The sequence below is a fragment of the Microcoleus sp. B13-B6 genome (genome assembly GCF_036705405.1).
Classification (GTDB): domain Bacteria; phylum Cyanobacteriota; class Cyanobacteriia; order Cyanobacteriales; family Microcoleaceae; genus Microcoleus.
In genome coordinates this window covers 1-106,374 of the sequence record NZ_JAUBUJ010000009.1, presented here as the reverse complement: position 1 = coordinate 106,374, position 106,374 = coordinate 1, and the positions used below count along the sequence as shown (strand labels likewise).

Sequence of the window (106,374 nt, the reverse complement as noted above, 5' to 3'; positions counted from 1 at the left end):
GCACCAGCACCAGCACCAGCACCAGCACCAGCACCAGCACCAGCACCAGCACCAGCACCAGCACCAGCACCAGCACCTGCGCCAGCACCTGCGCCAGCACCTGCGCCTGCGCCAGCACCAGCACCTGCAACGGGCCCCGTAAGTCTGTGCCGGCAAGTAGAACCTCGCGTAGCGCCGAGGGGTCTAGCTATCCGCACTGAGCCTTCAAGGACTGCTGCGGTTAAAGGCGGTGTACCTGCTAACGGTCAAGTAACGCTTGTACCGAATTTCCAGTTAGTGAAAGATAAGAATGGAGAAAACCGCAATTGGGTTGAGATTTCAGCCCCTGTGGCCGGATTCATCTCCGCTGGAAATTTGATCATGTGCAAGTAAACTTCTGAGTTCGATCGCTCTTTTTGACTAAAAGAGCGATCGACACCCAAAATAGTTTTAAGATTGTCGCGCAGCCAGGGAACAACGCGGAACCCAGATTGCTTCGATGACTTACCCAGGAATAACTTATTTCAGCAGGCAGCCAGCGGTAGCGAATCTTTCTGGGCCTCTGTTTTTCATCATCGGTTGCGTAAAGTCCTAGCTTCCTTCCTCGCAACGTATCCGGGGTGAAAGAATTTAAGCAAAAAGCCGATCGACCTTTCTACTGACAGCGGCCGCTTGCCCAATTTTGGTGTCCGCGATTTGGTTGACACTTCGATTGTCGGCCAATCCACATAATTTCCCACTTATTTTGCCTGAGTCTGAGTTCGATGCGGTGTCGCATTGCAGCAACAGAATCGTCAGCTAAACCGATAACTGTATGCACAATTACTGCTGTTTCTCCCGTGGGATATTCAACCGAAATTTGGTCGCTTTTTCGGCCTTCAGATTCTGTGTCGAGAATAAAGAGTTTTGCGGCGATATCTTTGGGGTTGGAGACGGTAATTTTGCGATCGGCAAGGAACTGTTTAGCGTTAAGTGCTTCGTAGTTCGATCGGGCGGCGGGCTGCCCCATTGCTGCGATGGGAATTTGGGTGCAGGCGAAAATAGCTGGGAAAAAGAGCGATCGCTTGAGAGTTGATTAGTTCATTAGGCTTCAGATTGTGCCAGAAACTTTTGTCTTCGAGATGCGAAAGCCGCCAAATCTGCCTCGGTGAATTGAGTTTGCTGCCATGAGGGACGCGACATTAGTCGATCGCACCAAGCTTGAATTTTTGGATAACCGTCTATGGATACACCAACCTGCGACGACAGCAAAGGCACGACGGTACCGGCAGTACACTCGGCAAACGTCACATTGTTGCTACCGAAAAAAGGGCGATCGTCCAACAAACCTTCAAAAAATGCCAGCACAGTATTGACTTTTTCCTTCGCCTTTCTTATTGCTTGAGGTTCAGGATTTCCCCAGCCCATTTTTTCGCTGATGAGGGGGGAAAGGGCCGGCCCAAGTTCGTTAATCGTGACCAATTCTACCATTTTCACAACTGCCAAATCTTGCGGTTCTTTCGGGAGCATTGCCGGTTCGGGATACTTCGTTTCTAGATAGTCAAGAATTGCCAGAGACTCGAAGACGGTGAAGCCATCATCGACCAAAACAGGGATGCGGTGAAAAGGATTGATTGCCACAAATTCCGACTGCAAGTGATCGCCGTCCAAGTGGATTTCTATTAATTCAAAATCGAGGTTTTTTTCTAAAAGGGCGACCCACACGCGGCGGGAGTTGGTGGAAATGGGAGTGTGATAAAGTTTCATAGCTGGTGGGGGTAATTATTGAAAGGTAATATAGCAATCCTCGCATCAGTTTCAATAACTGGTTAACTGGTTCCCAGGCAGAGCCTGGGAACCGATGTCCAGAGGCTCTGCCTCGGCCCAGACTATGGAGGCAGAGCCTCCGGATATGCGTTACCAGGCAGAGCCTGGTAACGAGTATAAAAACTAAATTAAAATTCCCTTAATTCCTTAATATCTGCCGAATTTCGCTGCTGCTAATTGTGATGGTGGCTGACATTTGCCTTATCTCTGCTCACTTTACGATTAATCAGTATATCATCCCACCAACTTCTAAAGCTCCTTTTATTGGCGGATTATTGGCTCATATTGACTTCCTGACGCACAGACGAGGTAATCGCCTCTACTAGAAATAATCGCTCACTAAGTGACAAATTCCTGGTTAATTCTACCAATTCTTGAAACGATATTTTTTTGGATATTTCTGAAAATTTATCATTCTGAGCTGGCGAAGAAACCTCACCATAACTTAAAGTTTTGACTGAAGTATTCTGAGCTAAAGTTGTCGTCATGTCTGCGTGGAGAAGCTCTAAAAATTTAATATCGTTCCCTAGATCGGCAGCCTCATCCTCATCTACATCTTCAATTACTTGCAAACGTTCTTTATAGGCATTGATTTGATGTTCAATGGCTTCTATAATAAACCTTAAATCTTTAAATGATAAATTCATGATACTTGCCTTGGTAAGAATAAATACTCATTGGCCGACTTGAGTTGAAAATACCCAAAAGATTATTTTTTCCGATGCAGGTAATTTGATATAAAAAACTAATCAAATATACTATTAATTATATTAGGAGGTTGGGTTTATCTACTTACACCCAACCTCCTCTTAACTTATTCTATTTTACAGAAAAATGTGCCTATGAGGTGAAGTGCCTCTTTGTATTTTTCTAGAGTCATCGGTCTACTGGGCTGGAATAACCAATGACCGTCCCGGTCATTCACTAATTCCAGTTCTGGTGGAATGTCAGTGCCGAGGTCTAATTTATACCAATTTTTTCCTGAGCCTGGACTCTCAAAGGTTGATATTCCTTCTGACCGAGACATTCCTCCTGACAACCTTCCTTCTTCTAAAGTAGGCATAACCCATAATTCATCTTGCTGTTCATAAACGGTAATATCTTTATTGGGTCTGACATTATCCATTCTAGGTGAACTAGCATTCCCCTGTCGATACAGCGCAACGGGTGTTTTAGGCATCTTTAATCTCCTGAAATTGTAAAAAATTAACTGTCACGCAGGGTTAGGTTTTTGGGTATAACCTCGCATGTGAGTACAGAGGCACGGGGGCCTTATAGATTGAGCGTTTAGTTAATTTCGCTTCAGAGTTAAAGTTATGCCTATGCTAAAAACCGTTACCAAAATAACAGGGCGGGCCCTAAAGCCCGCCCCATCAAACGATCGACTATCGATTAGTAATCGAAGTCGCCACCGCCCATGCCGCCGCCAGCGCCAGCAGCAGCGCCATCCTTCGGTTCAGGCTTGTCAACGACGATGCACTCGGTTGTCAGCACCATACCAGCAATAGATGCGGCATTTTGCAGAGCAGAACGAGTCACCTTCGCAGGGTCAACGATACCAGCTTCAAACATATCGACAAACTCATTTGTCGCTGCGTTGAAACCAACGTTGAACGGCTTTTCTTTGACGCGCTCAGCAATCACAGCGCCATTCAAACCAGCATTTTCAGCAATCCGCTTCAGAGGAGCAGCCAGAGCCCGTGCCACAATCAAAGCACCGGTCAATTCTTCGCCCTTCAGGCTGCTGTTAGCCCACTCTTCCAATTGAGGAGTCAGGTGAGCCAAAGTTGTACCGCCACCAGGAACAATTCCTTCTTCTACTGCTGCTTTGGTTGCGTTGATCGCATCTTCCAAACGCAGTTTGCGATCCTTCATTTCTGTTTCGGTAGCCGCGCCGACTTTGATGACTGCGACGCCGCCAGCCAATTTGGCCAAACGTTCTTGCAGCTTTTCTTTGTCGTAGGAAGACTCGGTTTCGTCCATTTGACGGCGAATTTGTTCGCAGCGGGACTTGACGGCGGCTTCGTTACCTTCGGCAACAATTGTGGTGCTGTCCTTGGTGATGGTGATGCGGCGAGCTTTGCCGATCATGTCGAGCTTGGTATTTTCCAGTTTCAAACCGGCATCTTCGGTGATTAGTTGACCGCCGGTCAATACGGCGATATCTTCTAACATGGCTTTGCGTCGATCGCCAAAACCGGGTGCTTTAACAGCAGTCACGTTCAACACACCGCGCAGTTTGTTGACAACGAGGGTAGCTAGAGCTTCTTTCTCAATGTCTTCTGCAATGATCAACAGCGGGCGGCCGGAACGAGCTACTTGTTCGAGCACCGGTACTAAATCTTGTACCAAAGCGATTTTCTTGTCTGTCAGCAAGATGAAGGGTTCTTCTAGAATCGCTTCCATCCGCTCAGTGTCGGTGACGAAGTAGGGAGAAATGTAGCCTTTGTCGAAGCGCATCCCTTCGGTGATTTCCAATTCGGTGGTCATAGACTTCCCTTCTTCCAGGGAAATCACGCCTTCCTTGCCCACCTTGTCCATTGCGTTAGCAATCATTTGGCCGACTTCATCGTCGTTACCAGCAGAGATGGAGCCGACTTGAGCGATGGCTTTGGAATCTTCTACTTGTTTGGCGTGTTCGGCAATTTTTTCTACCAAAAACGTGGTTGCTTTGTCAACACCGCGCTTGAGGGCGATCGCATTTGCGCCGGCTGCTACGTTACGCAGACCTTCTTTGACCATTGCGTGAGCCAAAACGGTAGCAGTTGTTGTACCGTCGCCTGCTGCGTCGTTGGTTTTGGAAGCTGCTTGACGGATCAGGGCAACGCCTGTATTTTCTACGTGGTCTTCTAGTTCGATTTCTTTGGCGATGGTAACACCGTCATTGACGATCTGAGGAGCTCCGAATTTCTTTTCGAGAACCACGTTACGGCCTTTGGGGCCGAGGGTTACGGCCACTGCTTCGGCCAAAATGTCCATACCGCGTTCGAGGGCGCGACGTGCATTTTCGTTGTAGATGATACGCTTAGCCATAGTTTTTGGGGATGAGAGGGTTTGAGATTTTGGATTGGGGATGATGGATTTTAGTCATTTGTCCCGTGTCATTAGTTGTTTGGCGGCGTTCGCTTTAAACTAATGACTGATGACTAAGGACTGATGACTAATGATTAATTAGTTAACGATCGCCAGAATGTCTTTTTCTGCAAGCAAGACGTATTCGTCTGTGCCGAGTTTGATGTCGGTGCCGGCGTACTTCGAGTAGAGAACTTTGTCGCCGACTTTGACTTCCATTTCAGTGCGGCTGCCGTCGTCATTGCGCTTGCCGGGGCCCACGGCCGCGACTTCGCCTACTTGGGGCTTTTCCTTAGCTGTGTCGGGCAGAAGGATGCCGCCGGCGGTTTTTTCTTCGCTAGCGCTTACTTTCACGAACACGCGCTCGCCTAACGGTTTAACGGTAGAAACACTCAGTGATACTGCTGCCATAAATAAATCTCCAGATTACAGATTGTCGTGAGTCAGTCGTCAGGGGTCACGATGAAAGCAACAGCGGACTACTTACAACTGACATATTAGCACTCTCGACTCCTGAGTGCTAATTTAGCTTTAGTCAGGGGCGATCGCAACTTAGTTGTCAGTACGGGTTCCCGAACCGAAAATGAGTAGGAGGCAAGGAGAGGGGGAGAGAGGGAGAGAGGGAGAGGGGGAGAGAGGGAGAGGGAGAGAGGGAGAGGGGGAGAGAGCCAGAAGCGAAAAAGCCCGGATTTCGACTGGTTATGCCTTTAAAACTTGCCTCTTGCTTGCCCTCAATTTCTGAATAGTAAAAAACCTACCCTTGAGACGGGAGGGAGTGGGGGCTGTGATGATGACTTTCGATCGCTAACCAATTACTTTTGATTGATGAATACAATGACCGAACATAACGAGGAATCTTGCAGCCAAGGCTTGAGCGCTTGCGTCCAAAGCCTGGGAATCGCTCAAATCGAGCGACATATTTTTATCTGTGCCGACCAAACCGTGCCCAAGTGCTGCGATCGGCAAACCAGTCTGGAGGCGTGGAATTACTTAAAAAAACGCTTGCAAGAATTGGGACTCGACAAGCCAAGTGCCACTCGACCAGCCTGCGTCTTTCGCACCAAAGCCAATTGCCTGCGAGTGTGCGCGTCTGGCCCGATTATGGTAGTCTATCCAGACGGAGTGTGGTATCGCGACGTTACTCCCCCCGTCATTGAGAGAATTATTCAGGAACATCTCCTCAACTCAAAGGTCGTTCAAGAATACGCTTTCTTAACTCATCCTTTGCCTGTGCCTTCTGATGCACAGCAAAACATTTAAGTATAGCGCTGTTTAAAGTACAGGGTTATAATTAAATGTTAAGTTTCAAGGTTAAGGGTGAGAAATTTAGACGGTTGGGCGTCCGGGCGATCGCACCTGCTACAGCTCAATAAAACTGTATTTAGGTTCTTGTCTTCCTGGTGCGGCTTCCCGTGTTCCTTGTGTTTCTCAAAAGGTACAGTAAAAAAAATCCCTTGGAGGAACTGTGAAATTTTGTGCAAAAATTTCTCAGTGGCCGACACTAAGCAGGTTGCCAAACTACACTAGAAACAGTTAAATACGTAAGTAGGGAGTCTGCTTAAATTTCTCTATATCAGAAGTATCATTTTAAACCGGGGCATTAACCTGAAATTGAACCGATCGAGATTAAATATTTAACTTGGGCTCTGTTACGGAATCTCCAATCAATCAAGGCAGATATTGACAGGGCGATCGTCCATTACAGGTTTGGGCTGCATTCCAGGTCGTAAGACACTCACAAACAGCAGTCAATTATAGGTTGGAAAGCGGTAATACCCGCCCCGCTTTCCCTCACCGCCATCCCTTCAGTCGATCGTCGTCCTCCACTCCCAGCCGGGTGGCGGGGGACTGACCGAAAAAACAGAAGTGAAAACAAGGAAGTGTGCGGGATACTTTAGCGGGAATAAACATGACAAAGGACAATAATTCAGGAGAGCAAAAACGGCTGATGCTGGTTGACGATGACCCGAACTTGATCTTGCTCGTCAAGGACTACTTGGAGTTTCGGGGTTACAACGTCATTACAGCAGAAAACGGCAGAGACGCTCTGGAAAAACTAGAACAAGAAGTTCCCGACTTGATTATCTGCGATGTGATGATGCCGGAAATGGACGGCTACACTTTAGTCAAACACATCAGAGAAGACCCTCGCACTAGCTGGATTCCGGTTCTTTTCTTGTCCGCAAAAGGTCAAAGTTCAGACCGAGTAAAAGGCTTGAGCACTGGGGCTGACGTTTATATAGTCAAGCCTTTTGAACCAGAAGAACTGGTAGCCCAAGTGGAATCTTCTCTGAAAGCTGCCTCCCGCTTGATTCGCCACTCAAATCCCGGTATAGAGAGTGGCACAAAAATTAAGGCGCGCCGCAATGTCGAATTGACTCCCACTGAGTTAAAGGTGGTACAGTTGCTAGCGCAGGGTATGGCAAACCGCCAGATCGCAGACGTGATGAATGTCAGCCAGCGGACTATCGAAAGCCACGTCAGCAATATGCTGGGCAAAACAGGTCTGCACAACCGGACAGAGTTAGCTCGCTGGGCTCTTGAAAGCAAAAAGGCTTAAGCGGAGGTAGTCTGCGCTATGAAATCAGGGGAGCAAAATCTACTGCTATGCGCTGGGCGTATGCCTGCTTGGCGGTAGGGCGGTGGGCGCGGTAGTTTGAATGCGCCATTAACCTTGACACGGCAGCCGGTATTGAGTTACTAGGCGTATAGTTTGTGAGGGCCCCTCGCTCAAATGCAAGCAGGGTTAAAAGAACCCTCTGGCGGTAGAGCCGAAAATATGAAATACTGGGGAGATGGAGTTTTCTGAAGTCTAATCTATTGCCTCAGTTAGCTCCATGTTGCTAAAATGTGATATTTAGATTAACTTCTTTCTACAATTATTAGGTCTAAGTTTCTATGACAAACTTAATGAACCGCCTTTCTATTTTTGTGGACGGGAACAATATGTTCTACGCTCAACAAAAGAACGGTTGGTTTTTTGATCCTCGCAGGGTGCTCGAATATTTCAAAACTTCGCAGCCGAATGTCATCTTGATCAATGCTTTCTGGTATACGGGTCTAAAAGACCCCCAAGATCAAAGGGGATTTCGAGATGCCTTGATCAGTCTGGGTTACACGGTTCGCACTAAGATTCTTAAGGAATATTACGACGATGCTTCGGGCAGATATTCTCAAAAGGCTAATTTAGACATTGAGATTGTGGTTGATATGTTTAATACGGTGGATCAGTACGACCAAGTTGTACTTTTTAGCGGGGATGGGGATTTTGAGCGGGCGATCGAGCTGCTGCGATCGAAAAATACTCATATTACTGTGGTATCAACCGAAGGAATGATTGCGAGAGAGTTACGAAATGCTACAGATAGGTATATAGACCTAAATGAAATTAGGGAACATATCGAGAAAATGGATTATTAGTCATTAGTCATTAGTCATTAGTTATTAGTCATTAGTCATTAGTCATTAGTCATTAGTCATTAGTCAGCAGTCATTAGTCAGTAGTTATGGGTTATGGGTTATTAATTATTCGTTATTGGCGCGAAACACGGGACTGGTGACTGGGGACTAATTGCCCAGAACAGGGGACAAGTAAAAATCAGGAAAACACTTTTTTAGAGCTATGAAAACTCAACCAAGTCAAGACCGGATTATTATTTTCGATACGACTTTGCGGGACGGAGAACAATCTCCGGGTGCATCTCTGAATGTGGATGAAAAGCTGACTATTGCCCGCCAGTTAGCGAGATTGGGCGTAGATGTGATTGAAGCGGGTTTCCCTTTCACCAGCACGGGAGATTTCGAGGCAGTCCAAAAAATAGCCCGCTCGGTGGGCACGGAAGATGGGCCGACAATTTGCGGTTTAGCACGGGCGAGAAAGGAGGATATAAAAACAGCAGCCGAGGCTCTGAAACCCGCCGTAAATTCGCGAATTCATACGTTTCTGGCTACGTCTGATATCCACTTGGAGCATAAGCTGAAAAAGACGCGGGCTGAGGTTCTGGAAATTGTGCCGGAAATGGTGGCTTACGCTAAGTCTTTTGTGGATGATGTGGAGTTTTCGCCGGAAGATGCTTGTCGATCGGAACCGGAGTTTTTGTATCAGGTTCTAGAACGGGCGATCGCAGCGGGTGCGACTACTGTTAATATTCCCGATACTGTCGGCTACACGACTCCGAGCGAGTTTGGGGCTTTGATTCGCGGAATTAAGGAAAATGTGCCGAATATCGATCGGGCAATTATTTCGGTTCACGGTCACAATGACTTAGGATTGGCTGTTGCTAACTTTTTGGAAGCTGTGAAAAATGGCGCCAGACAGTTAGAATGCACGATTAACGGGATTGGCGAACGGGCGGGAAATGCAGCTCTGGAAGAGTTGGTAATGGCGCTTTACGTGCGACGCCAATATTATAATCCGTTCTTGGGCAGGCCTGCGGATTCTGAGGAACCGCTGACAAATATTGACTCGCGCCAAATTTACAAAACTTCCCGCTTGGTTTCCACTTTGACGGGGATGTTGGTGCAGCCAAATAAGGCGATTGTCGGGGCAAATGCTTTCGCTCACGAGTCGGGAATTCACCAAGACGGAGTGCTCAAAAATAAGCGGACATACGAGATTATGGACGCTGAGTCGATCGGCTTAACTGAAAATCAAATCGTGCTGGGTAAATTGTCGGGGCGCCACGCTTTCCACACTCGCTTGAAAGAGTTGGGTTTTGAAATGGCCGACGATGAGCTAAATAAGGCTTTTGTCAAGTTTAAAGATTTAGCGGACAAGAAAAAAGAGATTACTGATTGGGATTTAGAGGCGATCGCCAATAACGAAGTGCACCAAGCACCGGAACTTTTCCGGTTAGAATTGGTGCAAGTTTCCTGCGGCGACAAATCTCGCCCGACAGCAACTGTCACTGTGCGGAATCCGGCGGGCGAAGAATTGACAGATGCTGCGATCGGCACGGGGCCGGTGGATGCGATTTACAGGGCAATTAACCGGGTGGTAAACGTACCGAACGAGTTGATCGAGTTTTCTGTACAGTCGGTGACAGCGGGAATAGATGCGATCGGCGAAGTAACAATTCGCTTGCGCCACGAAGGCAAAGTATTTTCCGGTCACTCGGCAAATACCGACATTATCGTAGCCTCCGCAGAAGCATACATCAGCGCTTTAAATCGCCTGTATCAGGCATTGCAGCATACTACGGAAAAATCCTCAGAACAGCCAACTTCGATCGGAAATCAAGTTGTTGCAAAAGCACAGCGCTGATAAATTTCTTGTCAGCAATTTTTCTTGAAACAAACCGCAGACGAACGCACATAACAGCAGATATATCTAAATAAATCTGCGTTAATCCGCGTTCATCTGCGGTTTAAAATTAATTTTTTTTACCAATAACCAACTCTTGAAAAATGCAAGACGAAACTTTAAAAAAAGAGCGGCAATTCCACGATGCTTGGGCATCTACGATCGATATTGACGGCATTCGAGTTAATGATTACTTTGAAGCTTGCACCGCCCCAGAAAATAGATTTATCGTCCAGCAAATGGGCGATATTACGGGTAAACGCCTGTTAGATTTAGGCTGCGGCGCGGGAGAAAATAGCGTTTATTTTGCTAAAAAAGGCGCAGATTGTGTGGCGGCTGACTATTCTCAGGGCATGGTAGAAGTTGCTCTGAAATTGGCTGAGAAAAACGGCGTCAAAATAGAGGGCTGCACGGTGAATGCAATGGCGCTGGATTTCCCGGACAACAGTTTTGATATTGTTTACGCTTCTAATTTGCTGCACCATTTGCCGGAACCTGAAAAGGCAATTCGCGAAATGCACCGGGTGCTAAAACCGGGTGGCAAAGCTTGTTTTTGGGACCCGATGAAGCACAATCCGGTGATTAATGTTTACCGCAGAATGGCGACTGAGGTGCGGACGGAGGATGAAACTCCTTTGGATATTAATATTGTAAATTTTGTCAAGTCTTTGTTTTCGGAGACGGCTTATGATACGTTTTGGCTGACATCGCTGTGGATTTTTTTACGCTTTTATTTGATAGAAAAAGTGCATCCTAATGAGGAGCGTTATTGGAAAAAGATTATCATTGAACAAGAGAGATTGAAACCGGAATACTCTCGATTGGAAGGGTTGGATGGCTTTTTGAAGAAGTTGCCTTTGATGAAGCGCTTGGCTTGGAATTTGGCTGTGGTGGCAACGAAGTAATTAAAAGAAGTACAATAAGTGAAAGCATTTAATTAAGAGGCTAATTATGCCAGAAACTATTGCTGCTGTGTACGAAAACGGGGTTTTTCGTCCCTTGAGTCCTTTGTCATTGAATGATGGGGAAACTGTGCAAATCACAATTGTAGCGGAAGTGTCGCCGGAAGAACTCAAGGGCGATCGCGAAAAAGCGATTAAGTTGATGGATGTACGAGGATTGATGCGTTTGCCAAATAAGCAGGGTAAGCTCGATCCTGTTGAATTAGCACGACGTGAAGAGAAATGGCGCGAACTGTTTGAAGAACTGAAGGGAAGGCCGGGGACACCTGTCTCTGAAATAGTTATAGAGGATCGTGGCCCGTGGTAAATACTTATTTTCTAGATACCAGTGCTTTGGTCAAACGTTACGTGCCTGAAACAGGGAGTAATTGGATTCAATCGATTACTGATGTGGCTGCAAATAACGATTTAACTATTAGCCAGATTACATGGGTGGAGTTACACAGCGCCTTGTCGCGTCGTCAGCGGGAGGGGAGTATGTCTGCTGGTGAACTTGACATAATTTTGCAAAAGTTTCGCAATGAATTCGAGACCAAGTATCGAATCATTGAAGTTGACCAAGCGTTGATTGAAAGTGCAGGTCAATTGGTTGTGCAATACCCTTTGCGCGCTTATGATGCTGTGCAGTTGGCGTCTGGTATGTACGTTAAAACTCTGCTCATGTCGGTGCCAGAAACTCAACTAATTTTTGTTTCGGCGGACAATCGATTGCTGAATATTGCTCATTCAGAAGGGTTAGCTATTGATAATCCTAATAATTATCCGTAATCAAGCTATGTCTAGTGAGGAATGCAAGTCCTCATAAAAATCAGAGGACTTGCATTCCTCACTAGAAACTAATTTGAGTGCGATCGTTATTTAGAGAATTTCTTTCAAAGTTTTAACCAATATCTGATTTTGTTCCTCAGTACCTACACTAATCCGCAATTTGTCTTCTAATCGTGGCTGATTGAAGTATCGAATCAATATTCCCCGTACTTTCAGTGTTTGATAAATCCTTTCTGCATCGCCGTTTGGTGGCCTAACTAACAAAAAGTTGGTTTGCGAGGGCCAAACGTCAAAGCCTAATTCCTTGAAGCTAAGGGCTAGTTTTGCTCGCGAAGCCTTAATCTTTTCGGCGTTGGCTATTTTGTGGTATTGATCTGCGATCGCAGCCGCCCCCACTGCATAAGCTAAAGCATCCACATTATAGCTGTCTTTGATTTTATTTAATTCTGCCAGCAGCGCCGGATTTGCTATGCCAAAACCCAGCCTCAATCCTGCTAGGGAATAACCTTTGGAAAGCGTCCTCAAAACTATAACATTACTGTACTTTTTTGTCAAGTTCAAAGCATTTTCTTCTGCGAAATCTACATAAGCTTCGTCTATCACAAGAATGCCCGATAACTCTTTAGCGAGTGTCTCCAAATCTGCAACAGATATGGCTGTTCCCGATGGACTGTTTGGCGAAGCTACAAATGTCACTGCACCCTGGGCTGCGATTAACAAATCAACTGGTAACTTGTAGTCGTCGGGATAAGGAACTTCGACAAATTCTGCATCTTGAATTTCTGCCAAAGTGCGGTACAATACATAAGTAGGCGCCGGACAAACAATCTGTTTCCCGGATTCGCCCACAGCGCGAACTATCAAGTTTAATAAATCGTCGCTGCCGTTACCTACAATAATCCAATCGTCAGCAACTCCAAAAATTTTACTAGCAGCAATGCGGAAAACTTTGCCAGTTGGATCTGGATAGCGCCGCAGCATTTCTCCGTCTATTTCCTGAAGCACTTTTAAGGCTTTGGGAGAAGGCGGATAGGGATTTTCATTAGAATTTAGTTTAATAATTTTTGTGCCTAGCGGTGGCTGTTCCCCCGGCACATAGCCAGACATTTCGTGGATGCTTTTGCGAAAATAATTCATCTATTAATTGAGTTTTGTGGAACGGGCATCTTGCCCGTTCTTGATAAGGGTGCAAGATATATTGAGTTTTGTGGAACGGGCATCTTGCCCGTTCTTAATAATGGTGCAAGATATCAAGTTAAACAAATTATATCAAACAATTAGTGACTATCCGCGTTATACCCAAATCAAGTAACTTTTGCATATCCGCTCGATCGTCCACCGTCCAGGCCACAATGTCAACTCCCTGACTCCGGGTTTCTTGAATCAGTGCGGGGTTTTCCAGCAACACGCGATACAGACTGCTAATCAAATTATCCTGATGGGCTACAGCTTGAGCAAATTGAGTTTTGTATGCTTCTAGATTAGCAACAATATGTCCGATCGCCAAATCGCCAGATAGCCGCCGCACTTGTTCCAGAAATCCATCGTTAAAGGAAGTAATAACGCATTTATGTTGGATTTCTTCGCCCTTCAAAGTATTGACAAAATCCGCGACATCTGCATTAGACCACTCGCAGTGAGGTTTGACATCAAAGTAAAGAAATTTGTCAACATTTTTGAGGATAGCTAATGATTCTTTTAAGGTAGGAATTTTTTGTTGTGAAAATTCATCGCTAAACCATTTTCCCGCATTAAGTGTCTGCAATTGGGACAGAGTTGTTTCCCTAACTTTGCCAGAAACTCCAGTGATTCTATCTAATGTGGCGTCGTGAAAAATCACTGGTACGTTGTCGGCGGATAGCTGGATGTCAAATTCGATCGAATGAGCTCCACGGGCGATCGCCAGTTCAAAAGCTGCTAAAGTATTCTCCGGGGCGATCGCCGAAAATCCCCGATGTGCGATAATTTCTAAATTCACTGTCTTGTGCCCTCTAAAAAATCTGCCACAGTTTGATTAAAAGTTTCCGGTTGAGTCAAAAAAGACCAGTGATTCCCCGGTACTTTTGCAACGGTAAGATTTTTCAAGTATCTCTTGTATGGCTGCATTTGCCAATCCATGCGATTTACGCCTTTTTCCGGCTGTACAAACAAAGTCGGGATATCAATATTTTCAGTTAAACCGGCAACTTTCATCACTTCTGTAAATATCTGATTTCTGGCTGCAATTGCAAATTTACTGCCCCAACTTCCGTCGGATTTTTCTTCGATTTGCTGTTGGAATACCATTTGCTGCAAGTCACTCCAATCTGCGTATTCTCCCGATTGTTTGGCTGCTGCTTCTGCTTGGGATAAAGTCGCAAACGGGCCCACACATTTGAGACAGTCTAATTTTCGGTAAACAATTGGCAGGGTGAGTTTCATCGCGGCGGGCATTTTTGTGATGAAGATGGGGTCTACTAAAATCATACTGCAAAAGCGATGGGGATTTTGCCTCGCCCAAATCGGTGCTAGTTTGCCCGTCCAAGAATGTCCTAAAATGTGGGCGTCTGGCCAGTGGAGATGTACCATCAAAGCTTCTAAATCTGCGATCGCACTTTCAAAAGTATAGCCTATTTTGGGTTTGCTACTCTCTCCGTGACCGCGCATATCTGGCGCTACAATATGATAGCGGTTGGACAAGTAATTGCCCAAGTTAGTCCAGACACACGCACTATCTGCTAAACCGTGCAGCAGCAGCAAACGGGGAACTTTTTCGATACCTGTTTCTGGCTGCCATTCTAGATAGGAAAGTTCGATTTCTGGTAATTGCAAAGTATTACGAGTGGGCATAATTAGGTTTTTTTATGATTGGACAAATTGGGTTTCACCTCATTTATACTATTTTTAGGAACAGGCAAGATGCCTGTTCCACAAAGAGTGAATTTTATTGTACTGTTTTGAGAAACAGGCATCTTGCCTGTTTCACAAACAATAAATCTTCTTGTGGGGTGGGGTGGGCTTCTAGCCCGCGCAAGATGCCTGTTCCACAAGGAGTGAATTTTATTGTACTGTTTTGAGAAACAGGCAAGATGCCTGTTTCACAAACAATAAATCTTCTTGTGGGGTGGGGTGGGCTTCTAGCCCGCCCTTCTGACTTAACCTTTGCCCTTCAAACTCAACAAGATAAACTGAGTTTTCTGCGCTTCATCAAAATTGTCATCGCTGACCAAAACTATACTCTGGCTGCCATCTGGCAAGCGCGGGCCGAGGGTCATCCCTTCTAAATTGTACAGCGGAATTCCGAGTTCGCTTAAGTCTAGCAGCAACTTTTTCTTAACAGGTTCGACCGCCACTCGCCCTTTAAAACTCTGGATTCTCGAAGTATCTGTAGCCGCCCCAACCGCTAGTTGATAAATCCTAGCGCTGTATCCCGACAGCCCAAAAGAACGTTCTAAACTCAGAATCTGACCGCCACCGACAGTTACTAATTCTGTTAAACCGTTCAAAATAGTCATGGGAACTTGGTCGAGGATGTAAAGATTTTCCGATACTAATTGCGGCGTTTTATCGACGATGACATAATGTAAAATACGGAGTTTGCTTGCCTGTTCCGGGTCTAAATCTTGCATTAACGGCGCTTCCGTAGCTGCGAACAAACGAAACGGATCTAGACCGCCTGGACTAAAGGTTTCTGGGTCGATGGTTAAAGATTCAAAACCTAAATTGTCCACCACTCCTTGCTGCTGTTTTTCATCGCCGGCATCGGGAATATAGCGCTTTGGTATCGGCAAATTTCCCCGCATTTGCCCGGTTTTGAGGTCAAATTCTCCGAGAAAAGGAGGGATGCCCACATGAGTAACGCCTTCGCTGGCGACAAATATTGAATTGCGGGGAGAAAGGGCGATGCCTTCGGGATTTATGGAACCCCAAGAGAAGGTTTCACCGTCTGCTTTTTTGAGGGATGTAACGCCGTCAACGGTAACTTTTTTCAGGCGAATATTTGCTGGGTCACTTGATGTGAGGTCGAGTCGGAGACTGTAAAATCTCGCTTCTCCGTTTTCGCTGGGGTCGTCGGAGAGAGCGTAAAAGCGATAAGCTTTGGAAGTGACTGCACTAATACCTTTGGGATCGTAGGTAATTCCTGACAAACCGCCGACTGGTACTCCTTCAAAATTGGTTTTTGGCAATTCGTACTCGCCCAAAAATTCGAGGGACAATTCTGGAAAAGAGCGGTCTTTTGCAACTGCGGGAGGCGGGGCGCAAGCTGTGCAAACAGTTAAGAGAATAAGGGCTAGACTAAATAAGCGTAAAATACGCTCGCCCAGCGTCTTTAAATGCCAATAATTGCTCAGCACGGTGACATTTATTTTGTTGCTCTTGTTGAACTGTTTACTTTTGTGCCATCTTTGTGACATAATTTATACCGTTTTGTAGATATGCAAAACTTGATGTTTCCAGAAGAAATGCCGAATCGCGGCAACCAAATTTTTAGAATGAGAAGTTCTGTACCAATTGGGTGCTTGCTTTTCCTGTGGCTGTGTGCTGGTTCTATTGCTAGCGCCCAAACTAATCCACCAGCCCTCGATCAATTTTCTCCTAATCCTCTAGAAATTACCACACCCGATCCCCTCACTCCCGCCACTGAATCTTTGAGCAGCACTCAGCGGGATGAACTGACAGCGGCTTTGGAAGAGTTAAACTTAGAAGCAGCGACTAAACTGCAAGCTGGAGACGGCGCGGGTGCTTTTGAAATTTGGTTCCGAGAATTGCGGCTGCGGAGGTATCTGGGCCCGGCGGCGGAAATTGCTGCTTTGAGTCGGGTGGGAAGTGTTGCTTGGAGTAACGGTAAAAACCTCGAACTACAGCTTATTACCAAACGGTTGCAAGCAATTCAAAAAGAAGTCAAATCGCAAGTACCACTTAATACTGAGTTGCTACCCGCCTTCGCTGCGGCTTTTCAGCAGGTGCGCGCTAAAGGCCCGACTGTAGAAGTTTACCAAGAAATTCTCGAAAATGCGCGCCAAAACCAAGATATATTGGCCCAAGGTCAGATTTTGAAGGCTATCGGGCTTATTCACATCAATTGGTTGAGTTACGATAAAGCTGCTCCCGTGTATGAGGAATTGGCTACTTTAATTCAGGAAAACCGCGCTTTATTTGCTGCTAATTCTGCTGTGCAAAATTCTGCTGTTGTGGCGGGAAACGGCGCGCCGCCGCAGCCTGTAACTCCTCCAACTGAGGTAGATACTCTGAGACAGTTGGCCTATGTTTACCAACAGTCGAAACAACCCCTAAAGGCGATCGCAGCTAGGGAAAAACTAGCCTCAGTGTATCTTAACTTACAAAATCCCAGCGCTATACCACCGCTCAAAATTGCGATCGCCAGCGATTACCAAACAATAGGTCAAATCAATTTAGCAGCTCAATACTATCAGGAAGCCTACAATTTAGCCGTCCCAATTCAACAGTATGCCCAAGCTAGCGAAGCTTTGGATAAATTAGCTTTACTTTATCGATCGCAAAAGCAGTGGGAGCCTACTTTGCGGATTTATCAAATGCAGTTGCTGTTAGAAGAGCGGGCTTACAATTTCTACGGATTGATGAACACTTATGACAATATCGGTCAAGTTTATCAAGAGATGAAGGCTTACGATAAAGCTTTGGAATCCTATCAAAAAGGGTTGGACGTGGCTAAAAGATTGGGACACAGACAAGAGTATTTTGCTAAGAAAATTCAAAAAGTTAACAAGCAATTGCAAAGAACTTCGTAGTTGTCAGCCGACAAGAATGCCAATTTGCGATGCGAGTAATTTAAATGCAGTAAGGTGCGCCTAGCGCACCCTACAAAACTACTTTTGACTGGTAACTTTCTCGCGAGAGAGAATAATATACTACATCAGTTTCGTAATAATGAGCATTTTTTTCATATTTCATGCCAACTTTCTGCATCAGCCGCTGGGAGGTTATATTTTCTGGGAGGGCGATCGCAACTATTCTCTCCAAATTTAATATTTGAAATCCATAGTTTAGACTAGCCAAAGATGCTTCTGTCGCCAATCCTTGATTCCAATAAACTTTGTCGAGGGCATAGCCTAGCTGAACTTCCGGTGTCTTCTCCAGAAAATTCAGTCCGCAGCGACCAATCATTTTACGGTCTATTTTATGTACTAAAGCCCACATTCCGAAGTTGTTTTCTTCCCAACTTTTGAGCATGGTATGAAGGGCGATTTCTGTTTCTTCTCTAGTTTTAACTCCTCTCAAGTATTTCATTATTTCTGCATCACTGTAGATGCGGTACAGCTCATCTAAGTCGTCTGGCGTAAATTGTCTCAGATACAATCGGGCTGTCTCTATTTCTTGCATGATGACAGTATAACCTTTAACATTAGATTATAGTACCACTTTGGCGGGCTACAAACATTTTAGTTGGGTTTCGTTCCTCAACCCAACCTACTGTTACAAGAAAACACTCTTTGTGAAACAGGCATCTTGCCGGTTACTGATATTAGTGTCAAATATTGATTCTATTTGTTACAATTATTAACTAGATATATTGTACAGTTTTTGCCATCAATGACTATTTCCTCACCAGTAGCAGACACCAAAAACAAATCCGGCCAGGAAACAGACTGGCGGTTATTCATGAGGTTGGCATCTTACGCAACCCGCAGCAAACGCTTGCTGATTATTGCGATCGCACTATTAGTACCGCTAGCAGTCTCAGGAGCAATTCAACCCATTCTCATCGGACAGGCAATTTCGGTAATTCGCTCGGAACCTACTTACGAATTCTTGCGGGGAGTGCCTCTATCTGCTGCATTGAATATTTTGGCTATTTTGCTCATGCTAACTATAACACTTAGATTAGCACTGCAATCAGTTCAAGGCTATTTAGTCACGAAAGTAGGGCAAATAATTACTACAGATATTAGAAATGATTTGTTCGCCCACGTCACATCGCTAGCAGTGAGATTTTTCGATCGCACTCCTGTCGGTAAACTGATGACTCGCCTCACCAGCGATGTAGAAGCTTTGGGAGAGGTTTTTTCTTCAGGGGCGATCGGCATTGTCAGCGATTTATTTTCAATTTTAGTAATTGCCATTTTCATGTTTACCATGCAGTGGCAACTAGCTTTAATGTTAGTGCTGATGATGATCCCAATTACCGCAGTCATAGTTTATTTCCAGTATCAATATCGCCTAGCCAATTACACTACCAGAGAAGAACTTTCCGATCTCAACGCCCAACTGCAAGAAAACCTGACTGGTATTGGCGTAGTGCAGCTATTCCGCCGCGAAAGATTCAACTCAGAATTGTTTCGTGTCACCAATAAACGGTACATTAAAGCAGTTGACAAAACTATATTTTACGACTCAGCCGTATCTGCGACATTAGAATGGATTGCTTTAGTAGCGATTGCAGCCGTTTTGTGGATGGGGGGTCAAAGGGTTTTAGCGGGTAATCTTAACTTCGGTACTCTCTCTGCATTCATTTTATTTGCTCAGCGTCTCTTCGATCCGCTGCGGCAATTTGCCGAGAAATTCACAGCAATTCAAGCAGGGTTTACCGCTGTGGAACGGATTAGCGATATTCTCAACGAACCGATTGAAATTAAAGATCCAACCAGCGGGAAGAGGGAAGAAGGAAGAGGGAAGAAGGAAGAAGAAAGAGGGAAGAGGGAAGAAGGAAGAAGGGCAGGTTATTCACCGTTGCTGATAACTGGACATCCAGAGGCAACGGCTTACAACTTGTCTCCGTTCGATCGAGAATTGGCAGATAATCATCAAAATCCAGCAAGTTCAGAATATCGTTTAGTGCCTAACAATCCCCAATCACCTCCCGCCAATCTCACCTTGCTAAGGGGGGGAGAAAATGCCAAATCGCAGAATTCAGAATCGGGAGAAATCCAATTTGACAACGTGTGGTTTGCTTACAAACAAGACGAATATGTCCTGCAAAACCTCAATTTCACCATCAAATCCGGCGAAAAAGTAGCATTAGTCGGCCCTACCGGTGCGGGCAAAAGTTCGATTATCCGTCTCCTGTGCCGCCTTTACGAGCCGACGCGAGGACGGATTCTGGTTAATCATGTGGATATTCGCGATTTGCCTCAAGCAGAGTTGCGGAGGCACATAGGCGTGATTATCCAAGATGGCTTTCTATTTGCTGGTGACGTGAAGAGCAATATCAGCTTGGGAGAAAGTTACTCGATTGAGGAAATTCAAGCAGCAGCAGAAAAGACAAATGTTGCCCGTTTAATCGAACAGTTGCCTCAAGGTTATGATACGCAATTGCGGGAACGGGGAACCAATCTTTCGGGGGGACAAAAGCAATTATTAGCCTTTGCTCGCGCCGCTATTCGCAATCCCAGTATCTTAGTTCTAGACGAGGCAACTGCTAGTTTGGATGTGGGGACGGAAGCTTTAATTCAAGAAGCTCTAGAGCGTTTGATGGCGGACAGAACGGCGATAATTATTGCCCACAGGCTCTCGACTATCCGAAATGTCGATCGTATTTTAGTGATCAAACGCGGGCAGTTAGTAGAGTCGGGCAGCCACGAAGAGTTGTTGCAGCAAGAAGGTTTATATGCCAGTTTGTACAAGTTGCAAATGCTGGGTAGTTAACCGCAAAAGGAATAAGGAATAAGGCAGGAAGAGGATTTTTCTTAAGGGGTGACAACGGCTCTGGAACCTTGATTGTAAAAGCATTGAAGCCGCTGAAGCTCAAAAAAGATAGTGCATTATGGACAGGCTTATTGACTCATAAGATTGTCCGATATCCCCTTGAACCTGATTCAAGGGATCTCGCCACTCTCTTTTATTGACTTACGCACAGCAAGCGTATCTTTTCGCTTGGTCACTCAACTCAAAACCTTGACGCCGCTTTGCTTTCAACCTGCTTGTCACCCTGCCAACCAATATGTTTCCCATGATTCTCGATGCCCAAACCCATATAGCCACATCCACTGATACTTCTGTGGTAATGTAGCGATATATGAAAGAGCTATCGACCTTAATTGACGAGATAATTTAAAAGTGCGATCGAAACACAACAAAATCTAAATCGCATTGCCGAAGTTAATTCCCTGCTCGATTTGACCGAAACCCACATTTACTTTGTGGCTTTCCTGCAGCCCAGTACCAGTCAAATTAAACATCCGCACCCCAGCAGGAGTAGACAAAAACAGATATTGTCCGTTATCGCTAACCGACATCCCCCCATTAACAAATGGCGAGGAAGCATTAATATTTTCACCGATACTCCTGCGGTATAATACATCCCAAGTATTGGTATCGTAAGCAATCAACTCATCGGCAACAGAATTAGCAGCGTAAAGGATATCCCTCGTCGGATCGAACGTCAACCCCCCGTCAAGGCCAGCCAGATTTTCCACAGCATTAAAATTGCGATCCATCACAGAAATGCCGCCGTTTAATTCCATTGCAATTAGCGAACCGTTGCGGCTAACCGCAGATACAGTACCGTCGTGATAAGAGTCTGTTTCATTCCGGGTGGGAAATGTGTTAGTCACGGCATCGTAAGTAAAGATCCGGCCTAGGGAACTGTTGGATTCAGTCATGAAAAACAGACTGCGATCGCTGCTGCGGTGGATGGGCGTGTCCTGTGTGACTTCGCCTCCAAAACCCGACCCGGCTGCGTCCGTCCGTACTGATAGAGTATCGGTAGCTAAATTCAGTTCCCGGAACGGCACCGTACCTGAACCGTTGAAGCGCGTACTCACCATTCCCCGGCCGTTGGAACCGATTGCCACGTCCCAAGCCCCGGCTTCTCCAAAATCGAGAGTGTAAGGAATATTGGTAACAGCATCGCTAGCGAGATTGACCTTGCGAATCAAACCTTGCGTCCCGCTAGTTTGATTGTCAGCAACGTACAAAGCGCTGCCATCTGGAGTAATGTCAGCACCGTTTAACAAAGTGCCAACAGCAAGTGGCGGTAACAAAGTCTGCGTGGCGACATCGTACCGCTGCACAGTTCCCGCACCGGTCGTGATGTAAAGCAAATTCCGCGTCGGATCGAAAACGCGATCGCGACCGTTAGCAACCGGAATGAGAATACTTGCCGGCGCGCCGCTGATACCGGGGAACGTTTGCTGCGAACCGGGTTGCAGCACTTCCGCAACTGTATAATTTCTCGGCCCGGCCAAACTCGCAAAGGAATAATTGCCACTAGCATCCGTTGTCGTAGAAGTTTCCCCCGCGTCCAATACACCATTTTGGTTGGTATCGAGAAAGACAGTCCAGCCTGCAATGCCAGGTTCGCCAGCAGTTAGTGCGCGATCGCGATTTAAGTCATTCCATTTTGTACCTCGAATTTCGTTTAGCTGTGCAGTTTGTCTGTTGCCAAAATTGACATTTTCAGCCAATTGATTCGCAGCAAGATTAACTGTTTGCGCTTGCGGAACGTTCGACCCCGGCAAACTTAAAACCCGCACGCCGCTGGGAGTTGACAGAAACAGCAATTTTCCATCATTGCTGACAGACATCACTCCGTTGCCAAACGGTGTAGATGCAGGGACATCTTCACCTATATTGAGGCTAAACAACGAAGTCCAAGTATTTGTATTAAAGGCAACGATTTGATTAGTTGTGGAATTCACAGCATAGAGGATATCTTTGGTTGAGTCGAAAGCTAAGCCACCATCAAAATTATTATTGAGGGTGGTAATTTGCCCGAGGTTTGGGTTACGGATCGAAATACCAACTCCGAAATCTTCTAAAGCAATTAACGCGCCGTTGCGGCTGACAGCAGATAGAGTACCGTCGTGAAATGTGTTTGTTTGCGATCGGTTGGGAAAAGTATCTGTTGTACCGTTGTAGGTAAAGATTGGGCCTGCGGAACTGTTGGATTCAGTCATGAAAAACAGACTGCGATCGCTGCTGCGGTGGATGTGCGTGTTCTGGTTGACTTCGCCAAATACTGACCCCGCATCCGATCGCTGCGTTAAAGTATCAGTAGCTAAGTTTATTTCGCGAAAAGGCACCGTACCGGAACCCTCCCAGCGCGTACTCATCATGCCTTTGCCGTTAGCCCCGATCGCCACATCCCAGGAACCGCTTTCCCCCCGACTAAGATTGTACGGGAGGTTAGTAACCGCACCGGTATTGAGGTTTACCTTGCGGAGGAATCCCTGCACGCCGCTGCGCTGGTTTTCCGCAACGTACAAAGTGCTGCCATCGGGGGTAATATCGACGCCGTTTAAGGAATTGCCGACCTCAAGGGGTGCTAGCCAAGCGTTAGCACTAAAGTCGTATCGCTCTACTGTTCCCTTGTTAGTGGTAATGTACAGTCGATTGCGGGTGCGATCGAAAACGTGGTCTCGGCGAGTTGGCAGGGGAATCAGAAAGTTTGTCCCCACCGGTGCGGTGATGCCGGGGAATGTTTGCTGCCAATCGGCTTGCAACTGTTCGGCAACGGTATAGTTGCCAGCAGGCAAACCTGGAAAAGCGTAATTGCCGCTAGCGTCTGTAACAGTAGAAGTTTCGCCGCCGTCGAGTACGCCGTTTTGGTTAGTGTCGAGAAAGACAGTCCAACCTGCTATTGGGAGTTCGCTACCGTCTCGCACACCGTTGCCGTTTAAATCATTCCACTTGCTGCCGCGAATCTCGGCATCGTCGTTTTGAATTGTTAGCACAGCAGTGGGGTTGGCTGTTCCGGCGACTCCCTCGTTGGTGAAGTTGGCAAAGGACAGCGCTACTGTCTCGTCGGGTTCGTAATTGACATCGCCTAATACCTGAATCGGTACCGTTTTGCTTGTCTCCCCTGCTGCAAAATTAACGGTAATTGGTTCTGCTTGCACGTCGCTGCCAATTGCTGCGGGATTGACTGCACCTGCTGCCAGGACTACATCTACACTTGAAGCTGTAGATGTATCTCCCGATCGCGTTACAGTCACGACATTGGCAGTGTTAGCAGCATTCCCTTCAGGCACATTAAAGGTAGCTGCACTGAAATTATAGGTAGGGGGAGTATCGTCGTTGCTAATGGCAGCCGTCACCGCGCCTGCTGTGCCTAAAGTGTAGCCGCTTCCTGCTGCCAAAGTTAGTTCGACTGTCTCGTTAGGTTCATTAGCAGTATCGGCAACTAAAGTTAGGGTAACTGCTGCGGTTGCGGAATTCGCTGCAAACGCAACCGTGCCGGTTGTGGCACTAAAAGCGGTAGCACCCGACTGAGTGTAATCATTGGCAAAACTAGCTGTTCCGCCAACCGAGAAACTGACTGTCAGCGGTTGAGACAGTGGCGAATTGATGCTGTCGGTGCGGGTAAAGGTGTAGGCGATCGTGCTGTCGCTGTCTTCGATCCCGCCCTCGGGCGAAACTGCTAGCGTCACCTCGGCATCTAATGCAGGTGCACTGACGTTGAAATTGCCCAAATTAACAGCAGTGGCTGCATTGCCGCTGGTATCTAAAACTTGAGATTCTGCTAATTCCAGAGTGTAAGTCCCGTTGTCCGCTGCGTCCCAACTGTCGCCGGGGGCGTTAATTTGATAAGTTGCAGTCCGAGGCGTGCCGTTTCCGCCAGGAGTCGCGCTTAAGAATGCCACCAACTGACTGAAGTTGTTTGGGCCTGTCACTCGAATGTCGCTGCTATCCAGGCTGCTGACCTCTACAGCCGTGTTGTCAGCATATTCGACGGTAAATGTCAAGCTATTGCTTCCTGCCGAAATGTTCGCAATTGGGTTGAGCGTTGCTGTGGGCGGGGTAGTGTCAAAAGGTTGACGTGTTCCTGAAATCTGAAAATCAAAGGGATCTTCATCGCTGTCGCTGTTGGCAAAGGAAATTTGACCGCCATAAGTGCCGATCGCAGTTGCATCGAATTTGACAGAGAAAGTAGTCTCGCTGCCGGGAGTTAGGTTTGTACTGCCAAAACTGCTAACTAAGCTGAAACCTGTTGGCAGGGCGATCGCATTGTTGAGAGTCAGGTTGCCACTGCCTGTATTTTTCACGGTAAAGGTTTTGACAACCTCTGTTCCTAAAACGGCGGTACCGAAATTAACTGTTCCCATATTGTCTGCGATGTTAGCGGTGCCGTCGAACAAGTCGATTTCTGGAACGTTGTCTGCAATCGGTGTCGGCGTTGGCGTCGGCGAATCGCTTGGTGTCGGTGTTGGCGTTGGTGTTGGTGTTGGTGTATCGCTTGGCGTCGGCGTCGGCGTAACAGATGGTGTCGGTGTCGGTGTTGGTGTTGGTGTATCGCTTGGTGTCGGCGTCGGCGTTGGCGTCGGCGTCGGCGTTGGCGCTGGCGTATCGCTTGGCGTCGGCGTCGGCGTTGGCGTTGGCGTATCGCTTGGCGTCGGCGTCGGCGTTGGCGTTGGCGTATCGCTTGGTGTCGGCGTCGGCGTTGGCGCTGGCGTATCGCTTGGTGTCGGCGTCGGCGTTGGCGCTGGCGTCGGCGTTGGCGCTGGCGTCGGCGTCGGCGTTGGTGTTGGCGTATCGCTTGGTGTCGGCGTCGGCGTTGGCGCTGGCGTCGGCGTATCGCTTGGCGTCGGCGTCGGCGTTGGCGTTGGCGTATCGCTTGGCGTCGGCGTCGGCGTTGGCGTCGGCGTTGGCGTATCGCTTGGTGTCGGCGTTGGCGTCGGCGTTGGCGCTGGCGTATCGCTTGGTGTCGGCGTCGGCGTTGGCGCTGGCGTAGGCGTATCGCTTGGCGTCGGCGTCGGCGTTGGCGTTGGCGTATCGCTTGGTGTTGGCGTCGGCGTTGGCGTTGGCGTATCGCTTGGTGTCGGCGTCGGGGTATCGCTTAGTGTTGGTGCCGGCGTATCGCTTGGCGTCGGCATTGGGGTGAGGGATGGTGTCGGCGTCGGCGAACTGAGGGGCAGTACCCCCGTGTCTGGCTGTGTCGGTATCAACAAGGATGGTGGCGGAGTGTCATTATCTGTAATCGCTAAAACAGCAGTATCGCTATACCCAATTCTTACCTTTCCTCTAGGGTTGCTCAAGCGTAAATTAAATAACTCTCCTTCCAATGCGACATCATTTACCAAGGGAACTGTTACTGTCTGAGTGGTTTCTCCGGGGGCAAAATTGACCTCAATGGGAGTCGTGCTGCCATACGAGGGGGATGTCGCTGAGTTATTAACAATAAATATAGTTGCCCCTACAGTTGCATCTAAATCACCACCTTGGCGTTTCACTGTTATTGCAGCGATCGGCGTGCCGTCTTCTTTTCTTTCAAACTTCGTCTCGCTCAATTCTAATATTGAGCTAATCGGAGTAATTTCGCTGGTAAATTTAGAGGCTGTAATTTCGTTGCTGTTAATTCCTTTTAAAATAGCGAGATACTCGCCAGTCACTCGATCTTGAATTACTGTATCGTTTGCCAAATCGCTGCTGCCTTGATAAATGCTCAAGTCTTGAAATGCTAAGCCGCCGTCCAATGCAATTAAGTCAAATCCTTGACCGAAGTCGCTAATAATGTCAGCATCGGATAGATTTGTGCCGCCAGTAGTAAAAAAGCCGGGAACGCCATCGATTCTATCGATTCTGCCGATAACAAACAAATCGCCACCGCTGCCGCCTGTTAAAGTATCGCCCCCGCGATCGCCAAAAAGGACATCATTTCCTTCCTCTCCAAATAAGAGATCGCTTTCTTTTCCGCCGCGAATTATGTCATTTTGTGTCCCGCCGTAAACTGTATCTAAACCTTCACGGCCATTGAGAGTATCATTGTCTTCGCCCTCGTAAATGAAGTCGCTGCCGAAACCAGGAAATATGATGTCGCCATCGGTTTTTCCCTTAGCGGTATCGCTGCCTAATTGACCGTAAAGAATATCATTAGGTGTTTCGCCTAAGAGTTTATCGTCATCTTTGCCAGCGAGAACGATGTCGCTGCCTTTTTTTTCCACCAAACTGCCACTACGTTCATTGCCATTGAGTTCTTCTGTGTGGCTACCGATTAGGTTGCCAGAGTCAGATCGATCGCCTGCAGGTTGCTTGCTGCCAATACCTCCGAACAAGATATCGTTGCCCAAGTCGCCGTAAATGATATCGTTGCCCCTATCTCCGAATACCCGGTCATCTCCTTTTCCTCCGTGTACGGAGTCATTATCTTTGCCGGCGTAGATAGTATCATTATTTTGTTTCCCGTTAATGTAGTCATTGCCTTCATTAGCCCACAGCAAGTCGCTTCCTTCGTCACCAAGGAGTGTGTCGTTACGGCTATCGGCTTGGATGATGTCGCCCAATCGCCAACCTGTCAGAAAATCCTGTTCTTGCGTTCCCTCAAAAGTAGGCATTTTAGGTTCCACCTATCAAAAATCTGAACGATCAATTTTACATCCACTCAAAACTCATATTATCTAGCAGATATATATAACGTCAATTAACAGGCACTTATAGATCGGATCAGCATGGCGCAACTGGCATTGCTGGCGATCGATCGCCCAACGCTTGCCCTCCTAAAACCCCAATTGTCGCACTTAACCACCGCGCCCCAGAGTTTTTGAGTTTGTGACCCCTGGATGGATTCACTAACTTTTTTGTAGAACATCAACAGCACCATCATCAGCCTTTTGAACTTGGTGCTGTTTATTGAATTGACGATCGCTTGTTGTTGGGGAATGTACCGGGGTTGGACGATCGGTGAAGCAACTGTTGGCAAAATAGTCTTACTAGCCGCGATCGCTGCAATCCTGTTTCGCTTCTGGCAAGGGAGCATCTCATATTTGTAAAAATACTTCTTCTGGCTCCTTCCTTCTTCTGGCTCCTTCCTTCTTCTTCTTTCCTTCTGCCTCCTGCCTCCTGCCTCCTGCCTCCTGCCTCCTGCCTCCTGCCTCAAAACTCCAATTTCTAGCGGAGGGCTGCAAAGGTGAGATGCTCCCTCTGGCAATCCTGGCCGCATGAGGCAAGCGGTGTTAAGTGTGTGGCCTCAAGGCGCGTTTTGGGTGTTTGTTGGGGGATTAGTCGGCTGCACTTCCAAGTGGGTTTTCGAGCAAGCTGTTGCCCGCAACTGATAAGTTGAGATTTAAACTCTTGTCAAACGGTAGATTAACCGCATCGGCGTTGTTTTATGCTGCGGATTTGATTTCTTTCGTTTCAGCCATCCTCCCAAGCCCAGGGCTATAGCTGAACCAAAGATTGTGGTCGGTTCAGGCACAGGCTCGGCAACGTCGGCGGTTTCAATTACTAGACTGGAACGACCAAGAGCATCAGTACCTCCCAGAGCGACCCCACCAACGTTCAAGAGACTGATGGCAAACCCAGCAAAAGTATCGCCATTGCTAACTCGCTGATTTACAAACGGAGTTACGTCAAAGTTAAGAGTATCACCCGGAGATGAGGATGATATATCTACAGAAGTTAACAATACTTCATCCCCCAAAAGATCTGATGCTTCGGCTGTTCCGTTTCCTAAATAGCCAAAGATGCCCAGAGTACCAGGACGGCCTCCTTGGAAACTGGATATCTTATCCTGAAAGATAGCACTACGAATAATTGTGTTAGGAGCAAGAAAAAAGTTGCTAATATTAAATTCAGCTAACCTGGTTGTTATACTACCCGGCCCGTATGACACGTACTCATCCCCAGGGATAAGCCTAACGTCCTCATACACACCCATCTGATACATACTTGCGGTCGCTCCAAATTGGATAGTAGGTGTCAAGGTAAATGTAGCTGCTTTAACTTCTTCGCTTGTTCCCAGAACAAAACCTAGAGCGGTGCAAACAGAGGCAACGGCAACTTTGCGGTATAGATTCTTCATACAAACTACATTTCCTTTTGTACTAAACAACTTGACTAAAAAGCCCATTTAGTAATCAAATTACCTAAATACTAGCTAGCTTACTGAAAAAACCATAATTCTTTATTTAACTTATTCAATCTTAACTAGAAAGTTAGCTGAATCAATGCTCTAAAGAGCAAGTAACGATCGCCATTATCAAAACAGAACCGCTGCGACCATCGCCTCAAACCGAATCATCCATCCATCCATCCACACTCCGAACAATCCCGATGAACAGGTGGCGTTTCCTATTTGGGATAAGTCATTTCGCAGCGGGGACATTGACCAGTAAACAGTGGGTGGGTATCCAAAAGTTCTAACTGTTGTTCCAAAGTCCACCCCTATCTCGGTTGCAGGATGAGTTCGCCGTTGTAGTAGCTTGCACCTTCGGGTTCCCATAGTTCCTCCGGCGGGGCGTTGGGGTTGACGGGGTGACAAGCAGGTTGAAAGCAAAGCTGCGTCAAGGTTTTGAGTTGAGTGACCAAGCGAAAATATCTTCGCGGGCGTGAGTGAATAAAAGAGAATGGCGAGATCATTTGAATCAGGTTCAAGGATCTCTCGGAGGATCTTATGAGTAAGATAAGCCTGTCAATAATCCGCTATCTTTTTTGAGGTTCAGGGGCTTCAATGCTTTTACCATCAAGATTCCAGAGGCGTTGTCACCCCCTCAATGATTTTTCCCCGATCCCCATCGGACCCTCTCCCACTCTCGCCTATGGGTAGCAGCTTATTATATCAAGTCTGATAGTGAATACCCTCTAAGTTGGGTTGAGGAATGAAACCGAACACTATCGATTTTAGATTTTAAATTTGTCCTCGCATCTAAAATCTAAAATCTAAAATCTAAAATCGCCTCACTTGCCCGAAATCATTTTTCCCAGGGTTTCCGGCAAGTGAATTATATGTTGGAAAAGCTGATTTGGGCCGATGCCAAACAATAACTGCATCGTCAGCACAATTGCTGCTAAACCAATCGCTGTCCCGATGCTGGCTTTCAATACTTTAAAAGCCCAATTAAAGACTAGCCAAGATACAAGTAACGAAGCAATTAAGATAATTATTTCTATTGGCATATAACATTTTTAACTTGATTTTAACTCTACATAACTTACGCATCAATACCAAAGAAACCGGGTTTTTTATCTGTGTTAAAGGCTTAAATGCAGTATTTCTGTAAAAACCCGGTTTCTGCGTCCCAGATTACTCTACTTATTACTTTAAGCAATACTGCCGCGCTTCCGTGTTTCCTTATAAGAAATTCCGACATTTTTTAAGCCGGCTTTAATCATTTGCTGCTCTAACAAAGCGAAAAAGCGAGTTCGATCGCCCCCCGTGACTACCGCTTGATTGTGAGCTTCTGCTAGCGTCACCGGATACCCACCGCCTTTGTGTACTTGAGCCAGCATCATTCCTAATGCTAAATCTAGCTGTGCTTTATCTTGTGCTACCCATTCCGGTACTTCTATTCTAGCAATTTCTGTGCCAACGTGAACGTAACAGAAATAGACGGAATTAAGACCATACAAATCTAAAATTCGAGCTTGGGATTTCCACAAAGGGCTTCTTTGTCCCGGTGACAGGATTGTTGCCCACAATATGGCATCCCGCAAGGGTTCAAATTCTTGACAAGGTGCTTTTTCGGCGAAAGAAATTGTGGCGGCAAATCCGACGTTCGGGCAATTTGTCATGCAGTCTGGGACTTCGTGGGTGCAAGCTTCAAACCGTAAAAAAGATAAGCTTTCGGTGCTGCGAGAAGCACTTAAGTATCCTAACAGCGGAATTCCTGCTAAACGCAACTTGTCCCAAGATTCTAAAATTGGCAGCAAAATTTGATCGCGCGCTTCGCTGGGTAACTGTTCCAAAAACCAATAAATCAGGGAACCGTCTACCATTGCTAAAGCTGGCGCGGGCAATTTATTGTCGTTAACTTGGGCCCAATTGCAGCCCATTTCTGCTAAGGCAATTGCTTCGGAAACTGCCCGCCGGTATCCCATCCATTCTTCGGTTCTAATTCCCCACTGTCGCGAACCGTACAAGTCTTCGGGTTTGTAGAAAACTTCGGGTACGCTGTCTAAAACTGGGTGGCGGCTTTGCCCGTAGTGCAGCATGACTGTGCCGACGTTTAGCAGGTAGCAGTAGGCTATTTCGTGATGGTTGGGGGAAATTTGCGATCCGTCTGTGGCAAAGACTGTGTGGGCGGCGGGGGGTGCGGTGATGTAGGTGCGATCGTCTAAGGGCTCGATCGGCGTGGCAGCATTGAATAAAGTGCGATCGCGCCAACTCTCTTGCAATTCCACCAATTTTTCCTGTTCCGCAGCAGCCTTTACCAGCAAATTCTGAGCCACTTCCAAACGTTGGCGAGCGGCAGCCGCTTCCACATTCAAATGTTGGCTCATTCCCTGCATTGCCTTGGCTGCTTTAGTTAAATCGAGCATGGGTTTTAAGTCTCAATATCAGAAAGCTTTCAAGCTGAGAAATTATCAAAACACTTTTCAATTTTTTGGTGCCGAAGCTTGGTTTTTTGTCATACACGCGGTTTGATCAACTAAAATACTTCGTAGCAGCCCGCAGAAATAGTAAAAAAACCCGGTTTTTGAGGTCAAGAGTACCTGCAATAGTCTAAAAAAAAACACATTTTTTTTTGTCGAGATCCTTGCTTTTTTGAGGAATTTCTGTTATATTTATCTTATAATGGGATGGTGGCAAAAATAATATTTTTGCCACCATCCCATTATATTAAAATACCATGTCTACGCCGCAAAAGTCAACAAAAAAGATGTAAATTTTTGTTGTTTTTTTTGACTCTGAAAAGCGAAAAAAAAATCCACCTGTCCACAAATCTAACATCAACAGTCGCTCGGCAGCCAATCGGCAAAATCTCCGGCAAACTGGGACAGAGAAAGCAATTGAACGGGTGGATTTTGAGCCACAGATTCCCGTTCTGGCAAAGTATTGTAACCCCAATCAGCCAAAAATAACCTCACCTGAGATAAATCCGGCTGCTGCTTCACCGACAGCAAGGTTTTTAACCGGTCTTCCACAAACCAAATAGTCGAATCTTTGCCAGACGCAGCCATAAATTCCCGCAAAATTTGGTGTTTCGGCTTGTTGTATTCCTTACCAAAAATTAACTCCTGCGGCATTTGTACGCCTGCTAGCTGCAAAAGTTCCCGCACAAAACGGCCTTCCTTTGTAGTGACGATCGCCACTTTCACCGAACTCTCCTGCAACGAGTGCAAGCGATCGGCAACCCCTGGATAAAAGCGGTGCAAAGACAGCCACCCAGATAAATCCTCAGCAATCCAATTATCGCGCAATCCGTCTAACATAGCGCCGACAGACTGCGCTTTTAAATTATTTTCGGTCAACAAATAGGGTACTATATTGGGCCACTCTAGCAAAATTTGCTCTGGGGAAATTCCTGTCAGCAGTGCGCGGATCAGCAGCGGCATTTCCCAACCAGTTTCGATGGCGGGCCGCACTCGGTAAAAACTCAAAGCTAAATCTGGATCGGGCACTGTTTCGACGGGTTTCCAGATTTGACAGTAGGTACGCCAAGCGGTTTGGAAATATTCGATTAGTCCGTCACAAATCACACCGTCAAAATCAAGAGCTAGAATTGTCGGAAAGTTATTAGCCATCAATCGATTTTAGATTTTAGATTTTAGATTTTGGATTGAAGAATTGGAGAATTTGAGAATTGAACAAAACGATATCATATCATTTCCGGTTACAGCGGAATGATGTTGACAGTGAACAGTGAACAGTCAACAGTCAACAGTCAACAGTGAACAGTGAACAGTCAACAGTCAACAGTCAACAGTCAACAGTCAACAGTGAACAGTCAACAGTGAACAGTCAACAGTCAACAGTGAACAGTCAACAGTGAACTCGAATTTACTATTCCGATGCTAACGGATTTGATATCACTGATGACTCCTGGGACTGGTTATCGGATACTATTTTTTGGTTGTGCCAGGATAAAGACGGGGGCTTGTACCCTGGCTGCTTTCTGTCACTCGATTGAAGAATTGAAGAATTGACTATGCAAACACTCAGCAATGATTGGTGAACAGTCGTTATTAAAAAGACTGAACTAGCGGTTGAGTAGCAATCGATTCTAGTCCTTGGGACTGCAACAAATGCGTCCACTCGGCCCTGGGTTCCGAATCATCGGGTGCGAGGCGCCGCATTTCGGCTAGAGTAGCAAGAGTGTCGTACCAAATCCCATTTTTAGCATAAGCAATCACCTTAGCCATAGGGTCGGGATTTGCCAAATCCTTCTTGAGAGTTTCCTGCGGTTCAATTCGCTGCACGATTCCTTTAACAAAATAATTCCCCGACGGATCGTCATTGCAAGCCACCGAAAACGACCACTGATATCGCTGGCCAATCTCAAGAGATTTTTGGCGATCGCCGATAGCAGGAATACCGACCTCAACTATCCCGGGTTTGTCAACTTTGAAAGTAGTTTTGTAAACCTCGGTTCCTTTTCCATCGTCAGCTTGCAAAGTAAACTCGACTTGAGTCGAAGAGTGAGAAACGTAGGCAAAGAATGTTGGCGACTCTGCTAGCGTTAAACCATCATTGCTTTTAGGTATTAAAGGAATAATAGATAAATCCTTGGGACAAGCATCGCCTCGATGCGTCCCCCCTTGCCGATTGTCGGGGGCTGTGACATCTGGGGGTTTGAAATTAACATTCTGACTCAGCAGAATGGGTGCAGGCACAGCCTGCATCGGTGTAAGCAAACTGGGGAGAGTAACGGCGATCGCCAATACAGTCATCACCAGTGAAGTAAAATGTATAAAACGTTTCATTTTTCCACCCACTTGTAAAAATATTTATAGAGCGCATTTCTAATGTTAACCCGGAGTTTTAGCTCCGGGCGCGATCGAGTAAATGGGTCAATCGATTTTCGATTTTCGATTTTAGATTTTAGAGGCGACCCCCCGGATAAATGCGGGGGCAATAAGTGATTTTAGATTTTCGATTTTGGATTCATTCCACGGATAAATCACGTGGCGGGTACCACATGAAGAAATTCGTGGTCAATTTTCACATCGCCATCGGCAGACCGACCAAACTTCAAGAAATAGCGAGATTTAAAGAGGCCCAACCAGCGGTTGAGTTGCAACAGATTCCAGTCCTTGGGACTCCAACAATTGCGTCCACTTGGCTGTCAGCTTCACATCCCCCGGTGTCTGGCGCCGCATTTGGGCTAAAGTAGCGAGAGTTTCGTACCAAATCCCATTTTGAGCATAAACGTTAAGCCTAGTCATGGGGTCGGGATTTGCCAAATCGCTCTTGAGTGTTGCCTGCGGTTCAATTCGCTGCACGAAGCCTTTAACAACTAAATCTGCCGATCGATCTTGGGGGTCGCAAACCATCGAAAATGACCATACGTATCGCTTGCCCACTTCAAGGGATTTGTTGTTGTCCACTGTAGCAGGAATACTAACTCCTACAATCCCGGATTTGTCAAGTTTAAAGGTTTTTTCGTAGACTACTTTGTCTTCCTTTTCGTTGAGCAAAGTAAACTCTATTTCGGGCGCTGTGTTAGGAATATAGACAAAAATTGTGGGAGAATCTGTTAGGGTTAAACCGATATTAGTTGGAGGCACTAAAGGAGTAATAGATAAACCCGCTGGACAAAGCTTGTTGCCGCGATGTGCCCCTCCTTGTCGGTTGGCGGGGGCTGTTACGTCTGGAGGCTGGAAATTAACATTTTGACTCAGCAGAAGCGGCTGGGATTGTGCGCGCATCGGTGCAAGTGAAGTGGGTACGGTAGCTGCGATCGCAGATACGGCGACCGCAAGTGTAGCCCGATGTAGAAAACGTTTCATTTTGTTGTACCTTTCAGTATAATTGCAAACACAGGCATTCGCTGATGGCGACAAATATTTTTGAGATGCTAGTCGAGGGCGCAGATACACAATTTAAACCTTTACATATCATCAATAACATTTATTAATTCTATCGGCAAGTGGATTGTCCGTCCGAAAAATCAGGTTGCCTAGGTCGCAAGTATCATTGGATACAGTTGCTCGCCACGTACTGTAAATTTTTGTAACAAAGCGGTCGGAGTTTCCGAGTGTTCTAAGATGGAGGAAGTCTCCAGCAGGGGGAAATGTGAAACAACTGCTGTTCCAGAAACGAGTCAAACTTTTATGCTGGGATAATGAGTAAAATATCTAACAAAATTCGATCGGCAGCGACTCAATTGAGTCAAAGGTATAAACTATCACTAGCATTGGCTAAGTCTGTATTAATTGCCAGCGCGGCAGTAACATTATCCTTGATGGGGGCCAGACAGCTAGGAATAGTCGAACCAGTAGAATTAAGCGCTTACGACCAAATGGTGAGGTGGCGTCCCGATGAACAGCCAGACTCGCGTTTGCTAGTTGTGGGGATTACCGAAGCAGACATTCAGAAACTGAATCAGTGGCCAATATCCGATCGCACAATAGCTGAAATCTTACAAAAACTCGACAAAATGCAGCCTGCAGTCATCGGTTTAGATGTACTGCGAGACGTACCTTTAGGAGACGGGCGCGAGGAATTAACTAAACTTTTACAAAAAAGCGATCGAATTATCGGGGTATGTTTAGTCACCGACGGAAGCCCGGACAATCCCGGTTCTCCGCCTGCGCCGGGGCTGCCACAAAACCGCGTGGGATTTGCAGATTTCGGAGTCGATCCGGGTGGCATACTCCGCAGGGCTTTATTATTTATGAAACCGCCGACAATTGAGGGCAACTCCTCGGCCCAAAAACATCTTTGCAATGACAATTCTCAAGTTTTAGCTTCCTTCAACCTCCAGCTAGCCCTCCGCTACCTGCAAGGGCAAAAAATCTCTCCCAAACTGGCACCCGATCAATCTTTATGGCTGGGAAAAACCCAATTAAAACAACTAGCAAGCAATGACGGAGGATACAAAAATGCCGATGTCAGGGGATATCAAATATTAATTAACTATCGTTCCAGGCGGCAAGTCGCAAACCAAGTCAGAATTACGGATGTTTTAGAAGGGAAAGTTGACCCAAATTTAGTTAAAGATAAAATAGTTCTCATCGGTTACACCACAGAAACCGTTAAAGATTTGTTTTATACTCCTTACAGTGGGCGACAGCAAAGCAACCAATTCATGCCTGGTATCGTGGCACACGCACAAGTGGTCAGCCAAATTTTGAGTACAGTTTTAGACAACAGACCGATGTTTTGGTTTTGGCCGGAATGGGCAGAAATCCTGTGGATTTCGGGATGGTCAATTGTGGGAGGAACCTTGGCATCGCGGATGGCTCACCCAGCGAAGTTGACAGTGACATTCGGAGCACTGCTGTGCGGGTGCTGCGCGATCGGCTTTGGGATTTTTCTGTTGGGAGGGTGGGTGCCTGTGGCAGCGCCAGCCTTAGCATTAATCGTAACTGGCGGTAGCATAGTATCAGCAGACAGATTTAATAAAGCCGGATACGGGAAAGCAATTAGCGATCGAGTAAAACAAGTCTTCAAAATCGAAATAGACCAAGCCAAAAAAGAACAGCAAGTCGCAGAAATCACAGAATCTGATTTCTTTAAAGAATTGCAGCAAAAGAAAGATAAACTGAGGATTAGCAAACAAGAAACCTCTGAAAAAACACCTTCCGAACCCCAAGAAATAATTGCCATTACCCCAGAGCTTCCCAATGTCGAAAGTCAGACAGACGAATATCTAGCTCAGTTGCAGGAAAAATCCCAACACCAGAAGCAGCGCGCCGCCGTGACTGAATCGGAAAGCGCCTCTCCAACGGGTGTCCCGATAGGTAGCGGTGGTGGTGCTAGTTCCGCCGAAACTAAACCTGATGACGAGTTCAGCGATTTGCAAACCAAAGCCAAACAGATGCGGCAGCGCAGGGGCGCCCAAAAGATGATAAAAGAGGAAAAAATTGATACTTTCACAGATAAGGAGGATTTGGGGGGGAAGGAAGAATGACCGACAACTCTACTGCATCATCGAGAATTGCATCATAATGGGTTCTCGCAGTTTCTTACCCTAATACGCAGATCATGTCCAAAATCATCTCTGTCCACTCTTACCGGGGCGGAACTGGCAAATCGAACACGACAGCAAACCTGGCATCTATTATCGCTCGCAGCGGAAATCGGGTCGCCATTGTGGACACAGACATTCAATCACCGGGGATTCACGTGCTGTTCGGTTTCAGCGAGAGCAACATGGATCGCTGCCTGAACGATTACCTGTGGGGCCGCTGTCCGATCGCGGATACGGCCTACAATGTGAGTTCGCTGCTGCCAAAATTAGCCAGTAACGGCAACCTCTACCTGATTCCTTCGAGCATTAAAGCAGGGGAGATAGCGCGAGTTTTGCGGGAAGGCTACGACGTGGGACTGCTTACCGACGGCTTTCAAGAACTGATCGAGGTTTTGAACTTAGACTACCTATTTATAGACACGCACCCGGGGCTCAACGAAGAAACCCTCCTCAGCATCACCATTTCCGACATCCTGCTGCTGATTCTGCGTCCGGATCAGCAAGATTTTCAGGGAACGGCTGTCACGGTAGATGTGGCCCGCAAATTAGAAGTTCCCAAGATTTTGATGACGATCAATAAAGCCCCTGAATCCCTAGATTTCGAGGATTTGAAGCAACAAGTAGAGAGTATTTACAACATCCCAGTGGCAGGGGTACTGCCCCACAGCGACCAGATGATGCTGCTCGCCAGCAAGGGAGTGTTTGCGCTGCACTTCCCTAACGACCCTCTAACTAAGGTTGTGGAAGGGATTGCCAAACAGATTGTGGGATAATTGCTGCAGCGAATGCCGATCGCCCGCCCAGGAGTTTCGCTTTCGCTCTCCATTCCTGCGGAGCCATGTCCTCCTGCGTATCCCGAATATTTGGTTAAAGAGTCAGGAGAATGGCGACAAAATGAGATACAAATAGATTATGAGAATTTGTTAAAAAACTTTAGGAGGAGAACTCATGGAATTTGACTTCCGCATACTAATAGTATTGATGCCCGTATTGTTGGCGGGCGGCTGGGCTGCTTACAACGTCGGTGCTATAGCTCTCAAACAAGTACAGAAAATGTTGAACAAGCAAGCATGAACTAAGCATTATCACCAGTAATTTCGCAGCCGGCTGTTTTTTGAGATACAAAACAGCCGGCTGATTTGTGCATGGGATCTGCTTAAGTGATGGCTGATTCTTGGTGGGCAATTTACGACTGCAGAGAGAGGGGGCAAAAACCAAAGAAAAGTTACGTTTAAAGATTAGGCAGAAACCGGGTACGCTCAAGCAAAATACTTGGTTGCAGCAAACGAGCCTGGGTAAAAAAACCTAGTTGCAAAAGCAGGGCGATCGTGTAATTTCTGATTTTGATGTTTTGAACTTTACTCAGGATTTATGAGTAGAGTGCCCTAAAAATATTTGGTAAGCACGTTATCGCAGAAAATATGAGACAATCACAAAAGTATTTGCCCTAAGAATCGCCCTAAAAACTACGAAGTTTAACTTGTAGGGAATATCGGTCAAATTGTCAATGTTAAATTCCTATATCTTGAGATAGATTATGCTTTTTCCCCGATCGAGCGGCATGCTAGTCCACCCCACGTCCTTTCCCAGTCGATTTGGCATTGGAGACATGGGAATAGAAGCATATCGCTTTATTGACTTTTTAGTAGAGAGCGACCAGCAATACTGGCAGGTATTGCCGCTGGGGCCGACAGGATACGGCAATTCTCCTTATTCCTGCTATTCAGCAATGGCGGGAAATCCGCTGCTGATCAACCCAGAAATGCTGCGTGACGCTCAATGGCTCGCCGATGAAGACTTCGCTAATTTACCAGAATTTCCGCTCGATTATGTAGACTTCGAGCGGGCGATCGCCCTGAAAGTGCCTTTGCTAAAAAAAGCTTGCGAAAACTTCAAAGCCAAAGCATCCCCGATCCAGCAAAAAGAATTCTCAGGTTTTTGCGAAAGCAAAGAGAATTGGCTGGAAGATTACGCCTTATTTATGGCACTAAAAGATCACTTTGGCGGTGTTAGCTGGAACAATTGGGAACCAGAAATTGCCCGTAGAGAGCCAGAGTCGCTAGAGAAATGGCGCCAGCAGCTAAATGCTGAGATTTATTACTACAAATACGTCCAGTTTGAGTTTTTTCGCCAGTGGACGGAGTTGAAACGCTATGCTAACCTGCGGGACATTAAAATTATTGGCGATATACCGATTTATGTAGCTCACGACAGCGCGGATGTATGGTCTCATCCAGAAATATTTTGCTTGGATGAAGCCACCGGAGAACCAGCTTTAATGGCGGGAGTCCCGCCTGATTACTTCAGCAATACAGGTCAATTGTGGGGCAACCCGGTATACAATTGGGAGAATTTGCAAGCAAATAATTTTGAGTGGTGGGTGCAGCGTTTTGAAGCGATTTTCGCTTATGTAGACGTAACTCGGATCGACCACTTTCGAGGATTTGACGCTTACTGGGCGGTGAAGCGCGGACAAGAAACTGCGATCGAGGGAGAGTGGATTAAAGCGCCGGGAACAGCTTTGTTGGATCTAATTAACGAGAAGTTTGGCAACTTGCCGATTATCGCTGAGGATTTAGGGGTAATTACTCCAGAAGTGGAAGCTTTGCGCGATCGATACGAGTTTCCAGGAATGAAGATTTTGCAGTTTGCTTTTGCCGGTGGTCCGGGCGATCCTTTTTTGCCTTTTAACTACGATCGCAACTGCGTAGTTTACACCGGCACCCACGACAACGACACGACTGTCGGCTGGTTCAATCAACTGCAAAACTACGAAAGAGATGAGGTTTTGCGTTATTTGGGCTGCATCGATCCCCAAGGAATTCACTGGTCTTTAATCCGCATGGGCTGGATTTCTATTGCTAATATGGCAATTGTGCCGTTTCAAGATTTGTTGGGTTTAGATACTGACGCGCGGATGAATTTTCCGGGGAAACCAGAGGGAAATTGGGGATGGCGGTATCGACCCGAAGCTTTGAATTGGGAAGTGCGCGATCGGCTCAAAACCATGACTTACATCTCCGGCCGCGCTCCTAATAAACATTGATTATCGCGAAGGGGTAATTGGTAATTGTTAATGGGTAATATCCAATCTGTTAGCATCGGAATTATTCCTATCTCTATACTCTTGATCTGCGTGAATCAGCGTCAATCCCTTGTCATCTGCGGTTCAGAAATTCTCTTTTTTTGACCGCAGATACAGGCAGATAAACACAGATTAACGCAGATGAATGATATCAATTACGCTTGCACCATCCGTGATTGTTAACCGAAAGCATCCAGGCTACAAGCCCCCGGATTCATCCGTCCAGAAATAAAAAACCTGTATCCCATGAAACTTGCCGAACGTATTTATCTCGCGCAAGTCAATGCTTCAATTCTAAAATCTAAAATCTAAAATCTAAAATCGATTGACTGTTGACTGGATTTGACTATTCCGATGCTACCGGGTTTGATAGAATGGGTAATTGGTAATTGGTAAGGAGTGCATCAAGACGGACATTATAATTAAACTCTGTGGACTGCCCGCTATTACCTATTACCTATTACCCATTAACAATTACCAATTAACACTCAACCTTCATTCTTGGGCGGTGCTGAAGGCTTGAGTTCGCTTGCTTTAAAAACAACTTCTTTGGCGACTCCAGGATCTCCGAGTGGTTCGGCTTGTCCGTTATTAACAGCAACCATTACCCCGCCGGCGTTACCTGCTACGACGACCAATTGCTTTTGAGCCCCCCAGGTGCGAACAGTCCCGGTCGGCAAAGTTCCCTCAAACTCTGTTTTACCATCGACTTCAACTTGCATCCACGATTCTGCTTTAAAAGTGACGTTAACCATCACTGGTTTATTGGCAGATTTATTTGAATTTTGACCGGTTCTTACTGCTTCGACAGCCTCGTAACTATCCGGTTTCTGATTTTGTGAGGCTCTTGATGCCTCAGCAGCGGCGCGAGCTTGTTCTTGCTGACCAAGCGCTAGTTCTTCGGCTCCCGCACCGTTTTTTGCGGTAATAGAACCGCTCATCAACTGAGATAAGACATTGACCGAACAGATAATTAGAAATGTGTAAAAGAGGTAGAGGTGCATCGGCCGCAACTGAGGCCCATCTTGCCAGGATAGCTTGGTTCTCGATCGGGGTGGCGGTTCGATCGGGAAAAAGTCGGCAAACTGAGTTCCGTCCAAACCCATTGCTTCAGCGTAGCGCTTGATCAAACCCTGAGTGTAGACGGGCTCGGGAAGTTGGTCGAGTTGACCGTCCTCGATTGCTTGTAGCAGATTCCGCCGAATCATTGTTACCACGGCTACTTTGTCCAAACAAATCGACTGCTGTTCGCGGTACTGACGGAGTTGAGTTCCAATTTCCGCTAGCTTCTTCTGAGCTGTTTCTGGCTCTTGGGAGTGCAGTTTCTGCTTAGTTGTTTTGAAGAATAAAAACAATAAATTCTTTGTCATATGCTGTGCTCCTGGGAATTTACTGGCACGCTTATTGATGTTAGGTTGACTAGATTCCATAAATAAATAATTTCCGCATCTTCTAGGGGTCGGCAGCAGCCTGGTGGCAATATTGGCGAACCAGGCCGCTGCAATTGAATCGGGCCAATGGCTGTGCGGTGCAGGCGCACCACGGGATATCCCAAGATCTCGGCTGTTCGCCGAATCTGTCGGTTTCTGCCTTCTGATAGAATGACTTCTAACAGAGTTTGGTCTTGCGCGCGATCGAGAACTTTAACTTTCGCGGGCAAAGTTTTTCTGCCGGACAAGATGATGCCCTGACGCCACGTTTGTAGTATGGGTTCCGGGGGATCGCCGCTCACCCAAACCTGATAAGTTTTGGCGATCGAGTGACGCGGATGGGTCAAACAAAATGTCAGCTTACCATCATTGGTGAGCAAGAGGGCGCCGGTGGAATCTGCATCTAAGCGTCCTACGGGGTGGATGCCTTGACCGGATCGCAGTTGTGGTGGCAGCAAGTCGAGAACTTTCGATCGGGCCCTTGGATCGCTGCAAGTAGAAACTACGCCGGCCGGTTTGTTGAGCAACAGATATACCTGTGCGGGTCGATCCGTTGGTTTCACTGGGACTCCATCGACTTGGATAAGATCGCGATCGGGATTCGCTTTTTCTCCTAAGCGAACAATATTGCCATTAACTCGGACTCGTCCAGCTACAATCATCTGTTCTGCAAGACGACGAGAGGCAATGCCCCACTGGGCGAGGATTTTTTGCAGCCTTTCATCAGACATGACGGGAGTGTGGAAATCCCCAACGAACCAGCGGTGGGGAGGAAACACGACACGGTTAATTGATTAACCGTACTAGCAATGCTCAATTCCTGGTTGGGAATAAATTATAATGCTGACCAATTATTAGAGGACGCCCAGCCTGGCACAGATTGTCCTTGTGCCCGGTGCAGATTGTCCTGATGGCATTACCCTGAATGCTGTGCAAAAACTACGACGAAAAGACTCGCGGCAGGCACAGGTTTGCACCGTTGGTTTGCGGCTGGTTTGAAAGGTGTGGGTCTGACCCGACCATAAACCAACACTACCATAAATCCCGTACTCCTGGTTAAATTTATACGCTCGATCGCGAATTTTTCATCGGGATCGCACAACTCGTGAACTCCCCAAAGATCCCAAGGGGAGAAAGGTGAGAATTTTTCTGCTTCTGGCGTGGCTGATGCCAGATTTCTGCTTGATTTTGGAGTTAATGGGACTTGTGTTCATCAACCCGGTTTCTAAGGAAAATCAGAGGTTGACGGCGATAGATATATGAATAAACCGGGTTTTTGAGGCCGGATGCACAAGCTCTAGTTAAATTTCTGTGCTTGAATATTAAGGTTTATATTCTGAAATCGTTTATGACTGTCGATCGAAACTCTCTTCAATTTGACAATAGAGATGGGGCTGCTGGCTCTGGTGGGACTGTTAATCTCGACCTTGAGCCGGGGAGACCTTCGCCGAGTCAAGGCAGCCGGATCGCGAGCGCGGTGCTGTCTCCGGCGGTACAGTTGTGGCTGCGATCGCAAGTTCAGCAGGTGGACGAGTTGAAGGTGAAAATTGAGGGGAGCGATCGACAAATCTTCAGCGGTGCGATCCCCAAAGTCACGGCTGCCGCTCGGGGTGCTGTGTATAAAGGACTACACCTAACTGAAGTTGCCATAGAGGGCTGTGGCATTCGCATCAACCTCGGTCAAGCTCTCAAAGGCAAACCCCTGCGTCTGATGGAATCCGTTCCCGTGGCAGGCGTTTTGAGGGTCAGCCAAGCGGATTTGAATGCGTCGCTGAAAGCGCCTTTGCTGGCTGATGCTTTGAGCGAATTTTTGCTGCCTATGCTGCCACTAACAGATAGGGAAAAGTCGCTGAAGTTGCAAAATTCGCAGATTGTAATTGAGGCGGGTTTGTTGACGCTTTCGGCGGCAATTTTGCGCGCTGGCGGTAGGCAAATTCCTTTGGTATTGCGGACTGGTTTGCGGATAGCCAGCGGTCGCGAATTGATGTTTGAATCACCAGAAATCGAACTCAATGGAGAATTAAAAAGCAGTGATTTCAATGGTTTTAAAATTGATTTTGGGCCGGAAGTTGAGATAGAAGAATTGATTTTGAGTCCGGGGGAGATTGTTTGTCGGGGAGGAATTAGAGTTTTGCCTTAGTTAGTTGACAGTTGGCTTTAACCTGGTTCTTCGGTAGAGCCTGGGAATACATACCCAATGCCCAATTCCCAATTCCCAATTCCCAATTCCCAATTCCCAATTCCCAATTCCCAATTACCGATTAATTAAAAAAGAGTCGATCGCGGGCAACAGTAAAGTGACAAAATAGTAGACTAACGGCGCGGTAAAAACATAACTGTCGGTGCGATCGAGAATGCCGCCGTGACCGGGGATCAACTGTCCCGAATCCTTAACGCCGGCGTCTCGCTTCATCATCGACTCAGTTAAATCTCCCAACAGGCTAGCAACCCCAATCAACAGACCAAAAGCAGCCCCAGTATACGGCCACCCCGGCCAGTGTAAATACCCAGACCCAGCGACGGCCACGGCGATGCTGCCGCAAACTCCAAATACGGCACCTTCAACGGTTTTTTTGGGGCTGATGTGGGATAGGCTAGTGCGCCCGAAGAATTTGCCGACAAAATAAGCCCCAATGTCAGCGGCCCAGATGCAGAGGAAAGCCAGCAGCAGCGAAGTCAATCCTAAAGATATGTGGCTGGAAGTTGTCCAAGACGGCGGCGAGGAAATGTTAACGGGCAAATTGCTTGCTACTGCTTGCGAAAGTTGGGTTGTAGCAAGATTGCCTGGGTCGAGGCCGACTCGCAGCCGTACCCAATAGCTGGGCAAATAACCGCCGTAGAACAATCCTAAAACTGAGGAGGCAATATCGGCGATCGTCGATAATTTAGGTTGGAATAACAGGTAGAAACAAATTAATGTTCCCGCTAAGGGGAACATGGCATCTACGAGTTCCGGTGCTAGGGCGGCAGTAATTAATAGCCCTTGACTGACGGCTAAGGTAGTTTTGGCAGCGGGTGCAATACCTTTAGCCCTGGCTAATTGAAAATATTCCAATTGCCCTAGGTAGACGATGACTCCAAAGCCGACGGTGAAGTACCATCCGCCCATAATAATCATTCCCAAAGCAAGGGCGATCGCAACTATTCCACTCAGGATACGAGACCAAGGCATAAAATGAATTTCTCTTGCAGACGGCGGTGGATCATTCGATTTTGGATTTTGGATTTTGGATTTTGGATTTGAGATTTTGGATTTTTCTAGAGCACGAGTTGATCCCTTGCACAACTAACCCCCATCCCCCATCGGTCATCCAATATCTCAAGTCAGGCGGTCAATCCAGCTATGGTGGCCCCTATTCTTAAGTATGAAGGTTAATTGAACGTAAAAAAGGTTAAGAATTACATTTAGGAATGGGCATAGGGCATTGGCCAAACAGGGCATGGGGTATGTATTCCCAGGATCTGCCGAGGAACCAGGTTAAAGTTAACTGTCAACTGTCAACTGTCAACTGTCAACTGTCAACTGTCAACTGTCAACTGTCAACTGTCAACTGTCAACTGTCAACTAACTTCTAATCCAGCTTTTCGCCGCTGAGAATAAATATGGGATTGACGGCGGCAAAGGTTTGACTGAGGCCGCGAGTCTCCAAGCGGTTGACGGCGGACTGGACTACTTCAATGTTGCGGACTTGCAACTCGGCGAACCCTTCGGAAAGGGCGTAAAGATTCTCTAAATTGCCAGCGGTGGCGACAACTCTACCGTGGGGTTGCAAGTACCGCCAGACTTCTTGGAGAATGGCTTTAATGGGGCGACCTCCTTCGATGCAGACTCGGTGGGGGGGTTGGGGCAGGTTTTCCAGGCATTCCGGGGCACTGCCTTCTATGACTTCTACGTTGTCGAGCTCGAATCGATCGCAATTTCTGCGAATCAAGCTTGCTACTTCTTCGTCCCTTTCGACGGCGATAATGCGACCTTTGGGACACAGCAAACCTGTTTCTACGGCGATCGTACCAGTACCTGCACCGATGTCCCACACGACTGAATCTGCTTGCAGCCGCAGGTGGGAGATTAACAGCAGTCGGACTTCTCGCTTACTCATGGGAATTCCCGGTAAACGTTCAAATAAGTCATCCGGGATGCCTGGAGTGACGTAGGGCCAAAGCATAGTTATATTTTTGATTTTTGATTTTTGATTGAAGCAAGACGGCAGTTGGAACTCGCCGAAGAAGTAGAAATTCTCCCAATTTCCCCCAAGCCTTAATATTTACTGTCGCACAACCTTGAGAGTTTGGAGGTTTCTATCGCTACAACCTGTGATTTTGCCGCCGGCGGCAAGGATTTGTTGCAGGTAGTCAACGGCTGCTGGGGTAATGATTTCACCGGGCATCAGGACTGGTATTCCTGGGGGATAGGGACAGATGAGTTCGGCGCACAGGCGATCGACTGCTTTGTCTGCAGGTAGTGTTTCGGTTGAGGAAAAGAATGCCTCGCGCGGGGACAGTGGGGGAGGGGAAAATCGGGGGGGGGAGAGAATCTCGTCTTCTTTCTGACTTCTTCTTTCTAACTGAGATATTGCAGGATGCTCAAGAACGGGCAAGATGCCCGTTCCACAACACATCAAGTTTCTTGTGGGGAGTAGGGGTTGGGCATCTTGCCCGCCCCTAAAAGGCTTATTGACTATCGTGTTAGATGTGACTTCTAAAAGAGTTAAAGCTTTAACTAAATTGTCAATATCTGATTCTGTATTTCCCAAGCTGATAATAAATGTTAGATGTTGGGGCATGGGAAGTTCTGCGGTGACGCCGAGTTGAGAGTGCAGAATTTCATCTGCAGCAAATCCTGTGATTCCTAAATCTGATACTTTTACTGTTAGCCTGGTGCGGTCTAATGCTGCAAAACCCGGTGTATTTAAAGGTTCTAAAACTGATAAGCCAGGAATTAGATTGATGCGCGATCGCGCTTTTTCGGCTAGCAGTAAAGTTTGGGTCATTAACTGTTCGCCGTGGAGTGCCATTTGTTGGCGGGCTGCGTCTAGGGATGCTAATAATAAGTAACTCGGACTGGTAGATTGTACTAACTGCAATGCTCTATTTAATTTTTGGATATCTATGCGATCGCCCTTGATGTGCAGCATCGATGCTTGTGTCATTGCACCGAGGGTTTTGTGGATGGATTGTACTGTTAAATCGGCACCTGCTGATACTGCTGGTTCGGGCAAGTTTGGATGAAAGTTAAAGTGCGCGCCGTGGGCTTCGTCTACTAATAACGGTATGTTGTATTGATGGGTAATTTGGGCGATCGCCCGCAAATCTCCGCAGACGCCGTGATAGGTTGGGTAAACTATCATTACTGCTTTGGCGTCGGGATGTTGTTCTAATGCGGAGGCTGTGGCTTCTGGGGTGATGCTGTTGGCAATATCCCAATCCGGGTTGTACTCTGGATTGACAAAAATGGGAATTGCACCGGATAAAATTAAACCAGAAATTGCCGATGAGTGGATATTTCGAGGTAGGATAATTTTATCGCCGGGGCCGCAAGTCGCTAAGATGGCGGCGATAATTCCGCAAGTCGAACCGTTAGCCAAAAACCGAGTTGATTGGGCTCCAAATGCTGCGGCGGCTAAGTATTGAGCTTCGGCAATTGCACCTTCTGGGTTAAAGAGATTGTCTAACTCCGGCAATTCCGGCAAATCCGATCGAAATACTGCCGCACCGAATAAGTCAATTAGGGGTTGAGAGATTCCTTGTCCGCCTTTGTGTCCGGGGGCGTAGAATGGGGCGTGGGGGTGATTTGTGCGATCGCGCAAGGCATCTAATAGAGGCGTTTGTTGTTGAGAGTTTGCTGGTGACACGCTTAATCCTGATTTGATTATTTGGAATTATAGCAACCGCCGAGGTTTCACTGGAGGTTATTAATTGCTGAAACCCTTGCGGGCAATTCCGCGATTGTATCGACTTCTTCCTTTTTCCTTGCAATCGCCCACAAGCAACACCGTCTCAATTTCAAACTTCTCTAAAATGACTTAACATCGACTGCTTAAGTATGAAACCCAAACAGTTGAAAATCCTGGCTACTGCTTTACTTATGGTTTGTCTAGGGCTGTAGTTTCAGTTAAAGGACAAAATTATACCACAGTCTACGGCTATTTTTCAGCTTACTGTTGTGAGGAAGTTTTGGACGATCGCGCACTACTGTCACAAACTACCAAGACGCTTTAACCGATTGACCCAAAAGCTATCAAAGTTAAGCTTTAATTCAAGGTAGATTATTGAGTCGCGATCGCCCAAAATTCTATCCTAATTGAGCTTGCCAATTCATTGCATATTGTGCAATCAGCTCTGCCTGGTCAGTCCAATTAACGATTTGACGTGCTTTAATAAAGTCCACGTCGTTGCCAGAAATACAGTCATCCAGCTTGATACCCGCAAACACACCCCACTTCATACCGTGCACCAAGATAAAGAGTGCAATATCAGGGTGAATCACTAGATCGGGATTGTTAACTAAGTCTAGCGATAGCAAATCCGAATATTTCCGATAATTGTAATCCCAGGTCAGTTGCACGTACCCCCGTCCGTAAAACGGATAATAGCGCAGAGTTTTGCGGTGGTTCTCCCCTTCAGGTTCGCCCAAATAATACGATTCCTTTACGGGTTGGAAACTATCTGCAGTTTCATGTTCAACAGTTGCGAGAATGTAAGCAATTTGAGCTTTAGAAGTAATTCCTTGGCGATGAGCTTCTTTGATAATTGCCTGCACCGCTGCTTCTTTATCACCGCCTTTCCAATCAGGTAACTTTCCAGCACCCTGCTTGGCATCGAGTAAAGCTTTAGCGGTTGTTGCCCCTAACACATCCCCGCCATCAAGTTTACGGCTGGCTTTAAAACTTCTTAAGGCTTCTTGCGTTTGAGTGCCGTAAATCCCATCAACAACCTCTAAAAGATGATTAGCGCGTAAGATGGTTTGAATTTCTGCACAGAATAGTTGATCTTCCACTAACACTCCAGAGTCAATATCATCAAAAGGAATCGATTGCTTTTGGTCAATCACGTCTTGGAGTTTCAGGCCGGATGGTTGGCTGGAAACAGCACGAGACTGTGCAGAAATTAATTGTGTCAGTTTAGTTTGCGTTACAAATCCCGCAATTCCATCAACCTGCAAGCCTTGTTCAGCCTGAAATTTTCGGAGGGCGGCATCAGTTTCGGTGCCAAAGATACCATCTGTTGTAACTGAAATGCCAACGTTGGCTAAATCTTCTTGAAGTTTGCTGACTCGTTCTCCCTGCATCGGAGGTATCACCAGACGCAAATCCCCGTCTTCGTCGCTGCTATAGGGGGCTGAATCAATTCCAGGGGAAAGGAAACTCACATGAAGGTGATCGTCATGTCCATCCCAAAATTCTACCCCTGTAATTTGTGGATCGTTGAACAAAATTGTTTTAATACGCAAAATTGGATTATTGTAGAATAAATCTACCAATTCTTGAGTGCGTTGGCGAGAGTATTTACTATCGTAATAGGTGAGAGGAATTTCTTCATCAGTGTTAGCAACAAGAGCAATATCAACATCGAGTCCCTTGTCATGAGAGCTATGGCCTGGAGTTGGCCCTTCTGCTGTACTGATGTCTCCGATGCCAATGCGGGGTCTAGGATATTTTTTTACCCACTCATTACACACATATTTGAGAGCCTGAATCACTTCGGGACGACCATAGCAATTGTCTCCGTAACATTCATAGCCATCTCCATTGGCAGGCATTTGTTCAAAAAAACCTCGTGTTCCCCAACTGAATTGCTCGATTTCTTCTGCTGTAAAACCAATATGTGCCGTGCAGTGGGTATGGTTATGTTGCAAAGTTTTAGAGCGTAAGTTGCGATTGATTTCTAATACCATTGTTAATTTCCTTTTTAGAGTGTGTTTTTCTGTTGCAAGATCGCTTTTTAGGAAGGCGATATTCGCCAATGCCAATGGCAAGGTAACGGAATGGTTAACATAATGACTCCTGAGTAACAGCCGATCGCAACCACTATATCCCCGAAAACTAAATTCAGCTTTGTCGATCGTCCAAATACCTGACCAGGAATTTCTTGATGGTACCCGCCACGTGATTTATCCGTGGAATCAATCCAAAATCGAAAATCGAGAATCCTCAAGCCCCCGCATTTATCCGTGGGGTCGCCTCTAAAATCTAAAATCTAAAATCTAAAATCGATTGACCCATTTCACGCATCCTTGAGAATTGCTATAGTTCGATCGCCCAAAAACCAGCGATTTTCCCCACAGGCTGATAATTGCGATCGGCCAAAGTGCGAACAGGCTTACCCTCCGCAACATCCCAGAGTGCGATCGTCCGATCCCAGCTTCCAGAAGCCAGCATTTTACCGTCAGGGCTAAAGGCGACACTCTCAACCCAGTCCTGATGGCCGATCAAAGTTTGAATCCGTTTACCCGTCGCCACATCCCAGAGTCCGATCGTGTTGTCAAAACTCCCAGAAGCCAGAGTTTTGCCATCAGGAGTGAAGGCGATACTCAAAACCCCTTGGTGATGACCCCTCAAGCTTGCAAAAATTTGACCCGCAGCCAAATCCCACAGTATGATTTTGTTGTCAAAACTGCCAACAGCCAGAGTTTTACCATTAGGACTAAAAGCAATACTCAAAACACAATTCTTGCCATCTGTCAAAGCGCGAATCAGTTTACCCGTAACCACATCCCAAAGTTTAATAGTTTTGTCGCTACTTCCAGAAGCCAGAGTTTTACCATCGGGACTAAAGGTAAAACTCTCAACCCAACTCTGATGACCGATCAAGGTGTGAATGAGTTTACCAGTAGCCACATCCCAGAGTTTGATAGTTTTGTCGCTACTGGCAGAAGCAAGGGTTTTACCATCAGGACTAAAAGCAATCTTCAAAACCCAATTTTTATGACCCGTTAACCTGTCAATAGATTTACCAGTAGCCACATCCCAGAGTTCGATCGTGTTGTCGAAACTTGCAGAAGCGAGGGTTTTGCCATCCGAACTAAAAGCAATACTCAAAGCTCCTTTTTGAGCGCCTCTGAAAGTTTTAATAACTGTGCCCTTAGCCACATCCCAAAATTTGATACTTTGGTCGAAAGTCCCAGCAGCGAGGGTTTTACCATCGGGACTAAAAGCGACACTCCAAACAGAACGCTGTTGCTCTGCCGAGGGATCTATCTGCTGGATCTGTGCCACATCCTGAACTTGAATAATTCTGTAATACCCCAATCTGGTTTTTTGATTAAAAAGTAAATTTGCATCAATACTACGCATTTTAATTGTCGCTTTTTCTACCGATCGCCACTGCCACCCTGTCAAGCAATACGCTAATATCAATGCTAAACTACCAAAACCAGTCAATTTTATGAAAAAATTGTGGTATTTTTCTTTGCCAAATATCGCCTTAAACTCCATAGCTGATTTCCTCCCTTAACCCTGAATAATATTTAGAGGCTTCTACTTTGACCATCTAAGAGCCGCGATTTATGCGATCGCACACCTGGCGGTCTTCTGTACTAAGATTGACATTAGGATTATTGAAATAATCGCGCATCCAAAAGCAACCATGCTTTAATAAAGCATCGAGTTCTAAACCCTCCAAATTCCACAAAATCATCGTCGTATCATCGCTACCCGATGCCAAAGTCTTACCATCAGGGCTGAAACTAAGACTGCGAACTGCCGCAGTATGCCCCGGCAGAGTAGCGATCCAAGTGCCATCCGGTTTCCAGAATTTCAGCGTCTTATCGTCACCCGTCGAAGCTAATATTTTGCCATCCGGGCTAAAACTGATACTATTAGCTGCCACCCTATGCCCCGTCCACCTTTTGAGCAAAGTGCCATCTGTTTTCCAAACTTTAAGCGTGCCATCATTGCTAGCCGAGGCAAGAGTCTCACCATTTGGGCTGAAACTAACGCCATAAACCTGAGCCTCATGCTTCATAGTATTTAGCAAAGTTCCATCCATTTTCCACAGTTTGACGGTCTTATCAAGGCTTGCTGAAGCAATAGTTTTACTGTCAGGACTAAAACTAAGACTCTTAACTGAACCGCTATGTTTAGAAAGAGTATTGAGCAAGGTACCATCTGGCTTCCAAAGATTCACTGTGGTGTCATAACTTCCAGAGGCGATCGTTTGACCATCAGGGCTAAAACTAACGCTCACAACTTGAGCTTTATGACCAGAAAGCGTATTCAGCAACGTGCCATCTTGTTTCCAAAGTTTTACTTTGCTATCCAAACTACCAGAGGCGATCGTTTGACCGTCGGGGCTAAAACTAACGCTAGAAACTGGTGCTTGATGCCCAGAAAGCGTTTTAAATAAAGAAGCATCTCGTTTCCAAACTTGAGCCAAGCTATTAGCACTTCCCGAAGCCACTGTGTCCCCTTTGGGGCTAAAACTGACCCCCAAAACAATATCCGTTTGCCCCGTCAAAGTTTTACGTAAGCTATTATCCAACTTCCACAGTTCAATGCTATTATCAATGCCGGCAAAGGCAAGAGTTTGACCGTCGGGGCTAAAAGAAGGGCTCCGTCCAGTTAAAGTATTCAGTAAAGTACCATCGCGTTTCCAAACTTTAACAATATTGTCAGCACTGGATGAGACCAGTAACTGATTATCGGGGCTAAAACTAACCTTGAAAATATGAGTATTATGCTCAAAAGTTTTAACTAAAGTGCCATCGGGTTTCCAGATTTTTACCGTCTTGTCTTGACTTGATGAAGCGATAACCTCACCATCCGGGCTAAAACTAACACTCATAACCGGCGCTTTATGACCAGAAAAACTTTTCAGTAAACTGCCATCGAGTTTCCAAAGCTTGACCGTTCCATCCGCACTGCCAGAAGCAATAGTCTGTCCGTCTCGACCAAAACTAACACTACTAACCGGCCCTTTATCCTGAATGTTTTTCAACAAAGTGCCATCGCGTTTCCAAAGCTTAATTGTTCCATCAGTGCCACCCGAAGCAAACATCTGACCATCCCGCCTAAAACTCACATTAATAACCTCCCCTTTATGCTGAGAAAGAGTATTAATCAAAGTGCCATCGGATTTCCAAATTTTAATCGTCCTGTCCGCACTAGCCGAGGCAATAATTTCTCCATCCGGGCTAAAACTAATGCTATAAACTTCGTTGGTATGTCCCGAAAGAATCCTGAGTAAAGTCCCATCTAATTTCCAAAGTTTAATCGTATTGTCTGCACTAGCAGAGGCAATGATTTGATTGTCAGGACTAAAACTGATGTTATAAATAGGAGCTTTGTGACCTTTCAAGCCATTGGATTCTCTGATGCGATAAATAACGGATTGCAGGGCTGACACAACCTCCTCCTGCGTGTTTGAAGAAACCCAAACTGCCTGTTTCATTATTTTTCTGGCTTTTAAAGCTTCTATCAAAGCATCTAATTCTCTATCGGAGCTAAAAAGTTGTTCAGCCGATAGCGCTAAGCTTCTGCTTTGGGCTTGTTGATTTTGATTCCATTGATAAAAGAGAAATCCTAATGTCACAGCAAAGGCTGTAGCAATCAGGCTAATTTTTCGCCGCAGGTTGTTACGCCGGCGTCGGAGGCTGCGCTGTAAAAATTCTGCCTCTACTTCGTTAAACCAATTTTCATCATATTTGAGATGTTCGTCTAATACGTTCAGATAAGGGTTGGTATCCCAGAGAAATTCTTCTTGTTTTTCTTGGCGGCGTTTTTGGAGGCTGGGTTTGCGCTTCCAGACTTTAATCAAAGTTGCATTAACCTGGTCAAAAACGTTTTTAAAAGAGAGGAGGCTGCTGTCTATAACATTAACAAGGGGTTCTATTTTTTCTTGAAAACTAAGTGGTTTTTCTTTGCTTTTCCACTCTATAGCTGCTGGGGTGAGTCGGCGCTGCAAAATTAAATTTTCCTGATGTTCTCGTTCCCAAACTATTAGCTTTTGCCATCCTCGCATCAAGACATCATGAGCCGGTTCAACATAGCTTTTGCCTTCGGTATCTCGCCCTTTTACTAATAGACGTGCGGCACAAAATTGCTCAATGGCTGTTTGGACTCGTTGATTTTCCGGTTCGGGATAAATTAATTCTTCATCTAATACCCGCCGGCGAGCTAATTCACCACCGCCTACAGCTACCATTCGCAGCATGATGTGGCGGATGGTTTTTGCATAAGCACGATCGCTTTTAAGTAATTCGTCATATTCCGCGTCTGCTCTTTGGGTGAGACTGCGTGTAACTCCGCCCAATTCTTCATAGTCTTCTTGAGTAATTGCCCGATTATTTCTTTTCCCTTCTCTGACGTTTTTAATATAGTTAAAATAAAGTTCGCTCAGGGTGAAAGAAAGTAAAGGTAGCGCTCCGGGCATTTGTGCGACTTCATCAATTAATTGCTCTACCAAGGTGGCAGGTTCAAAATACATTACCTTAGCAGCAGCAGGATCGACAATCGCTTGGCGTAATTCTTCCCGTGTCATGGCGGGAACAACAAATCGTGATTTTTTCCAATAGGGCTTTAATGCTGTATCTCTAAATTGAGGTTCAAAATCTGAACGTAAAGTTATGACGATTCGCAAGCAATCAGGGAGAGTTTCTAAGGATTTTTCTAACCAGTTTAAAAATAATTCTTGTTCTTGGCTATCTTGGCTGAGAGTCACTAATTCTTCAAATTGGTCAATAACTAACAGCAATTTTGTGTGAGGATTAAAGTTTTTCCATGCACTGAGTTTGGATAACAAACTTTGCAAAGTTTGTCCTGCTTCCAAACTGGGAGAGCTAGTGCTAGTTTCTGGTAAGTCTTTGTCAGAAACCAACTCGTTAGAGATAAGTGATTCTGGTAAATTTTCGTTTTCTAGGGCAGAGTTTAAAGCACTGAAAGGAGACTCACCCGGACGAATAGGAGAGAGGATGCGGCAGTTGGGTTGAGTTTTTTTCAATTGGGGAAGTAATCCAGCTTTGACTAAGCTAGATTTCCCTGAACCTGATGCGCCTAGAACCACAGTTAAGGGATGTTCTGTGACGAATTCAACTAATTTTTCAGTTAAATCCTGTCGCCCAAAGAATTTGTCGCTATCTGCTTCTTCAAATGATTGTAATCCTTTGTAGGGATTGGTGTTTTCATTGAGTTTGGGAGCGGGGGGCAATTGATTAATGTCAAAACCAGGAAGAAGAAAAATATATTCGCCCTTATCATGGTGTTTTAACTGTGCAAAACCAGGGGTTTGTTTAGCTGCTATTTTGCCGAATTCTGATTGTAAATAGGCATAGAGTTCGGTTGCGGTAATCACGCCATCTTTGGTAAGGTCTGCTTCTCCCTCAAGCGCCTTGAGTAAAAGTTCTGCAAAGGGAGAGTGATTGGAACTTTCGCTTCGCTGTCCAAACCGATACAGGGAGTCGGCGGCTTTTTCATCATGCGCTGCTGAGGTAATGACTTGCTGGGCGCAGCCTGATGTGTAGCGAGCGTACCGTTCGCGATATACTTTTTGCGATCGCACTGCCTCCCGATGAACTGCCGCCCAGCGAAAAGTCCCAGCAAAGCAGCAATCCAGGATAATTAACGAATGGCGGCATGGCAGTTGGATTAAGCTATCGTGCAATCGCTGCATCGACAGCCAAGTGTCGCTATCATCTCGTTCACCATCTTGAGGAATCAAAAAGCCAGCCGGGCCTTCTGCATTGTCGAGTCCATCTAAGGCGATGCCATGTCCGGCAAAGTAGAACAAAATGCGATCGTCCGCTGCAACTTGCACTTTATTGCCATCGGGAAAAACCAGTATTTTCTCGGCAAAGCCTGCCAAGAGCTCGCTGATATTAGACAGAGTGGCATCTGTATCTAACAGTAACAAAACTTGGTATTGATACTTTTCCTCGATCAGATGGGCAAGTTGTTGAGCATCATTGGCTGCTGTTTGCAAGGGGGGAATGTTGTTAAAATAGCGATCGATACCAATCACCACTGCCAGACTGCGTTTAATCTCCGACATTCTTTAATTCCCCCGACTAATTTATTTCAAGTTTCAGTTTAATTCTGGTAAAACTGTCAACCAAAAACTAATTGCTAGTTCTTTTAAACTGATAGAGTTCTTGTTCGTTTGACTGACTCGTTGATTTTTGATTCACTGGTTGTTGCACGGGAGAACGAGGCCAGAGACCAATTAAGCCAATAGCCGCTGCGATTAAAAACGCAACTAGCCAAATTCCTAAACCTGTTATCCTTGAATTATTTTCTGTTTGAACGTTTAGCGTACCCGATCCAAATGAATGTGCACGGGTGAGATTGTTCGAGGCTGGAGAAGAACTTTCTACGGGAGTTTTGGCAAGCTGTTGTGCAACAGGTAGATGGTTGACTGTATTTTTAACCACAGGCTGAGAATTCATACTCTCTGGCTCATCCTCTACTCTTGCCGCCGCCAAAGGCTTTACTAATAACGGGCTATTGCCATTTGGACTGAGGAAAAGAGCCGCTGCCAGAGCATCTAACCCAGCCTGATGTGTAAAGTAGCTAAGATGGTCGCACGCAGTATCCGGTAATAGGATTTTGGGGGCAGGAGAGCGGTTAGCACTGACATTTTTGATGCTCGTTAAAGCAACGGCAATATCATTAGGTTGACTGAAAAATGCCAATTCTACAACTCTGTCTTTAGTTTTACCAAAAAGGTTGGTCAATAACCGCTGTAAGGGATTTGATTCCTTGTCTGGTTGAAATTCTAGAGCTTTTGAAACAATTGAGCGATCGCCCGCAATAATTGTATAGGGAACCCCTGGGTCAGGATTTTCGGCAAGTTTTTTCAGAAAAGCAGAATCCGGTCGCATTTGCTCTAGCGAGTAATCATTTGCTTCTAAAAACTCCAGTAATTGAGCAACTATTTTGGTCGGCCAAATAATTTTTGAAAGTTGATTCAACCCTATCCCAAGCGCTGTGAAAACCCAATCCTGTACTGTAGGCCAAGGAGAACCCCCATTAGGTGTCCCTAACATCACCAAGTGCTGGACAACCTGATTCCCACCTTCTCGCTCAATAAACCAGCGAGAAACCAAGCCCCCCATTGAGTGAGCCACAATATGCAACTGCTTGCCGTGATTTCCTCCCAAACCAACTGCTTGCAATCTTTGACCTAATAAGCGGCTATTTTCCTCTATGGTTGTTTGGATATTCTCGTAGTCAAAAGTCAAAACTAAGTCATAAATTTCTGCAATCTGTCGCTGTTGTCCCTCCACTTCTACTAACGTCTGTCTGACACTAGGAACCATACTTTGCGTGTCCCCTATAATCCCGTGAATGTAGAGAATGATTCGCTGGGCTTTGGCAACTCTAGCTTTAACTTGCTCTGGATTTTTTTCGTAGCTGACATCACCTTTTTCGCTGACCTCTGCTACAGCTAAAATAGGATATTCATAAGGTCTTCCCAATTTTTGATGGGCGACTTTTTCAAAGAAAATTCTGATGGACCCGTGAAGGCTGCGACTGCTAACTGTTGGTTTGGGTAAGCGTTCCAGCGTAATCTCTGTTTTGCCATCTTCTGTTCTCGCCCCTCTTCCTAATGGCAAGAAAAATTCCCCATCATAAGCAAAAGGTAATATATGCTCATTTTCCGCTAATTCTTGATTGACCAACAAGTTGAGAGGGGTTGTTGGTGTCACCGCTTCATAATCTTCTACATCACTTAACTCCAAAGCACTTAACCCTGGATCAGTGCCTCGGCTGGTTGTAAATTGGAAAGATTCACTCACGCGATTTTGTTGCCGCAAAATCGCAGGTAAAATCAAATTCCCTAAATCTCGACTCGCTTGCGGTACAGTGGTGAGATTCACTTTCGCTTTTAAAGTTGGATGAGCTTGAACTTCGACGGCACCCTGTTGTAAGGCAGTGCTGCGATTAGCCTTAATTGGTTGAGCATCTTGAGGTCGGACAATTGTAATCGTGACTTCCTTTGTCATCCAATCATCATAATTTCCTTTTGCTCTCACGGCTTCGCGAGTATTAAGTTGTGCCATCAAGGTATTCAGAGTTCCCTCTGTTTCTCCAAGAGAACGAGTCAGTTTAGGCGGCGCTAGTCCATCTTGTTTTAGCAAGCTAGCATCAAATTCTGTGGTACATACAATTAGCTTGAGAATATCCTTATATTCAGTAATGCCTTGTTCAAAATATGCGTCTGGCACTTGAAATATAATATCATCAAAGCTGGTAATACTAGAGGGATTTTCTGAATTGTTGGCGGGGAGCAATATGCTGCTATCTCTGTCAAAAAATGGAGTGTCTACGGCAAAACTTTCGGAAAGAACGATTACATTACAAAACAACTTCTTGTCACTTTTATTAGTCAGCCTTATTTGGATGTTTGGCGCTTGCCACTCCCCATTGTCATAGGCGTAATCGACACGCATCTCAGATGAGGAGATGTTTCCGTCTCTATCCCCTGGCGAAGATTCTTGCTGACCGCAAAGCAGAATTATTTCCATTTCCACTTCGTCGGTTTTAATGCGGCTAGTCGCAGGAGTGGAGAGTTGTAAAATGTTATTCCAACGGGCAATATGTTCTAAACGATAAATCACCTGTAAAGCAATTTCATCTGTGTATTCCGACTGATTTGGTTCTTCGGGGATCGGAGCAACTAAAGGCCGGTTATTATCAGGCTGTAAAATCCAATACTGACCCTGACTGACTAACAGATGGTAATCTGCATCTTTAGCTTCATTTACCTGCTGCACATACAAGGAAGGTTTGTTGCCAATTGCTGCTTTTGACAGTGCTTCTTGCAGATTTTTGATGCCTTGGACTTCACTTTCATCGCCCTTAATGTAAATTTTCAACGCTGGCAACGGCAAACTTGTCACCACGGCCCAATAGCTCTCAGTTTCTGATAAGCTGTCTTGACCGTTAATAATTTCTACTTGGCTGCGTTGTGGCAATACCTGAGTTACTCGTGCTTCGCCTAAAGCTTCTGAAAGTTGGCGCAACTTTTCGGGACTGCTGCCATAGGGGAAAAATGCTAATCGAGTATCTCCCCCATTAGAGGGTTTAGGAATTCCGTGAATAGACCCTCCATCAATTACCCAATTCCGAAGGTTTTGACTGTGAGTTAAGGTGAAGTAGTGAGGCCGTTCTTTAATAGCACCGCCCAAGAAAGGTTGGTCTAAATCCTGCCTGTCGGTTGCTTCTACTTGCGGCGACTGTTCTTTGACTTTTCCGGTCACGAGAGCATTCATATTTCTCGCTAAATCTCGATAGGTTATGTTGCCATTGGTTCGCTGTAGTGTTTGCAGCAAAAAGTAAGAGAAAGCTCCTCTAGTTTCTCCATCCTCAGTTTTGTATTCTTTCGCCAGTTCGTAGTCTCTACAGGCCGAAAACAAAATGTGTTTTCCCTTGGGCAAAATGACACCTGTTGTCTTTTTTTCTGATTCTTTAGAAGTGCTTAATATTTCCTGGATTGCTGGTGCGTCTTCGGCAAAAATAAACGTGCTTAGGGGTCGCTCTCGCGAGTCTACTAAGGCGCGGCGCACTGTTGTTTCTGCGGGTAAGTCTCTGGTGCCCGAACCGGAGTGGCAGCAGTCAAGAATGACAACAATGCGGGGTTCTTTTAGGGCTATTTTGGATATGAGGTAGGCTAGTTCTTTATCAGCTAAGTCCCGACCATTTTCTGCACGGCTGTCATAGCACACTAAAGTTTCATCTAAGCGGTCTGCCTCTAATTCCCAAAATTCCTCTGGTGATTTCTCTTGAGCGCCATGACCGGAATAGTAAAATAAGACAACATCTTCGCTGTCAGCGTTGCACAAATGCTGCTGGAAACCGCTGATAATTGCCTGACGAGTGGCATCTTGATTGAGCAGTATCCAAGGTTGGTCTGTAGGCTCTATCAGTTTCCATTCGCTATCTTGAGTAATTCGCTCTCGCAGATAAGCTTCTATAGCTTTAATATCGTTAACACAACCTTTTAAGGGAGGGACGAGAGGATTAGATGCGGGAGAATAGTTGTCAATACCAACTAACAGCGCGTAAATTTTTTTTGCCATAACTGCCTTGTTTAATTAAAGTGTTTAAATTGGTTTTAATCGTTAATAGCTAATATTTTCTAGCTATTAACGATTCTAGGAAATGGAAAAATGACACCAACTCTCACGAGCGGGAAATAAAATGTACCCAAAACCTTCCATCGGGGGGGATGCAGGTATCTTTAATCATTCCGTAGGAGTAATGCAGGAATTTACCCTTTTCATCGTTTCCGTCGGGTTCATTGCGCTCGTATCCATCGGCGAACCATTCCCCATAAGGATCGTGAACAATGAAGCCTGTGCTGTCATAGCCAACGAAGACAACGATGTGACCTTCTGGATAAGTAAAATAGCCATGTACAACTGCTGGGTTTCCACTCGCTAACCAATCTGTAACTTGTTCAATGGTGGCCGTTTCACTGTAGTTATCTTTCGCTCCATAGTCGCGCACAATTTGAGCTAGATCGTAACCACTATGCCGGCTTAATCCTTGATCTAAGGCATAGTTGTAAAGCTCATCCTCAAACTGCCCCTCACTGTGCCGACGAGGAATCTTTAGATACTCCAAACACATCGCTATTGAAGTAACATTGCAAGAACCATCAGGGTTCATTTCATTATCTCTCTGAGATTTGTAAGGAACCGGCAATTTAACTTCATCGCGTTTTGGATAAATTCTGGTAGTGCCTTCAAAAACTTCGGCGTGTTCTCCAAAAATATATCCAGTCCAAGTATTCTCAACAGGAGTATCAGCTAAGGTGATTTTTAAATGACCGCGCTCAACTTCAAATGATGCAACTCTGAGGGTGACGCCGACTTTGAGATTGTGTTTTTCTGCCGGCAATAAAGCATCGGATTGCAACGGTTTATTTTTAAGGAGAGTATCTTGGATAATTTTAACCTGAATTGAGGGAACCCCTTCCGCTCCTCGCGTTGCTACTTTATCAACTTCGAGGAGTTCGGTAGCTGTTCGTTTTCCCAAAAATCCTGGTTCATAGCAGCGATTTAGTTTTTGGAAGCGTTTTAAAACAGCAATAGAAACAGGGCCAAAGATATCTTCTACTGTGGGAGAGAGTAGCCCTTGAGCGATCAGAAGCTCTTGGATTTCCAGGCTTAACTCTCGATCGGCTACTATTTTGCTGACATCGTATTTGATATTTGTCTCGACAAAATCTTGGAGATGCATTTTTTATGCCCCTTTATGCCTCGGGTTTCCTTGTTGCATAGACCGAAACAGATTTGGATTGGGAGAAACTTTTTGCTTAATCCTAAAAATCTGTGACAGCGTAGGTTTAATAGTAGGAGAATAATTCCCAAAAAGTTCCTAGCTTTTAGTTGAGTCTTAAATTAGCCAAAAGGCCAGCTCGCCACTGGCCGTAAGTACAGGACAGAACCTGTACTTTTGGCTAGGTGTCGTGCAAAACCACAGGCTGGCAAGGCTTTTCGGAGGGCGATCGATTGGGCGATTTGAGATTTGAGATTTGAGATTTTAGAATTGCTCCCACGGGCTGTAGCGATCGCACGTGATGAGTACGCTACGCTTTTTTCAAGGGTTCACGGCCTGTACCGGGGGCCTGTGCCCAAATTGCATTCCGTCAGCATAAAAAATCAAATACAAATAAACCCGGTTGCTGTCATCTACTCCAAACAGCCGATATAAAATGCAGCTAAATTCCACTTAAAACAAATTTTCACTATTTAGATAGATGTCGTATTTTTAGTTTTTTATCTACGCTGATTGTATCGAGTTATTAATAGAATTGCCGTGATTTTTCCCAACCCTAGTCCGTTTCCAGGCCCCCAGATTCCCAGTACCGAACCGGGGCTGCCGACTATACCCGCATCGCCACCAGTGCCGGGCCCCGTACCCGAACCGATTCCCGGCCTTGTACCGGAACCGGTACCTGCGCCAATTCCCCAGCCAATTCCCGAACCGGTGCCGGAAACTGTACCCTCTCCAATTCCTCAAACAGTGCCGGAACCTATTCCTCAGACAATCCCTGAACCGGTGTAAATTATGTTTTAGTCGATCGCGAAATTTAAGATTGTTTGTCAGGCCGATCGCAAGAACCGGTTTCTCCAAAGTCCCCAATATTTTTGTGGAATATCAGACTTGAAAAAACTCGGTTTTTGCCTAAATTATCAATTAATTGAAGTTGAGCGCATTCTCTTTACAAAGGTCAACAGCACCCAAATCAGTGGATTTGCCGTCCGAGTATTCGGCCCTGACATCGAAAATACAGCCCGCATCCGAGCCGCCGTAGTCAGCTTGATCCCACTTAAAATCTGCCTTTCCCCGATCGGGAATCGGGGCCTCTAGCTCGTTTTCTCCCCAAGTATCCTTATCGGGAGGAGACATATAGACGGCTGTCATCGTCTTGCCGCTGTTGTTAACCACCGAAACTTTGACCATCTGAGCGAAAACGCTAGCTGCTGTCAGCGCTAACAGGGGCAGCGACAGCCCCACAGCGATCGTTACTTTGCTTAACAAGTTGTTAAGCATTTAGCCATCTACCTCAAGTTAGATATTTATTCAAGCTTAGCTGTGGAAGTTAGAACACACACGTCAGATATATTGCTGATACTTATGATATTTTGAAACAGTGATATGTTTCTAAATAGCTATGCTTACTGCCGGAATTGTCGGACTGCCTAATGTTGGCAAATCTACTTTGTTTAATGCTCTGGTTGCTAATGCCAAGGCGACTGCTGCTAATTTTCCTTTCTGTACGATCGAGCCAAATACGGGTATCGTGGCAGTGCCAGACGAACGGTTGAAGGTGCTGAGCAATATTTGCAATTCCGCGCAAACTGTGCCGACGCGGATGGAATTTGTGGATATTGCGGGTTTAGTAAAGGGGGCGAGTCAGGGAGAAGGACTGGGAAATCAGTTTTTGTCTCACATCCGGGCTGTGGATGCGATCGTCCACGTTGTCCGCTGTTTTGACAATGACGATATTATTCACGTTGCGGGTTCTGTCGATCCCCAGCGAGATATTGACATTATCAATCTCGAATTAATTCTAGCAGACTTAGCTCAAATTGAACGCAGGCTCGATCGCACTCGCAAGCTAGCCCGCAACAATAAGGAAGCTCAGGCCGAAGTGGATGTACTCGAAAAATTAGTCGCGGTTTTGAATGCGGGGAAACCGGCGCGGCAGTACAATTTCACAGATGAAGAAGCTCAATTAGTTAAAGGTTTGGAATTACTGACCAACAAACCAATTATCTATGCTGCTAACGTATCGGATGACGATTTAGCAACGGGAAATAGCTATGTCGAACAAGTGCGGGAAGTAGCAGAAGCAGAAAATGCTAAGGTTGTCATAGTTTCGGCGCAAGTTGAGTCAGAATTGGTGGAGTTATCTGAGGAAGAACGAACGGATTTCCTAGAATCTCTGGGGGTAAAAGAAGGTGGCTTGAAATCTCTGATTCGAGCTACTTACGAATTATTGGGTTTGCGGACTTATTTTACTAGCGGCCCGAAAGAAACTCGCGCTTGGACGATTATCGCGGGAATGTTAGCACCGCAAGCTGCAGGGGTTATTCACTCGGATTTTGAACGGGGTTTCATCCGGGCCGAAACTGTAGCATATGAAGATTTGGTTGCTACGGGCGCGATGAATGCGGCGAAGGAAAAAGGCTTAGTTCGCAGTGAAGGAAAAGAGTATGTTGTACAAGAGGGGGATGTGCTGTTGTTCCGATTTAATGTTTAGCTTTTTTAAGGAGATTGCCACATGAAAATCGACATCTTTTCGCTGGCAATTGCTTGGGTGGTAACTTCAGTGAGCTTTTTTATAATTTCCAAGCTGCCCATCGGGGTAGATATTGACAGTTTTGGAAAAGCGATGATTTCGGCGGCGGTTTTTGGATTGCTGAATGCTTTTGTGCGGCCTATTTTTGTTGGAAATGTTGAACCCTTTGCGTTGCCAACTTATAGCTTGTTTGCGATTGTTATCAACGCTGCTATGTTTGGATTGGCGGCTTGGCTAGTCGAAGGATTTCGGTTGCGGTGGGGAATTTGGAGTGCTTTGCTGGGGGCGATCGCCCTCGGTTTTATTAACTCTCTTCTCTATGACGTGTTGGATAAGCTGCCAAATGTACGGTAGATCAAGGTAACGCGCGGGCGGAAGGAAGGGGCGGGTTTATTCATCCTGTTAGTTATCGCCAATATTTCAGGTGAAACCCGCCCCGACGGCAAATATTTTAGGTGTAATTCTCCCATATCAGGTATTTATTTTTTGGTATGGGTTGAGTTATTAGCCTTCACAGTAGTCGATAAATTTGTCGGGAACTAGGCGCAATTCGCCCGATCGAAATCGCTCGATCGGCATCCAAAATGCAGTATGTTCCCCATCTCCGTCTGCAAAATCCAGACTATCCAATTCATAAAATTTGGAATCGACAAAATCGCACTGGTATAGTTGTATTAATTCATGTCCGGCTTTGCCATTATAAACAAACAAGTTTTCTAAACAAGCCAAATATTTGATATTTGTTAACTCGGCTTGAATTTCTTCTTGAAACTCTCTTCGCAAAGCGTCGATGCTGTGTTCTCCAAATTCTATGCCACCGCCCAAAGCGCGGTAGAATGTTTCTTGTTTTACCGGATCTTCGCATTCGGACACGAAGATGCGATCGCCAGATCGAATCAATCCTAAAACAATGACCCGAATTTTACCTTGCATAATATAGCCATCAGTCATTAGTCATCAGTCATTAGTTATCAGTTAACTGGTTCCTAGGCTCTGCCTAGGAATCAATGTCCAGAGGCTCTGCCTCGCTTTCGGAGCAGCTTTCATAGGAGGCAGAGCCTCCGGATATGTGTTACCAGGCAGAGCCTAGTAACGAGTAGAATCCGCCCCTAATGAGTAATCACTAATGACTAATTATCAGCAGCAAAACCCTCTCTGCTCCTCCTATTTTCAATTGGCCAGTCTATATTTTCACCGCCGATAATTAGTTTTTCAATCGTTACGAATTCTTTACTGAGTTGCTGGAAAACATTAATCAAAACGTCGAGCCCAATTGCATCGCTAGTACCCAAATCAAACCAGCAGCGAGCCCAAGAACCTTGATACTCCATTTCTCCCATATTGTGCATCAAAGCCATCATGCTTTGGTCGGCTAGATTAACATCATAATTCATATCACTGATGTCTAAGCCTTCATCTTGAACTTGCAAATTTTCCGCATTAAATCCTCCGAGTTTTCCCAAGAAAAACCAAGAGTCAAACACTTCTTCAACATACTGTTTTTCACCGTTTGAAGGCACGTTGCTGAACTTCAGCCAAATCCAGAGGTCAAAGGGGTTAAACTCGCGAAACTCTACTTGCATCAATTTTATCAAAGAAAAGGAATGGAATTGCAGGAATGGGATTGCGGGAGAGAGGAAAAGTGGGACAGAGGGAGACAGGGAAAATTTTCCTCCTGACTCCTGACTTCTGACTTCCCCTCTGACTCTTTTTATAGTGGTGGTAAGGCGGCCGGCCCCCAGACTCCATCTGCATCTCTAATTTTATCGCGCATCGGGTCACAGTCGCGAGATTTGCTGTCGAGACGGTTGCGGGTTCTGCACTGCTGAAAGAAGATTTCGGCTACTAAACTGCGGGGCAGTTGGTCGGGTTTTGCTAAGGCTGCGTCGAAGTTTTTTCGGGCTTCATCAAGTAAGGCTTTGTTGCTGTCTTTCCCTTGGGATTGGGAAAACAAGATTTGTGCTTTTAGATAGAGAACTTCTGGATTGTTGGGCGTTTCTGCTAGGGATTTGTTGGCAAACTCTAAAGCGCGATCGTACTTTTTCAAGTCTCGATAGCCTACTGCCATGCCGCGATAAGCTAAGTAGCGGGGAGAGGCTTTTTGTTCGAGTCTTTGAATTGCTTCGTTGGGGTTGGAAAAGGGCAGGTTTGTGGCTAGCATTAAGTCCATGTAGCCTTTGATCAGGTTGAGTTCTGGGTCGTTGGGCGCTATTTTCTCGGCGGCCTCTAGGTATTGAAATACTACTCGCAATTTACTCAAAGCTTGGGGCGCGCCTTTGGCTGTTCCTTCTTTGGCTATAATGTTCGCCCCTTCTAGAAAGTGACCTGCTGCTGTGTAAATATTGCCGCGCAATGGATTAGTTTTAGTCAAATTTTCGCCGACTTCGCGGGTTTTTTGCGCGTAGGAATTCATCGAGTTGAAGTCTTTTTCGATGTAGGATAGGGATGCGGCCATCGCATAGGCTAGCGGCTCGTTTGGTTCGGCTGATAGTGCTTGTTGAACTTGAGTTTTTGCTTGTTTGTAGTTTCCTTGCTGAAACATTGTTTTGAAAGCGGTTTCGGTGTTGGGCCCGATCGCCTGCGGGTTGCTGCTGCGAAAGGGATCGCCCGCTACTGCTGAGTTAATGCAGATGCTGAGGGCGATCGCTCCTGCACAGGCGATCGCCCGCACTGTCTGTTTAGAACTTAACATTTGCTTGCCCACCGATGCTAAAGGGGTTTTCGTCATCGTCAATTCTCTCAATGTAATATACTCTAAACTAGAAACAAGAGAGTTAAATTCTCAGACTATCGGGCCGCGGTCAAAAAAAGAGTGAAATTTGCTTGATTTTTTCTAGCTGTTGCGGTATATTTTAATAATGGCAGTGTGACTTTAAGTATATAGACGCACAGATTTCCATTATTAAAATATACCATCAAAAAACTCAAAAAGCAAACACCAATCCTGAAAAAAAAAGGAAATTTTTTGTTAAGATTTATGTAAAATAATTGTGGGCGAGCGGCCCCAGCCAAAAACAGCCTTAACTGTCAATAGCACAACCCGAAGTTCCCCGATCCAACAATAACTATTTTTCTGATTGTTAACTGTAGACTGTTGAGTGTTAACAACTGCCAACTACCAACTGCCAACTACCAACTGCCAACTACCAACTGCCAACTAACAACTGCCGTTAATGCTTTATCTAAAAAACTTAGTATATCATCCTACCGCCTGTCCGAATCCTATTCTGAAAAATATTAACTTAGAACTGCCATCGCAGCAAATGGGGCTGATTGTGGGTCGCAGCGGTTCAGGCAAAAGTACGCTATTAGAAATATTAGCAGGTTTAGCCGAAAAAACTAGCGGCGACATCCGTTGGCGGGAACAAGAATTAACACCAGAACACTTGCAACAGCTAGGAGGGTTAGTGTTTCAGTTTCCAGAAAGGCATTTTTGCGGTGGCACAATTTTAGAAGAATTGCGGTTGGGGCATCCTGAATTGGGACAAGAACAAATTAACTCAGCAATGGCAGAAGTGGGGCTCGGACATTTGCCGCTGCGCGCTTCCCCTCACGCTTTAAGCGGCGGACAACAGCGCAGGGTAGCCCTGGCAGTGCAGCTAATTCGGCAGCCGCATTTGCTACTTTTGGACGAACCGACGGCGGGTTTGGATTGGTCGATGCGGCGGCAGTTGGTAAGCTTGTTGAGTAAGTTGAAAAGTCACTGGACTTTGTTGATTGTTACTCACGATGCTAGCGATTTGTTGAGCGTTGCTGACCGATTTTGGACTCTAAACCACGGGGATTTGCAGGAGGTCGATCGGGCTAAATTAGAAGCTAAGGAAACAAGTTGCGTTTGATTTTTATGGCGTTTCCAATGGTTTCCCGGCGAATAGAATTCGCGTCTAAATCAATTGGCAGCGAATAAAATTCGCGTCTACACAAACAAAGTCCGCCTGCGCGGACTGAAGAAATTATCGGCGAATAAAATTCGCGACTACACAAACAAAGTCCGCCTGCGCGGACTCAAAGAAAAGAGTGGAAATAGAATCTGATGAATGAGATTAAAATGTCTGTGTTGCCCCAGATGAACGAGTTGTGGCAAAAAACGCTGAATTGGCAGCCGGATGAGTCGCAGCAACAACAATTTCAGCGGCTTTACGAGTTAATTGTCGAGGGAAATCGCTCCTTGAATTTAACTCGAATTACTGAGCCGATGGAGTTTTGGGAAAAACATTTGTGGGATTCTCTGCGGGGAATTGCGAGACTGCTGCCAGCTAATCACAATTCGGCGGAAAATCCAGAATTGGCCGCCGAGTCGGTGCAGAAAGCGATCGATATCGGGACAGGAGGGGGTTTTCCTGGTCTGCCAATTGCGATCGCCCTGCCGCAACTATCAGTTACTTTGCTCGATTCTACACGCAAAAAAATTACTTTTTTGGAAACAGTTGTGCCGTCTTTAGGGATAGAAAATGCGGCGACTTTGTTGGGCAGAGCCGATGAAATTGCCAGAGCGCCACAGCACAAACAAGCTTACGATTTAGCCGTTCTCCGAGCAGTGGGAGCCGCTCCTCTCTGCGCTAAATGCGCGCTGCCTCTGCTGAAAAATGGCGGTTTGGCTGTACTTTACCGTGGAAATTGGACGGTGGAGGAAGAGACGGAGTTGCAAAGGGCGATCGAGCATTTGGGTGGCACAGTTGAGTCAGTAGAAGCATTCACAACGCCGACGAGTCAGGGTGCGCGGCACTGCGTTTACTTGCGGAAAGTTGTACAGCAGTTCGAGCGTCCCGTGCGCTAGTAGGGACACGGCACTGCCCGTTAGTGTCAACTTAATGTCAAAAGTAGTATTAGTATACCGTCTACCGATTAGGTCCCGATCCCCCCTAACCCCCCTTAATAAGGGGGGGACAAGAAATATTCTCAAAGTCAACCCCTACTCCCCTTATTAAGGGGGATTTAGGGGGATCGAGACTGGGCTAAAAGCGAGATTTCTCAGGGGTTTCAGTCTTAAGTTGACACGAAGAAGGGCACGGCGCCGTCTGCTTTATTTCATCTAATTGAAAACTACCCGATCGCCTTTTCGTAGCGCTGGTTAATTTCCGCCCAGTTAACCACATTCCACCAGGCTTTCAAATAGTCGCCGCGCAAATTTTGGTATTTGAGATAATAAGCGTGTTCCCAAACATCGTTGCCCATAATTGGATAATTTCCCTGCATGAAAGGAGTGTCTTGATTGGGAGTAGTTGCAATCTCAAGTTTGCCGGCTTTTGTGCGGACTAGCCAAACCCAACCACTGCCAAAACGCTTTGTACCTGCATCATTGAATTTTTCTTTAAAAGCGTCAAAACTGCCGAAAGTTTGCTTAATTGCTGTGGCAATTTCCCCTGTGGGTTCGCCACCACCATTGGGACTCATGATTTTCCAATACATATTGTGATTTAAGTGTGCGCCGCCGTTATTGCGAACAGCCGTGCGAATATCTTCCGGCACTTTACTCAAGTCTCGCAGCATATTTTCCGCACTCACGTTTTTTAGTTGCGGGTATTTGCTGATAGCCTCGTTGAGGTTTTTAATGTAAGCGGCGTGGTGTTTGTCGTGGTGAAATTGCATTGTCCGCGCATCGATGTGCGGTTCTAAAGCATTGTATTCGTAGGGCAGAGGTGGCAGTGTAAAAGGCCCCGGAGTTTGGGCTATTTTTGGGCTTTCTGCAGTTGGACTTGGTTGCGTTAAATTATTCCCTGATGCTTGGCAAGCACCTCCGGTAATAGCTCCGACGCTGGCAGTCAGCAAATACAAGAAATCTCGGCGTTTGAGAGTCATAAAAAGTACCTAAGTGAATTATTAACTGTTTTATCTCAGATTGAAGCAAAATGGGAGTGAGTTGAGAAAAAAAGTTGTATCGCCCGAATGGATGAGACGGATGGGCGATGGTTGTGAGAGTTTCTCAAGTCTACGCTAATGGTGTGTGCGTAAGTAAATCTCGCGTGCTCCGGCTAACCAACCCGGTTTCTCTGTCGAAACCGGGTTTTTTTGCGATTATTCTTGGGACAAACGCTGGATGGCTTCGCCTCCAAAAAGCCGATCGGCTGCTTGGAGAATACCGGGAATTTTAGCAGCGTGGGGACTGTGGGCTAGGCAGCGGCGCAAGTCTAATTCATGGAGGCGATGGCGTTCCGCCCCGCAAGCTACGGCTTTTTGGCCGGGGAACCAGTGGCCCGCATTACCTAAAAGGTTGTAGCGCATCTTGCAATAGTCGATCGTATCGTAAGCCTGCGCCAAATTCCACAGCCACAGAATCACATAAATATTAATACCTCCGGGAGTATTTTCGATAGTTGGTAAACCGACGTGCCAAGTCTTAAACCAATCTTCTCCTAATTTATCAATTGCTGCTTTTTCTAATTTTTCTAATATCGGTGGCAATATTTCATCGGCTCTATCTAACAATTCTACAGTTTTCAGATGCTCGTTAAAATCTTCAGGTTTTGCTGCGCCCAAACTCAAAGTGTGTACTTGCGGATGCGACAAACAAAACAAATCATTAAACACCATCGGACTCAACGGAGAACACAAGTCTACCAATTTTTGCGGCGGGCTGTAAAGTTGACCGCCTTTGTCGGAAGGACTGATAATAAAAACGCCCATATCGTGACGTTTAGCAGCTTCAATAGCTGGCCAATTACTTTGATTGATGTAGTACCAGTGCAAGTTAAGATAATCAAATTGATTAGTTTCAATTGTTTTGACAATCACATCCGTCGGGCCGTGAGTGGAAAAACCAATAAACCTAACTTTCCCTTCTGCTTGCAACTTTCTCGCCACATCCATGCAGCCGCCCGGACGCATAGAATCCTCTAGCAATTCCCACGTATTAATGCCGTGCAGCGACAGTAAATCCACGTATTCTAGTTGCAAATAAGCTAAGGATTTATCAAAGTCTTCGCGGAAGTCTTGCGAGTTTGGTTTGGGGCTAACTTTCGTTTGCACTATCAACTTTTCGCGGGGAAATTTCGGGAAAATCCACCCCAGTTGCATTTCGGAAGTGCCGTAACCGCGAGCTGTTTCTATGTGATTTATGCCACATTCAATCGAGTAGCTAATCGTCGCTTCTAGATTTTGTTGATTGTCTGAGGGAATTTCATTGGCTGGCACGTCTTGCCATTTATACTGATATCTCATGCCACCGCAGGAAAAGACGGGCATGGATAATTCTGTGCGACCGAATCTGCGATATTGCATCATAAACAGTTGACAGTTGACAGTTGACAGTTGACAGTTGACAGTTGACAGTTGACAGATGAATCGCGTGGTTTTTAGGATGGAGATTTATAAACCACCCTAAAAATATTCCTCCGTCATACAGGAGTTTAAACCCCTGAATTTTGACAATCAAAGTCAAGGTAAGCCCAAGTGCATTTAAATTGTATAGTCAAATTTAAGAAAAGTCTTGTGGGGAGTAGGGGTTGGACCAGAAAGCCCGCCCTAAAAATACAATTTAGATGCCCTACAGCTTAACTCCCATATTGCAGCATTCTCCTGAACAGGCAAGATGCCTGTTCCACAAAGAGTTTTTGACCGCCAGTGGGCAGTTTTGACTATTTAGAAATCTCCCGTACTACGGGTTTTCCGTCTTGGATTTCCCCGACTAAAACCAAATCGGTACAGTCTACAAACAAACCATTTTCTAACACACCGGGAATGTTATTCAAGCTTTTTTCCATTTCTCCGGGGTTGGCAATGTCATCAAATTTGACATCTATTACCATATTACCTTGATCGGTAATTACGGGGCCTGCTTTTTTCACACCCATGCGGAGTTCGGGTTGGCCACCCAATTTTTCAATGGCGCGCATCACTGGTGTTAATGCCATCGGTATAACTTCGATGGGCACGCGAAAAGTCGAACCCAATTTATCTACGATTTTGGAACTGTCAACTACTACAATAAATTGAGTGGCGAGGTAATCGACTACTTTTTCGCGGGTGTGGGCTGCGCCGCCACCTTTAATTAAGTTGAGGTGGGGATCTACTTCATCAGCGCCGTCAATAGCCACATCAATTCTGTCAATTTCATCTAGTGTTGTCAGGGGTACTCCGTACTGTTTGGCTAACACTTCTGATTGAAAAGATGTCGGAACTCCTTTGATGTCTTTGAGTTGACCGGATTTTATGCGATCGCCCAATGCTTGAATAGTATAAGCTGTAGTTGACCCGGTGCCGAGTCCGACAATCATACCAGATTTTACGCGATCGGCTGCAGCAAAGCCGACTTGCTGTTTCATCAATTTTACGGGATCTTGTTCTGTGGTCATGTTCGGTACTCCTTAATAGTTTTAAGATTATACCATTTATTATGGATTTATTTAACCGCAGAGAGCGCAGAGAACGCAGAGAGGAAGAAGAAGAAGAGAGGGAACTCGCAAATTATTTCAAGTGGGAACTTCTCTCTTTTTTCTCTGCGCCCTCTGCGTCCTCTGCGGTTAAATAAAAAAAATCTAGTTCACAAATCGGTGGATAATTGCCACAATGAAAATCGGCTTTCTCGATACCTACACTTGGGATTACAATATTGAAACTCCTTACTGCAAACCTTTGGGTGGCACTCAGTCGGCTATTTGTTACTTAGCTGAGGCGTTGGCTGCACAGGGAAATGAGGTATTTTTGCTCAACAATACTTCCGAGTCGGGGATGTGGCGCGGCGTTGATTGCAGGCGCAGGGTGGGGGACAAATCTAATTTAGAATTGCTGCGATCGCTCGATTTTTTAGTTATAGTCAATATAGTCGGCAAAGCGCTGGAAATCAAACCGCTTTTGGGGCATCGAACTAAGTTAATTTTGTGGATTCATAACGAACCGGGCTTTGTATTCCTCGAAAATTTTAAGAATGAGCGAGAAATCAATGCTTGCGATGCCTTTGTATTTGTCAGCGACTGGCAGCGCGAGCAATTTCATCGGCGCTTTGGGATTGACTCTAATCGCAGTTGTGTTTTAAGAAATGCGATCGCACCTTGTTTTGCTAACATTTTCGACGATAATATTTCTATCCTCTCTCATAAATCTCGACCGCCCATTCTAGCTTACACCAGCACTCCATTTCGCGGACTCGATATTTTGTTAAAAGTCTTTCCCGAAATTCGTCAAGCTGTCCCCGGAACCAGATTAAAAGTATTTTCAAGCATGAAAGTACACCAAATAGACGACAATGATAACCAGCTTTTTTTCGGTCAACTTTACCGCCAGTGTCAGGAAACAGAAGGCGTGGAGTACGTCGGTTCCGTACCGCAACCCGAACTCGTCCGGCAACTGCGTTCAGTGGCGGTTTTAGCTTACCCGAATACCTATTTGGAAACCTCATCTATTGCCGTGATGGAGGCGATGGCCTGCGGTTGCCGGATTGTGACGAGTGAATTGGCAGCTTTGCCGGAAACAACTGCTGGCTTTGCCCGTCTAGTTTCAATGTCAGGCGTGGAAAATTTTGCATCGATAACTAATTGGAAGCGGGCGGGCAACGCAGATTGGGAGGGATATACAAGGCGGTTTTTAGAGGCGATAGTCGGAGTTTTAAATGAGAACCTGGGTGCGGGCAGCGCCACTGCTGAAAATCATTTAAGACAGCAGGTAGAATATATAAATCAAGGGTGTACTTGGTCTGTACGTTCCCGAAAGTGGGTAGAATGGCTGAATAGTATTAGTGTAAAACCTGTAAGAGTGGCAGAGCAAATGATCGGGAATTCTTTAGTAGGTTTAGAGGCAGTGAGAGATTATTTTCAAAAGGGAAATTGGCGGAAAGATCAGGGTGATCTCGGTGGCGCTATCGAGAATTATCAGAAAGCTTTAGAGTTTAATCCAGGAGATGCAGAAGTTCATAAAAAGTTGGCGGAAGTTTATGTTTTGCAAGGAGAATTTGAAAAGGCGATCGCCTCTTGTAATGTCGCTCTTCAATTTCAACCCACTTTTGCTCCTGCTTACTTGACAATGGGCAATGCCCTGCACAGTCAAGACAAACTGGAAATGGCAATTCAAGCTTACTTGCAAGCTTTAAAAATTCAGCCGGAATTTGCCGAAGCTAGCGCGAATCTCGGCAGTATGTATTACAAGTTAGGGCAATTGGAAGAGGCTGCCAGTTATTACCAAAAAGCTCTGGTAATTAATCCTCAATTGTCTTCGGTAAATATGATGCTGGGCAGCGTTTTGCAGCAGCAAGGAAACTTAGATGCAGCAATTAGTTGCTATCAAAAAGTGCTGCATCTGCAACCGGGAGATGCCAGCGCTGCTGAGAAATTAGCGAGTTTAATCGCACAAAAAGAGCGGCAAACTACTGACAGCAACTTTATCGAATTAGAAACAGAATCAGGGGAATCGCAACCAGTATCTGTCAACAAAGATGAAGGCTACGGCTTGCAGCCTTCGAGTATCAATTTGCCGGCAGCGCCCACCACTCAGACTTTAAATACTCCGTTTACCAACCCCGCTGAACTTTCCGAAGAAGTTACCTCGCTCAATGTTCCAGATAGCGGACAAGTTGCCAATTTTCAAGAAGTAGAACCGTACAATAAACTCGCAGAAAACTTTTTAGTTCAAGGTAAAATTAAAGAGGCGATCGCAGCTTGTCAGCAAGCGCTAAAAATTCGACCGGATTTCATCTACGCTTACGTCACTTTAGGCAATGCCTTGCAAGCAGGAGGCAAAACTGAAGCTGCAATTCGATCGTATTCTCAAGCCCTAGTATTGCAGCCAAATTTTGCGGAAGTGCGCGCCAATATCGGCAGTATGTATTTCAAAATGGGGCGTTTGGAAGAAGCGATCGCCCATTACCAGCAAGCCATCGCCCTGAGTCCCGATTTAGCGGGAGCTCACTGGAATTTAGGGAAAGTATATCACCAACACGGCAACATCGAAGCAGCGATCGCCTGTTTTAAAAGAACATCCGAACTCAACCCGCAGCTAGTCGGTGCAGACTTCCACTTTAACTTAGGTAATCGACTTTTGGGCCAAGGAAAGCGCGACGAAGCCATCGAATGCTACGAAAAAGCGCTCGCCATTAAACCGGATTGGGCCGAAGCTTACGGTAACATCGGCAGCGCGCGATCGCAACAAGGAAATCTCGACGCCGCCATCGCTTACTATCAGAAAGCTGTAGCTTTAAAGCCACATTTAGAAGTTTTGCACTTCAATATAGCCAACTCTTTTTTACAGCAAAACAAGTACGATGAAGCGATTACTAATTATCAAAACACTCTGAAAGTTAAGCCCGACTGGCCGGAAGTTCACGCTAACCTCGGCAATTGTTTTTCCATGCAGGGGCGGCTGGAAGAAGCTGTAGCCAGCTATCAGCAAGCTTTGGCATTAAAACCGAATTGGGCAGAGGTTTACTGCCGGATGGGACACATTCAAAAACAAGATAAGCCGTTGGAGGCGATCGCCCATTTTGAAAAGGCGATCGAATGCAACCCCAAATTTAGCGAAGCCTACCAACAACTGTGCGACTTGCTAAGCCATTCCACCAACCTCGCCGGAGCCCGCAGCGTAGCCGACAAATACTGCGAAAACTGCGGCGATGTCGCCCCAGTCATGTCAGCTACAGCCTACGTCTTTTCCTACCTGCAATCAGGTGTCAGCAAACAGGCAATTCAGAAACTCGAAGAAATCGAAAAACTCTGCTACGAAAAGGTCGAAACCTTTAGCGGGATCGAACTAAAACTGCTCTACGAAATCTTCCTGTTTGCAGTTTCTCACCTGCGAGACAACCGCGAAAAGAATGCCAGTTTCTACAGACTCATTGCCAAAGAATACTACCAAAAAGCCGTTCCTAAGCGCCAGGAAATTAACAGAAGCAACCTAGCCAAGTACCAAACAAAAGAACAGCGTCCTTTAAAAATCGGCTTCCTTTCCAAACACTTTCGCCGCCACTCAGTAGGCTGGTGCAGCGAAGCTTTAATTCGCGAATTAAGCCACATCACCCCCCACGTTCACCTTTACGTCACCGGGAAACTCCACCGAGATGAGGTTACGCAGCGGTTTGAAGACATGGCGGGCAAGTTTTACTGGCCTAAAAAATATCCAAACGGCTTTGCTGATGGCGGTGAAATCTTCGCCGAAGTAGCGCAAGACAACTTGGATGTTTTGATAGACTTAGACTCGATGACAGTCCCAACAAATGTCGAAGTGCTGTATCAATATCCTGCGGGAATTTGCGTTTCTTGGCTGGGATTCGACGCACCCTACATTTCAGATAATCACTACTTTCTGTGCGACGAACACACTCACCCCCCTGGTGTTGAAAAAAATTACTTAGAACAGTTAGTAAGATTGCCTGGTGGTTCGGTAGCAATTGGCGCACTGCAAAGCATTCCTGTGAATCGAGAGGCGATTAGAAATGCTCTCGGAATTGGCTTAGATCAAATGACTTATCTGTGCGTTGCGCCAGGGAGAAAAACCAATCCAGAAATGGTACGAGCTCAAGTTACAATTCTGAAGGAAGTACCAGATAGTGTGTTAATCCGCAAAGGTCAAGGCGACCCCGATGTTATTCACAGCACTTACCGCCAAGAATGCGAAATTCAGGGAGTAGATTTTGCTCGGATTAAGTTTATAGGGCAAACCCGAAGTGAAGAAGAACATCGGGCTATTTATTATGTAGCCGACGTGCTTTTAGATTCCTATCCTTACAACGGCGGGACTCACAATTTAGAGGCTTTGTGGGCGAATTTGCCAGTGGTAACTCGATCGGGCGACCAATATCTTTCGCGGATGGGTTACGCTTTTCTGAAAAGTGCAAATCTTGATGTTGGTGCGGCGTGGAGTTGGGAGGAATACACGCAGTGGGGAGTTAAGTTTGGCCGCGATACGGGTTTCAGAAATGCGGTGAAAGAGCATTTAGTAAAATCTAAGCAGCCAGAACATCTCGCACCTTTGTGGAATCCTAAAAAGTTGGCTGAGGATATGTATGAAGTGTTTCAAAAACTGTTAGCTAAATAGGTGGGGCATTGGGCATTGGGCATTGGGCATTGGGCATTGGGCATTGGCATAGCAATCCCTCATCATTAGTGAACTCCTTTCTTACTCTCTTCTCTTCCTCTGTGCCCTCTGCGCCCTCTGCGGTTCAATAAAAAAAGAGATATCAGGTAGAGAAAAACGATTTCTGGATATTTTTACCCAACGCCCAGTAAAGTTTTGTAAAAAAATCCGTGAAAATGCGTAAAAATTCTGCGCCGAGTCTGATTAATACATAGCTGATTCATAGTACCGCGATCGCACTAACTTTATGCCAGTTAGGGCGATCGTTTTTTTAGTAATACCAGTTTCAAACAAGAATGCAACTGTAGACAAGCTCCCAACCAGCAGCTTCATCAGTAATTCCCAAATCAAAAATCAAAAATCAAAAATCAAAAATAACCTGATTACTCACTAATCGCCACTCGATCGCGCCCGCCCGACTTAGCTCGATACAATGCCTTATCCGCAGCTTCAATCAACATTTTTGGGGAATTTTGACTTTGCGAAACGGTCGCAACTCCCAAGCTGAGAGTCACAGAATCACTGACAACAGACTTAATGTGGGGAATTGCCAAGGCTTTGACGCGGCTGCGGATTCCCTCCGCAACCGCCTGTGCAGCCACGACATCCGTATTTGGCAAAATTACCGCAAATTCCTCGCCGCCGTACCTAGCAGCCAAATAAAGGCGTTCTGCGGGTGCGTTTGTGCAAGCCTCCCCGATCGCCCGCGCCACTTGCTGCAAACAAGCATCCCCGGCTTGGTGGCCGTAATTGTCGTTGTAAAGTTTAAAACAGTCAATGTCGCACAGAATCAAAGATAGCGGTTCCAAAGAGCTCGACTGTTCCCATTCTCGATTGATCACCTCGTCAAAACGGCGGCGGTTAGCTAGTTGAGTCAGACTGTCCAAATTCGCTAACCCGTCCAACCGCTGGTTGGCCGCAGCTAACTGCTGGTAAAGTAAAGATTGTTCGATCGCGATCGCCACTTGAGTCCCCAACTGACTCAGCAAATCCACATCAAACTGCTGCCACTGGCGGGGTGCCGAACAGTGGTGGGCAATCAGCAAACCCCACAACTTCGGCACTTGACAAGAGCTGTTACCTTCCCTCGGTTCTATTCCCTGCTGGACAATCGGCACTACCAAATTTGCCTTCACCTGACAAGTCTCCAAAAAATTAAGGTGACACTCGCTCAAATTAGAAGCATGAATATCCTCTATGGCGCGAATGCGACCCTTTAAATACTGTCCGATGTAAGTAGTGGCAAAACAGCAATCCTCAATTCCCATCCCCTTGAGTGGCATCCATCCTTCTGCAACCGACTCCACCACCACATCTCCGTTCCAGTCGGGTCGGAAGCGGAAAACCAGCACGCGATCTGTTACCAAAAACTCCCGCACTTCCGCTACTGTAGTGTTGAGAATATCTTGGAGATCCAGAGAAGAACGGATGCGCGATTGAATCTGTGCGATCAGGCGTTCCCGTTCTATTTGTTGCCGCAGCGCGACTTGGGCTTGCTTACTTTGAGTAATGTCCCGGCCTTCCGGCAGCAACAAGACTATTTTGCCAGTTTCATCCGCGACCGGTTTGAGAGAAAAATCAACAGTTGCCGTCCGATTTACACCTTGAACTTCCACTTCATAGCGGACAAATTCACCTTTTGCCGATCGAGAAATCGCCTCTTGCAACTGTTGGCGAACTTCCTGAGAATCTCCCCACCAAGGCAAAAGCCAAAACGGTTTATTGGCAACATCCCGTAGCTTAATTCCCGCAAAATCCAGAGAAGTTTGGTTAGCTTCCAGCAGAGTGCCGTCGGGTTTCAATAAGCTGACAAATTGGAAAGAAGAATCAAAAATTGCCCGAAAGCGCCTTTGAGAATCTCCCAACATTGCCGTTACCTTTTCGCGAGAGGTAATATCGCGGAAGCGCCACACCCTGCCAATAATATTTTGTCCGACTCTAATTGGCTGCGTATAGCGCTCAAAAGTGCGGCCGTCTTTAAATTCTAGAATATCGCAACCTTCCGACTCCGCATCACTATAAAATTCTTTAACTCTCTGCAAAAAAGCCCTCGGATCTTTAACTTGCTTAGTGAGGAATGCCAGCCGCACAGTTCTATCCATTGAGTTTCTAACTTCTTCATAAATTCCCCACATTTGGACTAACTTTTCGTTATAACTAATCATTTCTCCGGCGGTAGTAACGGCGAGAATGCCGTCTGCCGTTGCTTCTAAGGTAGCGTGCAGCAGAGACCGCGATCGCTCTAATTCTGCTGCGGTCAATTTGCGTTCCGTGAGGTCTCGGACTGCTTTCACCTGTACTAAACGACCTTCCCAAAATACGAATTTGCTGCGAACGTCAGCAGGAAAAGCAGTTCCATCTCGCTTGAGAAAAATAGTTTCACAGACTGTATTGCTGGCTGCAGAAATCATTTGCGACGCCTGTTTGTATGATTTGGGCGACAGTAGTTCCAGCAAGCTCATTCCCGCCATTTCCGCAGGTTCGTAACCGAAAAGTTGGGCAAAATTGCTGCTGACGCTCAAAATTGTGTCGCGGTCAGCCACAGCAACTGCTTCAAAATAAGCTTCGCATTCGAGCAAGCGCGCTGCTGGCTGGCTGCTGCCATTTTCGCCGGCCGAATAGCTGTTGTTAATTAACTGTTGCAATTGCGTATTTGCCGAGTACAAAGCGGTCATGGCTTGCCTGTACATAGCAGTACGTTTCTCGACTTTTTGTGCGAGGCGATCGCGATATTCTCGCAGTTCTTTTTCGACTCTAATTAAATCAGTAATATCTACTGCAAACACGATTACGCCAGCGACTTTACCTGTTTCATCGCGGTAAGGTATTTTATCTGTCCGCACCCAGCATTTTTGACCCGATGCTGTTGGTAATAGTTCGACTTGCCCCTGTTTGGGAACGCCAGAATTGATTACTTCCAAATCTTCTAAATAATATTGCTCTGCTTCGTCAGGATATATTTCATAAAAAGATTTACCTTCTAATTGAGCAGCAGGCAAACCTCTCGATGCAGCGGCGGCTTGATTAATTCGCAGCAGGCGACTTTCGGTATCTTTGAGCCAAATCATCGCCGGCACGGAATCAAAAATAATTTGCTGTTCTTGTTGCTGCAGGCGTAGTTCGGCTTCTGCTTCTTTTCTTTTTATTATTTCTTTTTGCAGTTTTTGGTTAGCTTTTTTGAGTTCAGCAGTGCGTCTTTCTACTCTTTGTTCGAGTTGATCGTAGTATTGCGTCAGCAAGTTTTGCTGCTGTTCGTGTCGCAATGCTTCTAATTTTAACTTTTCGCTAGCTGACAAACTTGAGGATACAAAATCTGCTAATATTTGCGTAAATTCGTGTTCTTCTTCCGTCCAATCACCGTCGGAACCCTGGCGTTCAACGCTGACTATTCCCGCCATTTTACCTGCTAGCACAATCGGTACGCTTAACAGGGAAGTCGTGCCCCGATCGAGCAAATAAAGACTGACAAGTTCTCGCGTTCTCGGGTCATTTTCTGCTGCCACAGTAGCGATCGCACTGGCAGATTTTAAAGCTTGAAAATATGCCGGACAGTCGGCTGCTGTGATGATGATTTGTACGGAATGGAGTTTAGTATTTTGTTCGTAAAGGTCGATGCAGTGAAGCTGCGTTTTGTCTTCGCCATACAGCCAAATACTGGCTCGATCGCAGTTGACAATACTAACAGCGGTTTCTGTTACTTCGCGGATGAAGCCTTCTATATTGTGGCGTTCTTTAAGTTGACTTTTGGCTAATTTTGCGATCGCTAAAGTTGGACTGCGCCAATTTGCTCTCTGGTTGGGCGACCTGGGTGACTGCGAAGCAGCCTTAATTTCTTCGCAAACTAACAGTATAGCCGGCCGTTGGAAATTCGCCATTGAACGACCATTAGTATTTTCCTCTATTTTCCAATCTACCGTCGGCATTGGGCGCGCGGTTGCTTTTACTCTAATAATCTTGCCGTCTTTGCAAGTCAAGCAGCCTTCCCAATAGGCAATTTTTGGAGTGGGCGTACCGTTTTCCGGCTGGGCCAATCCGGCAAATTCTGCCTGCATTTTGCCTTGCTCTTGGCAGTAAAATATGTTAAAAATTGAATGACAAATTAATTCCTGCGATTTGTAGGCAAGGCGAGACGCGCCGAATTGATTGAGCGAAAAAACTCTTCCCAAAGCGTCTAGAACGAAGTAAATGCCCGGAAAATTCTCGTAGAGAGTTCCATACCAATCTTGTTCGACTTGTTGGCTGCACGAAAGTTTGGCTGTCGCGAAGTTGCCGTCGGTGTCGAGCAAGTGAGAATAGTTGGTTTCGGGGTTGCTTGAATTACTTTTTTTAGCAAACACTTTTAGCTTAACTCGACTGTAATTAATTTTACTTTCTGGAATTTAACTTTTTTGTGAAACTAAATTAAACCTGTTGTTTGAAAAAAGTTACAACTTGTAACAAAATTACCACTTGTCCAGCACCCTGATTTTCGCTTCCCAATGCAACCACTGTGTTTGTTTGTAGCTGGTACACGGTCGGCCGACGATATTTCCCGCTAGTTGCAATGCCAGCAGGTTTAGCTGCAATTACCCAGTCTGTACTTTTAGCATCCTAGACAATAAAAAAAACCGGCAATCACTGATTTTAAGTATATACGATAACACTCAAATACCTAGTATTGGGACTGACCTACTTCGGATTCGGTTTGGGATATTGGCCGGGGCTGCGGATGAACCGGGCGACGGTTGCAATTATCGGGTGAGATGAGTGCGGTGGCTTTGGGGATACTCGACCTGAAAACTGCTTGGGAGGCGATCGACCCCAGTACGATGTTTTGTGTTGGGAATGACCAAGAATTTCTTCATGTGGTACCCGCCACGTGATTTCTCCGTGGAATCAATCCAAAATCGAAAATCGAAAATTCTCAAGAAAGAGCATTTATCCGTGGGGTCGCCTCTAAAATCTAAAATCTAAAATCTAAAATCGATTGACGATCGTGAATCTAATTAATTAGACTGTTTAATAAATATTTATAATACTTAAGTTAAGTAAATCTTATAATGCACAATCGGCCACGAGCTTTAGTCCTATAGTTTATACTTAATCTTGTGCAGCAAACGCTAAGGAGGTAAGAAAAAGTGAGTATCCAACCCGCTGCGAAACCCAGACTTAATTCTGCGTTCAAACAACTGATGTCCTTACACTGGGTAATGTCAGCTTGCTATTTAGTGCTGTTTATTACCGGTACGTTTATGGCTCAATTGCCGAGAGAATTGTTTATTCGAGGCCCCCTGTACGATTTTCACAAATCCGTAGCCGTGCTGACAATGGCTTTGCTGACTTGGCGGATTTTAACTCTCCTCCGGGTATGGTGGAAAAAATATACGAAACGCCTGCCAAAGTTTACAAAGGAATGGTACAAAAATTTTGCTCTGCACGCAAGTTTGTACGTTTTTATGTGGCTAGTTCCGGTTAGTGGTTTCTTTTTTTCTAACTCTTTCAAAAGTAACAATGTGAAATTTTTCGGCATTGTTTTGCCGGATGTGTTTCCGCAGAATTCCGCAATGGTTGATCTGGGAAGGAGTTTGCATTTTTGGCTGGCGTACACATTTTTAGCGTTCGTAATTTTGCATATTTTAGAGCAGAAGAAAGTTGTGAGAGCTAATTGGCGTAGGTTGACAAATTTTGTTAGCACTAAGTTCCCAAAGTCTCAAAAGGTGGGATAAATTTGCGATGGGGTACTATAGCCTTTCGAGCTCTCATAGGAGGTACTCATGGGCATAGGGCATAGGGCATAGGGCATAGGGCATAGGGCATAGGGCATAGGGCATACCTCACCACGCTTGAGAACCGCTATATCTGAATTGGTAATGATAAATTGACTGCAAAACTCGCTATTTTCCACGGTGATATTGTGAAACTTGTCCCATCATCTAACTTCTGGGGCAAATTTATGGGTTGTTCTAATAAATCGACGGGGTGACTAATCGCCAAACCCAAATCGCTCTTTAATTCCAACTTCGCCTCTTCACCATGACACTCGTAACACCGCAAAATCCACACATTAGAATCGTCTTCCGATTGTTTGAAAGCCATCAACACTAAATTTTCGGCGGACAAATCCAAAAACTTGCCAACTGTCGGCAGAGTCTTGTGGCCATTTTCCTCTAACTTGGGTAACACCTTTACTAGCAGCGGTAAATTCAACTCGTACCCCTGTCGAACTGTGCCGGCATCCTGCCAATTTCCAGCATGGGGATAGACGGCACAAGTAAATTCGGAAACTCCTACATCTGCTTGTTCATCCGGCCAAGTCGAGCCCCGAAGCAAAGTCAGCCGAATTTGATTTGGTTGAAGGTCGCAACCGTATTTGCAATCATTGAGCAAACTCACTCCAAAACCATCATTGCTGATATCAGTCCAGCGCAAAATCGGCACTTCCCATTTGGCTTTTTCGGCGGGTGTTTGCGGCTTGGTTGTGCGCTGAATCGCACCGCCGGGAATTTCGCAAGTTACAAAATCTGCTTCTACATTTAACCCAAAGGCTGCTTTTACTAAAACGTGCTTTTCTTGCCAATCTGTCACTGTCTTGATTTTTAGCAGCGGCGAACCTACTTCTACTATATAATCTTGGCAAAACTCCGACTTGCCAATTTGTCGGACTACGCGCAAACTCTGCCGTAATTCCCCCTCCTCTACCCAACAAATATCTTTGAGTATCGGCGCTGGTAGTTGATGTTTTTCATAATTTGGGTCAATGTTCCAAGCATCCCAATATTGGCCGCTGTCTTGAAATGCTTGCAGTTGATTGCCACCGGCTGCATTCAGGACTTCTCGGTTATTTACTTTATCCCAAATGCTGGATAAATCCCCGGTTTTGCCGTCTACTGTTGCCCGAATAAATTCATTTTCTAACACCATTTCTGCGGTTGCAAAATGCGTTTCTTGACAAGGTGTGTTTTTTTGTGCTATACCGTATGTAAGTTTCGATAACTCTGTCTTTTTTTCAGTTTCTGGACTCGCGGACGCATTATCCACAGTTTGAGCGTCTTCGCGACACAGCCAAAACACCTGGTAGCCAACGGCGGGGATATTATTTGCCCAAAATAACAGTGTAGAGTGCGATTGCGGTCGATCGCCCCTGACAATCTGCGAAGCCAGTCGCCGTCGCGAAAAATCGTAAATTTGCCAAGCTGAATCAGCGGCATCGGGAAGCGGTACAGCGACAACCTCAGAGCGCGACCAATTGAGAGTATTGAAAATCAAAATTGGTTGAGCGTCGGGCCCAGGAGGGGAAGGGAGAGAAATTTGAGCCGAGATGGCATCCAAAGATTTTAGCAGGATTTCGCGACAAGTGCGATCGACCTCAGCAAAAGCTAGATTAGCATCCGCATAAACTTGGGCGATCGCAGAACCGGGCAAAATATCGTGAAACTGGTTAAACAAAATTTGTTTCCAAGCAGATTCTAACTCAGATTTCGGATAAACCGCACCAGTACAAATAGTGGCCAGCGAAGACAGCAACTCCGCTTGGTAGAGCAATTCTTCGCAGCGGCGGTTTTGGCGTTTTTGGTCGGCGCGAGTCGTGTAGCAACCCCGGTGGAATTCTAAATAAAGTTCGTCTTTCCAAACGGGAAGAGTTTTGAGTTGTGAGATGGGAGGATTTGCATCCGAAATTGCCGACAAGTTGGACAATTCTAGCGCCCGCAAATTCTCCTGATTATCCGATTCAGAAACATCGCTTTCGGGCTTAGTTGCGGAAATTGCCGACAAGTTTGACAATTCTAGCGCCCGCAAAATCTCCTGATTGTCCGATTCGGGAACATCACTTTCTGGCGTAGTTGTCGCAACTTCCGGCAAAAACTGACTCTCAATCAAAGACAAATAATCAACCGCTTTCGCAAACTCCAACTTCGGGAAAAAAGGCGACATTTTCCAGCGTTTCGCCACCTCCAACATATCACGAGTCGGGCCACCGCCGTGGTCGCCAACCCCAGGCAACCAAAGAGCATCTTGCAAACCAGTCTTAACTTGCCAGTCAAAAGCATAACTTGCCATTTTCACAGATTCTATGCCTTCACCAATGGGAGGAGACATCATACTAAATATTTTAGTACCGTCCAACCCTTCCCACCAAAACGCACCGTGCGGAAATTCCGTTGAATCATTCCACCGCAACTTTTGCGTCACAAAATAATCAACTCCACCTTGCCGCAAAATCTGAGGTAATTGCCACCCAAAACCGAAAGTATCCGGTAGCCAAGCCACCCGCATCAATTCGCCAAATTTTTCTTTTGCATAAAGCTGTCCGTAAAAAACTTGCCGCACCATTGACTCAGCGGAAATCAAGTTTAAATCCGGTTCTACCCACATCCCGCCGACAACTTCCCAACGTCCGACGGCCACCTGTTTTTTAACCGCAGCAAATAAGTCCGGCCGATGTTCTTCCATCCAAGCATAAAGCGCCGGAGTAGAATGACAGAAAATCAAATCGGGAAACTCCGATTGCAATTTCAATACCGACTCAAAAGTTCGCTTGGCCGCTTCCCAAGTTTCCGGGACAGGCCACAGCCAAGCCAAGTCTAAATGAGCGTGACCCACCAAATAGATTTTACCTGTATATATAGATGTCAGCTCACCACTTTCTCCTATATATATAGATGTCGGATTGCTATTTTCTCCCACATCAAAAACCTCATCCCTTCTTCCTCCCTCTGCGCCCTCTGCGGCCTCTGCGGTTCCCTCATCTAAATCCCCCAAAAAAGATGTCAGTTCACCACTTTCTCCTATATATATAGATGTAGCCTCGCTATTTTCTCCAACCTCCGAAACTTCCTCCCTTCTTCCTCCCTCTGCGGCCTCTGCGCCCTCTGCGGTTCCCTCATCTAAATCCCCAGAAAAAGCTCGAAGATATCCCAGTAAATTGTGCCGCAAAACAGACAGCGAGCGATCGAACTTATCGCGATCGCCCACCGCCGACCAATCAATCAAACCAAGCGCCAAATCAATCTCAGATTTCAGCATTTCCCCCTTGACAAACCGGGGGGTATTTGCTATTATTTGGGTGGGGAGGTATTGGGAATTTTCAATTTCTAAATTTCGACTAAGCGAATTTTGCAAAATCTCTAATTCGGCAGCCACAAAACCCGGATCAAAACAAGAAGAGTCAGCAGCTTCATACAAACAAATCGATCGCACTAAAGCACCGTTATCGTGACCCGGACTTACCAACCGCAAAATTACTAAAAATTCATCTCCGGGATTAGCCGACGAACTCAACAAAACTCGATCGGCAAAATCAAATAAATCTCCCTGTCCGACTAACTCGCCGTTGACAAAAATTTGAGCATCTTCAGCCCACCAAGTCAAGCCCAGCAGCAACCGCAAACCAACCACAGGATAGCCGTGCAAATTGTCAGGAATTACAAATTGCTGGCCCAAATACAAAACTTGCTTCCCAGACGGCCAAGCAATATGTCCTTTGCCGTTAAGTTCGGCAACAGGGCTGTTACAAATATTTACCGAAGAGACAGCCGACTCAGAATCGCAGTACCTCCAACCAGACTGAACCTCCACTTGACTGAGGCGGCGCAACTTTTCGACAGTGGCAGAAATATTGTTGCTGGCAGGTGACACAGAAGCGCTCATATTTCGCTAAAATCAAACTTGTGTAGGAATCAAAGATCGGATTGAACCGCGAAGACGCGTTACGCGAAGCGGCGCGTTAGCGCTAGGACGCGAAGAAAAAGGTTTCAGAGGGTTTGAAGCGGAGATTAAGAGCTCGCTTTGATTTTACAGCAATATTTAGCAATTCCCTGAATTCAATAATTAAACTTATGTCCAACGGTTACTACGGCCCATACCAAAGCCGACTATTAAATTTTATATCGAAACAGTCCCGCCAAGTCGCTGACAATTGCGATCGAACTTGGCGTCAAATTAAAGAAGCAACTCTCACCGCTACCCAAATTCTACTTTATCCCGCTTATTTGCTGGTGCAAAGTTCCAGAATGCTGGGCCGACAGTTGCGGGAATCAAGTCAAAAAGTAGAGTTACCGGAACTACAAGAATTTGCCGGGGACGAAAATTCCGATTTGCCACAAAATTGCTATCAGGGCGAAACTTCCGAGGAAAGTTCGATCGCCGAAATTTTGCACCTCGCCGAAAATTTACTAAACTCGTCGCAAACCGCGAAAACTTTAGCCAGCTTCCCGCTGTTAATTAATCAGGGAAATACTGCTAACAATTTACATCCGGCAATCAATTTTAGCGGACAAATCACAAAGCATCAAACCACTTCCGTCTTAGAACACCCGCTTGCTAAAACTCAATTACAACCCCAACCGAAAGTTGAGGGAATTGCCAGTTTTATCCCAGCCCGCACTTTAGTATTGGTCGGAAGAGAAAATCAGATATTAGATATTTTGACACCCGAACAGCAGGAAATGCTCGAAGGTCGCATAACTTGGGAAATTGCCAACAGCGGGCCCGAACGGCGGGAAATTACCCAAAAAGAATTAAAATTTAATCTCGGTTTGGAGTCGGCGGCCAAAAAAGCGCAGTTGCCACCGATGCGTCGTTTTTGGGAATTGATGGCATGGCTTCAGACGAGTCCGGTTGCTCTCAAAAGAAATCAGTTTGGAGAATCAATCCTCGCAGTTAAAAAATCGATCGACCGCAATGCCATCCTAGTCCAAAAAGCCCGCGCCCAGATCGAAGCAAAAACCGCACTGCAGTCAATTGCTGCATCGAATTCGATCGACCACAATACCCCAAAACTAGAAACTAATTTTAACAGCAAGTTCGATCGTCTAGTCAGCAATCCTCTCTCCTTTGTTACATTACTCGATCGCGCAGCCGTCAACATCGAGGAATTAACCCTACCGCCAGCGCTAAAAACAACCGCCGCACCAACAGAAATCCCCGGAGTAAAAATTAATACATCCGGCACAGACGGCAATTTAGATTTTTCCGCCCGCGAAATCCTGGAAAAATACGCGCGAAACATCGAAGGAATTATTTGGTCGTCAGTAGACCACCTCCTAGGCAAAGAAACAGCCGCCAGTGACAATACGGAGAAATCCCTCTCGATTAAGTATTATTTGCAACAGCTAGAAGAGGAAAAAAACACGCAAAAAAGCCCAGAGGTCGATCGACCGTGGCTGAAGTGGCAAGACTTATTCGGGGAAGCACCACCGCAGCATTTAATCGACGGAAGTTCCGAACCAGAGGCAAAAGCTCAAAGCCTAATATCACAAACCAGCCCAAAAGTCAAGCAGCAAATTGCAGAAGTAGGAGAATTGCCAGAAGGTCTATCGACCGCAGTCTCAATCTCCCCTTACCCCGAAGCACTTCACCGCCTGCTCGGGCAGCTAAAACAGAGCTTGCTGACACAAAGCCCAAAAAGTCAACCCCAAACAGCATCTGATTTATCTGATTTAGCAGTTACTCAAAAAAATAGCCCTGCACTCGCAGCAGAATCAACCCCAGGGCGCGCGCCGGAAACCCAAGTGCCAAAAAACACAAACCCGAACACCCGACAAAACAACCAATCCCCAGCAGCAATCACCGCGCCAACCCGCAGATACACCCCCGCAACCCCCGCAACCCCCGCCGCAGCCGAACCAAAAAATCACAGCGCAGGCGTCCAACCCGAAGACGAATACTTAGAAACAAAAGCAGAATCGATGGGATACATTAAGCACCCCCTAGAACAAGTGCTCGAATGGCTCGATCGAGTCATGCTGCGGTTAGAAAACATCGCCGAGCAACTCTGGAATTGGGCAAAAATCAACTTGCCCAAAATCCTCAAAAGCAAAGAGAAAATTGACTAATCTTTAGCTTATGATAAAAAAGTTGCCGCAACAGCAGCAAATCAGCTCAGTATTATGCCATCTTTGGAGACTCCCACAGTGCTAACCCTCAAAATCGTAGTTAATGTAGTTGTTTTATTTTTTGTTTCCCTGTTCATATTTGGATTTTTGTCCAATGACCCAGCCCGGAACCCCAACCGCAGAGACATGGAATAAACAAGTTATCTCGACCGCAGAGTAGGGGCGCGTCACCGCAGCCCCTGCAACAGCCGACAAACCCGCAAAAATTAGTTGAACAAAACTTGACCGAAAGCATCCAGGATACAAGCCCCCGGATTCATCCGTGGAGAAATAAAAAACCTGTATCCGATGAAACTTGCCCCCCGAATTGCTCCGTGGGGTCAATGCTTCCAATCTAAAATCTAAAATCTAAAATCTAAAATCGATTGACCTCGCACCAGCAGCGAGGTTATCTTGTGGCGAAAGCAACTTCTGAAAGCAGCCAGATTTTGGCGCGCCAAAGCCACAGCCAATTTTAGATGTCAGATTAATTTTTAAACAATGGCCTTATTAGATGCAAAATTTTCAATAATTTGCACCCTATAAAATCTAAAATCTAAAATCTAAAATCTAAAATCGGATGACTTACCTGTTGTAACTATGCCCTATCCGGTACCGCCGCCAGAACCCTCTGCCATCATCTACATCGCAAAGCCAAAAAAAGTTGCCCTCACTGTGGCGGCCGGCGATGGAGACACCCGCAGCCACCCCGCAGAAATACCGGAACCAAGCCCAGATATCGTTCAGCCAGAACCCACACCGGCCCCAGCAGAACCCGCAGCCACACTCCTCGGCACCACCCCAGCCACCGACCAGCCTCCAGAAATCGCCGACCCCCTAGCGGAAGTCGAAAGCGGCGACGCAGTTCTGGGATTTCAGCGTCAGGCCCCTGTGGGAGGACCCGAAACAGCAGAAACTCCGAAAGATTCCTCGTTTACAGCTTACCAATTGGGTTCGGTAGAAAATGCCATTGCCATTCGGAATCGGGAACGAACCGCAGAGGCGCAGAGAAAACAGGAGAGAAATATTGCCGGAAAGCAGGAAAGTTGGTATCAGGCCCAAGGCCGGCAGTTAGAAGATAACTCTCCCCAACCTGCGGAGATTCCCGTTCCAGAACCCGCGCTAGAACCAGCACCCAGCGGGCAACAGGAGTTCGAGATTCCCGCACCAGCAACCGCCCCCGCACCCAGAACCCCCCCTGCGCCGACACCGAAACCTAAACCAGCCGCGCCGGGAGTCCGCACCGCCCCTTCTGGGCGGACGGTGCCTTTTCCGGTGACTCCGGCCGATACTATCGAAGTTAAGGCCGACAGCCAAGAATTCGACGATAAGCAGCAAATTGTCACGGCGGTTGGTAATGTCGTTGTGCGGTTCCGGCAAACTGTGATTGATGCCGATCGAGCGATCGTCAACTTAGTCACCCGCCAAGTGGTAGCATCCGGCAATGTCGCCTATACCCGCGGCCAACAAGTAGTGCGCGGCCAGCAGATGGAGTTCAATCTCGGCCTCAACAGCGGTGCAGTCGAACAAGCACGCGGCGAAATATTCCTGCCCGCAGCAGGTAGCGAATTGACGCCCACACTGCCGACAGATATTAGTGCTGGGACGATTCTCGAACAGCCGCTGAGCGATCGAATTACCAGCCAGCAGCCCCTACGCGGAGTCAAATCCCCCGGCGCTGCTACAGTGACTATCGGCGGCGGCGGACAGCTAGCAGCCCCCCAAGTTACTGGTGCCGTCAACCGCATCCGCTTTGAAGCAGAACGCATCGAACTCCTGCCAGACGGCGCGAGGGTAGCAACCAATATTCGGCTTACTAACGACCCGTTTTCCCCCCCGGAATTTGAATACAGGGCCCGGAGGGCGACGATTAGAAGGATTTCGCCCACGGCAGAGGAATTAGTCACAACTAAACCGCGCTTGGTGTTCGACAACCGGGTGAAAATACCCGTGTATCCCCGCAGGCAAGTGTTTGACAGCCGGCAGCAAAACGGCCCGTGTTTGACCTTTGGTTACGACGGAGGCGAACGCGGCGGTTTGTATGCCGAGTGCGGTTTTGAGGTGTTGCAAAACGGGCCGGTGCGGCTGACCCTGACGCCCCAAATATACCTTCAGCGGGTTGTGGAAAAGCACGGTGGCAATCCGTTTTTTCCCGATAGCTACGGGCTGAAAGCGAGGTTGGGCGCTAGTCTCGGCCCGCGCACCAGCCTGGACGGATCGGCAATATTTCTGAGTTTTGAAAATTTCCCGAATTTGCCGGAAAACAGCTTTCGGGGCAATTTGCGCCTGCGACAGTTGATCGGCACTCACTCTCTGGCTGCAGAATACAGTTATCGCGATCGACTGTTTAACGGTTCTCTGGGCTATCAAACCGTGCAGAGCAGCCTCGGAGCAGTCCTCACTTCCCCAGTCATCCCACTCGGAGGTACTGGCATCAATCTCAGCTACCAAGCTGGGTATCAATTTATCAATGCTGACACCGATCGACCAGACTTGCTCGAACCAGTGCGGGAAAACAACCGCATCGATCTGGGCCGTTCCCAAGTTAGCTTCGCCTTGAGCCGCAGCTTCAGCTTGTGGGAGGGCGAACCCCTGCCCCGCACTCCCACCCAGGGTTTGAGGTATACGCGGTCGCCGGTGGTTCCTTTCTTGCAACTGGCCTTGGGACTCCGGGGAGTTGGTACTTATTACAGCAGTGGCGATCGACAAAATTCCCTCGCCGGCAGCGTCGGCATTCAAGGGCAGTTCGGTCATTTCTCCCGCCCTTTCCTCGACTACACTGGGTTTAACGTGACTTATACCCAGGTGGGGCGCGACGGTATCTCGCCGTTTTTATTCGATCGCTTAGTAGATTTGAGAGTCCTGTCTTTTGGACTTGTCCAGCAAGTTTACGGAGGCTTTCGAGTTGGATTTCAAAGTGCTATTAATTTAGAAAGTGGGGAAACAATCAGTACGAATTACACTTTAGAATACAGCCGTCGCAGCTACGCAATCATTTTGCGTTTTAACCCTGAGCGTCAAGTCGGCAGCCTGACTTTTAGAATTAGCGACTTCAACTGGAATGGGACTCCCCAACCTTTTTCCGGGGACGCGCGAACTGTAGAAGGAGGAGTGCGTTTATCCGATTAATTCAATTGGCTAATTGGGCATGGGGCATGGGGCATGGGGCATGGGTCATTGGTCATTGGGAATTGGTTATTGGGAATTTGGAACCAACAGAAAACAGTCAACAGAAAACAGTCAACAGAAAACAGTCAACAGAAAACAGTCAACAGTCAACAGTCAACAGTCAACAGAAAACAGTCAACAGAAAACAGTCAACAGTCAACAGTCAACAGTCAACAGTCAACAGAAAACAGTCAACAGTCAACAGTCAACAGTCAACAGTCAACAGACAACACATGACAGAAGTGACCGCAATATCTGCACAAGCAGCGGCTCTGCTGGTTCACTACGGTTTTGACCTAGGTGGCAAAAAAGCCGAGAAATTGGCGGGTGAATGGCTAACCAAGTATCCCGGCTATTGGCTGCGTTTAGCAGTGGTTGAAGCGCTTTATCAAGGCCGCTACAAGGCTGTTTCTGTGGGACAGCTATTGAGTATGTGGCACCGGATAGGTGAACCTCTCTATCATTTCAATCGCGAGTTTGAACGCTTGGTATGCAACAATTTTCCTCAAAATTTAACCGGGGAAATTGGTGATCAAATGTCGCAGGAGGATATACTTTTCTCCAACCCGGAATCGCAAGTTGGTGTCGCCGAGTTAGATTTGCGATTGCCGTCAGAGGCGCAACTTGATGTGGCGCTTCATGCAGAAGTCCCCAACACAGACGCCCCGGGAATAGGAAAATTGCCCGCAGCCGACGATCGCACAAAAGAAAATACAGAATTTGTAGTATATGAAGATGTGGCTATTACCGCCCTCGCCGATCGAGCCGAAGCCGAGCAAAAATTAGCTGACAAACCTGTGGCAAAATCATTCCCAGTTGTCAAACACACAGATTTTCACACCAAGTTAAAAGCCATTGCCAGAGAAGGCAGAAGAAAGAAGGGAGAAAGCAGAAATAGACTGTAAACTTTGGGAACTATAGCCTTTCTCAGTAACATGAGGTTCTCTGGCGGGCATTGGGCATTGGGCATTGGGCATTGGACATAGGGCATAGGGCATTGGGCATTGGACATAGGGCATAGGGCATAGGGCATAGGGCATAGGGCATAGGGCATAGGGCATAGGACAAAGCCCCCATACCTCACAACGCTTGAGAACCGCTATAGATAGTTATTTTTCACTTTTCATTTGGGGCGCTTACTCCCATCCGAATTTCCGAACAAAAAGAAGCCTGTTCCGTACCGTTAGCTTGCTTAACAACGCTAGTCCGCAGCCGCAAATTGGGCATGAGATACCACAGCCTTTCTTCGGCATGGAGGGTGTCTGATTCTGTAATCAATGTCAGCACGTCGTCGCCCATCACGTAGCGGCTGTTACCCTTGTCTTGCAACACTTTGCCCACGCTTGGATTGTCGGGATTAGGTACGATCGCTAGTATTGTAGAACCGATTTGTTTAGCTTTGTCGCGATCGGGAATACCGTCCCAACTAATCCGAACGCTAGTTAGCTTAGTTGAATCCGGGTTAATCGAGTGTTGTTGGCAAAGTTTGACGACTGCTGCATCGCTAGCTGTCAGTATTTCTATTTTGAGGTCGGATTTACCCGCCTGCAATTCCCCAGAATTGAGATTGTGTACGGTACGCTGAGAAAACCATTTACCTGCACTTAACTCGAAAAACTCGATAACATCCATGAAATTTGTCTCTAAAGTCAATACTGCTTTATTTGCGATCGTGACTTGCGCGCTATGGAGTCAGAAACCCGGTTTCTTCCTGCGTACTAGCGACCAAACCCATGATTTTGTCTAGAAACCCGGTTTAAGAGTGCAAGTCCTTTTCTATATTTTAGAGGAAGGGGGCGCACCTGCAAAGCTTTCTGAGAGCTTTAGGTGAAACAGATTGCAGATGCCGTTGAGGTACGAAACCCAACCAGGGGGCCATCTGCCTCGCTGATGCCGCCGACTTGACAGAAAATTAGAGCATCCGCCATTATATTTCGTTATAAAAAGTCTTTTTCGCACTTTAAATACCTGAAAATTTTTAGCTTTGAGAGTGTTTATCGATCGACCATCCTGGCCCAAATACCAGCTATGTTAAGAAAAGCAACGATATATGTGAGCTTTTGTCGATCGAGCGGTAAATTGGGCGTTGCTGAGTTTAATTATATTGGCGGCGATTTATTATCATGGCACTGCTTGAAAATTCTCCAAGCAGACTCCGACTAAAAAACAAGCAATTCATCGAACCATCACCAAACCGAGGATAGCAAGCCCGTAGCACATAGCATTCAAATATGTCATGCTAAGTCAAGAGAAAAGATTCTCGATCGGCTTTTCGGTAGGGTACAGCTAGCGATCGCATACATTTAAAAAACACATCCGTAAATTTATGACCGAGTTTACACAAGGGCTGGATAAAATGCAGCCCGCAGAACAGACGCACTACCTGGGAATCCTGCCAAGTCAGCTAGCAGCGACTTCAGACTGCGAAAAATTATACAGCTTACTAACAGATTACAATTTTATTGAATCCAAGCTGTCAGCATCGGGAGTACAGGCGCTAATAGAAGATTACGATTTAGCAACAAGTCCCGATATTATTACCTCAGACCAAAAAGCCCACCAACTCAAATTAATCCAAGAAGCAATTCGGCTGTCTGCCCACATTCTAGCCACAGATAAAACCCAACTAGCCACCCAACTAATAGCCCGCTTGATGTGCTTTGAAAGTCCAGAAATTCAAGCACTGCTAGCACAGGCCAAACACCAAACAACCCCCTGGCTGCGACCGCTAACGCCCAGCTTTACCCCTCCCGGCGGGAGATTGTTGCGTACCCTCACCGGACATACAGACTGGGTACAAGGTGTAGCAATCACCCCCGACGGCAAGCGGGCAATTTCTGCGTCCTCCGACCACACTCTCAAAATTTGGCACTTAGAAACAGGAGAAGAACTTTCCACCCTCAAAGGTCATCTTACCTACGTCAATGCTGTAGCTGTCACGCCCGATGGCACTAAAGTAATTTCCGGTTCTTGGGACAATACTATTAAAATTTGGGATTTAGAAACTGGACAAGAAATATTTACTTTTGCCGGCGATACTTTTGCCGTAGAAGCAGTAGCAGTAACTCTCGACGGCAAGCGAGTAATTTCAGGTTCTTGGGATGGCAGTATTAAAGTTTGGGATTTGACAAGCAGGGAAGTAATTTTCAACTTCAAAGGTCACAGCAGTTTTGTCCAGTCGGTAGCAGTAACTCCTGATAGCAAACGGTTAATTTCTGGGTCGGGAGACAACAGCATTAAAGTCTGGAACCTAGAAACCGGAAAAGAACTTTTTACTCTTACGGGTCATGAAGACTGGGTAAAAAGTGTAGCAGTTACTCCCGACGGCGAAAAAATAATTTCTGGCAGTTACGACGGAACTGTTCAAGTCTGGAGTTTGCCCGAACAAAAGCAACTTTTCACTTTAGGAAAACACGGCAGTTTTGTTCAAGCTGTAGCAGTCAGTCCCGACGGCAAACGGGTAATTTCGGCTTCCGGCGACAAAACGCTAAAAGTTTGGAATCTCGAAACAAAAGAAGAACTTTCCACTTTTACCAATCACATTGCCCCAGTTAATGCTGTGGCTGTTACCCCTGACGGCAAGCGGATAGTTTCTGGTTCCTCTGACAAAACTCTCAAAGTTTGGCACTTAGAAATAGGCAAAGAAAATTTATCATTTGCACGTCACGATGACTGGGTAAATGCTGTAGCAGTAACGGCGGACGGTACTAAAGCGATTTCCGGTTCGGGAGACAACAGCCTTAAAGTATGGAATCTCAAAAACGGACAGGAAATTTTTACAATTCGGGGACATCAAGATTGGGTAAAAGCGATCGCAATAACAGCGGATAGCAAGCGAGTAGTTTCGGGTTCTGGCGACAAAACTGTGAAAGTTTGGAATCTAGAAACCGGAAAGGAAATCTTTACTTTCACGGGTCATACAGACTGGGTGAATTCTGTGGCAGTGACTGCGGACGGAACGATGGCGATTTCGGGTTCGACAGACAAAACTATAAAAGTTTGGAGTTTGGAAACAGGAGAGGAACTTTTTACTTTTACAGGTCATGAAGACGGGATAAAATCTGTTGCAGTTACTCCTGACGACAATCGGGTAATTTCTGCTTCCAGCGACAACACTCTCAAAGTTTGGAGTTTGGGGAAAGAAAAGAATATTTTTGCTCATTTGTGGAATGTAGGAGTTAAAAATCAACTTTTCACTCTCAAAGGTCATGAGAGTTGGGTGAATGCTGTGGCAGTTACAGAAGATGGAAAATGTGCAATTTCTGGGGGGCGAGAAACAACTTTGAAAGTGTGGAATTTGCCAAGTAGAAAGGAAATTTTTACTCTAGCTGGTCATGCCGATACGATAACATCCGTGGCGACTAGGGGTAATAAAGCGATTTCTGTTTCGGATGACAATACTCTGAAAGTTTGGGATTTGTTGAGTCGAAAAGTAGTTGCTAGTTTCACGGGAGATAGTGCTTTGAAAGCTTGCGCTATTGCGCCGGATGGGGTGACAATCGTAGTGGCGGAAGCTTCGGGACAGGTCCACTTTTTGAGGTTAGAAGAGGGGAAATAGTCATTAGTCATTAGTCATTAGTCATTAGTCATTAGTCATTAGTCATTATGCCGATCGCACTTTTGCTAAAATTTAAAAGTGCGATCGGTCTTTTCCCCAATCTAGTTTACAATTGTTCGGGGTCAATTCCCATCGCTCGCAGTCTTTCTGCCAGTACAGCAGCCCGCTGTTCGGCTTGTTCTGCCCGCTGTTCGGCTTGTTCTGCCCGCTGTTCGGCTTGTTCCAAGCTGCGAGAAACCTCCTCATAACTTGTAAAAGGTTCCCCGTCAGGGCGATAAATTTGCAACTCTTCACCCGACAAATCAAAGCGAATTCCTGCAATTCATTAAAAAAAATCTCATTCACCAAAGAGCGCATCGAAAATAGGGCAGACACCACCCGCCCTACAAAACTACTTTCTCTGCAAATTCACCCCGCGAATCGAATAATCCAAAAGCTCAATTGGGTGCATTAAAGTAACTTCCTTTCCCTGCAACTCCAAATGCTTCTTAATTTGCAAAGAACAACCCGGATTAGAAGAAGCAATCAACTCCGCCCCAGTATTCAGCAAATTCTCCACCTTTTGCACTCCTAATTCATCAGCAACATCCGGCTGAAGCATATTGTAAACCCCCGCACTCCCGCAGCACAAAGCCGCATCAATAGGCTCTTTTAACTTCACTCCCGGAATTTGTTGCAGCAACTGACGCGGCTGCAAACTAATCTTTTGCCCGTGCAACAAATGACAAGCATCTTGATAAACAATTGTCAAATCTCCGTCAATCAAAGGATTAAGTTTCGCCGTAATTCCCGCACTTGCCAAAAACTCTTGCACGTCCTTAACATTAGCAGCAAAATTCTCAGCTTTCTCCCGATACTCAGGGTCATCTGCTAAAATGTGACCGTATTCTTTCAAAGTGTGGCCGCACCCAGCAGCGTTGATAATCACAAAATCAACGCCAGTATTTTCAAAGCTATCAATCATTTGTCTCGCCAAAGCTTTCGCCTGTTGGGCTTGCCCTTGGTGTTCCGGCAAAGCAGCACAGCATCCCTGACTTTTAGGAACCACAACCTCGCAACCGTTAGCCGTCAAAACTCGCACCGTAGCTTCATTAACTGGCGAAAATAACAGCCGCTGCACGCAGCCTAAAATCACGCCGACTCGATAGCGTTTCTCCCCTTGTGCGGGAATTACCTCTGGTAAATTATCCCGGAAAGAATCAACAGTAACTTTCGGCAAAATTGATTCCATCGCCGCCAAGCGGGGAAATACTTTTTTCAGCAAACCTGTTTTGCGGACAAGTTTTGGCAGTCCTAATTTTTGATAAATAAACAGGGGTACAAGCAAAGGCCGCAATCTGTGAGGGTAAGGGAAGAGATTAAAAATCAGAGTGCGAATTACATTGTCGGAAAAAGTGCGTTCCTGATTTCTAGTAACTTGGTGGCGAGTTGCGGAAATTAGCTTGTCGTATTGAACTCCTGAAGGGCAAGTTGTAACGCAGGCCAAACAGCCCAAACAAGTATCGAAATGCTGTGAGGTTGCTTCGTTTAAAGGTGCGTCGCCTTCGTTAATTGCATCCATTAAATAGATGCGGCCTCTGGGGGAATCCATTTCTTTGCCAAGTACGCGATAACTCGGACAAGTTGACAAACAAAAGCCGCAGTGTACGCAAGTATCGATTAATTTCGGATCTGGCGGATTGTTGGCGTCGAAACCTGGGATGTCGAGGGTTTCTAAGTGGGGATTTTGTGCTAGAAAATTGCTTTCTTTGGCAGGTCTTAAATCGTCGCTGGGAACTTGAGATTTTTCTGAAGTTTGCATAATAATATTACCTAATTGTTTTGGTTCGTAGTAAGGACTTTAGTCCTTTAAAATTGCCAGCATAAATCCATCAAGCCAACAAAAACTTCTCTTCTCTTCTCTTCTTTTCTCTTCCTTCGCGCTCTTCGCGCCTTCGCGGTTCGTAAAAAACAAATCTAATTCACAAATAGACATCTCCCAAAAAGCCAGTATTGAACAGGCAGGATGCCGGTTCCACAATAATTATTCCAGAGGTCTAATGATTTAGGCCGGGATTCAATAAAAACTGAACTCCTTACTACAAACTTTAAACTAAATACCGCTTATAAAACGACGGGGACTCAAAAGATTTTCCGGGTCAAACTGCTGTTTAATCCGGCGCATTAAATCGATCGCACTTCCAGTATAGCCCCAAACATCTAACTGTTGCTTGAGGTCGGTCGGCGCTGCTAAAACAGTCAGAAAACCGCCTTTTGCTTCGCACCCTCTGCGTACCTGCAACAGCGTGTCTGCAGTCGCAGTCTCAAACCGCAAAACCCCCAAACCGCTGCCTGCATGAATCAAAGCGTCCTGTACCGGCAATTCGTTAATTGCCGTTACAGCTTCCGACGGTCTGATTCCTATTTTGCAAATAATTGCCGACTTTGTGCCAGAATCCCACATTGTTTCTGGCAATCTTTGCCATAACTGATGCTCATCATTTTCGCAGCAGCTAGTGCCTTGCAAACCCAATTTTTCGCCAACTTCCAGCAAGCGGGCTGATTGTTGTTTAACACTTGGGGCGATACTTTGAAATCTGACGATTAATCCCGTGCCCTTTCCTAAGCCTAATTTTGCCACTAATTCAGGTGACAGCAAATCAACGGCTGTTGGTGTCAAAGCAGAGGATAATAAGATTTGAGCCGTTTGGGACAAAGCATTAATTTCCCCTGTCAGCACTACGGTTCCCGATGATTCAGGCAGCGGATAAACTCGGAAAGTTACTTGACTGATGACGCCCAATGTGCCGTAAGCACCAGTAAACAGTTTCATCAAGTCGTAACCGGCGACATTTTTAACAACTCGACCTCCGGCTACGGCAATTTTACCGTCCGATCGCACAAAGGTAATTCCCAATAGCAAATCTCTCACCCCCCGATAGCGATGCCGCAAGGAACCCGCATCAGCAGTAGCGACAATGCCGCCCAAAGTTGCCTCTTGCGGATATGCTGGATCGATCGGCAAAAATTGACCTGCCGCAGCTAAAATTTGTTGCAAATCCGCAAACTTCATCCCCGCTTCTGCAGTCACGGTTAAATCGCCCACAGCGTGTTGTACAAGCCGATTGAGGCGCGAAGTGCTGACAGCCACAAGCCCCGCTGCATCAGGAGATACCCTTAAATCCCCCTTAAAAAGACCCACTTTGACAACATCTTGCTCCCCCCTTTGTAGGGGCGGTGCCCCCGTGCCCGCCCTGGGCCGGGGGGGCTCGGAGTCTAATTTAACTAAACCGCCCCAATCAAGTTTGCTGCCGCTGCCACAAGGCAAGACTGCACAGCCATGTTGCTGTGCCCAAGCAATGACAGCCGCCAGTTCTTCCTGAGTATTGGGGTAAACAGTACAATCTATTTTCGTGTCGGGGGCAACTGCTTTTTCTACCCGTTCTTGCCAAAATGGCTCTGTATCTTGCCAGCGACAGATGCCAGCAGTCCCGACAATACTTTCTAATTCTTGTATGCTTACGTAATTTTCGGTAGAAAAAGATTTCATGAAGGTTATCAGACGCCCGGTAAAAAAAATTATCAAAACACTGCCTAAAACCATTAAATATTAATACGGGCCCGATATTCAAAACATGAAGAAACAAATGTCTCAAAACCGAATTTCTCTGGGAATTACCGGTCTCAACGAAGTGATTGGCGGTGGCCTAATTTCTCAACGCTCTTATCTGGTGCGCGGCGGCCCCGGTACTGGCAAGACTACACTGGGCTTTCACTTTTTGGCAGCAGGTGTGGCTCTGGGAGAAACGCCCCTGTTTATTACTTTAGGAGAACCGGAAGCACAATTGCGGGCCAATGCCACAAGTCTCGGTTTTGATATGGAAGCGATGGCCTTCCTCGATTTGAGCCCATCCTCAGAATTTTTTACCCAAGTTCAAACTTATGACATTTTCTCCCCCTCCGAGGTGGAGCGAGAACCGACTACACAAAAGATTATCGAGCGAGTCGAAGCTGTCAAGCCACAACGGGTGTTTTTGGACGCAATCACTCAATTTCGCTACTTAGCTGCGGATGAGTTTCAGTTTCGCAAGCAAGTTTTGTCTTTTCTTCGGTTTTTGGTGGAAGGGGGGGCGACGGTGGTGTTTACCTCCGAAGGCACTTCAAGTGCTCCCGATGACGATTTGCAATTCATCAGCGACGGGGTAATTTATTTAGAACTGCGCCCTGAAGGACGCGCCCTGACTGTCACCAAGCTGCGAGGCTCCAATTTCCGCAGCGGCCGCCATTCGCTGCGCCTGACTCAGGCTGGTATGGAGGTATTCCCGCGACTGCTGCCGGACAACTTTCAACAGGATTTTGTTGCTGAAGCAATTTCTTCTGGGGTTCCAGAAATTGACGAACTGCTGCACGGGGGACTGGAACGGGGGACTGTGACGGTGATTAGCGGGCCTAGCGGCGTTGGTAAAACGACGGTGGGGATTCAGTTTATGAAGGAAGCTGCAGGAAGGGGGGAGCGATCTGTAGTTTACATTTTTGAGGAGTCAAGTTCTACTCTGCTGCAGCGCTGCGAATCAATTAACATCCCGGTTGGGGCGATGATGGGGCAAGGAAGTCTTTCGGTGATACCTGTGGAACCTTTGCTGTACTCGCCGGATCAGTTTGCCTGTATGGTACGGCAGGAGGTTGAGCAGGAAAAGACGCGGATTGTGATGATTGACAGTATTTCTGGCTATCAGCTTTCGATGCAGGGACAAGATTTGGTGAACAATTTGCACGCTTTGTGCAAGTATCTGAAGAATATGGGAGTCACCGTTATCTTGATTAATGAGGTAGAAGCCATTAGCGGAGATTTTCGGCTGACCGAGATCGGAATTAGCTATTTGGCGGATAATCTTCTGTTTATACGCTATCTGGAACGCCAACTGCATAATAGGACAGAAATCCGCAAGGCGATCGGAGTAATTAAAAAACGAGTCAGCAATTTCGAGAGAACTCTGCGAGAACTCGAGATTACTCGCTACGGCATCAAAGTCAGCAAACCGATACGGGGGCTGCGCGGTATTTTGAGTTCGGCGCCGGTGTGGATTGATGGGGAAGCGGATGAAGATTGAATCGGCGCTTGTCGTGCTGTTGCTGGGCAAGTGCAGCTAATTTTGCAGTCGTGAATCTACTAATGAGTAGGGGGCGCGTCGCGCACCTCACCACTAGCAGTAGTGCGCGCACCGCGCACCTTACCACTAGCCTAAGTCCTGGAAAACTTAAATATATTGGTAAATTTGTGTATTTTTCGACTTTTATCGTAATGTAGTTTTCAATTCTATGAAATACAGTAGGGGCACAGGGCACGCGGCCGTGTCCTGTGTCAGATCATCTGTACTTCACTCAACTGAAAACCTATGTAATAGTTCCCCGAAAAGTAAGCTAATACCAGATAAAAAAAGAATCCAACTTTAGACCACCTCCCAACCCATATATAATCACTCACTCCCAATTTTTTATGAGGTTGCATAGAATCCGATCCCCCCTAGCCAAGAGGGCGGGCACGGGGAGTAGGGGTCGCACCGCCCCTACTAAGGGGGGACAAGATTCTTCTCAAAGTCAACCCCTACTCCCCAACAACCAGGGGGATGCGAGGGGGATCGAGATATGTGTAACTTCACATTAAATTGGTATCACTCGCCATTGTAAAATCTAAAATCTAAAATCTAAAATCTAAAATGGTATAACCCGTATTCACAGGAAGCTGATAAATGACTGGCAACTCAATAATTTTAGCCGTAGACCGCAATCAGCGAAACTTGGAACTATTAGCACAATTTCTCAATAAAGAAGGATACCAGATGATCGCGGCTTATAACTTTGAAGATGTTGCACAAGCTATCAGTCAGCCTGCTAGGATCGGGATGGCTTTAGTAGATATTTCTGGTTTCGATCGCCGGATTTGGGAGTGCTGCGAACAACTGCGAAATAACCAAATCCCTTTTCTGATACTCTCGCCCAAACAAAGCGCTGCTATTCAGCACGAAAGCCTCTGCCACGGTGCTCGGAATATGTTGGTAAAACCTTTGATAGTTAGAGATTTGCTATCCATTGTTCACAGCTTGCTAGGAGAACGTGCGTGAGTCAAATTTTATTGCTTGTCGAACAGAAAGAAAATCGCCGCTTGTTATTAGAATGGCTAGCAGTTTATTATGAGGTATTGCTGCCAAACTCAACAGAAAATAGTGAGGAGTTTTTACCATTTAATCAATCTTTTGACCTGGCGATAATTGACGGTATTTCCCTGAAACGCCACTGGCAATGGGTTGCCGCCCAAAAACAGGCAGAACACCCGGTATGCTTGCCTTTTCTTTTGATTACATCCCGCTCGGATGTAGGGATGGCAACGCAATTTATTTGGCAAAGTATTGACGATTTGATTATCGCTCCGATCGAGAAGATTGAATTGCAAGCGCGGGTGGAGATTTTGCTGCGATCGCGCCAGTTGTCTTTAACTCTTAAATTGTCTCACGACCAACTCGATCGCACTCTGCAAACAGCCCAAGAGCTCAATGAGATGAAAACATCTTTGCTGTACATGATTGCCCATGACGTTCGCAATCCTTTGAATTTCATCATCGGCACTACACAACTTCTTAGCAAGTACAAGTTAACATTAACAGAGGAGAAAACACAAGAACTTCTAGACAAAACTCAAGCAGCGGCCAAAGGCATAGATTTGTTATTAGATGATGTTTTGCTGCTGGGGCGTGTTGAGTCGGGAAAAACAGGTTTTTCCTTGCTACCGATAGACTTAGCAAAGTTGTGTAATGAGTTGGTAGAGGAATTTCAGAGCAGCCTGAAGTTGAAACATGAAAATGAGCGGGTGACGCTGATTTTTGTCAATCACCATCAATCTGCTATGGCGTGTTTGGAGGTAAGCTTGCTGCGGCGCATTCTGGGCAATTTGCTGTCCAATGCTATTAAGTATTCTCCCCCAAATACCGAAGTCATCTTTGAATTAAAAGTTACTGAAACCGAGGCTATTTTTTCGGTACAGGATGCAGGAATTGGCATACCTGTAGCAGACCAAGGACGGCTGTTTGATTCATTTTACCGGGCTAAAAATGTCGGTCGCATTCCTGGTACTGGACTGGGGCTGAGCATTGTTAAAAAATGTGTGGACTTGCAGGGTGGCGAAATTACTTTGACCAGTGAAGAAGGCATTGGCAGTACATTTACAGTAACGCTGCCGATCGCACAACCTGGAAAAAAGCAAATCTCGCCTGCAACGCCTTAAACTAGATGCAGGCATTATATTGGGATATTCATCGATGGATTTGACGCCCCGCTGAGGCTCTACTTGGTATAGCTTTTCTTAGTAACATGAGGTGTTCTTGGGCAAACAGGGCATGGGGCATGGGGCATTGGCCCGCGCAGGGCATGGGGCATGGGGCATGGGGCATTGGCCCGCGCAGGGCATGGGGCATGGGGCATGGGGCATTGGCCCGCGCAGGAAGAGTACCTTACTTTCCTGAGAACCCCTGTATTCTCAAAAAACTGATAACAGCCGATCGTCAACTGATGAAATTGAGCATCGTCGTTCCAGAAGCGATCGACAAGCCGGAGAATTGGCGATCGTTCCTCAAAGCTCGATCGGCATCGTAAAAAATGTTGAACGCACCCAAAAAATAATTAGATACCATTCAAAACTTATCCGAGTAGCCAGACTTTATATTTATGAAAAAAAGCGACCCAACAACCGTCACATCTGAGATTATCTGATGAGTATTTTAACACTTTAAAAATGGTTAATAAACTCTTTTAGGAATTATTTTCGGACTCTTGTGCCGTACAATCAATCAAGAGTTGAAGAGCGATCGCCTGAGCTTTCATGTGGACAGTCCAACTGTTCAACTATTAATGGTTGAAACCTGATGTCTCCCGGTTCAATTGCCACTCTTCTCCACCAAGCTGGCAACAAGAGCAGCCAAAACTTACCCAAAGACACAGAACGCTGCTCGCGAACAAAAACCAAGGTCAGGAGAGCCACCAGTCGTAAGACGGCTGAGAGGGCAAACACCCCTGGCAAGCCACCGAGATTGGTCAAAGTGGCGAGAAAGCCACCCACGGTGATTCCCATTGCCCCAGTGACACCAGGAACCGCGGCCGCGATCGCAAAGTATATCGACTGATTCAACAGTGGTGCCACCGACATCATCAGATTACCACTGCACAAGTCGATCGCCGCCCACGTCCCACCGCCGATGATGTGCAACAGCGGGAACCACACCCATAGGAAAATTGGAGCCGTTCCACCTTCTAGCCACAGTAGAGGGGTCAGAGCCACCAAAACTCCCACTACTAGCATAATCGGGCGATTCCCAACCCGGTCAGCCAGCTTCCCCCAAAAAACCAGCATCAGCAAGTTAGCACCAGCACCTAAGCTGCTATAGAGCGTTACCACGCTGACATCTATCTTTAGGTCATCTAGCAAGTAAAGGTTAAAGAAGGGCGCGCTGACGTTAACGGCAAAGCTCCATAGACCAGAGTAAAGCAAAAACTTTAAAAAATTGGCTTCCTTGAGAAAGCTAAAAATTGTCCCTGTGGATGATTTTTCGCCTGTATCTGAATGCGTAACCTGTACAAGCTTTGGGTTCACATCGGTCATAAAGAACTGACAACCTAGACTGATGAGACCAAGCACAATTCCTAAAACCAAGATGGCACTGTAACCTTGGAGCTTTCCACCGGGCCAGTTCGATACCACTAGAGCCAGCAACGGCACACCAATGAGATTCGTCAAGCTGACAGCACTATTGCGAAAGCCAAAATACCGCCCGCGCAACCGCTGAGGTACTAACGCCGCCAACCAGCTCAAGAAGGAAGCCCGACCTAAAGATTCTAAGACTTGACTTACCCAGATGATTGCCAATGTCAACTGCACAACCTGATGTCGGGCCAGATGAAATGAGCCTCCCAACCAAAGGGCTGGCACGAGAATCAGCCACAGCAGTCGCGACATTCCGAAAATGTAGAAGGAATACCAGTGGCGGCTCTGTGTTCGGTCTGCTATATAAGCTCCGAACGGTTGGAGCAGATTTACCAGTTGAGGAATGGAGGAGAGCATACCAATTTCGACTGGACCAGCCCCCAAATCGAGCAAGAAATTACTGAGCAACGCGCCGCCGATGATGCTGTAAAAAAGCGTAGCGAAAACACCGTCCAAAGTTAGTGCTCTGAGGCTCGATCGAGTTTCCGGTTTGGAAAGTTTTAGATGCCCATTTGTCAGAAGTACCGTCTCTGGTAAGGCTATATCCTCTTGGATTTCCTGAAGTTCTAGAGGATTCGTTCCTACTAAGCTGTAATCTTCTTGTTTTTCGAGCATACTGGATAGCCAATAGATAAGCTGCTACGCAGCTTAATTGTATAACATAAGATTAAGTATTTTAAGGAGCACAGCCATAGATGCAAGCTAAAAGTCTATAGGCTTGGGTTACAACTATTTATTCCTCGGAGATGCCCCTAAATCCCCCTTAAGAAGGAGGACTTTGAGTAAGTTCTGATATCCCTCTTTTTAAGGAGGGCTAGTAGGGGGGATCGAGCTTAACTGAACCGTATTGATCTAAAAGTTATCGCTCTCAAAAGCAAAAAGAAAGATTACTTAAATAAATTAGATAAAATAAGAATGCCCCAATTACAGAATTATGATTAATTGCATTATTAATAATTAATTAATTAATTAATTAATAAGGTTCAGTTAAATTGTTTATTCCTCGGAGATCCCCCTGATTGTTGGGGAGTAGGGGTTGACTTTGAGTAAGTTCTTGTCCCACCCCCTACTCCCCTTCGTAGGGGCGGTGCTACCCCTACTCCCCGTGCCCGCCCTAGGCGCCGGGGGATCGGGCTTAACTGAACCGTATTAATCAATAAATAGCTAATTTTTTATAAATTTTCTATGCGACATTAGGTTACTGGTTTCTTCAGGGTGAACCCGATAAAATAGAGAGCTTTTCAGATGGAATAAGTCAATGTAACTTTAATAAACCCACATATTAGTATGAATAAAGGTTGCTAAAAATGAGAAGATAATCACAGTTCTAAAGGAGCAAGAGCGTTCAATAAGTCTTCTAGGATAAATCGCAGCAAAGATTGAGTTGCTAATATTAAACCTAATCGAGCTTGGGCGAGCTTTGGCTGTTCTATTTTAACTTCTCCCCAAATTCGGCACTGGCTGTAAAAAATCTGAAATGCTTCGCTCAAACTATTGGCTAATTTGAAATAATTGACAGGTTTTTCGCGGTTATTTACCTCAAAAGGAGGAGATAAATTGTCTAGCACTGTTAACAGTTGCGATATTAAACGGCGTTCTGCAGGATGCACTAACCGCAGTCGATCGCCCTCGTCAATCCAAGGGATAGGATTTGGACTCGCCAGCGACCAAATTTGCGGCGCTGTAGCGACATCTGGCTGGGCGATCGCAATTATCCGATCGCGGTGGGCCATTCGCAGCAGGGAACAGCAGCGCGCGTGGCTGTACTGAATGGGAAACAGTCGATCGGCACATACAACAGAAGATAATATTCGAGATTCGGGAATGGGGAGGTTCGTTTGAGCTAAACGCTGCAACCAGACGGCTAAACCTGCATCAGTCAACTCCATCTCAATAATTCCCGCCGGCGCTACTTTAACGGCGAAATCTGGGTAGCACAGCGGTTGGAGAGTTTCAGCCAACTGTGCCGCGATTGTCTGCGGTGTCTGCTGCCAACTTTTAGCCAATTTCAGGGCGATCGCAGACACGTACAGCACCCGCGCGCTATCTTTACTCCGATTTAATGGAAATATTGCACCATTCTCAATTACTTGTTTAGGAACAGGCAAGATGCCTGTTCCACAAGAAAATTCATCTCTTGTGGAACGGGCATCTTGCCCGTTCTTGAGA

General features: G+C 46.2%; 79 protein-coding genes. 32 read left to right on the top strand and 47 right to left on the bottom strand.

Annotation, left to right across the window (positions count from 1 at the left end; genetic code table 11):
* Nucleotides 1–634 precede the first annotated feature (634 nt).
* From QUB35_RS06365 to groES, 6 genes are all read right to left on the bottom strand, one after another.
* The gene (locus QUB35_RS06365) at nucleotides 635–988 is read right to left on the bottom strand and encodes a hypothetical protein (protein WP_333140397.1); all 354 of its coding nucleotides are present in this window, start codon (nucleotides 986–988) and stop codon (nucleotides 635–637) included.
* Nucleotides 989–1,062: 74 nt separating this feature from the next.
* Entirely contained in the window at nucleotides 1,063–1,725 is a 663-nt protein-coding gene (locus QUB35_RS06360) for a glutathione S-transferase family protein (RefSeq protein WP_333140394.1), read from the bottom strand.
* Nucleotides 1,726–2,057: 332 nt separating this feature from the next.
* Nucleotides 2,058–2,432, bottom strand: coding sequence for a hypothetical protein (locus QUB35_RS06355; RefSeq protein ID WP_333140392.1), 375 nt, complete (start codon nucleotides 2,430–2,432; stop codon nucleotides 2,058–2,060).
* Nucleotides 2,433–2,599: 167 nt separating this feature from the next.
* On the bottom strand, nucleotides 2,600–2,965 hold the full coding sequence (locus QUB35_RS06350) for a Tse2 family ADP-ribosyltransferase toxin (protein ID WP_333140390.1): 366 nt from the start codon (nucleotides 2,963–2,965) through the stop codon (nucleotides 2,600–2,602).
* Nucleotides 2,966–3,177: 212 nt separating this feature from the next.
* A complete protein-coding gene (gene groL / locus QUB35_RS06345; protein WP_333046934.1) occupies nucleotides 3,178–4,818 on the bottom strand; it encodes a chaperonin GroEL in 1,641 nt (546 codons plus the stop codon).
* A gap of 138 nt (nucleotides 4,819–4,956) precedes the next feature.
* Nucleotides 4,957–5,268 carry a co-chaperone GroES gene (gene groES, locus QUB35_RS06340; RefSeq protein WP_006633072.1) on the bottom strand — a complete coding sequence of 104 codons (312 nt, stop codon included), beginning with the start codon at nucleotides 5,266–5,268 and terminating at the stop codon, nucleotides 4,957–4,959.
* Nucleotides 5,269–5,691: 423 nt separating this feature from the next.
* Between groES and QUB35_RS06335 the strand changes: the two genes are divergently transcribed.
* The 7 genes from QUB35_RS06335 (at nucleotide 5,692) to QUB35_RS06305 (ending at nucleotide 11,889) form a co-directional block, all read left to right on the top strand.
* Nucleotides 5,692–6,117: a ferredoxin gene (locus QUB35_RS06335; RefSeq protein ID WP_333140387.1), complete on the top strand. Its 426-nt coding sequence runs from the start codon at nucleotides 5,692–5,694 to the stop codon at nucleotides 6,115–6,117.
* A 649-nt stretch (nucleotides 6,118–6,766) separates the two neighbouring features.
* Nucleotides 6,767–7,417 (top strand): response regulator transcription factor, encoded by a 651-nt coding sequence (locus QUB35_RS06330; protein ID WP_333105463.1) that lies wholly within the window; start codon nucleotides 6,767–6,769, stop codon nucleotides 7,415–7,417.
* Nucleotides 7,418–7,755: 338 nt separating this feature from the next.
* Entirely contained in the window at nucleotides 7,756–8,277 is a 522-nt protein-coding gene (locus QUB35_RS06325; RefSeq protein ID WP_006633075.1) for a LabA-like NYN domain-containing protein, read from the top strand.
* A 202-nt stretch (nucleotides 8,278–8,479) separates the two neighbouring features.
* The gene (locus QUB35_RS06320; protein WP_333140385.1) at nucleotides 8,480–10,120 is read left to right on the top strand and encodes a 2-isopropylmalate synthase; all 1,641 of its coding nucleotides are present in this window, start codon (nucleotides 8,480–8,482) and stop codon (nucleotides 10,118–10,120) included.
* Between the two features lie 143 nt (nucleotides 10,121–10,263).
* Complete coding sequence (locus QUB35_RS06315; protein ID WP_333140383.1) at nucleotides 10,264–11,064, top strand: class I SAM-dependent methyltransferase; 801 nt, start codon at nucleotides 10,264–10,266, stop codon at nucleotides 11,062–11,064.
* Between the two features lie 46 nt (nucleotides 11,065–11,110).
* Nucleotides 11,111–11,428, top strand: coding sequence for an antitoxin family protein (locus QUB35_RS06310; RefSeq protein ID WP_333140381.1), 318 nt, complete (start codon nucleotides 11,111–11,113; stop codon nucleotides 11,426–11,428).
* The gene (locus QUB35_RS06305; protein ID WP_333140379.1) at nucleotides 11,422–11,889 is read left to right on the top strand and encodes a type II toxin-antitoxin system VapC family toxin; all 468 of its coding nucleotides are present in this window, start codon (nucleotides 11,422–11,424) and stop codon (nucleotides 11,887–11,889) included. The genes QUB35_RS06310 and QUB35_RS06305 overlap by 7 nt, the downstream gene beginning before the upstream one ends.
* A 90-nt stretch (nucleotides 11,890–11,979) precedes the next feature.
* On the opposite strand, the gene hisC is transcribed toward QUB35_RS06305, so the two are convergent.
* The 5 genes from hisC to QUB35_RS06280 all read right to left on the bottom strand — a co-directional run bounded on the left by hisC (nucleotide 11,980) and on the right by QUB35_RS06280 (nucleotide 16,283).
* A complete protein-coding gene (gene hisC, locus QUB35_RS06300) occupies nucleotides 11,980–13,026 on the bottom strand; it encodes a histidinol-phosphate transaminase (RefSeq protein ID WP_333140377.1) in 1,047 nt (348 codons plus the stop codon).
* Nucleotides 13,027–13,153: 127 nt separating this feature from the next.
* Nucleotides 13,154–13,867: a glycerophosphodiester phosphodiesterase family protein gene (locus tag QUB35_RS06295; RefSeq protein ID WP_333140376.1), complete on the bottom strand. Its 714-nt coding sequence runs from the start codon at nucleotides 13,865–13,867 to the stop codon at nucleotides 13,154–13,156.
* Entirely contained in the window at nucleotides 13,864–14,718 is an 855-nt protein-coding gene (locus QUB35_RS06290; RefSeq protein ID WP_333140374.1) for an alpha/beta hydrolase, read from the bottom strand. The genes QUB35_RS06295 and QUB35_RS06290 overlap by 4 nt, the downstream gene beginning before the upstream one ends.
* Before the next feature lie 94 nt (nucleotides 14,719–14,812).
* Nucleotides 14,813–14,956 carry a hypothetical protein gene (locus QUB35_RS06285; protein ID WP_333140372.1) on the bottom strand — a complete coding sequence of 48 codons (144 nt, stop codon included), beginning with the start codon at nucleotides 14,954–14,956 and terminating at the stop codon, nucleotides 14,813–14,815.
* 67 nt (nucleotides 14,957–15,023) lie between these two features.
* Nucleotides 15,024–16,283 carry an esterase-like activity of phytase family protein gene (locus tag QUB35_RS06280; RefSeq protein WP_333140370.1) on the bottom strand — a complete coding sequence of 420 codons (1,260 nt, stop codon included), beginning with the start codon at nucleotides 16,281–16,283 and terminating at the stop codon, nucleotides 15,024–15,026.
* A gap of 21 nt (nucleotides 16,284–16,304) precedes the next feature.
* Between QUB35_RS06280 and QUB35_RS06275 the strand changes: the two genes are divergently transcribed.
* Entirely contained in the window at nucleotides 16,305–17,639 is a 1,335-nt protein-coding gene (locus QUB35_RS06275) for a tetratricopeptide repeat protein (RefSeq protein ID WP_333140368.1), read from the top strand.
* Nucleotides 17,640–17,709: 70 nt separating this feature from the next.
* On the opposite strand, the gene QUB35_RS06270 is transcribed toward QUB35_RS06275, so the two are convergent.
* Nucleotides 17,710–18,231, bottom strand: a complete 522-nt coding sequence (locus tag QUB35_RS06270; RefSeq protein ID WP_333140366.1) for a GNAT family N-acetyltransferase — start codon at nucleotides 18,229–18,231, stop codon at nucleotides 17,710–17,712.
* A gap of 210 nt (nucleotides 18,232–18,441) precedes the next feature.
* Between QUB35_RS06270 and QUB35_RS06265 the strand changes: the two genes are divergently transcribed.
* On the top strand, nucleotides 18,442–20,493 hold the full coding sequence (locus tag QUB35_RS06265) for an ABC transporter ATP-binding protein (RefSeq protein WP_333140365.1): 2,052 nt from the start codon (nucleotides 18,442–18,444) through the stop codon (nucleotides 20,491–20,493).
* Between the two features lie 434 nt (nucleotides 20,494–20,927).
* Here the strand turns inward: QUB35_RS06265 and QUB35_RS06260 are convergent, their stop codons facing one another.
* From QUB35_RS06260 to QUB35_RS06220, 9 genes are all read right to left on the bottom strand, one after another.
* Nucleotides 20,928–27,119, bottom strand: coding sequence for an SdrD B-like domain-containing protein (locus tag QUB35_RS06260; protein WP_333140363.1), 6,192 nt, complete (start codon nucleotides 27,117–27,119; stop codon nucleotides 20,928–20,930).
* Between the two features lie 86 nt (nucleotides 27,120–27,205).
* A complete protein-coding gene (locus tag QUB35_RS06255; RefSeq protein WP_333140361.1) occupies nucleotides 27,206–27,724 on the bottom strand; it encodes a hypothetical protein in 519 nt (172 codons plus the stop codon).
* 123 nt (nucleotides 27,725–27,847) lie between these two features.
* Nucleotides 27,848–28,585 carry a PEP-CTERM sorting domain-containing protein gene (locus tag QUB35_RS06250; RefSeq protein WP_333140359.1) on the bottom strand — a complete coding sequence of 246 codons (738 nt, stop codon included), beginning with the start codon at nucleotides 28,583–28,585 and terminating at the stop codon, nucleotides 27,848–27,850.
* 362 nt (nucleotides 28,586–28,947) lie between these two features.
* Nucleotides 28,948–29,070: a hypothetical protein gene (locus tag QUB35_RS06245; protein WP_333140357.1), complete on the bottom strand. Its 123-nt coding sequence runs from the start codon at nucleotides 29,068–29,070 to the stop codon at nucleotides 28,948–28,950.
* Nucleotides 29,071–29,460: 390 nt separating this feature from the next.
* Nucleotides 29,461–29,679: a hypothetical protein gene (locus tag QUB35_RS06240; protein ID WP_333105450.1), complete on the bottom strand. Its 219-nt coding sequence runs from the start codon at nucleotides 29,677–29,679 to the stop codon at nucleotides 29,461–29,463.
* 144 nt (nucleotides 29,680–29,823) lie between these two features.
* Nucleotides 29,824–31,041 (bottom strand): DNA double-strand break repair nuclease NurA, encoded by a 1,218-nt coding sequence (locus tag QUB35_RS06235; protein ID WP_333140355.1) that lies wholly within the window; start codon nucleotides 31,039–31,041, stop codon nucleotides 29,824–29,826.
* A 411-nt stretch (nucleotides 31,042–31,452) separates the two neighbouring features.
* Nucleotides 31,453–32,247 (bottom strand): HAD family hydrolase, encoded by a 795-nt coding sequence (locus QUB35_RS06230; RefSeq protein ID WP_333140432.1) that lies wholly within the window; start codon nucleotides 32,245–32,247, stop codon nucleotides 31,453–31,455.
* Nucleotides 32,248–32,688: 441 nt separating this feature from the next.
* A complete protein-coding gene (locus tag QUB35_RS06225) occupies nucleotides 32,689–33,426 on the bottom strand; it encodes a DUF928 domain-containing protein (protein WP_333140353.1) in 738 nt (245 codons plus the stop codon).
* Nucleotides 33,427–33,711: 285 nt separating this feature from the next.
* The gene (locus tag QUB35_RS06220) at nucleotides 33,712–34,452 is read right to left on the bottom strand and encodes a DUF928 domain-containing protein (RefSeq protein WP_333140351.1); all 741 of its coding nucleotides are present in this window, start codon (nucleotides 34,450–34,452) and stop codon (nucleotides 33,712–33,714) included.
* 335 nt (nucleotides 34,453–34,787) lie between these two features.
* Between QUB35_RS06220 and QUB35_RS06215 the strand changes: the two genes are divergently transcribed.
* The 4 genes from QUB35_RS06215 (at nucleotide 34,788) to malQ (ending at nucleotide 39,684) form a co-directional block, all read left to right on the top strand.
* Nucleotides 34,788–36,578 (top strand): CHASE2 domain-containing protein, encoded by a 1,791-nt coding sequence (locus QUB35_RS06215; protein WP_333140349.1) that lies wholly within the window; start codon nucleotides 34,788–34,790, stop codon nucleotides 36,576–36,578.
* Between the two features lie 74 nt (nucleotides 36,579–36,652).
* A complete protein-coding gene (locus QUB35_RS06210; RefSeq protein ID WP_333140347.1) occupies nucleotides 36,653–37,411 on the top strand; it encodes a MinD/ParA family protein in 759 nt (252 codons plus the stop codon).
* Between the two features lie 175 nt (nucleotides 37,412–37,586).
* A complete protein-coding gene (locus QUB35_RS06205; protein WP_333140345.1) occupies nucleotides 37,587–37,712 on the top strand; it encodes a photosystem II protein Y in 126 nt (41 codons plus the stop codon).
* Between the two features lie 463 nt (nucleotides 37,713–38,175).
* On the top strand, nucleotides 38,176–39,684 hold the full coding sequence (gene malQ, locus QUB35_RS06200; protein WP_333140343.1) for a 4-alpha-glucanotransferase: 1,509 nt from the start codon (nucleotides 38,176–38,178) through the stop codon (nucleotides 39,682–39,684).
* Nucleotides 39,685–40,211: 527 nt separating this feature from the next.
* Here malQ and QUB35_RS06195 read toward each other — a convergent pair.
* A complete protein-coding gene (locus QUB35_RS06195) occupies nucleotides 40,212–41,093 on the bottom strand; it encodes a RodZ domain-containing protein (protein WP_333140341.1) in 882 nt (293 codons plus the stop codon).
* On the bottom strand, nucleotides 41,090–41,884 hold the full coding sequence (locus tag QUB35_RS06190) for a pseudouridine synthase (protein WP_333140430.1): 795 nt from the start codon (nucleotides 41,882–41,884) through the stop codon (nucleotides 41,090–41,092). Before QUB35_RS06190 ends, QUB35_RS06195 begins: the two co-directional genes overlap by 4 nt.
* 617 nt (nucleotides 41,885–42,501) lie before the next feature.
* Between QUB35_RS06190 and QUB35_RS06185 the strand changes: the two genes are divergently transcribed.
* A complete protein-coding gene (locus QUB35_RS06185) occupies nucleotides 42,502–43,293 on the top strand; it encodes a DUF2993 domain-containing protein (protein ID WP_333140339.1) in 792 nt (263 codons plus the stop codon).
* 114 nt (nucleotides 43,294–43,407) lie between these two features.
* Here QUB35_RS06185 and QUB35_RS06180 read toward each other — a convergent pair whose 3' ends face one another.
* From QUB35_RS06180 to QUB35_RS06145, 8 genes are all read right to left on the bottom strand, one after another.
* The gene (locus QUB35_RS06180; RefSeq protein WP_333140337.1) at nucleotides 43,408–44,325 is read right to left on the bottom strand and encodes a phosphatidate cytidylyltransferase; all 918 of its coding nucleotides are present in this window, start codon (nucleotides 44,323–44,325) and stop codon (nucleotides 43,408–43,410) included.
* A gap of 400 nt (nucleotides 44,326–44,725) precedes the next feature.
* The gene (gene cbiT, locus QUB35_RS06175; RefSeq protein ID WP_333140335.1) at nucleotides 44,726–45,319 is read right to left on the bottom strand and encodes a precorrin-6Y C5,15-methyltransferase subunit CbiT; all 594 of its coding nucleotides are present in this window, start codon (nucleotides 45,317–45,319) and stop codon (nucleotides 44,726–44,728) included.
* 99 nt (nucleotides 45,320–45,418) lie between these two features.
* A complete protein-coding gene (locus tag QUB35_RS06170) occupies nucleotides 45,419–47,005 on the bottom strand; it encodes an aminotransferase class I/II-fold pyridoxal phosphate-dependent enzyme (protein WP_333140333.1) in 1,587 nt (528 codons plus the stop codon).
* A gap of 440 nt (nucleotides 47,006–47,445) precedes the next feature.
* Complete coding sequence (locus QUB35_RS06165; RefSeq protein WP_333140331.1) at nucleotides 47,446–49,047, bottom strand: penicillin-insensitive murein endopeptidase; 1,602 nt, start codon at nucleotides 49,045–49,047, stop codon at nucleotides 47,446–47,448.
* A 349-nt stretch (nucleotides 49,048–49,396) separates the two neighbouring features.
* Entirely contained in the window at nucleotides 49,397–50,587 is a 1,191-nt protein-coding gene (locus QUB35_RS06160; RefSeq protein WP_333140330.1) for a WD40 repeat domain-containing protein, read from the bottom strand.
* Between the two features lie 55 nt (nucleotides 50,588–50,642).
* Nucleotides 50,643–55,136: an nSTAND1 domain-containing NTPase gene (locus tag QUB35_RS06155; protein WP_333140328.1), complete on the bottom strand. Its 4,494-nt coding sequence runs from the start codon at nucleotides 55,134–55,136 to the stop codon at nucleotides 50,643–50,645.
* Nucleotides 55,137–55,203: 67 nt separating this feature from the next.
* Complete coding sequence (locus tag QUB35_RS06150; RefSeq protein WP_333140326.1) at nucleotides 55,204–59,166, bottom strand: caspase family protein; 3,963 nt, start codon at nucleotides 59,164–59,166, stop codon at nucleotides 55,204–55,206.
* A gap of 103 nt (nucleotides 59,167–59,269) precedes the next feature.
* Nucleotides 59,270–60,331 (bottom strand): C39 family peptidase, encoded by a 1,062-nt coding sequence (locus tag QUB35_RS06145; RefSeq protein ID WP_333140324.1) that lies wholly within the window; start codon nucleotides 60,329–60,331, stop codon nucleotides 59,270–59,272.
* Between the two features lie 579 nt (nucleotides 60,332–60,910).
* Between QUB35_RS06145 and QUB35_RS06140 the strand changes: the two genes are divergently transcribed.
* On the top strand, nucleotides 60,911–61,159 hold the full coding sequence (locus QUB35_RS06140) for a gamma-aminobutyric acid A receptor, epsilon-like protein (RefSeq protein ID WP_332979482.1): 249 nt from the start codon (nucleotides 60,911–60,913) through the stop codon (nucleotides 61,157–61,159).
* A gap of 132 nt (nucleotides 61,160–61,291) precedes the next feature.
* Here the strand turns inward: QUB35_RS06140 and QUB35_RS06135 are convergent, their stop codons facing one another.
* Entirely contained in the window at nucleotides 61,292–61,648 is a 357-nt protein-coding gene (locus QUB35_RS06135) for a hypothetical protein (protein WP_333140322.1), read from the bottom strand.
* Between the two features lie 121 nt (nucleotides 61,649–61,769).
* On the opposite strand from QUB35_RS06135, the gene ychF reads away from it, so the two are divergent.
* Entirely contained in the window at nucleotides 61,770–62,861 is a 1,092-nt protein-coding gene (ychF, locus tag QUB35_RS06130; RefSeq protein WP_333105604.1) for a redox-regulated ATPase YchF, read from the top strand.
* Between the two features lie 27 nt (nucleotides 62,862–62,888).
* Nucleotides 62,889–63,254 carry a phage holin family protein gene (locus QUB35_RS06125; RefSeq protein WP_333140429.1) on the top strand — a complete coding sequence of 122 codons (366 nt, stop codon included), beginning with the start codon at nucleotides 62,889–62,891 and terminating at the stop codon, nucleotides 63,252–63,254.
* A gap of 150 nt (nucleotides 63,255–63,404) precedes the next feature.
* Here QUB35_RS06125 and QUB35_RS06120 read toward each other — a convergent pair whose 3' ends face one another.
* The 3 genes from QUB35_RS06120 to QUB35_RS06110 all read right to left on the bottom strand — a co-directional run bounded on the left by QUB35_RS06120 (nucleotide 63,405) and on the right by QUB35_RS06110 (nucleotide 65,628).
* A complete protein-coding gene (locus QUB35_RS06120; RefSeq protein ID WP_333140319.1) occupies nucleotides 63,405–63,851 on the bottom strand; it encodes an NUDIX hydrolase in 447 nt (148 codons plus the stop codon).
* Between the two features lie 179 nt (nucleotides 63,852–64,030).
* Entirely contained in the window at nucleotides 64,031–64,483 is a 453-nt protein-coding gene (locus QUB35_RS06115; protein ID WP_190659407.1) for a DUF3531 family protein, read from the bottom strand.
* Nucleotides 64,484–64,611: 128 nt separating this feature from the next.
* Entirely contained in the window at nucleotides 64,612–65,628 is a 1,017-nt protein-coding gene (locus QUB35_RS06110; protein ID WP_333140317.1) for a Sll0314/Alr1548 family TPR repeat-containing protein, read from the bottom strand.
* Between the two features lie 445 nt (nucleotides 65,629–66,073).
* On the opposite strand from QUB35_RS06110, the gene QUB35_RS06105 reads away from it, so the two are divergent.
* On the top strand, nucleotides 66,074–66,739 hold the full coding sequence (locus QUB35_RS06105; protein WP_333140315.1) for an energy-coupling factor ABC transporter ATP-binding protein: 666 nt from the start codon (nucleotides 66,074–66,076) through the stop codon (nucleotides 66,737–66,739).
* Between the two features lie 194 nt (nucleotides 66,740–66,933).
* Nucleotides 66,934–67,677, top strand: a complete 744-nt coding sequence (gene rsmG / locus QUB35_RS06100; RefSeq protein ID WP_333140313.1) for a 16S rRNA (guanine(527)-N(7))-methyltransferase RsmG — start codon at nucleotides 66,934–66,936, stop codon at nucleotides 67,675–67,677.
* Nucleotides 67,678–67,943: 266 nt separating this feature from the next.
* Here the strand turns inward: rsmG and QUB35_RS06095 are convergent, their stop codons facing one another.
* The 3 genes from QUB35_RS06095 to rpiA form a co-directional block, all read right to left on the bottom strand.
* Nucleotides 67,944–68,699 carry a Fe-Mn family superoxide dismutase gene (locus tag QUB35_RS06095; RefSeq protein ID WP_333140310.1) on the bottom strand — a complete coding sequence of 252 codons (756 nt, stop codon included), beginning with the start codon at nucleotides 68,697–68,699 and terminating at the stop codon, nucleotides 67,944–67,946.
* 216 nt (nucleotides 68,700–68,915) lie between these two features.
* Nucleotides 68,916–70,121 (bottom strand): aldo/keto reductase, encoded by a 1,206-nt coding sequence (locus QUB35_RS06090; RefSeq protein WP_333140308.1) that lies wholly within the window; start codon nucleotides 70,119–70,121, stop codon nucleotides 68,916–68,918.
* A 353-nt stretch (nucleotides 70,122–70,474) separates the two neighbouring features.
* A complete protein-coding gene (gene rpiA / locus QUB35_RS06085; protein WP_333140306.1) occupies nucleotides 70,475–71,191 on the bottom strand; it encodes a ribose-5-phosphate isomerase RpiA in 717 nt (238 codons plus the stop codon).
* A gap of 214 nt (nucleotides 71,192–71,405) precedes the next feature.
* Here rpiA and QUB35_RS06080 point away from each other — a divergent pair, with 214 nt between their 5' ends.
* Nucleotides 71,406–75,857, top strand: coding sequence for a tetratricopeptide repeat protein (locus QUB35_RS06080; RefSeq protein ID WP_333140304.1), 4,452 nt, complete (start codon nucleotides 71,406–71,408; stop codon nucleotides 75,855–75,857).
* 243 nt (nucleotides 75,858–76,100) lie between these two features.
* Here QUB35_RS06080 and QUB35_RS06075 read toward each other — a convergent pair whose 3' ends face one another.
* Both QUB35_RS06075 and QUB35_RS06070 read right to left on the bottom strand, forming a co-directional pair.
* Entirely contained in the window at nucleotides 76,101–76,229 is a 129-nt protein-coding gene (locus QUB35_RS06075) for a hypothetical protein (RefSeq protein ID WP_333140301.1), read from the bottom strand.
* Between the two features lie 50 nt (nucleotides 76,230–76,279).
* Nucleotides 76,280–80,233 carry a PAS domain S-box protein gene (locus QUB35_RS06070; RefSeq protein WP_333140299.1) on the bottom strand — a complete coding sequence of 1,318 codons (3,954 nt, stop codon included), beginning with the start codon at nucleotides 80,231–80,233 and terminating at the stop codon, nucleotides 76,280–76,282.
* Between the two features lie 387 nt (nucleotides 80,234–80,620).
* On the opposite strand from QUB35_RS06070, the gene QUB35_RS06065 reads away from it, so the two are divergent.
* Nucleotides 80,621–80,758 carry a hypothetical protein gene (locus QUB35_RS06065; RefSeq protein ID WP_333140297.1) on the top strand — a complete coding sequence of 46 codons (138 nt, stop codon included), beginning with the start codon at nucleotides 80,621–80,623 and terminating at the stop codon, nucleotides 80,756–80,758.
* A 255-nt stretch (nucleotides 80,759–81,013) separates the two neighbouring features.
* Entirely contained in the window at nucleotides 81,014–81,601 is a 588-nt protein-coding gene (locus QUB35_RS06060) for a cytochrome b (protein ID WP_333140295.1), read from the top strand.
* Between the two features lie 127 nt (nucleotides 81,602–81,728).
* On the opposite strand, the gene QUB35_RS06055 is transcribed toward QUB35_RS06060, so the two are convergent.
* The gene (locus QUB35_RS06055) at nucleotides 81,729–85,523 is read right to left on the bottom strand and encodes an alpha-mannosidase (protein WP_333140294.1); all 3,795 of its coding nucleotides are present in this window, start codon (nucleotides 85,521–85,523) and stop codon (nucleotides 81,729–81,731) included.
* A gap of 188 nt (nucleotides 85,524–85,711) precedes the next feature.
* Between QUB35_RS06055 and QUB35_RS06050 the strand changes: the two genes are divergently transcribed.
* The 4 genes from QUB35_RS06050 (at nucleotide 85,712) to QUB35_RS06035 (ending at nucleotide 91,821) form a co-directional block, all read left to right on the top strand.
* Nucleotides 85,712–87,709 (top strand): hypothetical protein, encoded by a 1,998-nt coding sequence (locus QUB35_RS06050; RefSeq protein ID WP_333140293.1) that lies wholly within the window; start codon nucleotides 85,712–85,714, stop codon nucleotides 87,707–87,709.
* Between the two features lie 78 nt (nucleotides 87,710–87,787).
* Nucleotides 87,788–87,904, top strand: a complete 117-nt coding sequence (locus QUB35_RS06045; protein WP_039887172.1) for a photosystem II reaction center protein I — start codon at nucleotides 87,788–87,790, stop codon at nucleotides 87,902–87,904.
* Between the two features lie 444 nt (nucleotides 87,905–88,348).
* Complete coding sequence (locus QUB35_RS06040) at nucleotides 88,349–90,877, top strand: DUF3769 domain-containing protein (protein ID WP_333140291.1); 2,529 nt, start codon at nucleotides 88,349–88,351, stop codon at nucleotides 90,875–90,877.
* Nucleotides 90,878–90,882: 5 nt separating this feature from the next.
* Nucleotides 90,883–91,821 carry a hypothetical protein gene (locus QUB35_RS06035; protein ID WP_333140289.1) on the top strand — a complete coding sequence of 313 codons (939 nt, stop codon included), beginning with the start codon at nucleotides 90,883–90,885 and terminating at the stop codon, nucleotides 91,819–91,821.
* Between the two features lie 211 nt (nucleotides 91,822–92,032).
* On the opposite strand, the gene QUB35_RS06030 is transcribed toward QUB35_RS06035, so the two are convergent.
* A complete protein-coding gene (locus QUB35_RS06030; protein WP_333140287.1) occupies nucleotides 92,033–92,548 on the bottom strand; it encodes a phycobiliprotein lyase in 516 nt (171 codons plus the stop codon).
* 396 nt (nucleotides 92,549–92,944) lie between these two features.
* Between QUB35_RS06030 and QUB35_RS06025 the strand changes: the two genes are divergently transcribed.
* A complete protein-coding gene (locus QUB35_RS06025; RefSeq protein ID WP_333107793.1) occupies nucleotides 92,945–93,079 on the top strand; it encodes a hypothetical protein in 135 nt (44 codons plus the stop codon).
* Between the two features lie 151 nt (nucleotides 93,080–93,230).
* A complete protein-coding gene (locus QUB35_RS06020) occupies nucleotides 93,231–95,474 on the top strand; it encodes a beta-propeller domain-containing protein (RefSeq protein ID WP_333140427.1) in 2,244 nt (747 codons plus the stop codon).
* A gap of 106 nt (nucleotides 95,475–95,580) precedes the next feature.
* Here the strand turns inward: QUB35_RS06020 and QUB35_RS06015 are convergent, their stop codons facing one another.
* The 3 genes from QUB35_RS06015 to QUB35_RS06005 form a co-directional block, all read right to left on the bottom strand.
* Nucleotides 95,581–95,775 carry a hypothetical protein gene (locus QUB35_RS06015; RefSeq protein ID WP_333140285.1) on the bottom strand — a complete coding sequence of 65 codons (195 nt, stop codon included), beginning with the start codon at nucleotides 95,773–95,775 and terminating at the stop codon, nucleotides 95,581–95,583.
* A gap of 90 nt (nucleotides 95,776–95,865) precedes the next feature.
* Nucleotides 95,866–97,275, bottom strand: a complete 1,410-nt coding sequence (locus QUB35_RS06010; RefSeq protein WP_333140283.1) for a heterodisulfide reductase-related iron-sulfur binding cluster — start codon at nucleotides 97,273–97,275, stop codon at nucleotides 95,866–95,868.
* A 291-nt stretch (nucleotides 97,276–97,566) separates the two neighbouring features.
* Nucleotides 97,567–99,003, bottom strand: coding sequence for an FAD-binding oxidoreductase (locus QUB35_RS06005; RefSeq protein WP_333140281.1), 1,437 nt, complete (start codon nucleotides 99,001–99,003; stop codon nucleotides 97,567–97,569).
* Nucleotides 99,004–99,100: 97 nt separating this feature from the next.
* Between QUB35_RS06005 and QUB35_RS06000 the strand changes: the two genes are divergently transcribed.
* From QUB35_RS06000 to QUB35_RS05985, 4 genes are all read left to right on the top strand, one after another.
* Nucleotides 99,101–100,564 carry an ATPase domain-containing protein gene (locus tag QUB35_RS06000; RefSeq protein ID WP_333140279.1) on the top strand — a complete coding sequence of 488 codons (1,464 nt, stop codon included), beginning with the start codon at nucleotides 99,101–99,103 and terminating at the stop codon, nucleotides 100,562–100,564.
* A 639-nt stretch (nucleotides 100,565–101,203) separates the two neighbouring features.
* The gene (locus QUB35_RS05995; RefSeq protein WP_333140276.1) at nucleotides 101,204–101,575 is read left to right on the top strand and encodes a response regulator; all 372 of its coding nucleotides are present in this window, start codon (nucleotides 101,204–101,206) and stop codon (nucleotides 101,573–101,575) included.
* Entirely contained in the window at nucleotides 101,572–102,732 is a 1,161-nt protein-coding gene (locus tag QUB35_RS05990; protein WP_333140274.1) for an ATP-binding protein, read from the top strand. Before QUB35_RS05995 ends, QUB35_RS05990 begins: the two co-directional genes overlap by 4 nt.
* 119 nt (nucleotides 102,733–102,851) lie before the next feature.
* Complete coding sequence (locus QUB35_RS05985) at nucleotides 102,852–103,100, top strand: hypothetical protein (protein WP_333140272.1); 249 nt, start codon at nucleotides 102,852–102,854, stop codon at nucleotides 103,098–103,100.
* Nucleotides 103,101–103,290: 190 nt separating this feature from the next.
* On the opposite strand, the gene QUB35_RS05980 is transcribed toward QUB35_RS05985, so the two are convergent.
* Together QUB35_RS05980 and QUB35_RS05975 are read right to left on the bottom strand one after the other, a co-directional pair.
* Entirely contained in the window at nucleotides 103,291–104,820 is a 1,530-nt protein-coding gene (locus QUB35_RS05980) for an MFS transporter (protein WP_333140270.1), read from the bottom strand.
* A gap of 704 nt (nucleotides 104,821–105,524) precedes the next feature.
* On the bottom strand, nucleotides 105,525–106,374 hold an 850-nt coding region (locus tag QUB35_RS05975; protein WP_333140268.1), incomplete at its 5' end, for a DALR anticodon-binding domain-containing protein.

Coding starts and splice junctions, on each gene's coding strand:
- QUB35_RS06365 (WP_333140397.1), bottom strand. CDS start 988: ATGGGGCAGCCCGCCGCCCGATCGAACTACGAAGCACTTAACGCTAAA.
- QUB35_RS06360 (WP_333140394.1), bottom strand. CDS start 1,725: ATGAAACTTTATCACACTCCCATTTCCACCAACTCCCGCCGCGTGTGG.
- QUB35_RS06355 (WP_333140392.1), bottom strand. CDS start 2,432: ATGAATTTATCATTTAAAGATTTAAGGTTTATTATAGAAGCCATTGAA.
- QUB35_RS06350 (WP_333140390.1), bottom strand. CDS start 2,965: ATGCCTAAAACACCCGTTGCGCTGTATCGACAGGGGAATGCTAGTTCA.
- groL (WP_333046934.1), bottom strand. CDS start 4,818: ATGGCTAAGCGTATCATCTACAACGAAAATGCACGTCGCGCCCTCGAA.
- groES (WP_006633072.1), bottom strand. CDS start 5,268: ATGGCAGCAGTATCACTGAGTGTTTCTACCGTTAAACCGTTAGGCGAG.
- QUB35_RS06335 (WP_333140387.1), top strand. CDS start 5,692: ATGACCGAACATAACGAGGAATCTTGCAGCCAAGGCTTGAGCGCTTGC.
- QUB35_RS06330 (WP_333105463.1), top strand. CDS start 6,767: ATGACAAAGGACAATAATTCAGGAGAGCAAAAACGGCTGATGCTGGTT.
- QUB35_RS06325 (WP_006633075.1), top strand. CDS start 7,756: ATGACAAACTTAATGAACCGCCTTTCTATTTTTGTGGACGGGAACAAT.
- QUB35_RS06320 (WP_333140385.1), top strand. CDS start 8,480: ATGAAAACTCAACCAAGTCAAGACCGGATTATTATTTTCGATACGACT.
- QUB35_RS06315 (WP_333140383.1), top strand. CDS start 10,264: ATGCAAGACGAAACTTTAAAAAAAGAGCGGCAATTCCACGATGCTTGG.
- QUB35_RS06310 (WP_333140381.1), top strand. CDS start 11,111: ATGCCAGAAACTATTGCTGCTGTGTACGAAAACGGGGTTTTTCGTCCC.
- hisC (WP_333140377.1), bottom strand. CDS start 13,026: ATGAATTATTTTCGCAAAAGCATCCACGAAATGTCTGGCTATGTGCCG.
- QUB35_RS06290 (WP_333140374.1), bottom strand. CDS start 14,718: ATGCCCACTCGTAATACTTTGCAATTACCAGAAATCGAACTTTCCTAT.
- QUB35_RS06280 (WP_333140370.1), bottom strand. CDS start 16,283: ATGTCACAAAGATGGCACAAAAGTAAACAGTTCAACAAGAGCAACAAA.
- QUB35_RS06275 (WP_333140368.1), top strand. CDS start 16,305: ATGCAAAACTTGATGTTTCCAGAAGAAATGCCGAATCGCGGCAACCAA.
- QUB35_RS06270 (WP_333140366.1), bottom strand. CDS start 18,231: ATGCAAGAAATAGAGACAGCCCGATTGTATCTGAGACAATTTACGCCA.
- QUB35_RS06265 (WP_333140365.1), top strand. CDS start 18,442: ATGACTATTTCCTCACCAGTAGCAGACACCAAAAACAAATCCGGCCAG.
- QUB35_RS06260 (WP_333140363.1), bottom strand. CDS start 27,119: ATGCCTACTTTTGAGGGAACGCAAGAACAGGATTTTCTGACAGGTTGG.
- QUB35_RS06255 (WP_333140361.1), bottom strand. CDS start 27,724: ATGCGGCCAGGATTGCCAGAGGGAGCATCTCACCTTTGCAGCCCTCCG.
- QUB35_RS06250 (WP_333140359.1), bottom strand. CDS start 28,585: ATGAAGAATCTATACCGCAAAGTTGCCGTTGCCTCTGTTTGCACCGCT.
- QUB35_RS06240 (WP_333105450.1), bottom strand. CDS start 29,679: ATGCCAATAGAAATAATTATCTTAATTGCTTCGTTACTTGTATCTTGG.
- QUB35_RS06235 (WP_333140355.1), bottom strand. CDS start 31,041: ATGCTCGATTTAACTAAAGCAGCCAAGGCAATGCAGGGAATGAGCCAA.
- QUB35_RS06230 (WP_333140432.1), bottom strand. CDS start 32,247: ATGGCTAATAACTTTCCGACAATTCTAGCTCTTGATTTTGACGGTGTG.
- QUB35_RS06225 (WP_333140353.1), bottom strand. CDS start 33,426: ATGAAACGTTTTATACATTTTACTTCACTGGTGATGACTGTATTGGCG.
- QUB35_RS06220 (WP_333140351.1), bottom strand. CDS start 34,452: ATGAAACGTTTTCTACATCGGGCTACACTTGCGGTCGCCGTATCTGCG.
- QUB35_RS06215 (WP_333140349.1), top strand. CDS start 34,788: ATGAGTAAAATATCTAACAAAATTCGATCGGCAGCGACTCAATTGAGT.
- QUB35_RS06210 (WP_333140347.1), top strand. CDS start 36,653: ATGTCCAAAATCATCTCTGTCCACTCTTACCGGGGCGGAACTGGCAAA.
- QUB35_RS06205 (WP_333140345.1), top strand. CDS start 37,587: ATGGAATTTGACTTCCGCATACTAATAGTATTGATGCCCGTATTGTTG.
- malQ (WP_333140343.1), top strand. CDS start 38,176: ATGCTTTTTCCCCGATCGAGCGGCATGCTAGTCCACCCCACGTCCTTT.
- QUB35_RS06195 (WP_333140341.1), bottom strand. CDS start 41,093: ATGACAAAGAATTTATTGTTTTTATTCTTCAAAACAACTAAGCAGAAA.
- QUB35_RS06190 (WP_333140430.1), bottom strand. CDS start 41,884: ATGTCTGATGAAAGGCTGCAAAAAATCCTCGCCCAGTGGGGCATTGCC.
- QUB35_RS06185 (WP_333140339.1), top strand. CDS start 42,502: ATGACTGTCGATCGAAACTCTCTTCAATTTGACAATAGAGATGGGGCT.
- QUB35_RS06180 (WP_333140337.1), bottom strand. CDS start 44,325: ATGCCTTGGTCTCGTATCCTGAGTGGAATAGTTGCGATCGCCCTTGCT.
- cbiT (WP_333140335.1), bottom strand. CDS start 45,319: ATGCTTTGGCCCTACGTCACTCCAGGCATCCCGGATGACTTATTTGAA.
- QUB35_RS06165 (WP_333140331.1), bottom strand. CDS start 49,047: ATGGTATTAGAAATCAATCGCAACTTACGCTCTAAAACTTTGCAACAT.
- QUB35_RS06160 (WP_333140330.1), bottom strand. CDS start 50,587: ATGGAGTTTAAGGCGATATTTGGCAAAGAAAAATACCACAATTTTTTC.
- QUB35_RS06155 (WP_333140328.1), bottom strand. CDS start 55,136: ATGTCGGAGATTAAACGCAGTCTGGCAGTGGTGATTGGTATCGATCGC.
- QUB35_RS06150 (WP_333140326.1), bottom strand. CDS start 59,166: ATGGCAAAAAAAATTTACGCGCTGTTAGTTGGTATTGACAACTATTCT.
- QUB35_RS06145 (WP_333140324.1), bottom strand. CDS start 60,331: ATGCATCTCCAAGATTTTGTCGAGACAAATATCAAATACGATGTCAGC.
- QUB35_RS06135 (WP_333140322.1), bottom strand. CDS start 61,648: ATGCTTAACAACTTGTTAAGCAAAGTAACGATCGCTGTGGGGCTGTCG.
- ychF (WP_333105604.1), top strand. CDS start 61,770: ATGCTTACTGCCGGAATTGTCGGACTGCCTAATGTTGGCAAATCTACT.
- QUB35_RS06120 (WP_333140319.1), bottom strand. CDS start 63,851: ATGACTGATGGCTATATTATGCAAGGTAAAATTCGGGTCATTGTTTTA.
- QUB35_RS06115 (WP_190659407.1), bottom strand. CDS start 64,483: ATGCAAGTAGAGTTTCGCGAGTTTAACCCCTTTGACCTCTGGATTTGG.
- QUB35_RS06110 (WP_333140317.1), bottom strand. CDS start 65,628: ATGACGAAAACCCCTTTAGCATCGGTGGGCAAGCAAATGTTAAGTTCT.
- QUB35_RS06105 (WP_333140315.1), top strand. CDS start 66,074: ATGCTTTATCTAAAAAACTTAGTATATCATCCTACCGCCTGTCCGAAT.
- rsmG (WP_333140313.1), top strand. CDS start 66,934: ATGAATGAGATTAAAATGTCTGTGTTGCCCCAGATGAACGAGTTGTGG.
- QUB35_RS06095 (WP_333140310.1), bottom strand. CDS start 68,699: ATGACTCTCAAACGCCGAGATTTCTTGTATTTGCTGACTGCCAGCGTC.
- QUB35_RS06090 (WP_333140308.1), bottom strand. CDS start 70,121: ATGATGCAATATCGCAGATTCGGTCGCACAGAATTATCCATGCCCGTC.
- rpiA (WP_333140306.1), bottom strand. CDS start 71,191: ATGACCACAGAACAAGATCCCGTAAAATTGATGAAACAGCAAGTCGGC.
- QUB35_RS06080 (WP_333140304.1), top strand. CDS start 71,406: ATGAAAATCGGCTTTCTCGATACCTACACTTGGGATTACAATATTGAA.
- QUB35_RS06075 (WP_333140301.1), bottom strand. CDS start 76,229: ATGAAGCTGCTGGTTGGGAGCTTGTCTACAGTTGCATTCTTGTTTGAA.
- QUB35_RS06055 (WP_333140294.1), bottom strand. CDS start 85,523: ATGAGCGCTTCTGTGTCACCTGCCAGCAACAATATTTCTGCCACTGTC.
- QUB35_RS06050 (WP_333140293.1), top strand. CDS start 85,712: ATGTCCAACGGTTACTACGGCCCATACCAAAGCCGACTATTAAATTTT.
- QUB35_RS06040 (WP_333140291.1), top strand. CDS start 88,349: ATGCCCTATCCGGTACCGCCGCCAGAACCCTCTGCCATCATCTACATC.
- QUB35_RS06030 (WP_333140287.1), bottom strand. CDS start 92,548: ATGGATGTTATCGAGTTTTTCGAGTTAAGTGCAGGTAAATGGTTTTCT.
- QUB35_RS06025 (WP_333107793.1), top strand. CDS start 92,945: ATGTTAAGAAAAGCAACGATATATGTGAGCTTTTGTCGATCGAGCGGT.
- QUB35_RS06010 (WP_333140283.1), bottom strand. CDS start 97,275: ATGCAAACTTCAGAAAAATCTCAAGTTCCCAGCGACGATTTAAGACCT.
- QUB35_RS06005 (WP_333140281.1), bottom strand. CDS start 99,003: ATGAAATCTTTTTCTACCGAAAATTACGTAAGCATACAAGAATTAGAA.
- QUB35_RS06000 (WP_333140279.1), top strand. CDS start 99,101: ATGTCTCAAAACCGAATTTCTCTGGGAATTACCGGTCTCAACGAAGTG.
- QUB35_RS05995 (WP_333140276.1), top strand. CDS start 101,204: ATGACTGGCAACTCAATAATTTTAGCCGTAGACCGCAATCAGCGAAAC.
- QUB35_RS05985 (WP_333140272.1), top strand. CDS start 102,852: ATGGGGCATTGGCCCGCGCAGGGCATGGGGCATGGGGCATGGGGCATT.
- QUB35_RS05980 (WP_333140270.1), bottom strand. CDS start 104,820: ATGCTCGAAAAACAAGAAGATTACAGCTTAGTAGGAACGAATCCTCTA.